The following is a 114,044-nucleotide window of genomic DNA, read 5'->3' on the forward strand; positions in this document are numbered from 1 at the left end:
ACATTGCCGAACAGGAACGGCAGTCGGTCGTACTGCAATCCGGCAAGTACGAGGCACACCGAGACGGCAACGCCGATAATGCCGATGCGCGTAAGGTTTCGCTCACCCTTGGCCATCGAATGCGCACCTCCCCGTCGTCTGCAGCGGTGTCGTGGGCAGGTCCACCCGCAACTCCTTCCCGTCAGGTCCGGAGAACTTGAAAGCCACTTCGCACGTGTAGAACTGGAAGAAGGCGCCATACGAACCGGTGCGGATCAGCTTCCGGTACGCCTCCGGCAGCCGCTCGAGTACCCAGTTGATGTCGTCCTGGCCGTTTTGAAGGTTCGTCGCGAGATCGCTCGCGTTAGCGATCGTCGACTGCAGGTCCGGTCGCGCGCCCTGGAGCAGCTGCGCCAGATCGTCGGTCGCAGTGGCGATCTTCGGAATCGCTGCTCCGATCGGATCGCGATCCTGCGCGAGTCCGCTCACCAACTGTTGCAACTCGTCGATCGTGGTCGAGAACTGATCGCCCTTGTCGTCGATCGTCTTCAGTGTGGTGTTCAAGTTTGTGATGACGTCACCGATCAGCTTGTCCCGGTCGGCGAGCGTCGACGTGAACGAACTGGTGTTGCCGAGCAGCGACACCAGCGTGCCGCCCTGGCCCTGCAACACCTGCAGGAGCGCGCCACTCAAGTCGTTCACTTGCTCCGCGCTCAAGCCACGGAGCAGAGGCTTGAAACCACCCAACAGCAGATCGAGGTCGAGGGCGGGTGCCGTCTGAGTCTCCGGGATGGTCCCGCCGGTGGCGAGCGGCTCGGGCGAGCCCTCCCCGGCGAGGAGTTCGAGGTATCGGTCACCGACGAGGTTCTCGTAACGAACGGTGGCCCGGGTGCTTCGCAACACCGGGTACTTCGTGTCGACGTCGAAGCTCACGTGTGCGAGGTTGTCGGATCCCACCTCGACACCCTTGACCGTGCCGACCGGTACACCGGCTATCCGAACCTTCTCGCCCGACTTCAGTCCGGATGCGTTGGTGAACACCGCGCGGTAACCGTCGGTGCTGCTGAATCGGGCCTGACTGAACACGATTGCCAGGCCGGCGAAGATCAGCACCATCACGGTGGTGAACGCGAGGAACTTGACTGTGGTGGCGCGCATCAGTTCTGCCCCTCCGCAGCTGGGGTTACTCCGTAGAGCATCTGGAACAGCGTGGGCATGCTCAAGGTGGTTTTCGTGGCCGGCATATACGGGGTGTTGGCGCTGTCTGTGACCACGAACGGGGCGTTCCCGTCTCGCTTGGGATCGAAATCGGGTAGACCCCAGCAGTTGGGGCCACCGGTGGCGTTGACCTTGGGGAGGTCCCGTGGATACGTGTAGGGCTCCAGGCCGGCCAGGAAGTTCGTACTCATCGCGAAGCCTGCCTGGCCGCCGCCTTCGATCTGCTCGGCCATCGGGCGGGCTTTGTTGAGTCCGACGACGAGGCACGAGATGGCTGGGGAGTACCCGGACAGGAGGGCCGTGGTCGGCTCCAACAGTTCGAGCGCACGCGTCAGGTCCGCCTCGTTGTCTGTGAGCAGCTGGTTGCCGTTGTTCGACAGCGCCACGGCGTTCTCCAGCGTCATACGCAGGTTCTCTCGCTCTTCGACGATACTTCCGCTGGTGGCGGTCAGATTGCCGAGCAGAGTCATCAGATCCGGAGTGACGTCGGCGTAGGTGTTGGTCACGGTGGCCGCCGCGTTGAGGTCCTGCTTCAACTGCGGCAGAACCGGATTCATCTTCTTCAAATACGCGTCGGTCTCACCGAGCAATTCACCCAACTCGTTGCCGCGTCCGTTGAGCGCCGACGAGATGGCGCCGAGGGTGGCGTTGAGCTTCTCGGGCTCGATCTGCTGCAGCAGCGTCGACAGGTTCTGGAACAGCGTGTTGAACTCGACGGTGACGCTGTCCGCGCCGATCACCGCGCCCGGCTGCAGGGACTTGGGCGACGGGTCGGCAGGCGTGACGAAGTTGACGTACTTGGCCCCGAACACGGTGGTCGACTTGATCTCGACGGGCGAGTTCGCCGGAATCAGGTGCATCTGCGACGGATCCATGTCGAGCTTGATGCGGGCCTGGCCGTCCACCTCGTCGATCGAGGCGACACGGCCCACCTCGACACCACGCAACTTGACCTTGGCGTCGGGCTCCATCACAAGACCCGACCGTGCGGCCGTCACGGTGACCGGCTCGCTCTTCTCGAAACCGCCGACGAACATGGTCAGCGCCACTACGACGATCGCGACGAGGCTCAGTACCATCACAGCCGCGGCGACCTTCGTCTTCCACCTTGATTCGGTCAACGCTCCTCCGCCTATCCCGAGAGGTTGAAGTTGCCGGACTGGCCGTAGATCGCCAGCGAGATCAGCAGGGTCACGGTCACGACTGCGATGAGCGAGGCCCGGACGGCGTTGCCGACCGCCACGCCCACACCCACCGGTCCACCGCTGGCGTTGAAGCCGTAGTAGGTGTGGATGAGCATCACAGCCACACCCATCACAATTGCCTGCACGAACGACCAGAGGATGTCCGTCGGTATCAGGAACGTCGAGAAGTAGTGGTCGTAGACGCCGCCTGACTGTCCGTTGAGCACCACCGTCGCGAAACGGCTCGCGACGAACGACGCGATGACTGCCAGCGAGTAGAGCGGGACGATCGCGATGATGCCGGCCATGACCCGTGTCGAGACGAGGTACGGAATCGACGGGATCGCCATCGATTCGAGGGCGTCGATCTCCTCGGAGACCCGCATCGCACCGAGCTGCGCGGTCGAGCCCGCGCCGATGGTGGCCGCCAGGCCGATGCCCGCAATGACCGGTGCGGCGATACGCACGTTGATGAATGCTGCGAAGAAGCCCGTGAGCGCCTCGACGCCGATGTTTCCGAGCGAGCTGAAGCCCTGGACGGCGATGGTGCCGCCGGTGAACAGCGTCAGGAACCCGACGATGACCACGGTGCCGCCGATGACCGCGAGCGCGCCGGTGCCCATGCTGATCTCGGCGATGAGCCGCAGCACTTCCTTCCGGTAGTGCAGGAGGGCACGCGGGGACCACGCGAGAGCACGCCAGAAGAACAGTGCCTGCTCACCGACGCGGTCCACCGAGCGCGATGTGCGCGCGATACGCCGCCGAGTGCGGACGAAACGTCCCGATGCCACCAGAGCCATCTACTTCACCACCCTGTCACTCACCCGGACGTCAACTTGATGCCGATGGCGGTGATGAGCACGTTGACCACGAACAGCGCCATGAACGAGAACACGACGGTCTGGTTGACGGCGTCACCGACACTCTTCGCTCCACCGCGAACGTTCATGCCGAGATACGCGGCCATCAGCCCCGCGATCATGCCGAACAATCCAGCCTTGAGCATCGAGATCATCAGTTCGCCGAAACCGGTGAGGAGCGTGATGCCGTTGACGAACGCACCCGGGTTGACGTCCTGGACGTACACCGAGAAGAGGAAGCCGCCGAGGATACCGATCGTGCAGACGAGACCGTTGAGCAGCAGGGCGACGACGGTCGACGCGAGGACACGGGGCACCACGAGGCGGTGGATCGGATTGATGCCCAGCACGCGCATGGCGTCGATCTCTTCACGAATGGTTCGGGCCGCGAGATCCGCGCAGATCGCGGTGGCGCCGGCACCCGCGACGATGAGCACCGTGACGATGGGGCCGACCTGTGTGACGGCGCCGAGAGCGGCACCGGCCCCACTGAGGTCGGCCGCGCCGATCTCTCGCAACAGGATGTTGATCGTGAAGCTCACCAGAACGGTGAACGGGATCGCGACGAGCACCGTCGGAACCATCGAGACCCGCGCGACGAACCAGGCCTGATCGACGAACTCGCGCCGCTGGAACGGGCGCGAGAAGACCGCGCGCAGCGTGTCCGCCGACATCGCGAAGAATCCGCCTGCCGCCCGCAGGGGTACCTCGAGGAGGTCGACCACGTTTCCCTCCTCACAAATCCTTGTCATGGACGTTCGATGCGTGGCCGCGAGCACTCGCGACACGACGCACCCCCCAGGGCGTCCGAACAGGACAAACGCTCTGTGACCCAGGTCATATTAACTAGAACGTGTTCACCTGTCAAAGATTTCGACGGCACGTCCTGAAACCGGCCGCAAGCAAGGGCCAGAGTCGGCCGGGAGTCCACGAATAAGCGGCCGGGCGACACCGAGAGCGGGACGGACCGCCCGCTCTCGCGCGCTCACCGAAAGTGGACGATCACCCGCATTCAGCTGCACAGACGCGCGAAGTTCCGTCGACGGACACGAGTTGGGCGCGAAGGTCGAAGTCGCCCGCGCCCTCGCCGGCGATGAGTGACCGACCACAGAGCCTCGGCAGCCTCGGTTATCGTTCCGAGATCTCGTCGCAATCATCGAACTGGAACAGGTTCTAGACACCAGTACAGCGTTCCACAGCGAACCGTCGCCGGAGCGGCTGCCGACCGAGCGACGCCGAGGGACACACCGGCGTCCAGCCCATCTTGTCGCCTTTCCTACCGGCTGTATCGATAATCCCGCAATCCCCCGTTACGCGGGGAATTGCGGGATCGTCCGAATCCGGGCAGGGCGCGATCAGCCCAGCGACTTGAGCGCCTCGGAGGCCGAGAACATGCGCTCGGGATCGCGGTCGTCGAAGTACGCGCCCATCTCGTCGGCGAGGCTGGCAGGCGTCCACTGCGCGTCCGCGTCGAAGCGCTGCTCGACGACCGGTGCGGCCATCAGCGCGACCATGGGGCCGTAGACGACGAAGACCTGCCCGTTGACCTTGTCCGCAGCGGGGGACGCCAGGTACGAGACCAGCGCCGCGACATGCTCGGGCGAGAGCGGATCGACCTGTCCCTCGGGGGCGTCACCGAAGACGGACTCCGTCATCGAGGTCCGCGCGCGCGGGCAGATGGCGTTGGCCCGCACGCCGTAGCGCGACAGGCCACGCGCCGCCGACAGCGTCAGCGCGGTGATGCCGGCCTTCGCGGCGCCGTAGTTCGGTTGCCCGGCCGGCCCGAGCAGCCCCGCCTCCGACGACGTGTTGATCAGTCGGCCGTAGACGGGGGCACCGTCGGCTTTCGACTTGTCACGCCAGAAGGTGGCCGCATTCCGGGAAAGAAGAAAGTGACCACGCAGGTGCACCTTGAGGACGAGATCCCACTCCTCGTCGGACATGCCGAAAAGCATGCGGTCGCGTACGATTCCCGCGTTGTTGACGACGATGTCGACGCCGCCCAGGCCCTGGGCCGCCGACATCAGGGCATCCGCTGTGGACCGTTCGCCCACGTCACCCGCGACGAATTCGACCTTGCCACCGAGGGTGCGAATCTCGTCGAGCGTGGACTCGACCGCGTCGTTGATCGCGAGGTCGTTGACGACCACGGCAGCGCCCGACTGGGCCAGACCGATCGCCTCGGCCCGTCCGAGCCCGGATCCCGACCCGGTCACGATCGCGACCTTGCCCTCCAAGCTGACCTCGCGATTGCTGCCTGCACTCATCTACGCACTCCCGTAACCGTGACGTCGACCGGCCTCGCGCCGGTCGGTGCCTCATCGCCGCGGCTGTCGACGACAGCGGCCAATGTAGAACGTGTTCTACATTGGCCGCAAGGGTGGCTCTAGCGCTCGGTGAGCGCGGCGCGCGGGCACTGCGCGATCGCCGAACGCACGTCCGCTTCCCGGTCGGCCGGAGGAACGGCGGCCGAGATGATCAGCTCCTCGTCGTCATCCAGATCGAAGATGTCGGGAGCGATTCCGACGCAGACACCGTTGGCCTCGCAGCGGTCCCTGTCGACCCTTACCTCCATGACGGTTCCTCATTTCACGTTCGTTCGAAAGACCGGACCGAAGCCTGACGCGCCGGGCTGTGGCGCCACGAGACTTCGCCATAAGACTAGAACCCGTTTCACTGCTGTGCAATGATTCGGACAACCCTCCTGTAGGCGCCGACCGCACGGTCCGCACCGGTCACGGAAAGGCCGCTGTCACAGCCTCGTACACGATCAGCAGTGTCCGCGATCATTCCAGAAATCCGGGTCGTATCGGTCGAAATCGACGCCGACGATAGTCCTGGATTGGAGAAATGCACGTGGATATCACCTACACCCCGCAGCAGCAGCAGCTGCGGGAGGAATTGCGAAGCTACTTCGCGAAATTGATGACCCCCGAGCGCCGCGAGGCGTTGGCCGCGACCACCGGCGAGTACGGCGAGGGCAACGTCTACCGCGAGGTCGTCCAGCAGATGGGCCAGGACGGCTGGCTCACTCTGGGCTGGCCCAAGGAGTACGGCGGCCAGGAGCGTTCCCCGATGGAGCAGCTCATCTTCACCGACGAGGCCGCGATCGCGGGCGCTCCGGTGCCGTTCCTGACGATCAACTCGGTCGCCCCGACCATCATGCATTTCGGCACCCCCGAGCAGAAGGCGTTCTTCCTGCCCAAGATCTCGGCCGGCGAACTGCACTTCTCCATCGGCTACTCCGAGCCGGGAGCGGGCACCGACCTCGCGTCGCTGCGCACGTCCGCGGTGAAGGACGGTGACGACTACGTCATCAACGGCCAGAAGATGTGGACGAGCCTCATCCAGTACGCCGACTACGTGTGGCTGGCGTGCCGTACCGATCCGAACGCCAAGAAGCATCGCGGTATCTCGATGCTCATCGTGCCGACCAGCGCCGATGGCTTCTCGTACACCCCGGTGCACACGATGGCCGGCCCCGACACCAGCGCCACTTACTACCAGGACGTGCGCGTGCCGCAGACCTCCTTGGTGGGCGAGGAGAACGGCGGCTGGCGCCTCGTGACGAACCAGCTCAACCACGAGCGCGTCGCGCTCACCTCCGCCGGACCGGTCATGACCGCACTCCAGGAAGTGCGCGAATGGGCACAGAACACCAAGCTGGCCGACGGCCGTCGCGTGATCGACCAGGAGTGGGTGCAGATGAATCTCGCCCGCGTGCACGCCAAGACCGAGTATCTGAAGCTGATGAACTGGGAGATCGCCTCCGCCGAGGACCACGCCCCCGGCCCCGAGGCCGCGTCCGCCAACAAGGTGTTCGGCACCGAGTTCGCGACGGAGGCGTACCGCCTTCTCATGGAGATCATGGGCCCGTCGGCCACGATCCGGCAGAACTCCCCCGGCGTCCAGCTCCGCGGCCGCCTCGAGCGGATGCACCGCTCGGCGCTGATCCTCACCTTCGGCGGCGGCACCAACGAGGTCCAGCGCGACATCATCGCGATGACCGCCCTCGGCCAGCCGGCCTCGAAGCGATAAGGAAGGACGACCGACATGGACTTCACCCTCACCGAGGCCCAGCAGGACCTGGCCGGCCTCACGAACGGCATCGTCGCCGACATCGTCACCAACGAGCGTCTGCGCGAACTCGATTCCGCGGAGAATCGTTTCGACCGCAAACTCTGGGACACGCTCGCGACCTCCGGCGTACTCAGCGCCGCCCTGCCCGAATCCGTCGGCGGCGACGGCTTCGGCATCCTCGAGCAGTGCAGCATCCTGATCGAGCTGGGGCGCGGCGTCGCCCCGGTCCCGTATCTGTCGTCGATCGTCATGGCAGCGGGAGCAATCGCGGAGTTCGGCTCGGACGCACAGCGTTCGGAGTGGGCAGCGGCCGCCGGCGCCGGTTCCGCCATCCTGGCTGCCGCGCTGGCCGAGGAACTCAACGACAACCCCGCGGCACCGGTCACCCGGGCGGAGCGGACGGCCGACGGCTGGACCCTGCGCGGCACCAAGATCGTCGTCGACGGTGCACCGGTCGCGGACCTGTTCCTGGTCCCCGCCGCGACCGACCGCGGCACCGTGGTGTTCCTCGTCCGAGCCGACGACGCCGGAGTCACGGTGACCCGCCAGCAGACGACTGACTTCGGTTGCACCGGCATGGTCGAGCTGGCCGATGTCCGCGTGAACGACGACCGTGTTCTCGGATCGGTCGAGCGCGGGACGGAGGTCGTCGAGTGGATCGTCGGGCGTGGCTCCGTGGGCTCGAGCTCCTTCCAGTTCGGCGTACTCGACCAGGCCTTGAAGATGACCGCCGAGTACGCCCGCGAGCGCATCCAGTTCGACCGGCCGATCGGAAGCTTCCAGGCCGTCGCCCAGCGCCTCGCCGACGGGTACATCGACGTCAAGGGTGTACGACTCACGCTGTGGCAGGCCGCTTTCCGACTCGCCGAGGGCCTGCCCATCGAGGGCGAGATCGAGACGGCCAAGTTCTGGGCCTCCGATGCAGGCCATCGCGTCGCGCACACGGTCGTGCACGTTCACGGCGGCGTCGGACTCGACGAGGACCACCCCGTGCACCGGTACTTCCTCGCCGCCAAGCGTCAGGAATTCCTGCTCGGCTCGGCATCCGACCAGCTGCGCAGACTGGGCGCCGAGCTTGCCGCCACGCCTGCGTAACCGACACGCGCGCAAGCAGTCCCACACAGTGAAATGGTCGAGCATGACGGGCGTCACACAGGTCATGATGTGGGCATGACAGTGACACCCACCGTCGCGGATCTGCTCGAGCAGCTTCGCGACGTCGACTCGCACGGAATCCGATTCGAGGAGTCGTACATTCCGTGGACCGATCACGTCCACGGAATGTACGACCGTGCGGCGCTTCTCGACGAGCTGCTCGACGCCGATCGTCCGCGCCACTTCGGCGTGCTGTTCGACAACATCCCCGAGTTCTCCTCCCTCCTGGGCGCGGCGGCATACTCCGGTACTGTCCTCGCCGGCCTCAACACCACCCGCCGCGGTGACGCCCTCGCCCGGGACATCGCACTGTCCGACTGCCAGGTCGTGTTCACCGAGAACACCCAGGCGCACCTGCTCGACGGGATCGATCTCGGCGGGGTGCGCGTGATCAACGTCGACTCGCCCGAGTGGCTCGACCTCCTGCGGCCGTTCGCCGGGTCTCCCGCGATCGCGCCGACTGCGGACCTCGACGACCTGCTGATGCTGATCTTCACATCGGGCACCAGTGGTGATCCGAAGGCCGTGCGTTGCACCCACCGAAAGTTCACCGAGCCGGGCATCATGCTGGCGGAGCGATTCGGGCTCTCCACGGACGACGTCGTCTACATGGCGATGCCGATGTTCCATTCCAACGCGATGATCGCGGCATGGTCGGTGGCGCTGAGCGGCAAGAGCGCAATCGCCCTGCGCCGCAGGTTCTCCGCATCCGGATTCCTGCCCGACGTCCGTCGCTACGGTGTCACCTACGCCAATTACGTCGGTAAGCCGCTGTCGTTCATCCTCGCAACCCCCGAGCGGTCCGACGACGCCGACAACACCCTTCGGGTCATGTACGGGAACGAGGGTTCGGCCCCGGTCGCCCGTGAGTTCGCCCGGCGCTTCGGTACCCGCGTCGTCGACGGCTTCGGCTCCACCGAGGGCGGCGTGTCCATCTCGGCGCACCCCGACGCTCCGGTCGGCGCGCTGGGCATGCTGCCGCCGACCGTCGAGATCCGCAACCCCGACACCGGAACTGTTTGTCCCCCTGCCGAGTTCGACGCAGACGGCCGTCTCCTAAACGCCGAGGAGGCCACGGGCGAGATGGTGAACGTGACGGGTCCGGGCGCGTTCGCGGGCTATTACAAGAATCCGGAAGCGGATGCCGAACGCCTGCGCGACGGCATGTACTGGAGCGGCGACCAGGCGTACCGCGATGCCGACGGATTCGTCTACTTCGCGGGCCGCAGCTCGGGCTGGCTGCGCGTCGACGGCGAGAATCTCGGCGCCGCACCGATCGAGCGGATCCTGCTCCGCTACCCCGGCTTCGCGCAGGTGTCGGTATACGGCGTGCCGGACCGCGAGGTCGGCGACCGGGTGATGGCAGCGGTCATCCCCGCCGGCGACGCGGAGGACTTCGACCCGTCGGCGTTCGCCCGTTTCCTGGACGAGCAGTCCGATCTCGGACCGAAGCAGCGGCCGACGCTGGTGCGGGTGTGTTCGGAGTTCCCGCGGACCGCGACGTTCAAGGTCGTGACGCGCACGCTCAGCGCCGAACGCTGGCACTGCGCCGAGCCGGTGTGGTTGCGCGATCGAGGTCAGGACGAGTTCGTGCGGCTCACGCCGGAACTCGCCCTCACGCTCGAACGTCACACCGCCGACGCCTGATCGCACGATCTCCTGGCACGACGACCGCGCCCCCGGAACATGGTTCCGGGGGCGCTGTCGCGTCGGGCTCTGGTCAGCTCTTCAGTCCGTCGAGGCGTGAGACCGTCGCATCGAACCCGGCGACGAGTTCGGCCATGATCTCGGCGACCGGGCGGATCTCGTTCATCCGGCCCACGATCTGGCCCACCGGCATCGCCACCACCTCGGGATCGTCTCCCGCCGAGATGCGCTGATGCGCTTCGCTGACGAGGATGTTCTGCAGCGGCATCGGCAGCGGGTCGGGTGCGTCGGGCTTGGCCCAGGCGTCGGTCCACTTGGTCTTGAGCAGTCGGGCCGGTTTGCCCGAGTAGATCCGGGAGCGAACGGTGTCGGCCGACGTCGCGCCGAGCAGGGCGCGCTGGATCGACGACGGTCCGTCGGCGGCACTGCCGAGTTTGTACTCGCTCGTCGTGAGCCAGTACGACCCCATCCACACCCCGGACGCGCCGAGGGCGAGGGCCGCCGCGACCTGGCGTCCGCTGCCGATGCCGCCGGCTGCGAGCACGCCCGCGGAATCACCGATCGCGTCGACGATCTCGGGAACCAGCACCATGGAAGCGATCTCACCGGTGTGCCCGCCGGCCTCGTAGCCCTGCGCGATCACGATGTCGACACCGTTCTCGACGTGGCTGCGCGCGTGATCCACCGCGCCGGCGAGCGCGGCCACCGGCACACCCTTCTCGTGCGCGAGATCGATGACGTCCTTCGGGGGCGAGCCGAGAGCATTGGCGATCAACGCGATTCGATGGTTCAGCGCGACGTCGACGTGCGAACGTGCCACCGAGTGCAGCCAACCGAGGACGCCGGTAGCGTGCTCGACGTCGTCGGACAGCGGCGGGACACCCAGTTCGTCCAGCGTGCGGTCGACGAACGCGCGATGCTCGGCGGGAATGAGCTTGTCGAGATCGACGGCGGCGCCCTCGGTGGGCACCTTGGCAGGCATCACGATGTCGACGCCGTACGGCTTGCCGTCGGTGTTCTCGTCCATCCAGGTGAGGGTGGCCTCGAGTTCCTCCGGATCGTTGAACCGCACGCACCCGAGGACACCGAGCCCGCCGGCGCGGCTGATCGCCGCCGCGACGTGCTCGGACGGCGTGAAGCCGAAGATCGGGTACTGGATGCCGAACTTCTGGGCGAGATCGGTGTGCATCAGGCGTCCTTGCCGTTGGTGTAGTGGTCGTCGGCCTCGCGCGACTGGGTCTGCGCGGTGGCCCACTTGTAGTCCGGCTTGCCGGCGGGCGAGCGCTTGATCTCGTCGACGAGCCACAGGCTGCGCGGAACCTTGTACCCGGCGATCTCCTTGCGGGCCGCGTCGACGATGTCGGCCAGGCTGGGCCGGGTGCCCGGACGCGGCGCCACGACCGCGGCGACACGGTTGCCCCAGCGCTCGTCGGGCACGCCGACGACGAGGACGTCGAAGACGTCGGGATGCGACTTGACCGCGCCCTCGACCTCTTCGGGATAGATCTTCTCGCCGCCGCTGTTGATCGAGACCGAGCCGCGGCCGAGCATCGTGACGGTGCCGTCCTCCTCGACCGTCGCGTAGTCGCCGGGGATCGAGTAGCGAACTCCGTTGAGCGTCTTGAAGGTCGCCTTGGTCTTCTCCTCGTCCTTGTAGTAGCCGAGCGGGATGTGTCCGCTGCGGGCGAGAAGGCCCACCTGGCCGGAGCCCGGGGTGACGGGATTGCCCTCGTCGTCGATGACGACGGTGGCGGCGTCGATCTTCACGCGCGGACCGCCCGTGTGCTCGAAGCCCTTGGTGATCGTGGCCAGACCACCGAAGCCGGTCTCGGAGGAGCCGATCGAGTCGGTGAGCAGACGGTTGGGCAGCAGGTCGAGGAACTGTTCCTTGAGCGCCGGCGAGAAGAGGGCCGCGCTGCTCGCGATGACATAGAGCGACGAAAGGTCGTACGGCTCACCGGTATCCGGGTTGCCGGCGATCAGCGCGTCGATCATCGGACGCGCCATGGCGTCACCGGTGATGAAGATGAGATTGACCTTGTGGCGGTCGATGACCTGCCACACGGCGTGACCGTCGAATTCGGGGTGCATGACGAGCGTGCCGCCGCCGAAGAGGCTGTGGAACACCGCGGACTGGGAGCCGCCGTGGATCATCGGCGGAATCGGGAAGCGAACCATCGCCGGATGCGCGGCGCCTAGCTTCGCCAGTTCCCATTCGTCCTCGACGTATTCACCGGTGACGAAGTTGACGCCGCCGCCGAGCACACGCCACCAGTCCTCGTGCCGCCACATGACGCCCTTGGGCATTCCCGTGGTGCCACCGGTGTAGAGGATGAAGATGTCGTCGGGGCTGCGCTCGCCGAAGTTGCGCTCGGGCGAGCCCTGCGACAGTGCCTGCTCGAACTCGACCCCGCCGTACGACGAGTAATCCAGATCCGTGCCGTCCTCCACGACGATGGCCGTCTTCACGAGCGGGGTGTTCGGCAGGACGCCCGCGACCTTGTCGCTGTAGCGGCGCTCATGGATGAGCGCGACCATGTCCGAGTTTTCGAAGATGTACTGTAACTCGTTCTCGACGTACCGGTAGTTGACGTTGACCATGATCGCGCGCGCCTTGAAGATGGCGACCATCGACACGATCGCCTCGATCGTGTTCCGGCTGTAGATACCCACCTTGTCGCCGGGCCCGACACCGTGATCCCGCAGGTAGTTGGCCAGACGGTTGGCCTTCTCCTCCAGCTGCGCGAAGGTGAGCTCGCGATCGGCGTCCACGAGGGCGAGACGATCGGGATTGAGATCGATCGAGTGTTCGACAAGGTCTGCGATATTAATGGCCACGTCAACAAAGTAGAACGTGTTACTGTCGCTGACAAGACCCAATTAGAGACTCAGCTCACACACATATCAGGAGTCACCAGTGTCCACCGAAACCGCGGTAAATACAGACGTTTCGGCGAAATCGCCCCACTGCCTGGTCGAGAAGCGCGGCCACGTCCTGATCGTGACGATGAACCGCCCCGAGGCGCGCAACGCCCTCTCGGGCGAGATGATGGAGATCATGGTCGAGGCCTGGGACCGGATCGACTCCGATCCCGACATCCGGGTCGCGATCCTCACCGGCGCCGGCGGCACGTTCTGCGCGGGAATGGATCTCAAGGAGATGAACCGGAACGCTCCGGGCGACAAGTTCACCGGCGGGATGGACGTGACCCGACTTCCGGCACTACTGAAGGGCCGCCGGCTCACCAAGCCGCTCATCGCAGCCGTAGAAGGCCCCGCCATCGCGGGCGGCACCGAAATCCTGCAGGGCACCGACATCCGCGTCGCCGGCGAGAGCGCCCGATTCGGCGTCTCCGAGGCCCGCCTCGGACTGTTCCCCCTCGGCGGATCCGCGGTCCGCCTGGTCCGTCAGATCCCGTACACCCTCGCCGCGGAGATCCTACTCACCGGCCGCACCGTGCCGGCCCCCGAAGCCAAGGAGCTGGGCCTCGTCGGGCACATCGTCCCCGACGGCCAGGCTCTCGAGAAGGCGCTCGAGATCGCCGAGCAGATCGCCGCCAACGGCCCCATCGCGGTCCAGGCGATCCTGAAGACGATCCGCGTCACCGAGGGCATGCACGAGGAAGAGGCCTTCGCACTCGAGGCCCAGATCGGCATGGCCGTCTTCAAGAGCGACGACGCCAAGGAGGGTCCGCGCTCGTTCGCCGAGAAGCGGGCCCCCAAGTTCACCGGTAAGTAGCACCACCACTTTCAGCTGAAGGGTCCCTTCATGCGCTGTGAGCGCACGAAGGGACCCTTCAGCCGTTGCGGGGACGGGCGGACGAACCCGCGTATTCTCGACGGGCACTGACCGACGATCGACAGGTGGGACGGCCGATGGGCACTGCCGCAGGTGAGAAGTCCCGGCCGGAATGGCGGCGGCTCGAACCCCTCGAACTGTCGCCGATCCTGTCGGCTGCCCTCGATGCGTTCTACGAGAAGGGTTTCCACGGCGCCTCCGTCCGCGACATCGCACGCCGCGTCGGTGTCACGGTGCCCGCGCTGTACTACCACTACGACAGCAAGGAAGGCCTGCTGGTCGCGCTCGTCGAACTGGGTACCGGCGACGTCCTCGCCCGCGCCCGGGCCGCCGACGAGGCGGGTGACGGCGACCCCGCCCGTCGCCTGGCGAACGTGGTGACCGCGATCGTCCTGCGGATGACCGACCGGGCCCGCCTGGCCGCGATCGAGGGCGAGGCCCGGTATCTGACCGGCGACAACTACGAGCGGTACCGCACCGTCCGCAAGGGCATCGAGACAATCGTCCTCGACGTCGTGCGCGACGGCGTCGAGTCCGGCGCGTTCGACGTCGACGACCCCGCCGAGACCACGCGCGCCGTCCTGGGCATGTGCCAGGCGATTCCCCGTTGGTACCACGCGGAAGGCGAGCTCGGCCCGGAGGCCGTCGCCGCCAAGTACGCCGCGATCGCAGCGAAGATGGTCGCGCCCGCGCACTGACCTCGCCAACCGTTGACCTGGCACGTTCTCACGTGGTACCCACTTAGCGAGCGATAAGTAAGCTGGATTCGAGGAAGGGATGGGCCCATGGCCGAGGCAGTCATCGTCGACGCGGTTCGACTCGCGTCCGGAAAGGGCAAGCCCGGTGGCGCCCTGTCCGGAACCCACCCGGTGGAACTGCTCGCGCACGTGCTGCGCGCGCTCGTCGACCGCAACGGTCTCGACCCCGTCCGGGTCGACGACGTCATCGGCGGCTGCGTACAGCAGGTCGGTGAACAGGCCCTCAACATCTCACGGACCGCCCTGCTGTCGGCGGGTTTCCCCGAGTCGGTGCCGGCCACCACGATCGACCGCCAGTGCGGATCGAGCCAGCAGGCCGCGCACTTCGCCGCGCAGGGCGTGATCGCCGGCGCCTACGACATCGTCATCGCGTGCGGCGTCGAGTCCATGAGCCGCATCCCGATGGGGACCTCACCCATCGGCCAGGACGCATCGGGGCCGGGCATCGCCGCCCGCTACCCCGAAGGCCTGGTACACCAAGGCATCTCGGCAGAACTGATCTCCGCGAAGTGGAAGTTGGACCGCGAGAGCCTCGACGCGTACGCCGCGCAGTCCCACCAGCGCGCCGCGGCGGCCGCCGCGAGCGGTGCCTTCGACCGTGAAATCGTGCCGATCGCGGTCACCGACGCCGACGGACGCCGAACCGAACATCGCGTCGACGAGACGGTCCGCGGCTCCACCACCGCCGACGGACTTGCCGGGCTGCGCCCGTCGTTCCGCACCGACGAGTTCGCCGCCCGCTTCCCCGACGCGCCCTGGCAGATCACGCCCGGGAACTCCTCACCGCTCACCGACGGCGCGTCTGCGGTGCTCATCATGAGCGAGAAAGCCGCCGCAGAACTCGATCTCACGCCTCGCGCCCGATTCCACTCGTTCGCGGTACTCGGCGACGATCCACTGATGATGCTCACGGCGCCGATCCCCGCGACACGCAAGGTCCTCGACCGGGCAGGGCTCGGCATCGACGATCTCGACGCCTACGAGGTGAACGAGGCCTTCGCGCCCGTCCCGCTGGCATGGGCGCACGAACTGGGCGCCGATCCCGCCAAGCTCAACCCACTGGGCGGGGCCATCGCACTCGGCCACGCGCTCGGCTCGTCCGGGACACGGCTGCTCACCACGCTCGTCAATCACCTCGAAGCGACCGGCGGACGCTACGGTCTGCAGACCATGTGCGAGGGCGCGGGCATGGCCAACGCCACCATCATCGAACGACTTTGAAACAGAAGCAGATCCGAAAGGAACACGCATGATCGTCAAGGACAGCGTTGCACTCGTGACGGGCGGCGCCTCCGGCCTCGGCCTGGCCACCGTCAAGGCCCTGCACGACCAGGGGGCCAGCGTCGTCATCCTCGACCTGCCGTCGTCGAACGGCGAGGTCGTCGCGAAGGAACTCGGCGACCGCGTTCGCTTCGCGGCGGGCGACGTCACCGACGAGGCCTCGGTGGTCGCGGCGCTGGATCTCGCCGAATCCCTCGGCCCGCTGCGCGTCACGGTCAACTGCGCCGGCATCGGCAACGCCATCAAGACGGTCGGCAAGCAGGGCGCCTTCCCGCTAGCGGAGTTCCAGCGCGTCGTCAACATCAACCTGGTAGGCACGTTCAACGTCCTCCGCCTGGCGGCCGAGCGCATCGCGAAGACCGACCCGATCGAGGGCGAGCGCGGCGTCATCATCAACACCGCGTCCGTCGCCGCGTTCGACGGGCAGATCGGCCAGGCGGCGTACTCCGCGTCCAAGGGCGGCGTCGTCGGCATGACGCTGCCGATCGCCCGCGACCTCGCGTCGATGCTGATCCGCGTCGTCACCATCGCGCCGGGCCTGTTCAAGACCCCGCTGCTCGCCGGACTCCCGGAACCCGCGCAGGAGTCCCTCGGCAAGCAGGTTCCGCACCCGTCGCGCCTGGGTGACCCCGCCGAGTACGGCTCGCTCGCCGCGCACATCGTCTCCAACCCGATGCTCAACGGCGAGGTGATCCGCCTCGACGGCGCGATCCGTATGGCGCCGCGCTGATCTCGGAGCTGTAGGTGGAAGGCGCGGCCCGCGACGGATCAACCGTCACGGGCCGCGCCTTTTCACATGGCCGGATCAGACGGTTCCGACGGCCTCTGCGAGCTCGCGCATGTGTTCGACGTTGCGGCACGTCACCAGCAGCATCGTGACTCCGGCGTCCTCCCACTCCTTGACCTGGGTGCGCACCTCGTCCCGGTTGCCGATGATCATCGTGTCGGTGACCATCTGGTCCGGCACGATCGCCGCCGCCTCGGCCTTGCGGCCGGACAGGAAGAGCTTCTGGATCTCCTTGACCTCGTCGCCGTAACCCATTCGGGTGTAGACCTGGGCATGGAAGTTCATCTCGGCCGCACCCATACCGCCGACATACAGCGCGGTGATCGGCCGAAGCTTGTCGATCTCGGCCTGCCGGTCGTCGGTGACGACCACCTGGCACGTGGCTGCGATCTCGAAATCCTCCCGGCTCCGACGTGCCCCGGCGCGCGCGAACCCCTCGTCGAGCCATTCGTTGTACATCGGCGCCAGCCGCGGGGTGTAGTAGATCGCGAGCCAACCGTCCGCGATCTCCGCCGTCAGCGCAACGTTCTTCGGCCCCTCTGCGCCGAGCCAGATGGGCAGGTCCGCGCGCAGCGGGTGCGTGATCGGCTTGAGCGGCTTGCCCAGACCCATCGAGCCGGAACCGGTGTAGGGCAACGGGTAGTGCGGTCCGTCGCCCCGCACCGCAGCCTCGCGTGCGAGGACCTGGCGCACGATCGAAACGTACTCACGGGTGCGGGCGAGCGGCTTCTGGAACGGCTGTCCGTACCAGCCCTCGACGACCTGCGGGCCCGACACACCCAGACCGAGGATCGCCCGGCCGCCGGAGAGGTGGTCGAGGGTGAGGGCGTGCATCGCACAGTTCGTCGGGGTACGGGCCGACATCTGAGCCACCGAGGTGCCCAAGCGGATCCGGTCGGTACTCGACCCCCACCACGCGAGCGGGGTGAAGGCGTCGTTACCCCACGACTCGGCGGAGAAGACCGCGTCGAATCCGGAGGCGTCGGCCTCGTTCACCAGTTCCTGCGCGTTGGCCGGCGGCTGCGCACCCCAGTACCCGAGTTGTAACCCCAACTTCATCGAGCGCCTCCGTGTTTTCCCAGAACGAATGTGTCCCTTGCCACATTAATAAGAACCTGTTCTACTCGATTCCGTGACCCCTGGAAAGAGCGGAGTGGCCGAGCAGCCACTGAGAGCACCACTTAATCTGAAATTCGACTACACCCGATCGGTGGGGCCGACCATCGGAGCGTTCGTGACGGCTCTTCGTGACCGAAAGGTCATCGGCGCCCGCGGTTCCGACGGCCGCGTCCACGTGCCGCCACCGGAGTTCGACCCGGCCACGCACGAGCCGATGACCGACTTCGTCGACGTCTCCGACACCGGAACGGTCGTCAGCTGGTCATGGATGCCCGAGCCCATCGAGGGCCAGCCGCTGAGCCACCCGTTCGCCTGGGCGCTGGTGAAGCTCGACGGCGCGGACACCTCGATCCTGCACGCCGTGGACGCCGGCTCCCCCGAGGCGATGAGCACCGGCATGCGGGTGCGGGTGCGGTGGGCCGACGAGCGCACCGGCCGGATCCAGGACATCGCGTGCTTCGAGCCCGGTGAGAGCGATACCGATTCCACCGCAACCGTTTCCACCGGAGATCCGGTGACCGACATCGTCACCCCGATCGACCTGCACTACACGCACACCGCGTCGTTCGAGGAGACCTACTACCTGCGCGGGCTGATGGAGGGCAAGATCATCGGCGGCCGCACCGACGCGAACGGCAAGGTCTACGTGCCGCCGCGCGGAGCCAACCCCACCGACGGCATGCCCACCAAGGAGCAGGTCGAGGTGTCCGACAAGGGCACCATCACGACCTTCTGCATCGTCAACGTCCCGTTCCTCGGCCAGCAGATCAAGCCTCCCTACGTCGCGGCCTACGTGCTGCTCGACGGCGCGGACATCCCGTTCCTGCACCTGATCCTCGACGTCGACGCGGCCGAGGTCCGGATGGGCATGCGCGTGGAAGCCGTGTGGCGACCCAAGGAGGAGTGGGAGTACTCGCTCCGCAACGTCTCCCATTTCCGTCCGAGCGGTGAGCCCGACGCGGACTACGACAGCTACAAGCACCATCTCTAGGAGCCTCGAGAACATGACAGACATTGCAGTCGTCGGCTTCGCACAGGCCCCCCATGTGCGCGAGACCACCGGCACCACCAACGGTGTCGAGATGCTGGTCCCCTGTTTCCAGGAGCTGTACTCCGACCTCGGAATCACCAAGTCCGACATCGGTTTCTGGTGCTCCGGATCGTCCGACTACCTGGCCGGACGCTCCTTCTCGTTCATCTCCGCGATCGACTCGATCGGCGCCGTGCCGCCGATCAACGAGTCGCACGTCGAGATGGACGCCGCCTGGGCGCTGTACGAGGCCTGGGTCAAGCTCATGACCGGCGAGGTGGACACCGCGCTGGTGTACGGCTTCGGCAAGTCCTCGGCCGGCAACCTTCGTCAGATCCTGGCGATGCAGATGGATCCGTACCTCGTCTCACCGCTGTGGCCGGATTCGGTGTCGGTTGCGGGTCTGCAGGCCCGACTCGGCCTCGAGTCCGGAAAGTGGACCGCGGAGGAGATGGCGGCGATCGCCCAGCGCAGCCGCGCTGCCGCGAAGTCCAACCCCGACGCTCAGATCTCCGGTGACGTCGACATCGAGACGCTGCTGGCCTCCGAGTACGTCGCGGACCCCCTGCGGGCCCACGACTGCGCGCCGATCACCGACGGCGCGGCCGCGATCATTCTGGCCCGCGGCGACCGTGCCCGCGAACTGTGCGAGCGACCGGCGTGGATCACCGGCATCGAACACCGGATCGACTCGCCCAACATCGGCTCGCGCGATCTGACGACGTCGCCGTCGACGGCGTCGGCTGCTCGTGCCGCGACGGGCGGCGACGTGTCGAACATCGACGTCGCCGAGCTGCACGCACCGTTCACGCATCAGGAGATCATCCTGCGCGAGGCGATCGGCCTGACCGACACCACCACGATCAATCCGTCGGGTGGACCCCTCACCGGTAACCCGATGTTCTCCGGCGGACTCGAGCGGATCGGCTACGCGGCCCGCTCGATCATGAGCGGCGACGCGCAGCGCGTCCTCGCCCACGCCACCAGTGGCCCTGTGCTGCAGCAGAACCTGGTCGCCGTCATGGAAGGACGCAACTGATATGGCCAAGCAACTCGCCGCCGTCCTCGGCACCGGCCAGACGTACTACGTCGCCAAGCGTCACGACGTCACGATGGCCGGCCTGGTCCGCGAGGCGATCGACCGCGCGATGGCCGACGCCCAGGTGGGCTGGGACGACATCGACGCCATCGTCATCGGCAAGGCCCCCGACCTGTTCGAGGGCTCGATGATGCCGGAGCTCGCGATGTCGGATGCGTTGGGCGCGCAGGGCAAGCCCCTGTTGCGTGTGCACACCGCCGGCTCGGTCGGCGCGTCGACCGGCAACGTCGCGACCAGCCTGGTGCAGGCCGGTGTCCACAAGCGCGTTCTCGCCGTGTCGTGGGAGAAGCAGTCCGAGTCCAACGCGATGTGGGCGTTGTCCACCCCGGTGCCGTTCACGATGCCGGTCGGCGCGGGCGCGGGCGGCTTCTTCGCCCCGCACGTGCGCTCGTACATCCGCCGGTCGGGCGCCCCCGACCACATCGGCGCGATGGTTGCCGTCAAGGACCGCCGCAACGGCGCCCTCAACCCGTACGCACATCTCAAGCAGCCCGACATCACGGTCGAGTCGGTGCAGGCGTCCCAGATGCTCTGGGACCCCATCCGTTACGACGAGACGTGCCCGTCGTCGGACGGCGCCTGTGCAATCGTCATCGGCAACGAAGCCGCCGCGGAGGAGGTCGTCGCGGGTGGCCGCAAGGTGGCGTGGATCCACGCCACGTCGATGCGCACCGAGCCACTGTCGTACGCCGGCCGGAACGTCGCCAATCCGCAGGCCGGCCGGGACGCGTCGGCCGCGCTGTGGAAGGCCGCGGGCATCACCGACCCACTCACCGAGATCGACGAGGCGGAGATCTACGTGCCGTTCTCGTGGTTCGAGCCGATGTGGCTCGAGAACCTCGGGTTCGTGCCCGAGGGCGAGGGCTGGAAGTTCACCGAGGCCGGCGAGACCGCCCTCGGCGGACGCCTTCCGGTCAACGCCTCGGGCGGTGTGCTCTCGTCCAACCCGATCGGCGCGTCCGGCATGATCCGCTACGCCGAGTCCGCGATGCAGGTCATGGAACGCGCGGGCGACCACCAGGTCGACAGTGTCCGTAAGGCTTTCGGCCACGCCTACGGTGGCGGCTCGCAGTACTTCGCGATGTGGGTGGTCGGCGCCGACCGTCCGACCAACTAGAGAGGTTTCCCCATGAAGTTCACAGTCGGTATCGCGATGAGCCCGCTGGACCAGTTGACCGCCCTGGCACAGACCGCAGAGGAAGTTGGTTTCGCGAACATCGCGCTGCCCGACTCCCTGTTCTTCATGGAGACGGCCGCCGCGGACTACCCGTACACCCCCGACGGCTCGCGCATGTGGAATGCCGAGACACCGTGGGTGGACCCGTTGATCGCGGCGGCCGCGATGGGCGCTGTCACGAGCACCATCGGCTTCTACACCAACGTCCTCAAGCTCGGTTCCCGCAACCCCCTGCTGCTGGCGCGGCAGGTGGGTTCGGTAGCGAACCTCACCGGCAACCGCTTCGGGTTCGGCGTCGGAATCGGCTGGGCACCGGAGGAGTTCGAGTGGTGCGGCGCTCCCTACAAGAAACGCGGCGCTCGCGTCGACGAGATGATCGAGATCATCAAGCTCGTCCTCGACGGCGGCATGGTCGAGTACCACGGCGAGTTCTTCGACTTCGACCGCCTGCAGATGAGCCCGGCACCGAGCAAGCCGGTGCCGTTCTACGTCGGTGGCCACACCGAGGTCGCGCTCAAGCGCGCGGCCCGGATCGGCGACGGTTGGACGTCGGCGATGATGAAGTTCGACGACCTGGTCGCCACGATGGCCCGCCTCGACGAACTCCGTGCCGAATACGGCCGCGCAGAACTGCCTTTCGAGATCCAGGCGGTGTGCATCGATCGGTTCGGCAAGGACGGCTACGCCGAGATGGCCGAGGCCGGAATCACGGACAGCATCGTCGTCCCGTGGATCTTCGACGGCCTCGGATTCGACGCCCCGCTCGAGGCCAAGCAGGATTCGCTGCGCAAGTTCGCCGATCAGTACATCCACTAGGAGCACGGTATGACGACAACCGGAACCGAGCATCCTGCGCGCATCGCCGCGAAGGCGTCACAGTCCGCCGCGAGTGGAAAGCGCAAGGAGGAGTGGCTCGATCTGTTCGCCGAAGACGGCTGGGTCGAGGACCCGGTCGGCCCCTCGGGCTTCGATCCCGAGGGCAAGGGCCACCACGGCCGGGAGGCCATCTCGAAGTTCTACGACATGACGATCGCGAACACCGACTCGCTCGAGTTCATCGTGAACGACTCGCTGGTGTGCGGCGACGAGAACGTCAACATCGGCACGATCCGAACAGTCGTCGCCGGCAACCAGATCGATGCCGAAGGTGTTTTCGTCTACCGCGTCGACGCGGAAGGCAAACTGCAGTCGTTGCGGGCCTTCTGGGAGGTCGAGCGGGCGATGAAGACGCTCAAGAAACTCTGAGCTATACCGCACGACGAGAGTGGGGCGGTCACCGATTTCGGTTACCGCCCCACTCTCGTTGTCCCACTCCCCTGTTCACGGCACCGTCACGCCCCGAATTCGTCCCCACACAGAGCGGTGGCGCCGACGAGGGATGAGGGAACTCGCCGGCGCCACCGCGCCTGTGGTGTGCGTCGAAGCTAGTGCTTGACCGGGCAACCGCCGGTCTTGTAGTCCACCTGGTACTCCTTGATGCCGTTGAGCCAGCCGGAGCGCAGGCGGCGGGTGTCCCCGGCCTCGGTGATGTCCGGCAGGAAGTCCGCGATCGCGTTGAAGATCAGCTCGATCTCCATGCGGGCGAGGTTGGCACCCAGGCAGTAGTGCGCACCGGTGCCGCCGAACGACAGATGCGGGTTCGGATCGCGCGTGATGTCGAACTTGTGCGGATCGTCGAACACTTCCTCGTCGAAGTTGGCCGAGACGTAGCTCATCACCACGCGCTGGCCCTTCTTGATCGCGACGCCGCCGATCTCGGTGTCCTGCAGCGCCGTGCGCTGGAACGACGCGACCGGGGTGGCCCAGCGGATGACCTCGTCGGCCATCGTCTTCGGACGCTCCTTCTTGAACAGCTCCCACTGCTCGGGGTTGTCCATGAATGCCTTCATGCCGTGCGTCGTGGCGTTGCGAGTGGTCTCGTTGCCGGCGACCGCGAGCACGATGACGAAGAAGCCGAACTCCTCGGCGCTGAGCTCGTCGCCGTCGACGTCCGCCTCGATGAGCGTGGTCACGAGGTCGTTGGCCGGGTTCTTCTTGCGCTCCTCGGCCATCTGGTACGCGTAGCCGAGGATCTCCATCGACGCGGCAGCCGGATCGATGTCCGCGAACTCCGGGTCGTCGTACGAGGTCATCTGGTTGGACCACTCGAAGACCTTGCCGCGATCCTCCTGCGGCACACCGATCAGTTCGGCGATGGCCTGCAGCGGCAGCTCCGCGGCGACCTGGGTGACGAAGTCGCCGCTGCCTTCCTCGGCGGCAGCCTTCACGATGGCCTCGGCGCGCGACTTCAGCTCTGCCTTGAGCCCGTTGATCGCACGGGGCGTGAAGCCGCGGGCGACGAGCTTGCGCAGCTTGGTGTGCTCCGGCGCGTCCTTGTTGAGGAGCACGAAGCGCTGCAGCTCGATCTGCGCACGCTCCATGTCGTCGTTGAAGCGCGGGATCGCGGTGTTCTCCCAGGTGGAGAACACGTCGCTGCGCTGCGAGACATCACGGATGTCCTCGTGTCGGGTGACGAGCCAGTAGCCGCCGTCGTTGAAACCACCGACGCCGTCGGGCTGCTCGACCCAGTACACCGGCTGAGTCTTCCGAACCTCGGCGAGCTCTGCGACCGGGATCCGGTGTGCGTAGATGTCAGGGTCCGTAAAGTCGAACCCTGCGGGAATGTTGGGCTGCGCCACTGCTGTCTCCTGCCCTCGCGGTCAGGTCCGCGAAGTGATGTGGAACACGTTCTACATGCATTGAATCACAGAGCGTCGATCAGGGAAAGACTAGGCAAATATCAACCCACCGGGTCCTTGCCCGACGGGGAGAACTTGTTCTACTTTTCGAAGTAGAGAGTGAAAGGAGCCCGCCGTGGGCACACCAGTAATCGTCGAGGCAGTTCGCACCCCGATCGGAAAGCGCGGTGGCTGGCTGTCCGGTCTGCACGCGGCCGAGATCCTCGGAGCCGCCCAGAAGGGCATCGTAGACCGCGCGGGCATCGATCCGACGCTGGTCGAGCAGGTCATCGGCGGGTGTGTCACCCAGGCCGGCGCGCAGTCCAACAACGTCACCCGCACGGCCTGGCTCGCGGCCGGCCTCCCGTGGCAGGTCGGCGCGACCACCATCGACTGCCAGTGCGGTTCCGCACAGCAGGCCAACCACCTCATCGCCGGTCTCATCGCGACCGGTGCGATCGACGTCGGCATCGCGTGCGGTGTCGAGGCCATGAGCCAGGTGCCGCTGGGCGCCAACGTCGGTACCGCGGCGGGTCCGCGTCGTCCGGCGTCGTGGGACATCGACATGCCCGACCAGTTCAACGCCGCCGAGCGAATCGCCAAGCGCCGCGGCCTCACCCGCGAGGACCTCGAGGTGCTCGGCGTGCAGTCGCAGGCCCGCGCCAAGCAGGCGTGGGAGGAGGGTCGCTTCGATCGCGAGATCGTCCCCGTCACCGCCCCGGTGATCGGTGAGGACAAGCAGCCCACGTCGGAGATGAACGTCGTCAGCCGCGACCAGGGCCTGCGCGACACCACCGCCGAGTCCCTCGCCAAGCTCAAGCCCGTCCTCGAGGGCGGCACCCATACGGCCGGAACGTCGTCGCAGATCTCCGACGGCGCCGCCGCCGTCATGCTCATGGACGAGGACCGCGCCCGCGCGCTCGGCCTGAAGCCGCGCGCCCGCATCGTCAGCCAGGCGCTGGTCGGCGCCGAGCCCGAGTACCACCTCGACGGCCCGGTCCAGGCAACGTCCCGCGTCCTCGAGAAGGCCGGCATGAAGATCGGCGACCTGGACCTGTTCGAGGTCAACGAGGCATTCGCATCGGTGGCGCTGTCGTGGGCGCAGGTTCACGGTCCCGACATGGACAAGGTCAACGTCAACGGCGGCGCTCTCGCGCTCGGACATCCCGTGGGCAGCACCGGTTCCCGCCTGATCACCACCGCCCTGCACGAGCTCGAGCGTCGCGACGCGTCGACCGCGCTCATCACGATGTGTGCGGGTGGCGCGCTGGCCACCGGCACCATCATCGAGCGGATCTGATCGGAGCCTCTGACCGATGACCACGCAGCGCCCGTCGGGGCTCGATTCCAAGTACACGGTCGACATCATCAAGTGGATGTCGAAGACCAACGTCAAGCTGTATCGGGCCACCGGCGGGCGTCTGGGTGGCAAGTGGCGTGTGGGCAGCGCCTTCCCGTGGGGGATCCCGGTCTGCCTGCTCACCACCACCGGCCGCAAGAGCGGTCAGCCCCGGGTCAGCCCGCTGCTGTTCCTCGAGGACGGCGACCGGGTGATCCTGGTGGCCTCGCAGGGCGGGCTGCCCAAGAATCCGATGTGGTACCTCAACATTCGCGCCAACCCCGAGGTGACGATTCAGATCAAGTCGCGGATCCGGACGATGCGGGCACGGGTGGCCACCGACGAGGAGCGTGCCGAACTGTGGCCCCGCTTGGTGGACATGTACGCCGACTTCGACAACTACCAGTCGTGGACCGATCGGCAGATTCCCGTGGTGATCTGCGAATAACTTTCACCCCTCCCCTGCGCGAGGTCGAACGGGAATAATGGGGGCCGACGCCCGGCACATCGGCGCCGGGCACACCGGTTCTCGAGGAGGAATGTCGCGATATGACAGTGAAGAACCACGACCAGGTGATCGACCGACGCGAGATCGCCTCAGCCCTGCTGAAGGCGCTCGACCGTCGTCACGAGGTCTTGGACGCCATCGTCGAGAGCAACGATCGTGCGGCCGCAGTCGCGGCGGTCCGCGACCTGCTCGACACGTCCGACTTCTGCGCCGAGGCCGTGCTGGGTCTGCGATTCGACCGCCTCACGGTCAAGGAGCGCGACCGCATCCGCACCGAACTCGAGGATCTCGACGCGACGCTGCAATGGCTGCCCGAGCAGCGTCCGTACAGCACGGGGGCGGGAGTTCGACTGCGCCCGTTCAGTGATTCCGACGACGACGCGGCACTGTTCCGCAAGCGTTCCACCGAGCAGTTCGACGAGTCCGGAAAGCCATGGGACGACGAGCGCGTCGAGAGGGAGCGCCAGCACGGCCTGAAGCGCATCGACGACGAGTCCGCGGCGTGGTTCGTCGCGGAGTGTACGACCGGCGACGCCCCGAACGGCGTCGGCCTGATCTTCGGCGAACTCACCGGCAACGAGGTGGACGTCGCGATCTGGGTGGCCCCCGAGTCGCGCAAGCAGGGCTACGGCACCGCCGCGCTCAAGCAGGCACGCAGCGAACTGGCCGCGTACTTCCCGGGCACCGTGCTGATCGTCCGCACGCCGGCCTAAGGCGCTTCGCGCCCGTGCGCCTTTTCGGTAGCCGGAGCTACCGAAAAGGCGCACGGGTGGCGGAGCCGCCTACGCGCCGTAGACCGGGGTGGGAACCTCGGCCTTGGCCAGCAGGTCGGCGACGACCGGGCCCAGCTCCTTGGGATCCCAACGGTCACCCTTGTCCTGGGTGGGGCCGTGGCGCCAACCCTCGGCGACCGTGATCTTGCCGCCCTCGACCTCGAAGACGCGTCCGGTGACGTCCTTCGACTCCGCAGAGCCCAGCCACACGACCAGCGGCGAGATGTTCTCCGGCGCCATCGCGTCGAAGCCCTCCTCCGGAGCGGCCATCGCCTCGGCCATCGCGCCACCGGCACCGACGGTCATCCGGGTGCGGGCCGCGGGGGCGATGGCGTTGACGGAGACGCCGTAGTTCTTCAGCTCGGCGGCGGCCTGGATGGTCATCTCGGCGATGCCCGCCTTGGCCGCGGCGTAGTTGCCCTGGCCGATGGAACCCTGCAGGCCCGCGCCCGAGCTGGTGTTGATGATGCGGGCGTCCACCGGACGTCCGGCCTTGGACTCGGCACGCCAGTACGCGGCGGCGTGGCGCAGCGGGGCGAAGTGCCCCTTGAGGTGCACGCGGATGACCGCGTCCCACTCTTCCTCGCTCATGCCGACCAGCATGCGGTCACGCAGGAAGCCCGCGTTGTTGACCAGGACGTCGAGGCGGCCGAAATTGTCCAACGCGGTCTGGATCAGGTTCTGGGCACCCTCCCACGACGCGACGTCGTCACCGTTGGTGACGGCCTCGCCGCCGGCTGCCTTGATCTCCGCGACGACCTGCTCCGCGGGGGTCTCGCCGGTGTTGGAGCCGTCGCCGCCGACACCGATGTCGTTGACGACGACCTTGGCGCCCTCGGCCGCGAAGGCCAGCGCGTGGGCGCGACCGATTCCACGGCCGGCGCCGGTGATGATGACGACTCGGCCGTCAAGCAAACCGCTCACTTGTTCTCCTTAAGTAGTAGCCGCGGCCAGGAAGGCCGGGCGCTCGCCGCCGCCGTGGACGGTAAGGGTCGAACCGCTGACGTAGGCCGCCAACGGTGATGCCAGGAATGTCGCACAGTTGCCGATGTCCTCGGGACGGGCCATCCGACCCAGCGGGACGGTGGCGCCGACGGCCTCGATACCGGCCTCGTCGCCGTAGTGCAGGTGACTCAGCTCGGTCTGGACCAGTCCGACGACGATCGAGTTGACCCGCACCTTGGGCGCCCACTCCACGGACAGGCTCGCCGCGAGGGAGTCGATGCCGGCTTTGGCCGCGCCGTACGCCGCGGTGCCGGGCGACGGCCGACTGCCGCTGACGGAGGAGATCATGACGATCGATCCACCGTCCTCCTGCTTCTGCATGACCGCGTTGGCGATCTGCGAGATCAGCAGGGGCGCGAGCAGGTTCAGCTCGACGATCTTGGAATGGAACTTGGGGCCGGCGTCGGCCGCCATCGCGAAGGGCGCACCGCCGGCGTTGTTGACGACGGTATCGAGGCGGCCGTACTTCGCGACGATTCGGTCGATCATCGATTGCACCTGCTCGGCGTCGCGGACGTCGCACGCGATGAAGTCGACACCGCGGCCGTCGAACTCGATGGCCTCGTCGGCCGGACGACGGGCACACGTCACGACCGTGGCGCCCGCACGCAGGAAGGACCGGCTGATTCCGGCACCGATTCCGCGCACCCCGCCGGTCACCAGTACGACCTTGCCTTCGAGACCGAGATCCACCTTGTTCCTCCCTGAAGCGGCACGGGTCTTTCGTACCCGTCTGTGATAACTTACCAAGCAATCGCTTGGTTCGGTCAATAGACGTAAGGAACATGCCATGGGCATCACTTCGACCTCGGACGGTGCCGGGATCACCACGGTCACCGTCGACTACCCGCCGGTGAACGCCATCCCCTCGAAGGGCTGGTTCGAGTTGGCGGACGCCATCCTGGCGGCGGGCAAGGATCCGGAGACCCGTGTGGTGATCCTGCGTGCCGAGGGACGCGGCTTCAATGCCGGCGTCGACATCAAGGAAATGCAGGCCACCGAGGGCCACGGCGCCCTCATCGACGCCAACCGCGGCTGCGCGGCGGCGTTCTCCGCGGTCTACGACTGCGAGGTCCCCGTCGTGGTCGCCGTCAACGGCTTCTGCGTCGGCGGCGGCATCGGCCTGGTCGGCAACGCGGACGTCATCGTCGCGTCCGACGACGCCATCTTCGGCCTGCCCGAGGTGGACCGCGGCGCCCTCGGTGCGGCCACGCACCTGGCGCGCCTGGTGCCGCAGCACATGATGCGCACGCTGTACTACACGGCCAAGAACGTCGACGCCCAGACGCTCAAGCACTTCGGTTCCGTCTACGACGTGGTTCCGCGCGCCGAGCTCGACGCCTGCGCTCTGAAGATCGCCGGCGAGATCGCCGCCAAGGACACCCGCGTCATCCGCCGCGCCAAGGAAGCCATCAACCGCATCGACGTGATGGACGTCCACACCAGCTACCGGATCGAGCAGGGCTTCACGTTCGAGCTCAACCTCGCCGGCGTCGCCGACGAGCACCGCGACGAGTTCGTCGCCACCGGCAAGCCGAAGTCGAACACCACCGCACCCAAGGGAGACAGCAAGTAATGGCTGAGAAGCGCGACAAGCGCCGCTCACTGGATGAGGCAGTCGCCGGTATCCAGAGCGGGATGACCATCGGCATCGGCGGCTGGGGCTCGCGGCGCAAGCCGATGGCCCTCGTACGCGCACTGCTGCGCAGCGACGTCAAGGACCTGACCGTCGTCGGGTACCTCGGCCCGGACCTCGGCCTGCTGATCTCCGCCGGCAAGGTCAAGCGCGCCTACTACGGCTTCGTGTCCCTGGACTCGGCGCCGTTCTACGACCCGTGGTTCGCGCAGGCCCGTGTCGCCGGGACCATCGAGTCCCGCGAGATGGACGAGGGCATGGTGAAGGCCGGCCTGCAGGCTGCCGCCGCGCGCCTGCCGTTCATGCCGATCCGCGCCGGCCTCGGTTCGGACGCGCAGACCGTCTGGGGCGACGAGCTCAAGACCGTCGCGTCGCCGTACCCGGACGCCGACGGCCGCACCGAGACCCTCATCGCGATGCCCGCGCTGAAGCTCGACGCAGCCCTGGTCCACCTGGACCTCGCCGACGAGCGCGGTAACGCCGCCTACACCGGTGTCGACCCGTACTTCGACGACCTGTTCTGCCTCGCGGCCGAGCAGCGCATCCTCAGCGCCGACAAGATCGTCTCGACCGAGGAACTCGTCAAGTCCGTCCCGAATCAGGCTCTCATCCTGAACCGGTCGATGGTCGACACCGTCACCGAGGCTCCGAACGGCGCCCACTTCACCTTCGCCGGCAGCTACAAGCGCGACGAGAAGTTCCAGCGCCACTACGCCGAGTCCGCCAAGACCCCCGAGGCCTGGCAGGCCTTCGCCGACACCTACCTGTCCGGCAGCGAGGACGACTACCAGGCCGCCGTGCGCAAGTTCGCAGAGGAGCAGAAGTCATGACCGAGGTAACCCGCGCGGAGTACTGCGCCGTCGCTTGCGCCGAGCTGTTCGCCGACGCCGGCGAGATCTTCGCCTCCCCCATGGCGACGCTGCCGCTGATCGGCGCGCGCCTGGCCAAGCTCACCACCGAGCCCGACCTGATCATCACGGACGGTGAGGCCCTGATCCTGGCCGAGGCTCCGGCCATTGGCGCCAGCGCGCCGATCGAGGGCTACATCCCCTTCTCCAAGGTGTTCGACGTGGTCGCCTCCGGCCGTCGCCACGTGGTGATGGGCGCGAACCAGATCGACAAGTACGGCAACCAGAACCTCTCGGCGTTCGGTCCGCTGGACAAGCCGACCCGCCAGATGTTCGGCCTGCGCGGCGCTCCGGGCAACACCATCAACCACGCCACCAGCTACTGGGTCGGCAAGCATTCCTCGCGGGTGTTCGCCGAGAAGGTCGATGTGGTGTGCGGCGTCGGCTACGACAAGGTGGATCCGGAGAACCCGGCTTTCCGCTTCCTGAAGAACCACCGCGTGGTCACCAACCTGGGCGTCTTCGACTTCCAGGGCCCCGGTCAGACGATGCGCGCAGTCACCCTGCACCCCGGTGTCACGGCCGAGGACGTCAAGGCGAACACCTCCTTCGAGATCGCCGACCTGGACTCGGCGGGCGTCACCCGTGAGCCCACCGCCGAAGAGCTGCGCCTGATCCGCGAGGTCATCGACCCGAAGAGCCTGCGTGACCGTGAGGTCTCGGCGTGACCGCCGTCCTGAAGACGCCGTTCACCGAACTCGTCGGTGTCGAGCATCCGATCGTGCAGACGGGCATGGGCTGGGTCTCCGGCCCGCGCCTGACCGCGGCCACCGCCAACGCGGGCGGCCTCGGCATCCTCGCCTCGGCGACGATGACGTACGAAGAGCTCGAGGCTGCGATCAAGAAGACCAAGCAGCTCACGAGCAAGCCGTTCGGCGTCAACATGCGCGCCGACGCGTCGGACGCCTCCAAGCGCTGCGACCTGCTGATCCGTGAGGGCGTCAAGGTCGCCTCGTTCGCACTGGCCCCCAAGAAGGACCTGATCGCCAAGCTCAAGGACAACGGGATCGTCGTCATCCCGTCGATCGGTGCCGCCAAGCACGCCGTCAAGGTGGCCTCGTGGGGCGCCGACGCGGTGGTCGTGCAGGGCGGTGAGGGCGGCGGCCACACCGGTGGTGTCGCCACGACGCTGCTGCTGCCGTCCGTGCTCGACGCGGTCGACATCCCGGTCGTCGCCGGCGGCGGGTTCTTCGACGGTCGTGGCCTGGCCGCGGCGCTGTCGTACGGTGCCGCGGGCGTCGCGATGGGCACCCGCTTCCTGCTCACCCGCGACTCGGCGGTGCCGGACTCGGTCAAGCAGGAGTACCTCAAGCGCAGTCTGACCGACACCACGGTGTCCGTGAAGGTCGACGGCATGCCGCACCGAGTCCTCAACACCGAGCTGGTGAATGCGCTCGAGAAGTCGAGCTACGCAAAGGGACTCGTCGCCGCCACCAAGAACGCGATGAAGTTCAAGGCGATGACGGGCATGAAGTGGTCCACCCTCGCCAAGGACGGGCTCGCCATGAAGAAGTCCGGCGACCGCACGTGGCAGCAGATCATCATGGCCGCCAATACCCCGATGCTGCTCAAGGCCGGTCTGGTCGAGGGCAACACGGAGGCCGGCGTGCTCGCGTCCGGTCAGGTGGTCGGCATGATCGACGACCTGCCCAGCTGCCAGGAACTGATCGACCGCATCATGGCCGACGCCGTGAAGCGGATCGATGCACTTGGAGACCTCAAGGCCTGACCGGCTTCCCGGTTCTCCGCTGAAGGGACCCTGCATGCGCCACCAGCGCATGCAGGGTCCCTTCTTCCGTTTCAGGCCAGTTCGCTGCTCGACTCCCCCGAATCGGACCGGCCGAGCCGGCTCGACAGCGCACCGAGGACGTCGAGGGCGTCGGTCCAGGCGTCGAGGGTGGCCGACGCCAGCCGGCGGTGGTCAAGCACACCGGGCTGCGCCAGGGCCGCGTCGAACGGCACCTCGACGAGCCCGGCGACCCGAGGCGCGAGCGCCGAGCGGATCGGCGCCAGATCCACGGGAGCGTCCGGCATCTGGTGCGAGACGACGACGATGGTGCGTCCCAGCACCTCGGCGCCGTAGGTGGACATCACCCAGGTGAGCGCGTCGCGCATCCGGCTGAGCGGCTCGGCGCGGGCGGATGCGACCACCACCAGCGCGGCACCGGACCGCAGCAGCGGCGCCAGTCGCGGTGAACGCAGCGCGGTCCCGACGTCGTGGATGCGGGCGCTGTGCCGGGCCGCGAGGAGCTCGTCGACGATGGCCGCATCGCTCGGCTGGCCGCCGCCGTTGCCGACCACGACCACGCCGGCCGACGTCAGTGCCATGTGCGCCTGGAACTGGCGGATCGAGCGCGCCGCGTCGACGGCCCCGATACCGGTGCGGGAGAGCAGGTTGCCACCGTCGCTGGTGGCGTCGACCGCGGAGACCTCCTTGCCGGTGCCCAGCCGCAGGGCCGTGGCGAGCCCGAACGCCGTGGTGGTGGCCGCGGCACCACCGGAACCGGCGACGACCACGGCCGACACCTGTTCGGGTTCAGCCACTTTCGGGACCCGGCGCAGCGACACCACGTTGTTCATCGCAGATCCTCCACCGTCGCGATCTTGAAGCCGTCGGGTGACGCGGCAACGGTGATGCGCTGGCGGATCGTGCCGTCCGTGCCGTCCGGCATCCGCAACACGAGGTCCACCATGTAGGCGTTCGGATCCGCGGTGGACGCGATCGTCACGCAGTGCTCGGTACCGACCTGGACGTCGTCGATCCACTTCTGGATCTCCGGCACCGGGTTCGGGGTGAGCATCAGCGACGCGACCCGGCCGCCGTCCCGTTGGGCGTAGTACGCGTGGTCGAACGCGCGGATCACGCCGGGCCCGTTGTCGACGGTGCCCGGGCCGCGGCCGACGCTCCGGCCGTCGCTGACCTCTTCGGCGCACCAACCCGCCCCGGTCACCGATGCGCCGGCAGCGGTGCCCTGTGCCGTCGCCGATGCTCCCGCCGCCGGCACGGCCGACCCGGCGGTCTCGCGGTCGCCGCCCGTCAGAACGACTGCGGTCACGGCCGCCGCGACCGCCAGCACCGAGACCGCAGCGGAGGCGACGACGAGGGGCCGGCGCGCCGCACGCGCCGGCTGTTCGGGCGCGGGTTCGGCATGCGGGTCGGCCAGCCAGGCGGGTCGGTGCTCGAAGTCGGGCGTCAACTCCTGTGGCGCCGACTCCTCCGGGGTCGGAGCTGCCGAGACCGCATCTGCCGCCGGGATCGGAACCGACGGCGCCACAGCGCTTTCGGCAGGCTCCGATTCGTAGTGCTCGGTCACGTCCGGGAACAGTGCGGGTCCGTTCCGGTTGTCGGTCGCCATTTCTCCTCCGCGATGGTGCGCGGGTGGGGCGGGATCGTTCCCGCCCCACCGGTTGTCATGCCTGGACGCCGGCCCCGACGGCCTCACCGATCATGTTCGCGGCGACACCGAGAGACGATTCCTGCACGAACGCGGTGAGTCCGGCGTCGATCTGCCCCAGCAGCTGCGCACCGCCGGGCTGTGCTGCCACGAAATCACGTGCTTGACGGTCGATCTCCGGTGCGGCGGCCACGCCGTCTCGCACCGCCGACGCGGCAGCTCCGCCGACCGGGTTGGTCTCCCACTGAGCGAGGGTGTCCTGCGTCTGTGTGGTGACCGCGGGCTGGTCGACGTCGTTGAAGAACCTGCGGACGTCATCGGGAAGCTCCTGCGGTTCGCCGAGGTCGCCCGCGCCGATGGTGGTACCCGCGACGGCACCCATTACCGCACCGGGCACGGCGCCGATCGCCCCGCCTACGACAGCCCCGATCGCCGTTCCGATCGTACTGTTGGTGACGAAGATGACCTGCCCCCCAGGAATGATCAGGTCTTGACCGCCCCAGATCGATGCACCGATTGCGCCACCGATTGCCCCGCCGGCCAGAGCGCCGCCGGCCCCCGCTCCGATCGCACCCGCCGCACCCATACCCAGCTGCGCCGCCGCGAGCCGATTTGCGCGGGTGGTCTCGACGCCCAGCGAACGCCAGAACGTCGACACCTCGGCCTCGATGACGGCGGAGGTGTTGTTGGTACGCGCGAGGTCGCCGTCGGTGATCCAGTTGGGCTGCGCCACATGGTAAGTGCCCAGGCGCAGGGTCTCGCGCGGCGCGATGATGGGCGCGGTGGGCTCGACGTACGTGGGCAGGTGCAGTTCCTCGACCCGGAGCGGAGCGACGTAGTAGTCGTCGGGCGCGTTGTAGGTGTTGGTGTCGTAGTCGTAGTTGTCGAGCGGCTGGTACTCGACGTTCTCGTACTGCGCGGGCGGCGCGACCCAGTACACGGGTTCGGGCTGCGCCGGTGCCGTCGTCACGCCACCCTGTGTGGTGGGTGTGGAGGTGACGCCGCCCTGGGTCCGGGGCGCATCGGTGCCGCCACCCTGCGCCGGCGGTGCCGTCGTCACCCCACCCTGCGGGGGCAGTTGGTTCGGCGCCGCGGACGCCGCGCCCGACGCTGCCACGACCACTGCGGCCGCGGCGGACGGGACCAGCGCCATCCGTGCGATCGTGCCGACCCGGCTCTTGCGGTGCTTGCCCATCGAAGGATCCCCCTTGGTGATTCGAGACTGAGACGTCGCGTTGTTTCAGTGCCGCAGCGGCCGCTGGTCCACGGACGCGGTGAACGCCGATGCCTCGGTCTGGAATGCCCGGAATGCAAGCGATGTGAGGGCAGCACTGCCCGCCACGACTCGAAAGCGCGCACACCGATGCGCGCTCATCCCCCTCGGCAACCTGCCGCCCCCATCACGAACGTCCCCCGCCGATCCGGTTCCCCCCGGTCGGTGCTTGGTCAGCCCGCAGAGTAACAGCAGGGGCCGACCGGCACCGCACGACCCTGGAGTCAGGATCCGACGGTGGCTTCCTCCGCCGCGGCCATGCGCGCACGCACCTCGGGCCGGCGCAGCGGCGGGACCGTCTTGGGAGGCTGCCGACGTGGCGGCAGCGCGGCGAGCAGTTCCATCGTCGTCGCGGTGACCTCTTCGACGGCCTTCTCGAACGCGTCGCGGTTGGCGTCGGACAGCTTGTGGACGCCACTGATCTTGCGGACGTACTGGCGCGCGGCAGCCTCGATCTCCTCGGCGGTGGCAGCCGGTTCGAGCCCGCGCAACTCGGTGATGTTTCGGCACATGCCTCGAACGGTAATCCCGCGCCGGCACCCCCGAAAGGGTGTCGGGTAGCGAACATAGGGCGTACTTTCGGTACCACACACCGGACCGGCACCGCGGGGGAACGATGCGCGTCGTAGAGAAGTCGAGCACCACAACCGTGTCCGTCCCGCATCCGCCCGGGCGTCTGCCCCTCGTGGGCGACGTCCTGGGGGTCTCTCTGCACACCCCGGTGCAGGACTCGATGCGACTCGAACGGCAGCTGGGCCCGATCTTCGAACGCAAGGCGCTGGGGCACCGGTTCGTGTTCGTGTCGGGCGCCGACATGGTCGCGGAACTGTCCGACGAGTCCCGCTTCGCCAAGAACGTCGCCCCCGGAATCGCCGAGTTGCGGGGAATCGGCGGCGACGGCCTGTTCACCGCATACAACGAGGAGCCCAACTGGGCTCGCGCACACAACCTGCTGCGTCCGGCGTTCACGCAGGCGGCGATGCGCTCGTACCACGACATCATGGTGGCGGTGGCCGGCGAACTCGCCGAGCACTGGGACACCCACGTCGACGGGGCGCCGGTGGATGTGTCGTCGGACATGACGAAGCTGACGCTCGAGACCATCGGCCGGGCGGGGTTCAGCTATTCGTTCGATTCGTTTCGCAGGGAGCGGCCGCACCCGTTCGTCGAGGCAATGGTCCGCGCGCTCACCCACGCCCAGCGGCGCACGTTCCGGAAAGTGCCGCTCGTGTCGAAGTTGCTGTACCGCAGGTCCGATCGGCAGAACGAACAGGACACCGCGTATCTCGCACAGGTGGTCGACGAGGTGATCCGGCAGCGCCGCGACAGCGACGCGGAGGGGCCCGAGGATCTGCTGGAGATCATGCTGCGGGCGGCGCGCGAGGAGGACCCGAATCGTCTGGACGAGGTGAACATTCGGAATCAGGTCGTGACTTTCCTGGTTGCCGGCCACGAAACGACTTCGGGCGCCTTGTCGTTCGCGCTCCACTATCTGGCGCAGCATCCGGAGATACTGGCGAAGGCGCGGGCCGAGGTCGACGCGGTGTGGGGTGACGGAACCCCGACCTTCGAGCAGGTGGCGAAGCTACGCTACGTCCGCCGTGTCCTGGACGAGACGCTGCGCCTGTGGCCGACGGCGCCCGCCTACGCGCGCGAGGCGCGGGAGGACACGGTACTCGCGAACCGGTATCCGATGCGGGCCGGCGAGTGGGTACTCGTCCTCATCCCGTCACTGCACCGCGACCCCGCGTGGGGCTCCGACCCCGAGAGATTCGACCCGGACCGCTTCGCTCCCGAGCGTGTTCGCGGCCGCGCCCCACACATCTACAAACCGTTCGGGACCGGCGAACGAGCCTGTATCGGACGCCAGTTCGCGATCCACGAGGCCGTCCTCGTCCTCGGCACGATCCTGCGGCGCTACGACTTCACCGCCGACCCCGACTACCAGCTCCGCATCCAGGAGCGTCTGACGCTCATGCCGGTCGGCTTCACACTGTCGCTGCGCCGGCGTCGGATCTGACGACGGAGAACATATTCCGGCATTTCGGCCATTCCCCTGCGTCATTGCCGCTACCGTGCGCGTCACACCCGCAGACGAGGAACGGCGAACGACATGGACTCTCCCCTGGCCACCGTGGCACTACCGGCGGCGCTCGCGATCATCATGTTCGGCCTGGGTCTGTCGCTGACGACCGCGGACTTCGCTCGCGTCGCACGACATCCGCGCGTCGTGACCATCGCACTCGCCTGCCAACTGCTGATACTGCCTGCCATCGCCTTCGGCCTGGTGCTCCTGTTCGACCTGCCACCGCTCCTGGCGGTCGGCATGATGGTTCTCGCCGCCTCCCCCGGCGGCACCACCGCGAACCTCTTCAGCCACCTCTACCGCGGCGATGTCGCCCTCAATATCACTCTGACGGCGGTCAATTCGGTGATCGCGGTGGTCACGTTGCCCATTGTCACCAACTTCGCCCTCGGCTACTTCGATCCCGATACGGGAACCTCGATGGGGCTGCAGTTCGGCAAGGTGCTGCAGGTGTTCGCAATCGTGTTGATCCCGGTCGCGGTCGGCATGTTCGTGCGTGCCCGGTGGACCGATTTCGCACACCGCATGGACAAGCCCGTGCGAATCGCGTCGGCCGTCGTATTGGTGCTCGTCATCATCGGCACCATCGCCGCCGAGAACGAGAACGTGGGCAGCTACCTCGCCGACGTCGGACTGATCACCACGCTCTTCTGCCTTGCGAGCCTCGCCGTCGGCTACTGGGTTCCGAAGGTACTCGGCGCGGGCAGGCGGCAGTCCATCGCGTGTTCGATGGAGATCGGTGTCCACAACAGCACTCTCGCCATCGCGATCTCGATCAGCGTCCTCGACAGCGTCGACATCGCGATCCCGGGCGCGGTCTACGGCGTCGTGATGTTCCCCCTCGCCGCGGCCGTCGGCTGGCTGATCAGCCGGGGCACGCCGGCCGCGACGACCGAGACGGCCCAGGAGCGAACCGAGCGGGCTGCCGAAAACAGTTGAGTCGGCACCTGGGCCGATGCCGGACGCGACGGCCGCGGCTCGGACGCTCGGGCATGATGGTGTGAGGTAGAGAGCTCGAGCTGGAGGCCCGGCATGGGTCAACCGTCCGCGCGGGATACGCGCCGTCCGGTCCGCTTCTTCACGGCACCGACCGGTGCGCGGATCGCCTACACCCACACCGGCCGAGGGAAGCCGCTTCTGGTCCCGGCGGCATGGATCAGCCACCTCGAGTTGCTGTGGCAGGACCGCGCCTACCGCGACTTCTTCACACCGCTGTCGGCGGTTCGCACCGTCGTCCAATACGACCGGCCCGGCTGCGGGCTGTCCGATCAGATGCCGGGGCCCGCGGGCCTGGCGGCCGATCTGACGCTGCTCGAGGCTCTGGCCGACCACCTGGGTCTGGAACGCTTCGATCTGCTGGGCATCTCCCTGGGCGCGCCGGTGTCGATCGCCTTCGCGGCACGGTTCCCGCAGCGGGTCGACCGGCTGATCCTGTACGGCGGTTACGCCGACGGCTCGGACGTCGCCGCGCCGGGGGTTCGCACCGCCATGCTGGGCATGATCCGAGCGCACTGGGGGCTGGGCTCGGAGATGCTTGCCGACATCTTCATGCCGGACGCCGATGCCGCGACCAGGGCGCTGTTCACTCGGCTGCAGAAGGAGGCCGCACCAGCCGAACTGGCCGCCGACCTGCTCGCGCAGTGCTACGAGATCGACGTGACCGACCTGCTCGACCGGGTCGCCGCCCCGACGCTCGTCGTACACCGGCGAGGCGACCGGGCGATCCCCTACCGCGCGGGCCGCGCACTGGCTGCACGAATCCCCGGCGCGCGGCTGATATCGCTGCCCGGCCGCAGCCACTTCCCGCACGTCGGCGACGCCGCCGCCGTCGTGCACGCGATGCTCGAATTCCTGGGGCACGGAACCACCGCGCTTCCCCCGGAACCGCCGGACGCGCTGACCGCGCGGCAACTGCAGGTGGCGGCGCTCGTCGCGGAGGGAATGACCAACCGGCAGATCGCGCAGCGGCTGGGCATCGAGGAGCGCTCCGCCGAGGGACACGTCGAGCGCATCCGGCTCCGGCTCGGGGTCTCGTCCCGCGCCCAGGTCGCCGCCTGGTGGGCCCGGAGCGTCTCGGCCGGCCCGGCTCCCGACGTCGAGGTACCGGATTGAGGTACCGGCAGGGGTAGTTCCCTCCTATCCGCGGCGGTGCCGCTCCGCGAGGCTCGTAGTCACATCGACCGACGCGAACCTCGAAAGGAGCGCAAGCGATGGCCAGCCACGATGTGATGTCCCGCGAACCCGAGGAGTCGGCGCCGACCGCGCCCGGCGCCTTCCGGTTCCATCCGCTCCGCGGGCCGTTCAACGCCCTGTTCTTCAGCGCCCTCGACCGATATCTGGATCACCTGCTGCGACCGCACAAACAGTCCCTCTTCGACGACCTGCCACGGACAGTCGTCGAACTGGGGCCCGGGGTCGGGGCCAACCTGCGTTACCTCCGCGCCGGCACCCGGCTGATCGGCGTCGAGCCGAACCCGGCGATGCACGATCGCCTGCGTGCGCGGGCCGCGCGTGCCGGGGTCGATCTGGAACTGCACACCACCGGTGCCGAACGGCTCGAGCTGCCCGACGCATCGGTGGACGCGGTCATTTCGAGCCTCGTGCTCTGCACCGTGGCAGATCCCGCGGCCGTGCTCACCGAGGTGCACCGGGTCCTGCGCCCCGGCGGACGCTACGCGTTCCTCGAGCACGTCGCCGCGCCCGACGGCACCTCGCTGCGCCGTCTGCAGCGGGCCGCACGCAGGCCGTGGGCTTGGACCTTCGAGGGTTGCTCCTGCGAGCGCGACCTGCAGGCCGTCGTCGAGGCCGCCGGATTCACCGAGACGGCCATCGAGGCCTACCGCCTGCGCTCGCCCTTCCTGCCCGTCAACACCCAGATCGCCGGCGTCGCCCGCAAACGCCCCTGAGGCCGCCCCAGCAACCGCGTTTTGCGCACTTGTCGCGCTCCGCCGGGCATCCGAGTCGCGACAAGTGCGCAAAACGCGGGGGGACGGGGACGGCGAATGCCCTGCCGATTCACTGGGAACCGGCAGGGCATTCGTGAGCGGGAGGACTAGTCCTGGATGCGCTCGATGATCGTGACGTTGGCGGTGCCGCCGCCCTCGCAGATGGTGAGCAGGCCGTAACGGCCGTTGCGACGCTCGAGCTCGTTGAGCAGCGTCGCCATCAGCTTGGTGCCGGTCGCACCCAGCGGGTGGCCGAGGGCGATCGCGCCGCCGTTGACGTTGACCTTGGCCGGGTCGGCACCGAGCTCCTTGATCCACGCGAGGACGACCGGCGCGAACGCCTCGTTGATCTCGACGAGGTCGATGTCGTCGAGGGTCAGGCCCGTCTTCTCCAGCGCGTGCTGGGTCGCCGGGATCGGCGCGCTCAGCATGAAGATCGGGTCGTCGCCGCGAGCGCTCATGTGGTGGATGCGGGCGCGCGGCTTCAGGCCGTACTTCTGCACGGCCTCCTCCGACGCCAGCAGCAGCGCGCTCGAACCGTCGGAGATCTGGCTGGCGACGGCAGCGGTCAGGCGGCCACCCTCGACCAGCACGTTGAGGCTCGCCATCTTCTCGAGGCTGGTCTCGCGCGGGCCCTCGTCGGTGGTGACGTCACCGAAGGGAACGATCTCGTTCTCGAAGCGGCCCTCGGCGATCGCGGCCTTGGCGCGCTCGTGGCTCTGCAGAGCCCACTTCTCGAGCTCCTCGCGGCTGATGTCCCACTTGTCGGCGATCATCTCGGCGCCGCGGAACTGCGACACCTCCTCGTCGCCGTAGCGCTCGGCCCAACCCTTGGACTCGGCGGTCGGCGTGCTGAAGCCGTACTGCTCACCGACGATCATGGCGGCCGAGATCGGGATCTGGCTCATGTTCTGGACGCCGCCGGCGATGATCAGGTCGGCGGTGCCGGCCAGGATGGCCTGCGCGCCGAACTGGATGGCCTGCTGGCTCGACCCGCACTGGCGGTCGACCGTCACACCGGGCACGTGCTGCGGCAGGCCCGCGGCCAGCCACGACAGGCGCGCGATGTTGCCGGCCTGGCCACCGATCGCGTCGACGCAACCGAACACGACGTCGTCGACGTTCGACGGGTCGATACCGGTGCGCTCGACGAGCGCCTTGATGATGTGCGCGCCCAGGTCGATCGGATGAACGGGGGCCAGGCCACCGTTCTTCTTGCCGATCGGGGTACGGATGGCGTCGACGATGTAAACCTCGGGCATGAACAGCTCCTGGGTCGGATTACTTGTGGGAGTCGGGGCTGGCGAGCCCGTCCAGAACGATGGAGAGGTACTGCTTGGCCACGGCCTCGGCGGTGAGCGGGCCGCCCGGCCGGTACCAGCGCACGGCCACCCAGACCGTGTCGCGCATGAAACGGAAGACGATCTCGACGTCGAGGTCCTGACGGAAGCTGCCGTCGGCGACACCGGCCTCGAGCACCCCGACCCACAGGTCGCGGAACTCCTGGTTACGCTCGGCGAGGTACGCGAACCGCTCGTTGGACGCGAGGTGCTTGACCTCGTCCTGGTAGATCGCGACCGCACTGTGCGAGGCGTCGATGGCCTCGAACGACGCGATCACGAGAGCCTCGAACGTCTCGCGCGAGCCCATGCCGGCGGCGACGATCTCGCGGTAGCGGCCGAACAGGTCGTCCTGGAAGCCGCGCAGGATCTCGTCGACCATCGACTCCTTGGAGTCGAAGTGGTGGTAGAGGCTGCCGGAGAGGATGCCCGCCGCGTCGGCGATGTCGCGCACGGTCGTGGCCCGCAGGCCGCGTTCGGCGAACAGGCCCGCAGCGAGTTCGAGGAGCTCGGCGCGGCGCCCGGACTTGTTCGAAGACTCGTCGGCGCCTCGGGGTGGAGTCATGCCGGACATCCTACCAACCAAGCGATTGCTAGGGTATCGGCGCATTTCGCCCAGCGGACACTCCTGTGCCGCGGCCGAATGTCACATCGGTTCAGTCGGACTGCACCGATGTGACATTCGGCCACCACGAGCACGGAAGGTTACCTACGCGCGCTGGCTCGAGACCGAGACGATCTCGCCGGTCATGTAGGTGGTGTAGTCGCTCGCGAGCATCGCGATCACCGACGCGATCTCCCACACCTCGGCCGCGCGGCCGTAGGCCTCACGCGACGCCAGATTGTCGAGCAGCTCGTCGCTGGTGACCTTCGCCAGGAAGGGGTGCTTGGCGATGGACGGCGACACCGCATTGATGCGGACACCGAACTCGGCGGCCTCGATCGCGGAGCAGCGGGTGAGCGCCATGACGCCGGCCTTGGCCGCCGCGTAGTGCGACTGCGAGTGCTGCGCACGCCAACCCAGGACGGAGGCGTTGTTCACGATGACGCCGCCGTGCGGGGCCTCCTTGAAGTAACGCAGCGCGGCGCGGGTGGCGCGGAAGGTGCTCGTGAGCGTGATGTCGACGACGCGGTCCCACTGCTCGTCGGTCATGTCGACGATCGGGGTCTCGCCGCCCAGGCCTGCATTGTTGACCAGAACGTCGATGCGGCCCAGCTTCTCCGCAGCGCCGACGATCAGCGCGTCGACCTGCTCGGTGCTCGAGACGTCGCAGACGAACGACTCGACCTGCTGGCTGCCGAACTCGGCCGACAGCTTCTCGACGGTCTCACCGAGACGACGCTCGTGGAAGTCCGAGACGAGGACGTCGGCGCCCTCGAGCAGCGCGCGGCGCGCGGTCGAGAAACCGATGCCGGTGCCGGCCGCGGCGGTCACGACGATCTTCTTGCCCTTGAGCAGGTCGTGGCCCGCGACCTCTTCGGGAGCGACGGCGAGCGGGGACTTGATGGTGGCGGTCACGGGCGTGCCTCTCGGGGAAGGCCGAGCACACGCTCGGCGATGATGTTGCGCTGGATCTCGTTGGATCCGCCGTAGATGGTGTCGGCGCGCGTGAACAGCCACAGTCGCTGCAGGTCGTTCAGCTCCTCGCCGGGCTCGGTGTTCTCCACACCGATCAGCGACGCGGCGCCCTGGACCTCCATCGCGAGCTCGCCGAGCCCGCGGTGCCAGTTGGCCCACAGCAGCTTCGCGACGGACGCCTCGCCGCCGTTGGCACTGGCGTCGACGCTCGCGAGCGTGCGCAGCGCGTGGGCACGGATGACCTGCAGGCTCGTCCACGCGCGGGAGATCTTGTTGCGGATCGCCGGATTCTCGGCGGCACCGTTGCGCTCGGCCAGTTCGACGATCGACTCGAGCTCACGGGCGAAGCCGATCTGCTGCCCCAGGGTCGAGACGCCGCGCTCGAAGGTGAGCGTGCCCATCGCGGTGCCCCAGCCGTTGCCCTCGCCACCGACGACCAGGTCGGCGTCGGTGCGGGCGTTGTCGAAGAACACCTCGTTGAACTCGGAGGTGCCGGTGAGCTGGATGATCGGGCGGACCTCGACACCCTCCTGGTTCATGGGAACCAGCAGGTACGACAGACCCTTGTGGCGCGACGAGCCCGGCTCGGTGCGCGCGACGACGAAGCACCAGTCGGCGAGGTGCGCGAGCGACGTCCAGACCTTCTGGCCGTTGACCACCCACTGGTCGCCGTCGAGTCGCGCCGTGGTCGACACGTTGGCGAGGTCGGAGCCGGCGCCCGGCTCGGAGTAACCCTGGCACCACAGCTCGGTGACGGTCTTGATGCCCGGCAGGAAGCGCTGCTTCTGCTCCTCGGTGCCGAACGCGATCAGCGTCGGGCCGAGCAGCTCCTCACCGATGTGACTCACGCGCGCAGGCGCATTCGCGCGTGCGTATTCCTGATGGAAGATGATCTGCTGGCTCAGCGTCGCCTCGCGACCGCCGTACTCCTTCGGCCACCCGAGGCAGGTCCAGCCGGCGGCAGCCAGGTGACGGTCCCACTCGAGGCGTTCCTCGAACGCCTCGTGTTCACGTCCCGGCCCGCCGAGGCCCTTCAGCTCGGCAAACTTCCCGGAGAGGTTCTCTTCGAGCCATTCGCGAATTTCCCGCGCAAAGGCCTCGTCAGCAGCTGCCTGCTCGCTGGTCTCAATACCCTGGCTAACGTCCACAGCGATACGGTACCCTACCAAGCACTTGCTTTGTATAGAGGTTCCGCCTCGCCTTAGGAGAGATTGTGAGCACGAATGTGACCACCGAGCCCCGGACGACCCCGGCCGCGCTGTGGCGCGCCGTTGAACAATTCGGATCGAACGAGGCTGTTGCGGACGGATCCGACCGCACCACTTACACCGAACTGCTGGAGCGTGTGCGCCTCGCCGCCCGCGCACTGATGGCCAAGGGCGTCGAAGCGGGCGACCGCGTCGCCGTCTGGGCACCCAATACCCACCACTGGATCGAGGCTTTCCTCGCCGCGCAGTACGCCGGCGCGACGCTGGTGCCGATCAGCACCCGCTACACCGGGCACGAGGCCCTGGACCTGCTCGAGCGCACCCGCGCCAAGGTCCTGGTCGTGCCGGACCGGTTCCTCAAGAACGACCGTCTCGCCGACGTCCTCAAGGCCGCCGGCCCGGGCGGCATCCCGTCGCTGCAGCTCGTACTCCGCACGCCGTCGGACGACCCGACCTCCGGCGCCCCCACCACCGAGTTCCCCGGCGGCGAGATCCTCGAATGGGATCAGCTCGCCGCCGCAGCCGAGCCGGTTTCCGTGGAGGAGGCCGACGCTCGCGCCCGCGCCGTCTCCCCCGACGACGTCGCCGACATCCTGTTCACGTCCGGCACCACCGGCAAGAGCAAGGGCGTCATGACCGCGCACCGCCAGACCGTCGGTATCGCCGACGCGTGGGCCGACTGCGCCGAGGTCGACGAGAACGACCGCTACCTGGTCATCAACCCGTTCTTCCACACTTTCGGCTACAAGGCCGGTCTCATGGTGTGCATCCTGCGCGGCGCCACGATGGTGCCCGCCGCCGTCTTCGACGTCCCCACGATCATGACGACGATCGCGAACGAGAAGATCAGTGTCCTGCCGGGGGCCCCGACGATCCACCAGACCATCCTCGACTTCCCGACCCGCGACGAGTACGACCTGTCGAGCCTGCGCGTCGCGATCACCGGCGCGGCCGCGATTCCGGTGGTGCTGGTGGAGCGGATGCAGGCCGAACTCGGCTACGACGCCGTCATCACCGCCTACGGCCAGACCGAGGCCGTCGTGGTGACGATGTGCCGCACCGACGACGACCCGGTCACGGTCGCCACCTCGTCCGGACGGGCGATCCCCGGCATGGAGGTCAAGATCGGCGAGCACGGGGAGATCCTGGTGCGCGGCGATAACGTCATGCTCGGTTACCTCGACGACCCGGAGTCGACGAAGAAGACCATCGACGCCGACGGCTGGCTGCACACCGGCGACGTGGGCGTGCTCGACGAGCGTGGCTACCTCGACATCACCGACCGCCTCAAGGACATGTACATCTCCAACGGGTTCAACGTGTACCCCGCCGAGATCGAGAATGCGCTGGCGCGAATGGATTCCATCGTCGAGGCGGCCGTCATCGGTATCCCGGACGAGCGGGCCGGCGAGGTCGGTCGTGCGTACATCGTGCCGAAGGCCGGCGTCGACGTGACCGCGGAGGACGTCATCGCGTTCTGCAAGGAGCGTCTGGCGAACTTCAAGATTCCGCGCGAGGTGAAGATCGTCGGCGCGCTTCCGCGCAACCCGTCGGGCAAGGTGCTCAAGAACGATCTGCGAGAGGGCAAGGCATGACCGTCCCCCACGACGTTCCCGGTGGGGGCGAGCTTCCCGACGAGGGAGAGGTCGTCACCTACGAGGTGCGGGATCACGTCGCGTTCGTGACGTTGAACCGCCCCGACTACCGCAACGCCCAGAACTCGGTGATGACGTACGCCCTCGACGCCGCGTTCGAGCGGGCCGTCGAGGACGACGACGTGAAGGTGATCGTGCTCGCCGGTAACGGCGAGCATTTCAGCGCCGGCCACGACATCGGCACGCCCGGCCGCGACCACCACGTGCACTACGAGAACAAGGCCGCGCTGTGGTGGGACCACCTCGGCAAGGCGGGCGGCGACCAGCGTTTCGCGCGCGAGACCGAGGTCTACCTGGGCATGTGCCGTCGGTGGCGGGAGATTCCGAAGCCGATGATCGCGCAGATCCACGGCGCCTGCATCGCCGGTGGCCTCATGCTCGCGTGGTGCTGCGACCTGATCGTCGCGTCGGAAGATGCGTACTTCTCGGATCCCGTTGTCCGCATGGGTGTTCCGGGTGTCGAGTACTTCGCACATCCGTGGGTGCTGGGATCGCGGTTCGCGAAGGAGATCCTCTTCACGGGCGATCGTTTCTCCGCGCAGCGCGCCTACGAGGTGGGCATGGTCAACCGGGTGGTGCCGCGTGCCGACCTCGAGACCGAGACCCTGGCGCTGGCCGCCCGCGTCGCGGAGATGCCGCGGTTCGGCCTGGCCCTCACCAAGAAAGCCGTCAACCAGTGCGAGGACCTCATGGGACAGCGCGCAGGTATGGATTCGGTGTTCGGCCTGCATCACTTCGCCCACGCGCACAACGCCGAGGTGGGCAGGGACTCGCTGGGTGGAATGGACGTCAACAGTATGAAAGCGAAGGCGAAATAGTGGATCTCGAACTGGATGAAAAGGCCCGCGCCTTCCAGCTGGAAGTGCGCGAATGGCTCGCGGCCAACGTCCCGGCGGAACCGCTGCCGTCGATGGACACCGCGGAGGGCTTCGAGGCCCACCGCGAGTGGGAGCACAAGCTCGCCGACGCACGCCTGTCGACGGTCGCGTGGCCGGCGGAGTACGGCGGCCGCGACGCGTCGATGATCGAGTGGGTCCTCTTCGAGGAGGAGTACTACAAGGCCGGTGCGCCCGGGCGCGTCAGCCAGAACGGCATCTTCCTGTTCGCGCCGACGCTCTTCGAGCACGGCACCGAGGAGCAGCTCGCGCGCATCATGCCGCGCATGTCCCGCGCCGACGACATCTGGGCTCAGGCCTGGTCGGAGCCGGAGGCCGGTAGCGACCTGGCGGGCATCCGGTCGACGGCCCGCCGCACCGAGGGCGGCTGGATCCTCAACGGTCAGAAGACCTGGAGTTCGCGCGCCGTGTACGCGGACTGGGGCTTCGGCATGTTCCGCACCGACCCGGAGGCGCAGCGCCACAAGGGCCTGACGTACTTCATGTTCCCGCTGAACCAGGACGGCGTCACCGTGCGCGCCATCCCGCAGCTGGACGGCGAGCCCGGCTTCGCGGAGATCTTCTTCGAGGACGTCTTCGTCCCGGACACCGACGTCGTCGGTGAGGTGAACAACGGCTGGCGCGTCGCGATGAGCACCGCGTCCAACGAGCGTGGCCTGTCCCTGCGCAGCCCGGGCCGCTTCATCTCCGCGGTGAACCGCCTGATCGAGGTGTGGAAGACCGAGACCGACCCCGCCGACACAGCGTCGCGGGACCGCGTGGTCGACGCCTGGATCGGCGCCGAGGCGTACCGCCTGCACACCTGGGGCACCGTCACCCGCATGCTCGAGGGTGTACCCCTCGGCGTCGAGGGCTCGATCAACAAGATCTTCTGGTCCGAGCTCGACGTCCGCATCCACGAGACGGCGCTCGACCTGATGGGCGCCGACGGCGAGCTCGCCGGCAAGTGGCAGGACGGGTACCTCTTCTCGCTGTCCGGCCCGATCTACGCCGGCACCAACGAAATTCAGCGCAACATCGTTGCCGAGCGGATGCTCGGACTCCCGAAGGCGGATCGATGAAATTCTCTCTGTCCACCGAGCAGCGCGATTTCGCGGAGAGCCTCCGCGGCCTGCTCGCCAACGCCAACACCCCGGCCATCGTCCGGTCGTGGGGTGAGAACGACACCGCCGCCGGACTGGCCCTGCTGCAGCAGCTCGCCGAGACCGGTGTGACGGCGCTCGCCGTGCCGGAGGAGTTCGACGGTATCGGCGCGCACCCGGCCGACCTGGCCGTCGCGTTCATCGAGCTGGGCCGTGCCGCGGTTCCCGGCCCCGTCCTGGAGACGGCTGCCGCCGTCCCCGCACTGCTGTCGGCGCTGAACGACCAGCAGCTGGCCAAGCGCTTCCTGCCCGGTATCGCCGAGGGCAACCTCGCGTCGCTGGTCCTCGAGCCGTCCACGCCGCGTGCCCTCGACGCCGACGTCGCCGAGCCGGTGCTGCGGGTTTCCGGTGACACCCTCGAGTTGGTCCGCCCCACCACGCAGCTCGAGTCGGTCGACCCGGCCCGGCGCCTGTTCGAGGTCGAGTCGGTCGAGACGCTCGCGCAGGGTGCGGACGTGGCCGCCGCCGCGGAGAAGGCGTACGACATCGCGGTGCTGGCCGCGTCGGCGCAGCTGATCGGCGCCGGCCACGCGATGATCGAGACCGCCACCGACTACGCCAAGAACCGTTCGCAGTTCGGTCGCGTGATCGGCAGCTTCCAGGCCGTCAAGCACCACATGTCCGACGCCCTGGTGGCCGTCGAGATGGCGACCCCGCTGGTGTACGGTGCGGCGATCTCCATCGCCGAGGGATCCGACACCATCGCCCGCGACGTGTCGGCCGCCAAGGTTGCTGCCGCGAACGCCGCGTACGTGGCGTCGCGCAAGGCGCTGCAGGTCCACGGCGCGATCGGTTACACCCTCGAGTGCGACCTGTCGCTGTGGCTCACCAAGACGCGGGCCCTGCAGTCCGCGTGGGGCACCGCCTCGGCCCACCGCGCACGGATTGCGAGCGCGCTGTGAGCGGGGTCGGAGTGTTCGCGGAGGAGCAGATCGAACTCCGCAAGACGGTTGCCCAGTTGCTGGCCAAGCGCGCCGACGCGGCCGCGCTGCGCAAGACGCTCGAGTCGGGCGAGGCGTTCGACCGCGGCCTGTGGGACGTGCTGTGCCAGCAGGTCGGTGTCGCGGCGCTCGCGATCCCCGAGGAGTTCGGCGGGTTCGGCGCGACCCTCGTCGAGCAGCACCTGGTGCTCGAGGAACTCGGCGCCGCGCTGACGCCGTCGCCGATGTTCGGCTCCGCGGTCCTCGCCGCCCAGGCGATCCTGGCGACCGGCAACGACGAGGCGTGCGAGCGCCTGCTGCCGGGCATCGCGGAGGGCTCGTCCATCGCGGCACTCTGCTGGGTGGGCCCCGAGGGCCACTGGCGCAGTGACGACGTCGCGTGCACGGCCGCCGGCAGCGACGCCGACGGCTACACCGTGTCGGGCACCGCGCACTACGTGCTCGACGGCGCGCACGCCGACGTGCTCATCGTGGCCGCGGCCGTGGAAGGCTCGGACGGCGTCATCGGTTTGTTCGAGGTCGACCCGGCAGCCGGCGGCGTCGCGCGCCGTCAGCTGCCGACGATGGACCTCACCCGCCCGATGTCGTTGGTGGAATTCGACTCCGCCCCGGCCGTGCGGCTCACCGCCGACGACGCGACCGCGGCGCTCGAGAAGGTCCGCACCATCGCGATCGTCGCGCTGTCCGCCGAGCAGGTCGGTGCCGCCGAGCGCTGCATGCAGATGACGGTGGACTACAGCAAGGACCGCGTCCAGTTCGGTCGCGCGATCGGCAGCTTCCAGGCGCTCAAGCACCGCATGGCGGACCTGTACTTCCTGGTGGAGACTGCCCGCTCGGCGTCGTACGCGGCCGTGCACTCGCTGAGCGAGGGTCTGCCGACGGCCGCCGCGGACGCGCTGGTCGCGAAGGCGTACTGCTCGGAAGCGTTCCTCGCGGTCACCGGTGACGCCATCCAGCTGCACGGTGGCATCGCGATCACGTGGGAGCACGACGCACACCTGTTCTTCAAGCGAGCCCACGGCAGCGCTCAGCTGCTGGGGCAGCCGGAAGAGTTCTTCAAGGAGATGGAGACGCTCGCGGGTCTGCCCGCCTGATCTGCCTCTCGATCACCCGAGGGCCGGCCCGGAATCTTTCGGGCCGGCCCTCGGCGTACATCGGGTGGTTCAGTCCTCGGTCTGCGGGATCCAGCGCGCCTCGCGGATGCGCGCGGCCTTGTGCCGGCGTCGCGGCGCCATGATGCCGGGCAGGAGGAACGACAACATCTGGTCGATGCGCTCGTACAGATCCTCCCGTCCCGTGAGCACGTTGGAGACCATCTGCACGCCGGTGAAGGCACCGACGATGAAGCGGCCCAGCTCCTCCGGGACGACCGTGTCGACGATGTCGCCCTCCTCGATCCCGGCGCGCGCCACCAGCTCACAGGCATCGACCCAGTCCTCGTACGGCCTCTGTGGCCCGCCTTCGGCGCTCATCTCGAGGGTGAGCCGGATCCCGGCCCGCACGATCGTGTCCTCGAGCATCTGCCGGCCCATCTCGTAGCAGAGCATCACCAACTGGTCGAGTCCAGGCTCACCCGAGGAGGTGATCGCCTCGACGGCCTTCATCGAGATCGCGTGCTGCTCGTCGATGACCACACTCGCGAGGTCGTCCTTCGACTTGAAGTGGAAGTACAGCGCGCCCTTCGTGATACCGGACAACTCGACGATCTCGGCGAGGCTGGCCCGCTCGTATCCGACGCGGTCGAACATCTCCGCCGCACCGTTGACGATCTGCTGCCGCGTGATCACCGCCCGTTCCTGCCTGAGCATCAAGCCGCACCCTTCGTCTGACGTGTTCCGACGCAAAGCATCATTGCCGACGGAGGGGAATCCGACCAGAGTTATTTTCGACGAGCTCCTCTCGACCTGCCAATTCTTCGAGGTAGTGCGCGACACCGTCGTCGTCGTTGGAGGGCAGCACCCGGCCGGCGAGGGCTCGCACCTCGGGTATCGCGTTCGCGGGACACAGCGCGGTACCGGCCCACGTCAGCATCGGGATGTCGTTGACGGCGTCACCGATGACCGCCACCTCGCCGACCGCGATGCCTCTCGCCGCACACAGTCGCGCGAGCGCACTGGCCTTCGACACCCCGGTCGCCGCCATCTCGACGTACGGGGCACCCGAGTGCGTCAGTTCGACACCGTCCACCCCTGCCTCGACTGCGAGTCGGTACAGCTCGCGGCTGGGCACCTCCGGATGCCGGGCGACGATCTTGACCATCGGCTCCCCCACTCGCGGCAGTTGCTCCTCGAGAATCATCTCGTCGAGTGTCCGGTGGTGGTCAGCGTAGTCGCACAGGGCCGCGTACTCGGGTTCGGCCACGAACGTCGTCGGCCCGACGTTGGCGAACACCACGCCGGGTACGAGCGTGCGGACGCGGTCCATGGCGGCGAGCGCCTCGGCGACCTCGATCGAGACGGTGCCGGTGATCTCGGGCGTGCCGTCCGCGAGGTCCAGGGTGACCGCTCCGTTGGCGCAGATCGCCTCGCCGCGGAAACCGCACGACCGGGCCAGGGCGTCCACCGAGTGACGGGCCCGCGCCGTCGCCCACACCACCTCGATGCCGGCATCTCGCGCCGCAGCCATCGCCCGCGCCGTGCGCGGCGACACCGTCCGGTCGGACCGCAGCAGGGTGCCGTCGAGATCGGAGGCCACCAGTCTGATTCCCGTCACGTGTCGATGATCCCAGGCGGGCGATGCGGCGCGGCTGTGGCCTGGTGGCCAGTCGTGTCCGTGACCCCTCAACGCCCGAACACGGTGCCGCCGTTGAGGTGGATCACCTGAGCGTTCACCAGGCCCCCGGCCTCGCTGCACAACCACAGGATCGCCGCACCGACGTCGGCACCGGTACCGAGTCGGCCGATCGGAATCCCGCGGATCATCTTCTGCACGGCGGGATCGTCGGCGCGCCCCAGCCCCTCCATCAACCCCAGCGCCAACGCGTTGGCAGTGACGCCGTGCGGTCCGCATTCCACGCCGAGGTGTCGGATCAGCGCCTCCGAGCCCGCCTTCGCGGCGCCGTACGCCCCGACGCCGATCGGCAGTCCGCGGGACGACGCTCCCGAGGAGATCTGGACGATGCGGCCCCACCCGTTCTCGATCTGGCGGGGCAGCACCGCCTGCACGATGCGCATCGTCGCCGCCAGGTTGAGGTCGATCTGCAGTTGCCAGTCGGCGGGTGGCATGTCGACGAACTTGTTCGGCCGGCCGCCGCCGTCGGGGACGCCGGCGTTGTGGACGAGGACGTCGATGTCGCCGACCTGCTCAGTCGTCCGGGCGAGCGCGTCGGCGGTGGCGTCGACGTTCGTGACATCGAACGGGCAGGCCACCGCCTGTCCACCGGCCTCCGTGATCGTCTCGGCCACCGACTCGGCGCGATCGGCATGGAGATCGTTGACCGCCACCGTCGCTCCCGCGGCGGCCAGGACGCGCGCGATACCGGCCCCGACGCCCCGGCCGGCACCGGTCACCAGGGCAGTGCGACCGCCCAGCCCGAACTGTTCCACACCGAGGTCCATCGCGTCCTCCGTCCACTCCGACAGTGAGCACATGGTGACAGTCCGTCGTTCTCAACGGGTTCCGACTCCCGGCGACCGGGATGTACGGTGTGCAAACGAATTCCGTGGAATCGATCCACAGCGCCGCGTCGCTGTGTGATGCTCCGCGGATGACGGTCCGTTCCCCCGAAGAACTCGATGCGCTCGAGGACATCCGGCAGCTCAAGTACCGGTACTTCCGCACGCTCGACCTCAAACGCTGGGACGACTTCGCCGACGCACTCGCCGACGACGTCGTCGCCGAGTACGGAACGCACGCCTTGAGCAGACCGCTGGTGTTCGAGAGCCGCGACGCCCTGGTGGGCTTCATGCGGAAGGCGCTCACCCCTGCGGTCACCTCGGTGCACTTCGCCCATCACCCCGAGATCACGGTCGTGGGATCCACGGCGGAAGGGTCGTGGGCGTTCGAGGACACCGTGATCATCCCGGAGCATCGGTGCCTGATCCGCGGCGCGGGCTACTACCGGGACGGCTATCGCCGCGACGACGACGGCCGCTGGCGGATCACGCGCACGTCGTACGAGCGGATCTACGAGTCGATGATCTCGCTCGACGATGTCCCGAGTTTCGAGTTCCTCGCGCACATGTGGGCACAGCCGCCGGCGAAGGGCGCCTGACTTCCCTGCAGCGGACCTCGAACGCTCCTAGCCTGGATCCATGACCACTCCCGAGATCACCCTGAATTCCGGAACAGTCATCCCCCAACTCGGCCTGGGCGTATGGCAGGCCACCAACGACGAGACCGAGCACGCTGTCCGTTTCGCGCTCGACGACGCCGGCTACCGGCACATCGATACCGCCGCGGCATACGGCAACGAGGAGGGCGTCGGCCGCGGCATCGCGAAGTCGGCCGTGCCCCGCGACGAGGTCTTCGTCACCACCAAGCTGTGGAACTCCGACCAGGGCTACGAACCCACGCTGGCCGCGTTCGACACGAGCCTGTCGCGCCTCGGGCTCGACTACGTCGACCTCTACCTGGTGCACTGGCCGCTGCAGGACCAGGACACTCGTCTGCGCACATGGGACGCGATGGAGAAGATCGCCGAATCCGGGCGGGCCAAGGCGGTGGGGGTGTGCAATTTCGAACCGCACCACCTCCAGGAACTGGTCGACCGTGGTGGCCTGCTCCCGGCCGTCGACCAGGTGGAACTGCACCCGCATCTCCCCCAGCACGCCATTCGCGACTTCGCCGCCCTCCACGGAATCGCGGTCGAGTCGTGGAGTCCCCTCGGCGGCACCAGCAACTCCGGATGGGGGGACGCGTCCAAGCCCAACACGCTGCTCGACGACCCGGTCATCACCCGTATCGGCGACGCGCACGGCAAGTCCCCCGCGCAGGTTCTCATCCGATGGCACCTGCAGAACGACCTCATCGTGATTCCGAAGTCCGTGCACGACAATCGCATCGCGCAGAACATCGACGTGTTCGATTTCGAACTGACCGAACAGGACCTGACCGACATCGCGACCCTCGACGACGGCGTGCGCGTCGGGTTCCATCCGGACGAGATGAACCTGGGAGCGCCGAGCTAGGCCGATCGCGGAAGATTCGCGAAAACGCCGCGGCTGCCGCCCACTTCCCGGACGATGGTCCCGCACCCAGACCGGTTCGGGGAAGGACCAGACATGCGCGCTCGCCACCGCTTCGCCCTCGCCGCCGTCTCCGCCGCGGTGGCCCTCGGCCTGGCCCCGGGGGTCGCCGCAGCCACCCCGAGCGAGGGCGTCACCGGCGAGATCATCGCGCAGGCCACCGTCGGCGACCAGGACTACATCCTCCGGAAGGTCACGATCGCACCTGGCGGCACCACCGGCTGGCACTTCCACGACGGCATGTTGTACGGCATCGTCACGGAAGGCACGCTGACGCACTACAAGTCCGACTGCACCACCGACGGCATCTACAACGTCGGCGGCACCATCGTCGAACCGAGTGGACACGGCTACGTCCACATGGGCCGCAACCTCGGTCCGGCCCCGATGGTCCTGCACGTGCTCTACGTACTTCCGACGGGCAAGCCGATGTCGGAGGACGCACCCGCGCCGGGCTGCGCGTAGTCACCCGAGTCTGTCAGAGGGCTCCGCTACTATCGAAACTATGTTCGACTCCGTGGCGGCGGGCGAGACGGTGGACGCGGATGCGTCCGCCGCACTCGCCGAGCAGCACGCCCGAATCGCCCGCGAGCAGTTCCGCGAGATCGATTGGGTGACGACCCTGTTCGCAATCCGCTGCGAGGAGGATGCGCGAGCGGGACGGAACGAGGCGCGTCACGGCGAGTTCGCGCACGTCGAGGTCGCTGGCACCCTCGGCCTCACCGAATCCGCGGCACGACGCATGATCGATCTGGGGTGCGATCTGCGGTGGCGCCTGCACCAGGTCCGCGCCGAGTTCCAGGCCGGCCGGATCGACCTCGCGAAGGCTCATGCACTGTCCGAGGCACTGTCGAACGTCTCCGACGACAAGCTGGAGGACATCGAGCGCCGCCTGCTCGACGGCGCGGGCCGCTCGACCACCTCCAGACTCGAGGAGCGCGCCCGACGGCTGATCGCCCGACTAGACCCGGATGGCGCACGGGAACGACGACTCCGAGCCACCGACGACCGCGACGTCAGAGTAATCGCCGGTGACAACGCGATGTCGCATCTCGACGGTCTACTGCCCGCCGAAGGCGGCCGCATCCTCGCGATGCGACTCCGCGCGATGGCATTCGACGTCTGCGCACACGATCCACGTACGCAGGCCCAACGCCGCCGACCCTCCTCGGGTTCGACGACGCGCCCGGCTACCTGTCCGGATACGGGGCCATAGACGCCGACCTCGCCCGCGAACTCGCCGCGGATGCAACGTGGAAGCGGATCCTCATGCTGTCCGCAGCCGATCGGGCCGGACTGGCCGAGGGCTCACTCAGCGGACCGGTGCTCGGCAGCGGCCCACTCCTTCCGGCGCCGAAGCACTCTCCGCCGACGGTCACGGCGAGAACGCGAAAGCGATTGCAGGAAAGAACCTATCGGCCGAGTGGCCGATTGTCCGAGATCGTCCGCACGAGAGATGGTGTGTGCCGATTCCCGAACTGCGCCGCGGCGGCCGCCACCTGCGACCTCGACCACACGATTCCGTTCGACCACGATCACCCCGAGCGGGGCGGGCTCACCACCGAATCGAATCTTGCCTGCCTGTGTCGGACCCATCACCGACTCGAGACGCTCGGCTATTGGTCCGTCCGTCAGATCGGTGAAGGTCGTCTCGAATGGCTCGATCCCACCGGCCGGGCCACGATCACGCATCCACGCGGACCGTTCGCCGATCCGGAGATGCAGCCGGACCTGACGGCCGGACTCGACGACCGGCTCACGGCTCGACTCACCGATGCCCGTACCCTCGCGCGCCTCAACTACTCGACAGCCTGATCCCCGCACGCCATCGTCGACGGCCCGCCCCGCGCACATCCTGTCCGGTTGGGACCATCGACTACGACGGCGCCCCGCCGTTCTGAAACTGGGAAACATCCATCCAGGGAACGGGCAATCGATGTCGAAGGTCCGCCCGGTAATCTTCCCAACAAGTCGCCGACTGCGACCGAACAGTCGGTCGTTTCGGGAGGACCACGTGAAGACGTTCGGCCGCGCGGCCGCTGCCGCGATACTGACCACCCTCGCCCTGCTGCTGCCGGGCACCGCAGTCGCAGAGGTCATGACGGCTCCGGGCGCACCGAATTCCGGATCCGCGGCCGTCGAGATCCCCGGGGTCCCCTTCTACCTCCCCGGCACCCTGGACTCCCGCGACGCCCGCATCGTCTACCTTTACGGCGAACGAGAGATCGCTCGTGCCAACGACACTCAGAGGGCGATCGGGGTCCCGGCCGAGGTGCGCTCACGCGTCCTGTTCGAGATGCGCAATGCGCTGCGGACCTACACCCGAGTCGTCATGTCCGACCGGATCACCGCACTCGGTCTCGAGATCACCGACCCCAACATGACCTGGGAACAGATCACCGCCCGCTACCGCGCCCGCGGACTCGACGGGACTGCGCTGCACGAGGCGATCGCCGAGTCGGCCTCGAAGTCCCGCAAGGGCATCGACGAACAGTTCGGCCTCGACCCGGAGAACCTGCCGCCGCTGCCGGCGATGCGGCTCGCCCCTGCCGCCTGACGACCACTACCTGAGGACGGCGGTTCGCCCACGCGCGTCCCGTCGGGTACGTAGGGTGCCCGCTATGGGGGCTTCGAGAATCTGTGTGGGGGTATTGGCCGTCGGCGTGGCCGCGGGTTGCGGTTCGTCGGGCAGCACCGACGTCAACACTGCCGCGACCACGCCGAGGGCGGACATCGCGGGCTTGGTCGAACCGACCTGCCTGGCGGGCAATCTGCTCGCGGGTGCGGGCCTGGTGAGCGAAGCACCTCCGGCCCCGCAACCCACTGCCATTCCCCCCGATTTCGAGCCGGTCAGTGTCGTCACCTGCGAGAGATCTGACGGCACCGACGCGAACGTGACGTGGATCGAGCAACACCGGCAGGATGACCTGACCGCGGTGCTCGCCGGCTACGAACTGCCCACCGATGCCTTGAGGACGACGGAGATCAACGGCGTCGACGTACGGACCTGCCGCGTCGATCAGATGACTCCGCCGATCGTCTGGCTCGTCGACGCACAGGGTCTCGCGATGCGCCCCGCACTCCCCACCGGCGAGTGCGGCGAATACAAGTGGGACGCAATCACCGCGATCCACGCGCTGCCGGTCACCCAAACGATCGGCCACTTGATTCCGGTCGCCGCGCCGCCGCCGTGAATTTCACCGGCATCGCCTCGAGACCCGACACGAAGTTCGCGGGCCGCCGCGGCAACGGCTCGGACGTCGCGAGCGCGATGTCGGGCAGTCGCGCGAGGAGGCGCTCGAACATCATGGCGCCCTCCAGCCGCGCGAGCTGGTTGCCGAGGCAGAAGTGGGTGCCGAAACCGAAGGCCACGTGCGGGTTCGGCGACCGCCGAGTGTCGAAGCGATCCGGGGCATCGAACACCGTTTCGTCGAAGTTGGCGGACTCGAACAGCAGCAGCATCTTCTCGCCCTCGCGCAGGTCGGTGTCGAAGAATGTGGTGTCGCGGGTGACGGTGCGGGCCATGTTCTTGATCGGCGACACCCATCGCAGCATCTCCTCGACCGCGAGCGGGACGCCGGACGGGTCGGCTACCAGACGGTCGCGCTGATCCTCGTGCAGCATGAGCTGTTCCATGCCACCGCTGAGGACGTGCCGGGTGGTCTCGTCGCCGCCGATGAGGATCAGCAGCGATTCGTTGACGATCTCCTGGTCGTCGAGCCGCTGCCCGTCGATCTCGGCGTGCACGAGGATGCTGATGAGATCGTCGGCGGGTTCCTCGCGCCGCTCGGCGATGGTGCGGAAGGTGTACTCGTTGAAGGCGACGTACGCGTCCATCATGGCCTTCAGCTGTTCCTCGGTCGCGTTGCTGCCCAACGCCTTCACCAGGTCGTCCGACCACCGCAGGAACACGTCGCGTTCCTCGGGCCGGACGCCGAGCATGTCGCCGATCACCGCCATCGGCAGCGGTGCGGCCAGATCGGCGACGAAGTCGCACTCCCCCTTCTCGCACACCGCGTCGATCAGTTGGTCGCAGATCTCGCGGATCCGCCCGATCTTCGCCTCCACCTTCTTGCGGGTGAAGCCCGTGTTGACGAGGCGCCGGCGTTGCAGGTGCGCGGGATCGTCCATGTCGATCATCTGTGGCAGCGGACCGGTCTCCGGACGGATCCCACCCGCGTTGGAGAACAGGCCCGGGTCGCGCTCCGCGGCGATCAGCGCGGCGTACGACGCCGCGGCCGCCACCCCGTTCCGATCCCGAAACACCGGTTGATTGCTTCGCATCCACGCGTACGCCGCGCGCGGGTCGCCTTCGGTGCCCGCATAGAAGCGGCCGTCGAGCAGATCGGTGTCGTCCACGATCGTCATGCGCGTGCTCCTTCATCCGAACGGATGGACCGGAAAGCCTCGACAATCACCCAAACCTGCCCCGATAGTAGAACTTGTTCCTACGATCGGCGGGGTATCGGACACACGAGGGGAGACGTGATGGGTTCGGAGGCGGACGCCGGCGCATTCACCGGCAGATCGGTCCTGGTCACAGGCGGCGGAAGCGGCATCGGGTTCGGGATCGCGCAGGATCTCGTCGCGGCCGGCGCGCACGTGACGATCTGCGGCCGCAGCGCCGACAAGCTGACGACAGCAGCCGAGAAGATCGCGGCGACCGGCGCATTCGCATCCGGGGGGTCGGTCTCCACGGTCGCGGGCGACGTCACCGTCGAGAGCGACGTCGAAGGTGCCGTCGCGCGCGCGATCGAGACCACCGGACGCCTCGACGGCGTCGTCGCCTGTGCGGGCGGCAACGAGACCATCGCCCCCATCACGCAACTCGACGCCGACGCGTGGCGCCGAACCGTCGAACTCAACGTCACCGGCACGATGCTGACGATCAAGCACGGCGCCCGCGCGCTCGTCGCGGGCGGCGGTGGAGCGATCGTCGCGATCTCGTCGATCGCGTCCAGCAACACCCACCGCTGGTTCGGCGCCTACGGGGTGTCCAAATCGGGCGTCGACCACCTGGTGCAACTGGCCGCCGACGAGTTGGGCGCCAGCAACGTCCGCGTCAACGGCATCCGTCCCGGCCTCACCCGCACCGACCTGGTCGCGATGATCACCGACGGCGGCCCGATCCTGGACGACTATCTGGCGTGCACTCCCCTCGCCCGGGTCGGCGAGGTCGAGGACATCGCGGCGCTCGCACTGTTCCTGCTCGGCCCGCAGTCCACCTGGATCACCGGACAGGTCATCAACGTCGACGGCGGCCAGATGCTCCGGCGCGGACCCGACTTCACGTCGATGCTCGAACAGGTCTACGGCGCCGACGGACTACGAGGAGTGGTGTCGCAGTGAGTTCACATCAGGTGCTCGGCAAGCAGGTCGACATGCCGGTCGAGATCCGGACGGCGTCGGCGTTCATGGCGATGTACTCGGTCCCCACGAACGCCGCGCAGCGACTCGTCGACCATACGGGCCTCGAGATCCTGCAGTGGCGCGGCGGGCGCGGATTGTGCGGGCTGGTGTTCGTCGACTACATCGACGGCGACCTGGGCCCCTACAACGAATTCGGCGTCACGTTCATGGTGCGCGATCACGAGCAGCGCGGCTTCAACCACGTGCGACGGGATCTGCGTTCCCTGGCGCGCGGCAAGGCCGGCGCCCTCATCCACCAGCTCCCGGTCGACGGGGAGTTCACCCTCGCCGCCGGCCGCGGCATCTGGGGCTTCCCGAAGATCATGGCGGACTTCGAGGCCGACCACGTCAGCGACGTCCGCCGCGGCAGAGTCAGCCGGGACGGGCGCCTCATCGCGGAACTCACCGTCAAGCAGGGCATCCCGATGCCCGGACGCGGGACCAACACCTCGCTCGACGCCTACTCCCACCTCGACGGCGTCACCCGGCGCACCTCGTGGGACATGAACCCGCGCGGAGTCCGGACGCGATTGGGGGGAGCCGAATTGACCCTCGGGGACCACCCGATCGCCGACGAACTGCGATCGTTGGGGCTGCCCCGCCGCGCCCTGGCGACCACCACGATCCCGGACCTGCGGATGACTTTCGGGGACGCGTCGGCCGTCTGATTCCCCGAACCGCGCGGCGCGCCGGGCCTTGCGAATCCAGACCGCTTGGTGTGTGCTGGAGACTTGGACGCTTGCTCAAGTTCGATTCTCCACTTCGCGCAAAGGATTACGTCGTGACGATCAGTCGACGCAGCGTGCTGGCCGGAGCCGCGGCCGCACCGGCGCTCGCAGCCATTGCCAGCTCGACCGCTTCAGCTCAGCCTCGCTCGGCCACCGCCCCGGCCCACCGAGCCGCGCCCGATCGCGGGTTCCGGGTCGGAGTCGGCCTGTCCGACATGACCGGCCCGGTCGCCGAGAACGGCATGATGGGCTACTCGCAGTTCGACCAGCGCGCCGAGGGCCTGCACCAGCGAACCCGGGTGCGCGCCTATGTCTTCGCCGATGCCGACGACAACCGCGTCGTCTACACCTGCGCCGACACGTGCATGGTGTTCCAGGCCGTGCACGACGCCGTGCTCGCCCGGCTCGCCGCCCGGTTCGGCAACCTGTACACCGAGAAGAACGTGATGCTCACGGCGGTGCACTCGCACGCGGCGTGCGGCGGCGCGTCGCAGGACTACGCGTACAGCCTCGCGACGCTGGGCTTCCAGCCGCAGGTGTTCGACGCCGAGGTCGACGGCGTCGTGGAGGCCATCGTCGCGGCGCACGACAACCTCGCGGCCGGCACCGTCGCGTACGGGCGCAGCGAACTGAAGGACGCGAGCGTGAACCGGTCGAGGGCGGCCTTCGATCGGAACCCGCAAGGCGACAAGGACTACTACCCGCTCGGCATCGACACCTCGATGCGGGTGCTCCGGATCAGCCAGGGCGGCGACAACGTCGGCGGCATCGGCTGGTTCCCTACCCACGGCGCGTCGCTGACCAACAAGAACCACCTGATCTCGGGCGACAACAAGGGCGCCGCCGCGTATTTCTGGGAGCACGATGTCGCCGGGGTGCGCTACCTCGACGGCAAGCCCGGGTTCGTCGCGTGTTTCCCGCAGACCAACACCGGCGACATGTCCCCCAACCTGGATCTGAAGCCCGGCCACGGTCCCACCGCCGACGAATTCGAGAACACCCGGATCATCGGCGAGCGGCAGGTGGCTGCCGCCCGCGAGGCGTTCAGGAAGGCCACGCCGCTGGCATCGACCGCGGTGGACAGCCGAATCATGTACCTGGACATGGCGAACCAGGTGGTGGACGGCAAGTACACCTCCGACGGCCAGGTCCGTCGCACCTCCCCGGCCTGTGTGGGCGCGGCGATGGCGGCCGGCAGCACCGAGGACGGCCCGGCGATCGAGATCTTCACCGAGGGCACTCGCAACCCGATGATCGACGCGCTCGGCGGCATCGACACCCCCACCCCGCAGTGGCTGTCCGACGCACAGGCCCCCAAGCTGGTGCTGGTGCCCGTGGGCCTGCTGCCCCCGGACGGCTGGGTGCCGCACGTGCTGAAGATCCAGATCATCCGCATCGGTGACGTCTACGTCGTCGGCGGCCCGGCGGAGTTCACGATCGTCTCGGGCCTGCGGATCCGCCGCACCGTCGCCGAGGAACTGGGTGTCCCGCTCGAGAACGTCATCTTCAACGGCTACGCCAACGCGTACTCGAGCTACTGCACCACGCCCGAGGAGTACGACGCCCAGCAGTACGAGGGAGGCTCGACGCTGTTCGGCCGCAACACTCTTCCCGCGTACCAGCAGGGTTTCGCGGCCCTCGCGGCAGCGATGAAGGCGGGGGCCGACGTCCCGCGCGGCCCGGCGCCGCGCGATCTGTCCGGCTTCCAGCCCGGCTTCGGACGCGAGTTCCCCTTCGACGCACCGCTACCCGGCCGCGACTTCGGCGACGTCGTCGTGCAGCCCGCGGGCAGCGTCGGCGCCGGCGAGCAGGTGGCCGTCGAGTTCGTCACCGGCCACCCCAAGAACGACCTGCACCGTCGTGGAACGTATTTCGAGGTGCAACGGCGCGACGGCGACCGGTGGACCCGGCACGCGGACGACGGCGACTGGGCCACCAAGTACCGCTGGCGCCGGGAGGGCCTCAATGCCTCCGTCGCACGCATCACGTGGGACGTGCCCACCGGCACGCCGTCGGGCACCTACCGCATCCAGCACTTCGGCAACTGGAAGAACCCGGAGGGCGCGGTGTTCGCCTTCACCGGAACCTCGGCGGAGTTCACCGTCCGCTAGCTCCCTCACCGGCTGAAGGGTCCCTTCGTACGCTCACAGCGCACGAAGGGACCCTTCAGCCGTTCGGGGTCTCGAGAATCTCCTTGGCGTTCTCCAGGTTTCCCCGTACGTCTCGCGCGTACAGCTTCTGCACGATGGCATCGGCGAACTTGAAGAGACCGGAGCCGGTCTCGCCCTCCTGCAGAAACGTCACCTTGGTGGCGCCGTCGCCGTCGCTGTCGAAATCCAGCTCACGCGTGTACCCGATCTTCGACTCCCGCGAGGCGAAGCCGATCCGCTTGTTCTTCTCGTACGCGGTGATCTCCTCCGTGGCGTGAACCTTCGCGCCTGCAACCCGTGCGTCGAGCGATGCCACCGAGCCGACCTGGTCGGGCGCGCCCGAGAGCATCTTGTACTCGCTGATGTTGGTTCCCCACTCCAGCGCGTGCACGGGATCGGTGAAGTACTCGAACACCTCGGGAAGCGGACGATTGATGACGACGGATTCGTCCGTCCGCAGCGTCTTGGCCATGAATCTCACATCCTCGACTCGCGACAATGGTCGACGCGTCACGCATGAGTTTGGCGCACCCGCGCCGATGGACTGCTCGCGCAGTCGCTTTCAGGATCCACAACACGGCATCCGCACGAGCATTACTTTCGATCCTAGTCCGGCATCCTGCGGTTTTGAAGGGCCCCGAACAGACGAAGGGTCCCTTCACGCGCTGTCAGCGCACGAAGGGACCCTTCAGCCCTTTTTCCTCCCCCGGGGCAAGCTTGCTACAGCCAGGTGTCCTCGCTGGCGGTGGTGAGGAACGCCTCGAGATCGTCCCGCCACTTCGCCGGCACGGTCTTGTCCGGTTCGATGCCGGTGTACTGGCCGCGATAGAACAGTAGCGGCCGTTCGGTCTTGATCTCGCTCATCGAATGCACGCGCCCGAACACCACGTAGTGGTCACCACCGTCGTGCACGGTCTCGACCGTGCAGTCGATGTGCGCGAGCGATCCGGTGAGGATCGGCGAACCCAACGGCGATGGAGTCCAGTCGATTCCGGCGAACTTGTCGGGCTCTCGGGATCCGAACCGGGCGCACGTCGACTGCTGTTCCTCGGCGAGCACGTTGACGGCGAAGCGGCCGGAGCGCTCGATCGCCGCCCACGAGCGCGACGCCTTGGTGGGACAGAACAGCACGAGCGGCGGATCGAGCGACAGCGCCGCGAACGACTGGCAGGCGAACCCGACCGGGGCGTCGTCGTCGATCGTGGTGATGATCGTGACGCCGGTGCAGAACTGGCCGAGCACGGTGCGGAACTGGCGCGGATCGATCTCCGCGCCGGTCCCCGCACCAGCCGTCTCGTGCGCGGACATTACTTGAACCCCACCGTGAAGTCGTGACCCCACAGGCTCACGGCGGTGCTCTCCTTGGCGATCCACGTGTCGTCCTCGACCTCGAGGCCCTCGCAACCGAATTCGACGTCGAATCCGCCCGGCGTCTTCATGTAGAACGACAGCATCAGGTCGTTGACGTGGCGGCCCAGCGTCGCCGACATCTTCACGTTCTTGCGGAGCGCGCGATCGAGGCAGAGCCCGACGTCGTCGGAGTTCTCGACCTCGACCATCAGATGCACGATGCCGGAGGGGTTCGGCAGGGGCGCGAACGCGAGGCTGTGGTGGCGCGGGTTGCAGCCCAGGAAGCGCAGCCACGCCGGGTCCCCGTCCGCCGGACGCCCCACGACCTGCGGAGGCAGGCGCATCGAGTCGCGCAGCTTGAATCCGAGCACGTCACGGTAGAACTCGAGATCCGCGGCGTCGTCCTTGGTTGCGAGCACGACGTGCCCGAGCCCCTGCTCGCCGGTGACGAACTTGTGCCCGTACGGACTCACGATGCGGCGGTGCTGCAGGGCGATCGTGTGGAAGATCTCCAGGCGCGACCCCGAAGCGTCCCGGCACTTGACGAACTCCACGACGTTGCGTTCGGCCGCCTCCTCCTTGGTGCCCTCCTCAAACTCCCAGTCGGCCTTGGCAAGGCGCTCACGGATCTCCTGCAGCCCTTCGGCGTTCGCGCACTCCCAGCCGGTGGCGTACAGGCCGTCGCGTTCACCGGGAACGATGACCAGGCGCGCCGGGTAGTCGTCCATGCGCAGGTACAGGTTGTCGGGATTGGAGCCCTTGCCCTCGCTCATGCCGAGCACCTTGAGCCCGTACTCGCGCCACGCGGCCATGTCGGTCGCCTCGATGCGCAGGTACGCCAGCGAACGGATACTCATCACTTACCCCCTTCTCGGCCGGAGCCTCGGGCGATGTCACTGTCGAGCAGGAAGTCGCTCGCGAGCCGGTTGAACTCGTCGAACTTCTCGAGCTGCGCCCAGTGCCCGCAGCCGCCGAAGACGTGCAGTTGGACCCGCGGAATCATCTTGAGCGCCACCAGCGCACCGTCGATCGGGTTGACGCGATCCTCGCGACCCCAGATCAACAACACCCGCTGACGCAGCTTGTAGGCGTCGCGCCACAACATTCCGAGCTCGAACTCCGAACTCGAGAACGACCTACCCATCGCCTTGGCGGCCGCCAGCGACTCGGGCGCACTGGCGGCGGCGAACCGCTCGTCGATCAGCTCGTCGGTGATGAGCTTCTGGTCGAACACCATGATGCGCAGGAACGCCTCGAGGTTCTCCCGCGTGGGCTGGTACGCGAACTTGCCGAGGTTCCGGACGCCCTCGGTGGGGTCCGGCGCGAACAGGTTGACGCTGAGGCCGCCGGGACCCATCAGCACCAGTCGGCCGGCGCGCTCCGGGTAGTCCAGCGCGAACCGCACCGCAGCGCCGCCCCCGAGCGAATTACCCAGCAGGTGAACGCGATCGGTGATGCCGATCGTGTCGAGCAGATCCTTGAGTGCGGACGCGCTGTGGCGGAAGTACTGCGGGTGCTCGGTGGGCTTGTCGGACCGGCCGTAGCCGGGCTGGTCCACCGCGATCACATGGAACTGCTCCGCGAGAACGGGAATGTTCTTCGCAAAGTTGGACCACGACGACGCGCCGGGTCCGCCGCCGTGCAGCAGCACGATCGTGGGGCCGTTGCCGACGCCGGCCTCGTGGTAGTGCAACTTCAGGTCGTCGCGGACCTGCGCGAAACGGGACGTCGACTCGTACGTGAGCTCTTCGGTTGCCGTCATGTACCCGCCCCTAGACCATCGTGTCGGTGAGCGGCAGGCCGAACTCGGCGCCACCGAACATCACGTACGCGCGCTCGGCATCGTTTGCGGCGTGCACGCGGCCGGCGTGCGCGTCGCGCCAGAAGCGCTGGATGGGAGTGCCGTTCGCGAGCGCCGTGGCTCCCGAGTTCTCGAACAGCAGGTCGATCGAGGCGATGGCACGACCGGTCGCGCGGACCTGGTCGCGGCGGGCGCGCAGGCGCAGTTCCATGGGCACCTCCTCGCCGGCGAGCAGATGCGCGTACTCGTCGGCGACGTTGCCGGACAGCTGACGCCACGCGGCGTCGATGTCGCTGGACGCCTCGGCGATCCGGATCTTCGCGAACGGGTCGTCCTTGGCCTTCTCGCCGGCGTAGGCCGCGCGGACACGCTTGCCCTGGTGCTCGACGTGGGCCTCGTAGGCGCCGTACGCCATGCCGACGATCGGGCTGGAGATGGTGGTGGGATGGATGGTGCCCCACGGCATCTTGTAGACCGGTGCGGTGTTCTGCTGCAGGCCCGGCGCCGTCAGGTCACTCATCGCCTTGAAGCTCAGGAAGCGGTGACGCGGGACGAAGACGTCCTTGACGACGACGGTGTTGCTACCGGTGCCCTTGAGGCCGACGACGTTCCAGACGTCGTCGATCTCGTAGTCCTCACGGGGAATGAGGAAGCTGCCGAAGTCGACGGGGCGGCCGTCCTTGATGACCGGTCCACCGACGACGACCCACGACGCATGGTCGCAGCCCGAGGACCATGCCCAGGCGCCGTTGACCTTGTAGCCGCCCTCGATCGCCTCGCCCGCGCCCATCGGCGCGTACGACGACGAGATCCGGACGTCGGTGTCCTTGCCCCACACGTCTTCCTGCGCCTGCTGGTCGAACAGGGCGAGGTGCCAGTTGTGGATGCCGAGGATACCGGCGACCCATCCGGTGGAGCCGCAGGCGCTCGCGATGTTGCGGACCGCGGTGTAGAAGGTGACGGGATCGGACTCGAGACCGCCCCACTGCTTCGGCTGCACCAACCGGAAGAAGCCGGTCTCCTGGAGCGCCTTGATGGACTCGTCGGGGATGCGGCGCAGATCCTCGGTCTCCTGCGCGCGTTCACGCAGCACCGGCAGTAGCGCGTCGATCCGCTGCATCACCTCGTGGCTGTCATGGTCACCCACTGGACGCTCCCGTCTGTAATTCGATGTTGACTTGCCCTGAGACTAGAACACGTTCTCTTCCATGTCGAGAAAACGGCAATTCCACTGGTCATACGAAGTCTTTGCCGATCACAAGCACCTGAAATCTAGCGAAATCCGTCGAAGTTCTATAACGTGTTCTAGCAACAGCTAGAAGGGATGTGAGGTACTGATGGCGCAGATTCGTGAGATCGATGTGGGAGCTCCGCAGACGCGTTTCGCACGCGGTTGGCACTGCATCGGTCTGGAGAGCGAGTTCCTCGACGGAAAGCCGCACGCGATCGAGGCGTTCGGCACCAAACTGGTCGTCTTCGCGGACAGCCAGAACAAGCTCCACGTTCTCGACGCGTACTGCCGGCACATGGGCGGTGACCTCAGCCAAGGTGAGATCAAGGGCGACTCGGTCGCCTGCCCGTTCCACGACTGGCGTTGGGGCGGCAACGGCAAGTGCACCGACATCCCGTACGCCCGTCGAGTGCCGCCGATCGCACGGACCCGCTCGTGGATCACGCTGCAGGAGAACAAGCAGCTCTTCGTGTGGAACGATCCCGAGGGCAACCCGCCGCCGGACGACGTCACGATTCCGCGCCTGCCGGAGGTGTTCACCGACGAGTGGACCGACTGGAAGTGGAACCGCATCCTGGTCGAGGGTTCCAACTGCCGCGAAATCGTCGACAACGTCGTCGACATGGCGCACTTCTTCTACGTCCACTTCGGCTTCCCCAAGTACTTCAAGAACGTCTTCGAGGGCCACGTCGCGTCGCAGTACCTGCAGAACCACGGCCGGCCCGACGTCGGCAGCATGGGGACCCAGTACGGCGATTCGGTCCTGGACTCGGAGGCGTCGTACTTCGGTCCGTCGTACATGGTCAACTGGCTGCACAACAACTACAGCGGCTACAAGGTCGAGAGCATCCTGATCAACTGCCACTACCCGGTGACCCAGGATTCCTTCGTGCTCATGTACGGCGTGGCCGTGGAGAAGCCGAAGGGGCTCGACGACGCCACCAGCGACAAGCTCGCCACCAAGTTCACCGAGGGTGTGGCGATGGGCTTCGAGCAGGACGTCGCGATCTGGAAGAACAAGACCAAGATCGAGAATCCGCTGCTCTGCGAGGAGGACGGCCCGGTCTATCAGCTGCGTCGCTGGTACGACCAGTTCTATGTGGACGTCGCCGACGTCGACGAGAAGGCCACACAGCGGTTCGAGTTCGAGATCGACACCAGCAAGGCCGTCGAGGCCTGGCAGCGTGAGGTCGACGCGAACCTGGCACGCCAGGCGGAGGAGAAGGCGGCGGCCGAGTCGGCCGCCGAACACAAGACGGGAGTGTGAAGATGACCTCGACCTGGGCCAAGGCCCCCAGCTACGCCGACAGCCCGGCCCGGGTCGAGGCCGTCCGCGCACAGACCGCAGTGGACCAGCACAACTACCTCGAGCAGGGGCTGCAAGAGGTGCAGTGCCGCGCGTGCGGAACATGCGTGCTCGTCCAGAAGAACAGCTTCAAGCACACCAGCATCCAGTGGCAGGGCAACCCTGCCGAGGTGTGCCCGGAGTTCACGGCCGCCGGCGGGCGTGCCGGGTCGCGTCAGACGTGCCCCCGACTGCTCAGCAGCATCCAGCACGCGGTGATGGAAGGCATCCTCGAGGTCCCGGAGGAACGGCGGACCGACTCCGCCGGCTGACGTACCCACCAGCGCCCACCGCGAGGCCCCGAACCGCGCAACGGTTCGGGGCCTCGCCGCGCCCGGCCGGCCCGCCTCTCCACCCTCTCGCCGACGTGACTGCAACACGTGTTCGTTTGCAACCGAGGCCGGTGTAAAGACCCGGCAATACTTCCTGGCAGAAAGCATGGACTGTCATGCACCTAGTTCTATAACGTGTTCTACATGAGCAAGCAGGAATACGACATCGTCGTCGTCGGCAGCGGCGCAGCCGGCATGACCGCAGCCCTCACCGCGGCACACAAGGGGCTGAGTGTGGTCGTGATCGAGAAGGCCGCCCACTACGGCGGCTCGTCCGCACGGTCGGGCGGAGGTGTCTGGATCCCGAACAACGAGGTACTGAAGCGGGACGGTGTCACCGACACCGTCGACGCGGCGCGCACCTACCTCCACAGCATCATCGGCGACGTCGTCGATCCCGCGAAGATCGACACCTACATCGACCGTGGACCCGAGATGCTGTCGTTCGTCATGGAGAACAGCGCCCTCGAGCTGCAGTGGGTGCCCGACTACTCCGACTACTACCCGGAGGCGCCGGGCGGGCGGCTCGGCGGACGCTCCGTCGAGCCGGTCCCGTTCGACGGCAATCGGCTCGGTGACGACCGCAAGAACCTCGAGCCCGACTACGTCAAGGCCCCACGGAACTTCGTCATCACCCAGGCCGACTACCGCTGGCTCAACCTGCTCATGCGCAACCGCCGCGGACCGCTGCGTGCCATGAAGGTCGGCATGCGATTCCTGGCGGCCAAGGCGCGCGGCAAGGATCTCCTGGTCCGCGGGCAGGCCCTCATGGCCGGCCTCCGACTCGGCCTGCGCGACGCCGGGGTCCCGATCCTGCTGAACACCCCGCTCACCGAGCTGTACACCGAGGACGGCGCGGTGCGCGGCGTGAAGGCACTCGTCGACGGCCCCGACGGACCGACCGAGCAGATCATCCGGGCCCGCCACGGCGTCGTCCTGGGCTCGGGCGGATTCGAGCACAACGACGAGATGCGCAAGAAGTACCAGCGCGCCCCGATCGGTACCGAATGGACCGTCGGTGCCGCGGCCAACACCGGTGACGGCATCGTCGCCGGCCAGAAGCTCGGTGCGGCAGTCGAGTTCATGGAGGACGCGTGGTGGGGTCCGTCGATCCCGCTCACCGGCGGCCCCTGGTTCGCGCTGTCGGAGCGCACGCTGCCCGGCAGCATGATGGTCAACACCCGCGGCCAGCGCTTCGGCAACGAGGCCGCACCGTACGTCGAGGCGACTCACATGATGTACGGCGGCAAGTACGGCCAGGGCGAGGGTCCGGGCGAGAACATTCCGACCTGGATGATCCTCGATCAGCGCTACCGCAACCGGTACACCTTCGCCGGCATCACGCCGCGCTCTCCGTTCCCGGGACGCTGGCTCAAGGCCGGAGTGGTCGTCAAGGCCGACACGATCACCGAACTCGCGGAGAAGGCCGGGCTGCCGGCCCACGCGCTCACGGAAACCGTCGAGCGGTTCAACGGCTTCGCGCGCAACGGTAAGGACGAGGACTTCGCGCGCGGCGACAGTGGCTACGACCACTACTACGGCGATCCGCGCCTGAAGAACCCGAGCCTCGCCGAGATCAGCAAGGCGCCGTTCTACGCGATCAAGATGGTGCCCGGCGACCTCGGCACCAAGGGCGGCATTCGCACCGACGTCGACGGTCGCGCGCTGCGCGAGGACGGCTCGGTCATCGAAGGCCTGTACGCGGCCGGCAACTGCAGCTCTCCGGTCATGGGCCACACGTACGCCGGACCGGGCGCGACCATCGGTCCCGCCATGACGTTCGCGTACCTCGCGGTGCTCGACATCGCCGACCGTGCCCGTGCCGCAGCGCCGTCCGTGACGAACTGACAGGAGACGACAGTGCCCATCGATCCGTCGATCGCGATCGGAGCCGAGCTACCGGCTCAGGAGTTCTCCTGGACTCCCTCGGACGTGCAGCTGTACCACCTCGGAATCGGTGCGGGCGCACGCCCACTCGATCCCCGGGAGCTCGCCTACCTCGACGACGTCAAGCCCCAGGTGCTGCCGACGTTCGCGACGGTCGTGGCGAACATCCACGCGACCGAGGCGCCGCGGGTGTCGTTCCCGGGCGTCGAAATCGACCTCGCGAAGGTCGTCCACGGCAGCCAGGAGGTCACCGTCCACGCGCCGATCCCCGCCAGCGGGTCGGCGCAGACCACGACTCGGATCGCCGAGGTGTGGGACAAGGGCAAGGCCGCGGTGATCGTGCAGGAATCCACTACGGTCGCGCTGGACGGGTCGCCGTTGTGGACGGCCCGATCGTCGATCTTCGCGCGGGGCGAGGGTGGTTTCGGGGGTGAGCGCGGACCGTCCGAATCGGTCGCTCTCCCCGACAGGACACCGGATTTCGAGTCGATTTCGCAGGTCCTGCCGCAGCAGGCGCTGCTGTACCGGATGTGCGGTGACCGGAACCCGTTGCACTCGGATCCGGCATTTGCGACCGCTGCGGGCTTTCCGGCGCCTATTCTGCATGGACTGTGCACCTACGGGATCGTCTGCAAGGCTGCCACCGACACCGTCCTCGACGGTGATGCCAGCCGCGTCAAGGGATTTCGCGCTCGTTTCGCCGGGGTAGTCTTCCCCGGCGAAAGCCTCCGGACGCGAATGTGGCGCGACGGCGACCAGCTGCTGATCTCCGCAACCGTTCCCGAGCGTGACGACTCACCGGCCCTGGCCGACGTCGTGCTCACTGTCGCCTAGCGACGTCCGCACACAGCTGTACCGGTCGGGTCGGCGTCCACGCCGACCCGACCGGGAATATCTGCACCCGTACTTCTTTCCCCTCACACACCTTGGAGTACACGAATGACGCTCAACGACGAGCAGTTACGGCTGTCCCGGCGAGGATTCCTCACCGCGGGCGCTGCGGGCGCCGGCGTGCTGGCAGCCGGCGCACTCGGCGGCTGGACCCCGGCCTTCGCCGTCCCTGCCGGTTCCGCCGGCTCCCTCGGATCGCTCGGATCGACCGGGCCGGTCGCGCCGCTTCCGACGCCGCCGGACTTCCCGAACGACATCGCACTGTTCCAGCAGGCGTACCAGAACTGGTCCAAGGAGATCATGCTGGACGCCACTTGGGTCTGCTCGCCCAAGACACCACAGGATGTCGTTCGCCTTGCCAACTGGGCGCACGAGCACGACTACAAGATCCGCCCGCGCGGCGCGATGCACGGCTGGACCCCGCTCACCGTGGAGAAGGGGGCCAACGTCGAGAAGGTGATCCTCGCCGACACGATGACGCATCTGAACGGCATCACGGTGAACACGGGCGGCCCCGTGGCCACCGTCACCGCCGGTGCCGGCGCCAGCATCGAGGCGATCGTCACCGAACTGCAGAAGCACGACCTCGGCTGGGCCAACCTGCCCGCTCCGGGTGTGCTGTCGATCGGTGGCGCCCTCGCGGTCAACGCGCACGGTGCGGCGCTGCCGGCCGTCGGCCAGACCACGCTGCCCGGTCACACCTACGGTTCGCTGAGCAACCTGGTCACCGAGCTGACCGCGGTCGTCTGGAACGGCTCCACCTACGCACTCGAGACGTACCAGCGCAACGATCCTCGAATCACCCCACTGCTCACCAACCTCGGGCGCTGCTTCCTGACCTCGGTGACGATGCAGGCCGGCCCCAACTTCCGTCAGCGGTGCCAGAGCTACACCGACATCCCGTGGCGGGAACTGTTCGCGCCGAAGGGCGCCGACGGCCGCACGTTCGAGAAGTTCGTCGCGGAATCGGGCGGCGCCGAGGCGATCTGGTACCCGTTCACCGAGAAGCCGTGGATGAAGGTGTGGACGGTCTCGCCGACCAAGCCGGACTCGTCGAACGAGGTCGGAAGCCTCGGCTCGGCGGGCTCCCTCGTCGGCAAGCCTCCGCAGGCGCGTGAGGTCTCCGGCCCGTACAACTACATCTTCTCCGACAACCTGCCGGAGCCCATCACCGACATGATCGGCGCCATCAACGCCGGAAACCCCGGAATCGCACCGCTGTTCGGCCCGGCGATGTACGAGATCACCAAGCTCGGGCTGGCCGCGACGAATGCCAACGACATCTGGGGCTGGTCGAAGGACGTCCAGTTCTACATCAAGGCCACGACGTTGCGACTCACCGAGGGCGGCGGCGCCGTCGTCACGAGCCGCGCCAACATCGCGACCGTGATCAACGACTTCACCGAGTGGTTCCACGAGCGCATCGAGTTCTACCGCGCGAAGGGCGAGTTCCCGCTCAACGGTCCGGTCGAGATCCGCTGCTGCGGGCTCGATCAGGCAGCCGACGTCAAGGTGCCGTCGGTGGGCCCGCCGACCATCTCGGCGACCCGTCCGCGTCCGGATCATCCGGACTGGGACGTCGCGATCTGGCTGAACGTTCTCGGCGTTCCGGGCACCCCCGGCATGTTCGAGTTCTACCGCGAGATGGAGCAGTGGATGCGGAGCCACTACAACAACGACGACGCCACCTTCCGGCCCGAGTGGTCGAAGGGGTGGGCGTTCGGTCCGGACCCGTACACCGACAACGACATCGTCACGAACAAGATGCGCGCCACCTACATCGAAGGTGTCCCGACGACCGAGAACTGGGACACCGCGCGCGCTCGGTACAACCAGATCGACCCGCATCGCGTGTTCACCAACGGATTCATGGACAAGCTGCTTCCGTAGGGCCGCCTGAACCGTTCCACCGACGCCGGTGGTGCCCGAGTAGCCGCTCGGGCACCACCGGCGTCGTCGTGTGCCGGGCGGGCACCGTCGGCGTACCGTCGAAAGTGATCGGTGACAGTCGCGAACGAGGGAGTGCTGTCATGACATCGTCGAATCCGGAGCCTGTTCCTCCCCCGCCGCCGACCGGCCCGACGGAACCCACGACCGGGTACGCGGGCGGTCCGCAACCACACCAGCAGCCCCCGGCTCCACCTCCGGCCAACGCCGGCTGGGCGGTCGCTTCCCTGGTCGCGTTCTGGCCCCTCGCGTTCGCGGCGTTCAGCAACGCGTTCGAGGTGTATCCGAGGTGGGCGCGCGGCGACTACGCCGGCGCGCAGTACGCGTCGGATCGGGTCCGCAAACTGGGGCAGCTGTCGTTGTGGATCCTCGGCGGAATTCTCGTGCTGCTCGCGATCTCGTACATCGTCATGGCGGCGGTGTGGATCTCGCACGGTGGGTACGACGACAACTGGCACCGCGGCCGGATGGGCTGGTAGCGCGGCCGGATGGGCTGGTAGCGGTCAGCTGACGCGGGCCGGGTCGGGCCCCGGGGCGTCCGCGTCCACCCGCGCGGTGCCGGTCCGGAGCCGCAGCGGAACACAGACGACGACGATCAACGCGACCGCCGAGACCGCCGCGCCGAGCCAGAACAGCCGATCCAGCCCGATCGGCGAGGGCACCGCGGTGGCGCCGACCATCACCGCTGAAGCCGCGAGGACAGCCGCACCGACAGCACTCGCACCCGAGGTTCCGACCGCGCGAACCAGGCTGTTGACGCTGTTCGCCGACGCCGTCTGGTCCAGTGGCACCGCCATCGTGATCAGGACCGGCATCGCGGCGAGCGCGAACGCGACGCCCACCGAGACGACGAACGCGCTGATTCCCACCGTGAGGACACTGCTGCCGAACACGCCGCGTTCGACGAAACCCAGACTGATCGCGCCCGCCCCCACGGCCAGGGTCGCGCCGGCGCCCCACGCGCGAATCATCGCGGCCGACACCGGGGCGAGGAAGATCATCACGACGCCGCCCGGGAGCATGACGAGACCTGCTGCCGCGGCGCTGAGCCCGAGGCCGTGCCCCTCCGACCTCGGCACCTGCAGTTCCTGCGTGGACGCGTAGGAGCTGAGGAACATGGCGAACCCCAGAAGGAGCGCACACAGGTTGGAGACGAGGACCGGCCGTCGGATCGATGTCCGGAGATCGACGAGCGGATGGGACACCCTCGACTCCAACGGGATCCACACCGCCAGCCCGATCACACCGGCAGTCGCGAGCCCCACGGTGGGCAGACTCCCCCACCCCCAGGTGCCGCCCTTCGAGATCGCGAGCAGCACTGCGCTCAGGGCGGACGTCAACAGCGCCGCACCCGCGTAATCGAAACGGCCCGCGGCGCGGGTGTTCGACTCCGGGACCACGAACGGCAGCAGCACCGCCATCACGACCGCGAACGCCGCGGGCACCCAGAACAGGGACTGCCAGCCGAGATGTTCGTGCAGGACGCCGGCGAGCGGCATCCCGAGCACACTGCCGATGCCGATCGTCGCGCTCATCAAGGCGACACCACTGCCGAGCCGTTCGGGCGGAAGGACGTCCCGCATCATGCTGATGCCGACCGGCATGAGCGCCATGGCGAAGCCCTGCAGCCCGCGACCGACGACCGCCGTCACGAAGCCCGAACCGACGGCCGCGACCACCGATCCGGCGATCATCAGCCCGAGGCACACCAGCATCATCGCGCGCTTGCCGAACATGTCGGCGAGCTTGCCGATCAGGGGTGTGCCGACAGCGCCCGTCAACAGCGTGACGGTGACCAGCCAGGAGGCGCTGGTCGGCGGGACGCCGAGGTCGACCGCGAACGCCGGCAGGACGGGAACGACGAGCGTCTGGAGGAGCGCCACCAGGATCCCGCTGAGGCTCAGTACCCCGATGACGAGCCCGCTCCGCGCGGTGCGCGGAGCGGGCGGGGGATCGACTGTCACCCGGTCACACGGGCGGCATTACCGGCATCGATGGGAAGCACGGTGCCGCTGATGTGGGCGCTGGCTTCGGCGGCGAAGAAGAGCACTGCACGGGTGATCTCGAACGGGTCGAGCCACGGCACGGGCTGCGCGTGCAGGGACTGGAAGACCGGGGCGACGTCGTCCATCGTCGGTTCTTCGAGATCCGGTCGCATCATCGAGTAGAGCGCCTTGTTGTGGATCATCCCGGTCGAGATGTTGCCGGGCGCGATGGCGTTGACGGTGATGCCGTTCTGGGCGAGATCGAGCGCGGCGCTCTTCGTCATGCCGATGACGCCCCACTTCGATGCGGCGTACGCGACCATGTTGGTGTTGCCGGCGCGACCGAGCATCGAGGAGATCGTGACGATGCGTCCGTAGCCCCGCTCGATCATGCCGGGCGAGACCGCGCCGATCGTGTTGAAGACACCGGTCAGATTGGAACCGATGGCCTCGTTCCACTGCGCCGACGTCATCGACTGCACCGGGGCGGCAACCGAGACACCGGCGTTCGCGACCGCGATGTCGACGCGGCCGAACTCGGACTCGGCGCGCGCGACGAGATCGTCCATCGCGGCGCGGTCCGCGGTGTCTGCCTTGACGGCGATGCACTTGCGGCCGGTCGCCTCGACGAGGCGCACGGTCTCGGCCATGTCCTCCTCGGTGCCCAGCGGGTAGAACACCGAGTCGCTGTCCTCGCACCGGTCACAGATGACGACGTCGGCGCCGCGTTCGGCGAATGCCACGGCATGCGACCGTCCCTGTCCCCGGGCTCCGCCGGTGATCAGCGCGACCTTGCCTTCGAACTCCTCCATACTGCTGCTCTCCTCGAGATCGGGGACCGTGACGACACACGGGGTCCGCAACTATCACTACCCGCCAGGGATGTGACTACGGCCACAAGTCCCGCCCAGCGGGAGGCTCCTGCACGCTCCCCACCGAAGCACATTCGACGCCGCGATCGCGAAATGCGACGCGATCGTCACCGTCCGTCGACGAGGATGACGGCCGCCGACACCGCCGCGAGGGCGACGACGGTGACGGCCAGTCCGAGCAGCAGAGCGAACGGATAGACGGCACGACCTGCGTCGAAGCGCTCGCTCACCCGTTCGTACCGGCGGCGGGCCGTCACCACGACGACGGACGCCGACACGATCGCCCACGTACCGAGGACCTGGATTACCACCGAGGATCCGGGCACGTAGCGCAGACAGAGGAAGGCGACCGCGGCGAGGCTCGCGGCCGTGCGCACCCATGCGAGCGTCGTGCGCTCGGGTTGCAGGCCGGGATCCCGCTGCCCCGCGGCCGCCGTGCTCACCGAAGCACCACGATGAGCAGTGTGACGCCGGCGCCGGCGATCATCCCGGCCAGGACGGCCGCGATCGCCGGAACCGGAAGGCTGCGACCGGTGCGCATCGCCGCCTCCACCCCCATCCATCGGAGGAACGCGAAGACCACCAGCAACACCGCGCCGACGAGCAGGCCGACCACCAGGACGGTGTGCACGGTGGGGCCCACGACGTCCGTTCCGAACGCTTCGAGGCCGACCGCGGCGGCGATCAGGCCGAGCCCGGTGCGCACCCAGGCGAGATAGGTGCGTTCGTTCGCGAGCGTGAAGCGCGGGTCCGGATCCTCCCCTTCCCGGAAAGCCCTGGGCCTCCACCCGCGCGTCGTCATCGTGATTGCTCCTCCTCGTGCCCCGGCGATCGTGTCACCGAACGTAACGCTTCAACACGGCCGCGCGCCTGCGCGCCAGCGTTGCACGGCGCCGGGCCGAGTCGACCCGTTCCGTGGTCGCGGGCAGTTCGGCGAGGACCTCGTCGAACCTCACCTTACGCACCGTCGGCGTCGGCAGATCGGTGCCGGTGGCGAGCCACCATCGGTACACGCACCGGGTGAACTCGTTGCCCGCGGTGTCCAGCCAGTTCGCGACGCCGGGGTCACGGTGCGCCACCACGGCCCGGAACACACCGTCGGGGTCGAGCACCGCCTGGTGTCCGTTGAGCGACGTCTGCCGGTAGGTGTAGTCGAGCGACTGTCCCCAGTAGTCACCGAGGTGGATGTTCCAGAAGTGGCATTCCGGCGGCGTCACCTCGAGAATCAGAGCCTCGTCCGGTGCGATCTCGAAAGTGCCACCGCCGTATGCGATGTGCCCACCGTCACCGGCGTACGACGAGCTCACCGCCGGCTGGGTGCGCAGCACGTTGCGGTCGCCGTCGCGCAGGCTGTACATCGCCGCCCAGTATTCGGCGAAGCCGTCGACGAAACGTCCGACGGATTCCACCTGGGCTGTCACGGTGACCGGCTCGGTGACCGGGCCGGACCCGTGGACGTCGATCCGCTCGATCGACAGGTGGTACGGATCCTCGGCGTTCCAGTCGTAGAAGTACTGGCGGGTGATGATGTCCCTCGTCGCCGGCGGCATCGGCAACCAGTTGCCGTCGTGCGGTTCGGCGCTGATGATCACCTCGAAATCACCGTTGTCGCGCAACGCTATTCCGCCAGGGTTGGAGATCGCACCGAGTGTCGACCCGGTAGCGGCCTGGAACGCGGCCCGGAAGTCCTTCGGCCGGTCGCCGTCCGACTGCGCCTTCTCGTACAGGGTCACGGTGTCGTACAGCGTGAGTCCGATGTAGCGGGCTCGCCCACCGGTTCCGGTGAGCCGGTACGTCCCTGCCGGGTCGAGCACCGCGTGGCCGAACAGGCAGTCCGGGGACTCCGTCGCGTACCGCTTGGTGTTGTCCTGCAGGTGTCCTAGCTCGGGGTAGTCCGGATCGGCGCTGAAAACCACCTGCTCGAGGCCGGCGTTGAGCAGGTTGAGCAGGTACCGGTAGCCCGCCGCCCGCATCGCGGGGTCGTCCGACCGCGGGTCGCCCGCGATCACCTTCGAAGCTCGGGAAAGGTTGTCGCACAACCCCTGCCACGCCGCGTCGAGATCTTCGTTGCGCCGCCGGCGCTCGTCTGGAGCCTGCACGGCGCCCCCTCAGGCCGGCACGTCGCCGAGAATGGCGACACGTTCCATCACGCGGCGGTGCGGGAAGTAGTCGCTGGCCGCGTAGTGCTGCGTGGCACGGTTGTCCCAGAACGCGATCGAGTTGGGCTGCCACCGGAACCGGCACTGGAAGTCGGGCACCTTGGCCTGGTCGAAGAGGTGGCGCAGCAGCGCCTCGCCCTCGACCGGGTCCATGTCCGGGATGTGTGTGGTGAACAGGCTGTTGACGAACAACGTCCGGCGGCCCGTCTCGGGATGGATCCGGACGATCGGGTGTTCCACCGGCGGGAACTGTTCCTGCATCGCCGCAAGCTTCTCGGGACTCATCGACCGACCGAACGAGGGAACGAAGTCGTGGACCGCGACGCGTCCCTCGATCTTCTCCTTCACCTCGTCGGACAGGCAGTCGTAGGCGTTCCCCATGTCGGCCCACAGCGTGTCGCCACCGGCCGGCGGCACCTCCAGCGCCCGCAGGACGGACCCGAGAGGCGGCCGCTTCTGCCACGTCACGTCGACGTGCCAGATGTTCTCCGTTCCGGGACTGTCCTCGCCTCGTTCGAAGTGGACCACCTCGGGAACCTCACCCTGGGGAAGCAGCGGATGCACCTCCAGTTCACCCCAGTGACGCGCGAAGTCGCGGTGCTGGGTCCCGGTGATCTGCTGATCACGGAAGAAGACGACTTTCCATTCCAGCAGGGCCCGGCGCAATTCTTCGATCGCCTCCGGACTCGGATCCCGCAGATCCACGCCGTGGATCTCCGCACCGATGAACGGCGTCATCGGCCGCACCTCGAACTGCGTGTAGGGCTCCGACGCGAAACCGTCGGCGCACCTGCGCATCCCGCGCGGTCCGAACTCGATCGAATGGCCGCCGATCTCGACGGTTCGACTACTGGTCAGCGTTGCCATGCAAGTCTCCTGGCTTTCGAGGGATCCCGCTCCGAACACACCACCGCCGACGCGTCCGTTCGGCTGAGCCGACGAGTACGTCCCCGGCAAAGTATCAGTCAGCGACTTAAATCGTCAAGACACTGACTTAAACTGTCGAAACATGCTGTCTGGAAAGAGCATTGAAGAAGTCAGCGGCGGGACGGAGGCAGCCAGCCCCGCCACCCACTGAGTGGGACCCGCGTCACAGGACGCCGTCCGGGTGGGACTAAGGTCCCTTCCCCGGGGCGACTTCGCCACCACCCCGACTCCGTCGCGAACGCCACCGCCAGGCACCTCCCTCACGACTTCCTCACGACGACGAGCCGATCTGCGCCTCAGTGCTGCCCTGCGCGGCCGTCGCCGCTCGATATACGAAACGAAGGACCACGATGGCGCTAGCCCTCACTCCTGTTCACGGCAAGATTCCACGAGCTCGCATCTTCGCCGTGCTCGCCGTGATCATCTTCTTCTCCGAGATCGCGACCTTCGAGATCCTCATGGTGTACCCGGCGATGCCGCACATGGCACCGGCGTTCCAGACGTTGAACATCGCGTGGGTGGTCTCGATCGTCACTCTCACCGGCGCCACGCTCATGCCACTCATCGGCAAGGCGTCCGACCGGCTCGGTAAGAAGCGCGTGATCCTCGGCCTCGCCGCGGTATTCGTGCTCGGCAGCGTCGTGTGCGCGACGGCGACCACGTTCCCCGTGCTGCTCGCCGGCCGAGCCATGCAGGGCGTCCTGGTCGGAATCGTCGCGCTCTCGTACAGCCTCGTGCGCGACATCATGCCGCGCGATTTCGTTCCCGTCGCACTGGGCATGGTCGCGACCGGTATCGGAATGTCCGCGGTCGCGGGCCCGTTCATCGCGGGCTGGCTGATCGACGGATTCGGCTTCCACGGAATCTTCTGGTTCATGGCCGTCTATCTCGCCGCACTGATTCCGCTGTACTGGTCGGTGGTTCCGGAGAGCCCCGTCCGCACCGACCGTCCTGTGGACTACCTCGGCACCGCCCTGCTCGGACCAGGCGTCGCCGTCCTGCTCCTCGGCATCACGAAAGGCAGTTCGTGGGGTTGGTCGGCCACCAGTACCCGCGGGCTACTGCTGGTGGGCGTCGTCATGCTGGTCGCCTTCGTCGCGTGGCAGCGGATCGCGCCGCACCCGCTGATCGACCTGGGAATCCTTTTCGGCCGCAGGTTCGGTCCCACCGTGCTGGCTGTCACCGGGCTCGCGTACATGATGAACGCACATTCGATGTTGATGCCGACGCTGCTGCAGACACCTGCCGGACTCCCGGGAATCTCCTACGGCGCCGGACTTTCCGCCACCCAGTACGCACTGTGGACCTGCCCGCTCGGTATCACCGCCATGTTCGCCGGGCCGTTCGGCGGGTTCCTCGCCAAGAGGATCGGTGCCCGCCAGGTTCTGCTCGGCTCCGGGATCTTCTTCCTGATCACCATGTTCCTGGGCAGCAAGCTGTTGACGTTGCCGTGGCAGGTGGCGCTGCTCAGCGCGATCGCAGGCTTCGCGGTCGGCTTCCTGCACTCGTCGAACGCCAATCTGGTGCAGGACGCACTACCGCCCGAGACCAGCGGCGTGGGAACCGCCATCGCTGGGGTGACGATGCAGCTGTGCTCCGCGATCGCCGTGACGGTCACCGGTGTGGTGATGTCGCATCACGTGCAGGCGGTCGACCCGAAGACCCACGCCGTCCTGTACGCGGACGCGGCGCTCTCCCGCGGCTTCCTCTACGCGGCCGCCGTCGGATTCCTCGGCGTCATGGTCGCTCTCGTGATGAAGCACGGACGTCGGCCTGCCACCGGCGGTCTGCAGTCACCGCTCGTCGCGGGCGGTCACGCCGAGGTCGAGTCCGGTGCCTCGAGCGCCCCCACCGACATGTCGATCAGATGACGCACGGTCTCGTCGAAGTCGACGTCCACCAGGGTGTTGCCGCCGTTTCGGCGCTGCTCGAAGACCGCGAGGGCCGAGACCGCCATGTTCAGCATCAGGTCCACCCGAATCACCGCGACCCGTCGTGGGAGGTGGTCGAGCGCCCGCATCAGCCGCGTGGAGACCTCGCGACTGACCTCGGTGACGTCGGACAGCTCCGCGTTCGCGATGTCCACCGAAGGCGACACCCGGGCGATGAACTGCGCGTAGTACGAGTCGGTTCCCGACGTGCGGAGGTAGTCGGCGAGCGGCACGACGACAGCTTCGACGAGACCTCGGATGTCCTGTCCGCGGCCCTCCTCGTCCAGCTTGGACAGGAAGGCCGCGCGACTGCGATTGATCTCGCGCATCCGGCGCCGGAAGACCTCGAGCACGAGACCGTCGCGCCCGCCGAAGTGGTACTGGACGGCCGAATTGTTCTTCTGACCGGCCGCGGCGGCAACGTCACGCATCGACACGCCGTCGATGCCACGTTCCGCGAACATCCGCTCGGCGACCTCGATCATCGCGCTCTTCGCGCTTCCGGGATTCGACACGCCGAGAGCGTAGTAAGTCGGCGCTTTAAGGGTCAAGGCGCAGCGGGTACGCTCCCCCGCAGATCCGGCGACGTCGAGCCCGCCCCCTCGAAGCCTCGCAGGGTTCGTGCCTCGAAATGGGCTCCGCCGCAATGAATACGACGTTCCGCACTCGTTCCACACCCCCAGAGAGGTGCTCCATGAACCGTCATTCGATCCCCATCGTCCGCACCGATCCACAGATCTCCACGGCGGTCGACTACCGCAACCAGACGGAGCCGTTCAGCCGCCCCCAGCCCGTCCGTCCGCCGTCCGGCGCACCGAACGTCCTGCTGGTGATGCTCGACGACGTCGGATTCGGTGCCCCGTCCGCGTTCGGCGGGCCGTGCCGTACCCCCACCGCGGAACGACTGGCCGCCGACGGCGTCAAGTACACCCGGTTCCACACCACCGCGCTGTGCTCGCCGACGCGGGCCGCGACCCTCACCGGACGTAACCACCACAGCGTCGGCTTCGGCGTGATCGCCGAACAAGCAACGGCGGCGCCCGGTTACAACGGCACCCGACCCGACTCGGCTGCCACGGTTGCCCGCATCCTGCAGGGCAACGGGTACGCGACGGGCGCGTTCGGCAAGATGCACCAGACACCGACATGGGAGATCAGCGAGGCCGGCCCGTTCGACCGGTGGCCCACCCGCGAGGGATTCGACCGCTTCTACGGGTTCCTCGGCGCCGAGTCGGACCAGTTCGCGCCGGTGCTGTACCGGGACTTCACCGTCGTCGATCCGCCGTGCACGCCCGAGGAGGGCTACCACATGTCGGAGGACCTGGTGGACCGGGCGATCGAGTGGATCGAGTCCGTCGGCACCATGGACCCCGACAAGCCGTGGTTCTGCTACCTGCCGTTCGGCGCCTGCCATGCGCCGCTGCAAGTTCCGGACAGCTATCTCGACAAGTACCGCGGAGAGTTCGACCACGGCTGGGACCGGCAGCGAGAGATCACGCTCGAGCGGCAGAAGCAGCTCGGTGTGGTGCCGCCGGAGACCGAACTGGCGCCGTGGTCGGGCGATCTGCCGCACTGGGACGACCTGGACGAGGGCCAGAAGAAGGTCTCCGCCCGCCTGATGGAGCTGTACGCGGCATTCCTCGAGCACACCGACGATCAGGTCGGACGTCTCGTCGACCGGCTGCAGGAGTCGGGCGCGCTCGACAACACGCTGGTGCTCTACATGCTCGGTGACAACGGCGCCTCCGCCGAGGGCGGCATGGAAGGCTCGTTCAACTACCTCGCCGGACTCAACGGCTACAAGCAGACCACCGCCGAGGTGCTCGAACGCTTCGACGAGCTGGGCACCCCCACCAGCTACCCGCACTACCCGGCGTCGTGGGCGCTGGCCCTCGACACTCCGTACCAGTGGGCCAAGCAGGCAGCGTCGCACTACGGCGGCACCCGCAACGGCCTGATCACGCACTGGCCCAAGGGAATCAGCGAGACCGGACTCCGCCACCAGTGGCACCATTGCGTGGACATCACGCCGACCATTCTCGAGGCTGTCGGTGTGCCCGCTCCCGATTCGGTCGACGGGGTGCCGCAGAAGCCGATGGAAGGTGTCGCGATGAACTACACCTTCACCGACGCGAACGCGGCGGACCGGCACACCACGCAGTACTTCGAGATCTACGGCAACCGCGGCATCTACGACAACGGCTGGACGGCGGTGACGCTGCACCGCGCCCCCTGGCTGATGGCGACGTACGGGCTGCAACTGCCGACGTTCGACGAGGATCGGTGGGAGCTGTACGACACCAGCGTCGACTGGTCGCAGGCTCGCGACCTCGCCGACGAGTTCCCCGAGAAGCTCGCGGAGCTCCAGCAGAAGTTCCTCGTCGAGGCGGCCCGGTACCAAGTGCTGCCGCTCGACGACCGCACCGTGACCCGCAACGCCGCACCCGCGGACCGGCCGCCGCATCCGCTGCGCGGACGAACGAGCATCACGCTGTACCCGCACATGAACGGCCTGCCGGAGAAGGCGGCACCGCCGTTCTTCAACCGGTCGTACGTCCTCACCGCGTCCCTCGAGACCGGCGGCGAGCCGTGCGAGGGTGTGCTGGCAAGCGTCGGGGGCAGCTTCGGCGGCCTGGCGTTGTACGTCGCGGCGTCGAAGCCGGTGTTCTGCTACAACTTCAGCGGCGGCGGCACGACGTTCGTGCGACCGGACGTGGAGCTGACCGCGGACACCCGCGAGGTGCGCCTCGAATTCGATTACGACGGAGGCGGAATCGGTCTGGGCGGAGTGGCGCGACTGTTCGTCGACGACGTCGAGGTGGGCAGCGGCCGCGTCGAGCAGACGACTCGCGCGATCTTCAGCATGAACGAACAGCTGGATATCGGCGTCAACCGCGGCAGCCCGGTGTGCGAGGACATCGTGGGCCGCTTCGCGTTCACCGGGCGTCTTCACCACGTCCGCGTCGACCTCCCGGGCGAGGGCCGTCCCGAGACGGCCGACGAGCGCCGGCGCGTGGCGCTGGCGACGCACTAGGCGCTTCGCGCCCGTGCGCCTTTCTGGTAGTCCCCACTACCTAAAAGGCGCACGGGCCCTCCGGGCCTGCTCGAGTGCCCGGAAGATCGCGCCGGCAGCCTGACGCACCGGCGCGCCGTGCGCCTGACTGAACTGGACACGAGAGGGCCGCCCGCAGATCGAGATGCCGGCCCGCAGTTCGCCACGGGTGTCGATCGGTGCCGCGATGATGTTGATGCCCCCACCCTCCCCGCTGGACTCGAAGGCGAGGCCCTGAGCGCTGGACGCGAGGAGACTCCTCCCGATCGCCGACCGGTGGGCAGGCTGACGGCTACCCGGCCGGCTGGGAAGCTGCTGCGCCAGGCTCCCTCCCACCCTTTCCAGGTACAGGACGTCCGGGCCGTCGAGAACTCCCAGGAAGACGACGTGCCCCGTGGTGCGGTGAAGCCAGTGGACGATCGGCGTCGCGGCCACGCTCAGACTGTTGCGCTGCAGGGCAAGCGATCCGAGCTCCATCAGCCGGGGACCGAGCTCGTAGGCACTGCCGTGACGCTGCAGCCACTTCATCGCCACCAAGCGCTCGAGAATTCGGTAGGACGACGTCCGCGGGATTCCGGTGTGCGCGGCCAGCTCGGCCAGCGTCATCTGGCCACGGCCCGTATCGAACGCGCCCAGCACCGCGGCTACCCGATCGAGCAGCGTGGACGGTGGTGGAGCTGAGCGCATGGCGGTTTGCCTCACTGTGATGCGACGCGGGGAACGAGAGACGCGGCGAACGGACGGCCCGGGTTCGCGAGTGGGGCGACCACAGCATCGAGAAGATTCGATTCACACCCGCGGATCCCGACCGATATCGAATATTGAACCTTCATTCAGCGAATGTTAACACGCACTTTTGGTCGGTCAAGTGTTCACTGCATGGAACAGATCCTTGAGTCCGAACGCAGCTTTGAACGATCATTCATCTCAAGATCCGAACCCGCACTCGCACTTGTGACGCAACTACAAGGAGGATTCCGGTGGGACCGTTCGCCGTACCCGACGTCGATTTCGGACTCGGAAAGCTGCATCACGTCGGCATCGTCGTGCCGGACTCCGAAGCCGCGGTGCAACACTTCGAAGACCTCTATGGCCTCCCGATACGTCTGCTGCCGGAGTCGCACTACCACTGCCGGATCGACGGCATCGCGCACTCGACGGTCCAGCGCCTCGGACTCAGCATCGACGGCCCCCCACACGTGGAGTTGCTCCGCGAAATACCTGAAACTTCCGTATGGCAGCCCCATTCGGGGGTACATCACCTCGGATTCGTGGTCGACGACCTGGCCGCGGCGTCGGCGGCCCTCGCACGTCGCGGGGCACCACTGTGGATGGGCGGGCTCGGTGACGGTCGGTGCCCGGTCGGCACCGCCTATCACCGCGACGCACTGGGGCTGACCATCGAACTACTCGACGCTGAGACCGCCGCACGGTTGGCCTCCCGGCTCGACGACGCTCGATGACGCACAGGACCGCCGGCGAAATAGCACAGCCGCGAACCAATACAGAACATCGGTGACCACTCAATGGAACAAAAAGAATTCACGTCCGGAGGGCCTTTATGAGAATGCACGGCAAAGTTGCGCTGGTGACCGGGGCGGCGCAGAGCCAGGGACGCAGTCACGCCGTGGCGATGGCATCCGAGGGGGCCGACGTCATCGCGCTCGACATCTGCCGACAGATCGATCTCGTCCCCTACCCGATGGGAACCTCCGAAGGACTTGCCGAGACTGCTCGCCTGATCGAAGCGGCAGGCCGGCGCGTGCACGCTGCAGAGGTCGACGTGCGGGACCGAACCGCCCTCGAGCGGGCCGTCGCGAAAGGCGTCGACGAGCTCGGCCGACTCGACGTCGTCGTGGCGAACGCCTCCATTTGCACGGTGCAACGGCACGAGGACGTGACCGACGAAATCTGGAGAACGACGCTCGACGTCAACCTCACCGGCGTGTGGAACACCTGCGCCGCCACCATCGCGCACCTGGAAGCCACCGGCGGAGGGAACATCGTCGTCACCGGGTCGACGGCGAGCACGGTCGGGCTGCCGTTCTACGCGCCGTACACGGCGTCGAAGCACGCCCTCACCGGCCTGTGCAGGTCGCTGGCGCTCGAATTGGCCGACCGGAACATACGGGTGAACATGATCAACCCCACCGGGGTCGACACGCCACAGGGGCACTCGCAGGTACTTCCCGAACTGCTGGCCGAGCGTCCCGACCTCGCCCCCATCTTCGTCAATTCGCTGCCCGTCGAACGCATCGACGCGTCCGACGTGACGAAGGCGCTCATGTACCTCGCATCCGACGACGCGCGGTACGTCACCGGCATCTCGCTGCCGGTCGACGCCGGATCGACCATTCGCTGAACCCACTCGACCGTCAACCACCGCAGACACTTCGACCGACGAGGAGATTCCATGACCAGGGTTGTCTACGCCCGCAGTGTCCACGACGAGCGCGAGATCGAGGCCTGCCTCGAGGTCTTGCGTGGTGGTCCGTTCGCGTTGAAGATCGGCAAGAACGTCGCCGAGATGGAGCGCAAGGTCGCCGACCTGTACGGCAAGAAGCTGGGCCTGATGTGCAACTCGGGATCGTCCGCGTTGTACCTGGCGCTCGAGCTGCTGGATCTGCCCAAGGGCTCCGAGGTGATCACCTCGCCGCTGACGTTCTCGACGGACGTCTCGCCGATCGTGCGGGGCGGCTGGGTGCCGGTGTTCGTCGACGTAGAGCCCGACACCTACAACGTCGACGTCGGCAAGATCGAGGAGCTGATCACCGACAAGACCAAGGCGATCCTGGTGCCGAACCTCGCCGGCAACGCCCCCGACTGGGACGTCATCCGCGAGATCGCCGACAAGCACGACCTGAAGGTCATCGAGGATTCGTGCGACTGCATCGGAACCACCCTGCGCGGCACCGAGACCGGCTCGCGCTCGGACATCACGGTCACCAGCTTCGCGATGGCGCACATCATCACGGCCGCCGGCAACGGCGGCATGGTGTGCCTCGACGACGAGAAGCTGCGCGACAAGGGCCTGATGCTGCGCCGGTGGGGACGCCGATCCGAGCCGCACCTGTTCGGGTCCGAGCAGGCTCGCACCGGACGCGTCTTCCGTGAGGACCTCGACGGCGTCGCGTACGACAACGACTTCATCTTCGACGTCCTGCCGTGGAACTTCGAGCCGTCGGAGCTCGGTGCCGCGTTCGGACTGGTCCAGTTGAGCAAGCTCGACACCAATTACAAACGGCGAGCACAGATCTTCGAGGCCTTCTCGGTGGCCTTCGGTGCCTACCCGAGCCTCTTCCGCCTGCCGAGGCAGCTCGAGGAATTCCGGAATGCGTGGCTGTGCTACCCGGTGACGGTCCGCGAGAACGCCGGGTTCAGCCGTTCCCAACTCCAGGAGTCGCTCGAAGCTGCGGGCATCGACACCCGAACGGTCTGGAGCGGCAACGTCACCCGGCACCCGATGATGCGTAATGTCGAGTACCGCATCCCCGAGGGCGGGCTGCCCTTCGCGGACGAGGTGTTCGAGCGCGGCATGTCGCTCGGCATGAGCCACGGCATGAGCGACGAGGAACTCGACCACGTCGTCGCCAGCATCCACGCGTTCGCATCGCGGTTCGCCGCTCCGCAGGAAGGCTTGTGATGGATGCCCGGCATGCCGTGGTGACGGGCGGGTCGAGCGGGATCGGGGCGGCCGTCGTCGACCGGTTCCTCGCGCGGGGACTGCGAGTCAGCGTGTTCGATCTCGACGTACCTGCCGCACGCGTGGAGGGCGTCGACTACTACACGGTGGACGCGACCGACGGCACCGCCGTGGAGTCGGCGATGCTCCGCGCGAGCACTCGGGCGCCGCAGCCCGACGTTCTCGTGACCTGCCACGGAATCCGCGGGGCCTACGTTCCCGCGCTCGAGATGGATCCCGAACGTGTGCGACGAGTCTTCGACGTCCACGTCATGGGAACGCTACTGGTCGCCTCGGCGTTCGCACGCCCGCTGGTCGAGGCCCGCAGGCCCGGGTCGGTCGTGACGATCTCGTCGACGACGGCGTGCGGCGGCTGGGAACGGCAGGCCGACTACGGCCCGGCGAAAGCCGCTGTCCAGCAACTGAGCAAGAATCTCGCGATCGAGTGGGCACCTCTTCTTCGCGTCAACAGCGTCGCGCCCGGGCACACCCTGACGCCGATGGTCCAGGAGATGATCGATCAGGGCTACGACGTGTCCGCCACTGTGAAACGCACGCCGCTGGATCGCATGTGCGAGCCCGAGGAGATGGCGCGATCGATCGAGTACCTCGCGCTCGACGCGAGCTTCGTGACCGGCGTGTGCCTGCCCGTCGACGGTGGGTGGACGGCGGTCGGCAAATGATCACCACCCGCCTTCCGGTCCGTCGGCTCGGCGACCTTCTCCTGCCTGCGATCGGGTTCGGTTCCATGACCATCACGCAGGTTCCGGGGTACGACGTCGAGCGCGGTCGGCGGGCGGTGCACACCGCACTCGACGTCGGCGTCCGATTGTTCGACACCGCCGACGTGTACGGGCCCGCGCGCGGCGGCGACGGCGTCAACGAGTTGGCACTCGCCGATGCGCTACGGCGATGGCCGGGCCCGCTCGACGACGTCGTCGTGGCCACGAAAGGGGGCCACCTGCGGTTCGCCGAGACCGACACCTGGTGGACGGACGGTCGCCGCGAGCATCTGCGCAAGGCCTGCATCGCGTCGATCCGACGACTCGGACTCGACCCGCTCCCCCTCTACCAACACCACCGACCGGATCCTCAGATTCCGTACGAGGAGTCGATGCTCGCGCTCCGTGACCTCCACGACGAGGGTTTGGTGGCGCGGGTCGGTATCTCCAACGCCGACGTCCGCCGGATCGATATCGCGCAGCAGATCCTGGGTGACGCTCTGGTGGCGGTACAGAACGAATACTCCCCCAGCGCCAGATCCGCCGAGGTCGAGATACGAGCCTGCGAGGACCTAGGTCTCGCCTTTCTGTCCTGGGGCCCCTTCGGGGGTATGAGACAAGCGAAGAGCCTTGGCGGAGCGGGCTCTCCGTTCGAAGCGATCGCACGAGCCCGCGGCGTCAGCCCCCACCGCGTCGCACTCGCATGGCAGCTTCACCGATCGCCGGTGGTGATCCCCATCCCCGGTGCCTCGCGGGCGGAATCCGTCGTCGATTCCGTTGCAGCGGCAACCTTCGAGTTGTCTGCCGACGAACTCGCGCTGCTCGACGGTCCGAGCGAACCACCCCGACCAAGCGATGACCGGAGGCCGACCGAGCCGCATCGCGGAGAGCGACACGTCCCATGACCAGACAGATGCATCTCGCCGTATTCGCGCAAGGCGTCGGCGTCGGACAGTCCGTATGGCGTTCGAGACGAACAGATCCCGCGAACATGCACACGCTCGACCACTGGGCTGCGGTGGCCCGGTCGGCCGAACGGGGCTGCTTCGACGCCTTCTTCGTCGCCGATGCGCTGAACCTGTCCCCCGCGATCGCCGCCGACGCCACCGACCGACCCGATCCGATCGCCGTGCTCGCGGCGCTGTCGGCCGTCACGGAGAAGATCGGTCTGATCGGCACCAGTTCGACCACGTACAACGATCCGTTCACCGTCGCGCGCCAGTTCGCCACTCTCGACCATCTGAGCAACGGGCGGGCCGGCTGGAACATCGTCACCACCGCGATTCCCGCCGCCGCCGAGAACTACGGCTCCGCCAAGCTCCCGGACCACGAGGATCGCTACGCTCGCGGGGAAGAGTTCGTCGACGTGGTCCGGGCCCTCTGGGAAGGTTGGGACGAGGACGCCATTGTCGGCGATCGGGCGTCCGGCGTGTGGGCGGACCCGAGCAAGGTTCGCCGCATCGATCATCGGGGCAAGTTCTTCGAGGTCGCGGGCCCACTGACGATCCCTCGGTCCCCGCAGGGCCGGCTCCCGCTGGCGCAAGCGGGATCGTCCCCCACCGGCATGCGACTGGGCGCGCGTGTCGCCGACCTCGTGTTCACCACCCAGCACGAACTGTCCGAGGCGAGGGAATTCGCCGACCGGATGCGGAGCCTGGTGTCGGCCGCAGGCCGGACCACCGACGCCGTGAAGATCCTTCCGGGGGTGACGCCCATCGTCGGCAGAACCGACGCCGAGGCCCGTGAGCTGGCGATCGAACTCGGATCCCACATCGACGACGGGACCACACTGAAATTCCTGAACCAGTCGTTCGGCGGCATCGACCTGTCCCGATTCGACCTAGACGGGCCCTTCCCCGATCTACGAGAGTCTCTGCCCGCCAACGCGAGCGTGTCGCGGCCGAAGCTCTTCACCGAGATCGCGCTGCGCGAGGGGCTGACCGTCCGGCAGTTGGCACAGCGCGTCGGCCTGAGCATCGGACACCGCACCCTGGTCGGCTCCCCCGACACCGTCGCCGACGACCTCGAGCGCTGGTTCCGGTCGGGCGCCGCGGACGGGTTCATCGTGCTGCCCGCCGATCTACCGACCGGGCTCGACGAATTCGTCGACGATGTGGTCCCGCGCCTCCAGGACCGCGGACTGCTCCGCAAGAAGTACGCCGGTGACACGCTCCGCAGTCATCTCGCCGAGCACTGATCGCCAGTCTCCATCCGCATCCGGACACCCGCCCATACGGACACCCGCAGGAACGGCCCCCGAACCCGACGGTTCGGGGGCCGTTGCAGCGACTGCGGGGCCTCACCGGGCGGACGGATCGCCCACCTTCAGGACGTCCCGGATCATCTGCCACAGCTCGAGCCGTGCCGGACCGGTGAGCGACAGCTTGGGGAAGGTGAGAAAGCCGTGGAAGAGGCCGTCGAATCGGTGCGCGACAACCGGCACCCCGTCCGCCGCCAGCCGTTGCGCGTAGTGTTCGCCGGACGAACACGGGGGATCGAGTTCGGCCGTCACGACCAGTGCGGGGGGCAGCCCCGCGAGCGTCGCCGCCCGGGTGGGAACCACGTACTCGCTCGACCGGTCCTCGGGCGCGTACTGATCCCAGTACCAACGCATCGCATCGGTCGTGTTGTAGTAGCCCACTCCGTATTTCGTGTACGACTCGGTCGTGAAGTCGTCGTCGATGACCGGATAGACGAGGATCTGTGCCGCGATCCGGGGCGCTCCCCGGTCCCGCGCGGCCAGCGCCACCGTGGCGGCCAGATTTCCACCCGCGCTGTCGCCCGCGAGAGCGATCCGGGTGGGGTCGCCCCCGTACTCGCCGGCGTTGTCCGCAGTCCACACCAGGGCGGCGTAGACGTCTTCCATCGCGGCGGGCGCCCGATGCTCCGGCGCCAGCCGGTAGTCGACCGAGACGATCACGGCGTCCACGGCGTCCGCCATCGACCGGCAGAACTCGTCGTGGGAATCGAGGTCGCAGAACACGAACCCGCCACCGTGCGCGAAGACGATGACCGGCAACGGGTCGTTCGACTCCGAATGCGGTACGTAGACACGCAGCTTCAGGTCCCCGCCCGGTCCGTCGATGGTGACGTCGCGGACGGTCGCCATGTCGGGCTGGTACGCCAACGGTGCCCGGCGAGAAGCGATCACCTCACGAAGCTCCGCCGCCGGGAACTTGGTGACGTCCGGAAATCCTGCCTCGAGCACAGCAAGCATGGACTCCACGTCCGGGTGCAAATCAGGTCGGCGATCCACTGCCACGTCACAGTTCCTCTCTCGTCACGCAGCCGGCTCGACTCGGCGGCAGTCACACGGCCGCCGGCCCGGGCTGAGCCGACTCCTCGCGACGCCACCTTTCAGCAGCGCGTGGACGCCCGCAATACCGGCGTCCCAGCGTGCGGGAAACTCTCGTGTCCTACGCGGTCAGCACCAGTCCCGAAGTGGGAACGCCGGTTCCGGCGGTGACGAGGACGTTCTCGACACCCGGCACCTGATTGACGGAGGTACCCCGGATCTGACGGACGCCCTCGGCGATGCCGTTCATACCGTGGATGTACGCCTCGCCGAGTTGACCGCCGTGCGTGTTGATCGGCAGCCGGCCCCCCAGTTCGATCGCACCGTCGGCGATGAAGTCGCGCGCCTCGCCGCGGCCGCAGAAACCGAGTTCCTCGAGCTGCATCAGCACGTACGGCGTGAAGTGGTCGTAGAGCACCGCGGTTTGCATGTCCGACGGTCGCAGTCCCGACTGCTCCCACAGTTGATCGCCGACCAGGCCCATCTCGGGCAGACCCGTCAGGCCGTCACGGTAGTAGCTCGTCATGATGTACTGGTCCGGCCCACTGCCCTGCGCCGCCGCCGCGATCACGGCCGGCTTGTTCGGCAGATCCGCGGCCCGCTCCGGCGAGGTGACGACGATGGCGATGCCGCCGTCGGTCTCCTGGCAACAATCCAGCAGATGCAGCGGTTCGGCGATGAATCGCGAGTTCTGGTGATCCTCGAGCGTGATCGGCTTGCCGTAGAAGAAGGCGTCGGGATTGACCGCTGCATGCTTGCGATCAGCGACCGCGACGCGGCCGAAATCCTCACTCGTGGCGCCGTACACATGCATGTAGCGCTGCGCGACCATCGCCACGAACGACGCGGGGGTCCCCAGACCGTGCGGGTAGGAGAACGCGTTGTCGGTGCCCGACGAGTTCACCTGCTGCACCAGCCCGGTGTTGACCTGGCCGAAGCGCGCACCCGAGCGCTCGTTAAATGCGCGGTACGCCACCACGACGTCCGCGACGCCCGTCGCGACCGCCATCGCGGCCTGCTGGATGGTGGCGCACGCCGCGCCGCCACCGTAGTGGATGCGACTGAAGAACTTCAGGTTCGGGATACCCACCGAACGAGCAACGGCTGCTTCGGTGTTGGTGTCCATCGTGAACGACGTCAGACCGTCGACGTCGGACGGCTTCAGGCCCGCGTCGTCGAGCGCGGCCCGCACCGCCTCGGCAGCCAGGCGCAGCTCGCTGCGGCCCGAATCCTTCGAGAAGTCGGTGGCCCCGATGCCGACGATCGCGGCCTTCCCGGACAACCCGCTCATGCCCGTCCTCCGTCCGAGTCGTCGTTCATCACGAGTGTGACCGTCGACGTGATGTGATCGCCGAGGCTGTCCTTGCCGACCACCTTGACCGTGACCAGACCGTCCTCCGCCGCGACGACCTCACCGGAAAGGTGGAGCGTGTCGTACGCGTACCACGGCACACCGAGGCGCAACTTGATCGAGGTGAGGCGGGCTCGCGGGCCCGCCCAGTCGGTGACGAACCGCTGCACCAGGCCGGTATCGGTGAGGATGTTGACGAAGATGTCCTTCGACCCGCGCTGCTGGGCCTTGTCCCGGTCGTGGTGCACGTCCTGGAAGTCCCTGGTGGCCAACGCCGTCGAGACGATGAATGTGGGATCGCCGTGGATCGAGAGGCCCGGCAGCTGATCGCCGACCGAGATGTCGAGGGCGCTGGTCATCTCACGACTCCTTCACCGGACGCCACGCGTACAGCGTCCATGGCTCGTTACCGGTCTCGTCATCGCCCGGGAAGTCCAGGAACTGTGCCTGTACCGGCATGCCCACCACGACCTCGGACGGGTCGACGTCGCGCAGTTCGCCGAGCATGCGCACGCCCTCCTCGAGCTCGACGAGCGCCACCACGAACGGCAGCGACCGACCGGGCACCTTGGGGGCGTGGTGGACGACGAAGCTGAACACCGTGCCGCGGCCGGACGCGACTACGTAGTCGGTGGTCTCGGCCTTGTCCTTCCAGAGCGCGGGCACCGGCGGATGTTGCAGTGAACCGTCCGGCCGCTGCTGGATCCGCAGTTCGTGCGCGGCCACCCCGTCCCAGAAGAACTGGGTGTCGCGCGACGGCGTGGGCCGCATCATCCGCGTCGGATCGAGATCCTCGGGAACCGAAGCACTTTCGAATGCAGGAACGTCCTTGGCCGGCGGCATGAACTTGAGGATGCGGAACATCATCTCGGCGACGATTTCCCCGGTGCCGTCTTCGCGAGCGACCTTCCAGAAGTTGCGTGTCGTGAAGAACCAGCCCTCACCGAGTCCGGTCCGCTTGGGGCCGACGACCTCCTCGAGCGTCGACTCGATCGTCACCTCCTCGCCGGGACGCAGGTAGCGGTGGTAGATCTGGTCGCAGTTGGTGGCGACCACCGACGTGTAGCCGGCGTCGTCGAGGATCTGCGTCATCCGCCCCAGCGGATCGTCCTCCTCGCGCACCGCACCGAGACCGCGCATGGTCCATACCTGCGCCATCGCGGGCGGCGCGACGATCCCGCCGTGGCCGGCGGCGACGGCGGCGTCCTCGTCCACGTAAATCGGGTTCTCGTCGCCGATCGCCTCGAGCCAGTTGCGGATCATCGGCATGTTGATCGGGTCACGGCCCGCGCGGGGCTTGCTCGCGCCGCCCGCCTTGATCTGTTCGGCACCGGCGAGAATCTGTGCGGTCACGTCGTTCTCGGTCATCGCGGCACCTTCGGCAATCCCAGTCCGGCCACCGCGATCAGTTCGCGCATGACCTCGTTGACACCACCCCCGAAGGTGATCACGACGTTGCGCTTGACCTGGACGTCGAGCCAGCGCATGAGCGCCGCCGTCTCCGGATCGCCCGGATCGCCGTGCGCGCCGACGATCTCGTCCACGATCCGGCCCACCCGCTGGATGCGCTCGGTCGCAAAGACCTTGGTGGCCGACGCATCCGCGATGTCGACGTCACCCGTGGCCGCCGCGACCTGCCAGTTGAGCAATTCGTTGAGGCGGTAGGTGGCGTGGATCTCGCCGAGTCCGCGACGAACGTCGGGCAGGTCCAGCAGTTCCCGCTTCGCGGCCCAGTCGTACACCTTCTCGTAGAGACCCGCCACACGCCCGGCCGGTCCGAGCATGACGCGCTCGTGATTGAGCTGGGTGGTCAGCAACCTCCAACCCTTGTTCTCCTCGCCGACCAGCATGCTCGCCGGAACCCGGACGTCGGAGTAGTACGTGGCGTTGACGTGGTGCGCGCCGTCCGCGGTGATGATCGGGGTCCACGAGAACCCCGGATCCTTGGTGTCCACGATGAGGATGGAGATGCCGCGGTGACGCGATTCGGCCTCGCCGGTGCGGACGGCGAGCCAGATGTAGTCGGCGTCGTGACCACCGGTGGTGAAGATCTTCTGGCCGTTGACGATGTAGTCGTCGCCGTCGCGAACGGCCGTGGTACGCAGCGCCGCGAGGTCGGTGCCGGCGTCGGGCTCGGAGTAGCCGATCGCGAAGTGCACCTCACCGGCGAGGATGGCGGGCAGGAACTTTCGCTTCTGCTCTTCGGTCCCGTACGTCATCAGCGTCGGACCGACCGTCTGCAGTGTCACGGACGGCAGCGGGACATCCGCGCGCACAGCCTCGTTGACGAAGATCTGCTGTTCGATCTCACCGAAGCCGCGGCCCCCGAACTCGACCGGCCAGCCGACTCCGAGCCAGCCGTCCTTGCCCATCCGGCGGATGACCTCACGGTAGGTGGGGCCGTGTCGTTCGGTGAGCATGATCTCGGCCTCGGCCGGCGAGATCAGTCCGGAGAAGTAGCGACGCAGTTCTGCCTGCAGCTCGCGCTGTTCGGGCGTCAGATCGATGAACACCGGGCCCCCACGAGGTCGAGTCGGTACGACGCGCCGCCGACGAGGCGCGCCAGGTCTTTGGCGATGGAGAAGTAGCGGTGCATCGGGTACGTGACGTCCACGCCGATGCCTCCGTGCAGGTGGTGCAGCGTGCGCATCGCCGCCGGGATCTCCGAGGCGATCCAGTACGCCAGTACGTCGAGATCGTCTGCGGCGTCGAGCCCTTCGGCGACCCGCCACGCCGACGCGAGCGCCGAGACGTGCAGCGTCCGCGACGTCACGTAGACGTCGGCGATCTGCTGAGCCACGGCTTGGAACGCGGCGAGCGGTTTGCCGAACTGCTCACGCGTGGTGAGGTGGTCGGCGGCCAGGGCGGTGGCGCCGGCGAGGAGGCCGTCGGCGTACGCGCCGATGCTCGCGAGCGCGATCCGGTTCAGCGTCGCGACACCGTCGATGCCGTCACCGAGAACGTCCCCGGCCGGGACACGGACCGCGTCGAGCCGGAGCGAGAACTCCGGTCCGCCGGACGACGTGGCACTCGGGGTGAGCGTGACGCCCGGCGCGTCCGGTGCCACGAGCACCACGCCGGCGTCGGTGGGCACCAGGATGCGGTGCGCGATGTCGGCGAACGGCACCGCGATCTTGTGGCCCGTCACGACGACGTGGTCACCGTCCGCGTCGGCCGTCGTCGAGGGCACCGACGGGAACGCGGCACCCTGCTCGGCCAGTGCTGCGGTCAGCACGCGCCCGCCCGCGATGCCGTCGAGCAGCGCGTCCTGCTGCTGGGCCGAGCCGAGCGCGAGCACCGGCAGCACGCCGAACCCCAGGGTCGCCAGCGCCGGAACCGGCGCCGCTCCGCGTCCGATCTCGGTGAGCATCGTCGCGACCTCGAGCACGCCGAGGCCGTCGCCGCCGAGCCGCTCGGGCACCGCGAGGGAGAGCAGGTCCGCTTTCGCGAGCGCCTGCCACAACTCGGGGCTGAAGCCGCCGGTGTCGGCGGGATCGGTGTGCTCGCGGGCCAGCAGGCCCACGACGATCTCCGCCACCGTTTCTTGTGTCTGATCCAGAGAGAAATCCACGTTGCCGATCCCGCCTACGATTTAGAACGTGTTCCAGTTGTATCACCTGCAGGGTAACGGAGAAAGTCCTACACGATCGAGAACATGTTCACCTCCGCCACCGCCCCGTGGGCGACCATCTCTGGGCCGACGAGCCACCCCGCCGGTCCGCCGCCGCTGCCCGACAACTCCTGTTCGGAGTCGACCCGCTCGCGGACGGGTCGGTGTGACCGAGTCGACACGCCACCACCGCGGACCCGGCCGATACGACGACACCCGCCCGGAGCGGCCGGGCGGGTGTCGTTCGCAGCGTCGATCCTTCGTCAGCCGCGGGGCAGACCCAGCAACTGCTCGGCCGCGACGGTGAGCAGGATCTGCGTGGTGCCACCCGCGATGGACAGGCAGCGGGTGTTGAGGAACTCGCGCGTGAGCGGGCCCTCGACCCAGCCGGCCTCTCCCGCGAGCTCGACGGCGAACTCCGCGACCCCCTGACGGTTGCGGACACCGACGAGCTTGCGCACGCTCGACGCCGGACCGGGGTCCTGGCCGTCGAGCTGACGCAGCGTCGTGCGCAGCTCGAGCAGCGAGCCGACGAGCGCCTCGGAGATCAACGCGCCCAGGTGGTCTGCAGTCACCGCGTCGGGCTCGCCCGCCAGCGCGAGCAGATCCTCGACGGCCTTGCCGAGCGACGACCCGCCGCTCATCGCGACCCGCTCGTTCGCAAGTGTCGTGCGGGCCAGCTTCCAGCCGCCGTTCACCTCGCCGACGACGCAGTCGTCCGGGATGAACACGTCGTCGAGGAACACCTCGTTGAACAGCGCGTCGCCGGTGATCTCACGCAGTGGCGAGATCCTGATGCCCGGGGTCTTCATGTCGAGCACGAAGTACGTGATGCCCTTGTGCTTGGGCGCATCCTTGTCGGTGCGGGCCAGGCAGATGCCCCAGTCCGCCTCGCGGGCGAGCGACGTCCACACCTTCTGGCCGTTGAGCTTCCAGCCGCCGTCTACCTTCTCCGCGACCGTCCGCAGCGACGCCAGGTCCGAGCCCGCGCCGGGCTCGGAGAACAGCTGGCACCACGTGATCTCCCCGCGCAGCGTCGGGAGCGCGAACCGTTCGATCTGCTCCGGACTGCCGTGCTCGAGAACGGTCGGGACCGCCCACCAGCCGATGACGAGATCGGGACGCTCGACGCCGGCCGCCGCCATCTCCTCCGCGATCAGGATCTGCTCGGCGGCGCTCGCCCCGCGGCCGTACGGACGCGGCCAGTGCGGCGCGGCGTACCCCGACTCGGCGACCGCGACACGCCGCTCCGACTCGGGTACCGCGGCGAGCGCGGCCACCTCGTCGCGGATCGCGGCCCGCTCCGACTCGAGGTCGGACAGATCGATCGTCAGGTGGCGGCGTGCTCCGGCGCGGGTCAGCTCGGTCACCCGTGCGCGCCAGACGTTGCTGCCGCCCAGGAACTGCTTGTTGGAGACCGCGCGGCGCAGGTAGAAATGCGCGTCGTGCTCCCAGGTGAAGCCGATACCGCCGAGGATCTGGATGCAGTCCTTGGCGTTCTGGACGGCCGCGTCCAGCGCGACGGCCGCCGCCACCGCAGCCGCGACGGGCAGCTCGGAGGTGCCCGAACGACCGGTGTCGGGGTCCGGCAGCGCGTCCTCTGCCGCGACGGCCGCATCCCACGCGACGGCACGCGCCTGTTCGACGCGGCACAGCATCTCGGCACACAGGTGCTTGATCGCCTGGAACGAGCCGATCGGCTTGCCGAACTGCTCGCGGATCTTGGCGTATTCGACCGCGGTCCGCAGGCTCCAGCCCGCCACCCCGGCCGCCTCCGCAGCGACCAGTGTGGCCGCGAGGTCGCGTACGAGGTCCGGCGCGACGCCGGTGACGATCCGATCGGGCGTCACCGCGACGCCGTCGAACCGGATCCGGGCGACGGCGCGACTCTTGTCGAGGATGTCGAGCGACTCGACCGTCAGGCCTGTCGCCGCACCGTCCACGAGGCACCACACGACGTCGGCACCGGAGCGTGCGGGGACGAGCACGGCGACGCCCGGCTCACCGCCGAGGGCGTTGCCCGCGTCGCCGGCGAGCACGAGACCGCCGTCCGCGTCGGGCGTCGCCTCGAGCGCCGGGGCGTCGAGCACCACCGATACCGGCAGTTCACCCTCGGCGATCTGCCCTGCCCACGCCTTCGCCGCGGCACCGTCGCAGCGCCCGAGCACGAGGCCCGCGAGCGCGGTGGGTAGAACGGGACCGCCGACGAGTTCGACGGCCGACTGCTCCAACATCGCGGCCAGATCGACGACCTGTCCGCCGACCCCGCCGACCGACTCGGGAACACCCACGGCGAAGAGCCCCAGCTGCGCCACCGACGGCCAGGTCTGGCGCCAGAAGTCCGCAGGTCCCTCGCGTAAAATGGCTATCGGGGCCGCCGAGCGCGCCCACGCCTGAATCGACTCCTGGACGGCCTTCTGTTCGTCACTCGTGGCGATTGTCACAACGGCTACCCACCTTTCGTGGATGACATATTCATTTAGAACGTGTTCTAATATGCTCGGCCGTCAAGAGTCAAGGCGTGAAGGAAACTGTCGATGACCACCTCATCTCGATCCCGCTCCACCGGGGGTACGGTCTCGACCCTCAGCGAAGACGATCTCAGCTCCAACGCTCAGCGTGAGCGTCGCAAGCGGATCCTCGACGCGACCCTCACCCTCGCATCCAAGGGCGGCTACGAGGCCGTGCAGATGCGTGCGGTGGCCGAGCGCGCCGACGTCGCCGTCGGCACCCTCTACCGCTACTTCCCCTCCAAGGTGCACCTGCTGGTGTCGGCCCTGGCGCGCGAGTTCGAGCGCATCGAGTCCAAGGGCAAGATCCCCCCGGGCCACAGCCCGCTCGAGCGGATGCAGCTCATCCTGGGCCAGATCACCAAGGCGATGCAGCGCGATCCCCTCCTCACCGAGGCCATGACGCGCGCCTTCATGTTCGCGGACGCGTCCGCGGCGGCGGAGGTCGATCAGGTCGGCAAGCTCATGGACACGTTGTTCGCGCGGGCCATCACCGACGGTGAGCCCACCGAGGAACAGCTTGCCGTCGCCCGTGTCATCAGCGATGTATGGCTGTCGAATCTCGTGGCGTGGCTCACTCGTCGCTCGTCGGCAACCGATGTCGCCAAGCGCCTCGAACTGACCGTCGAGCTGCTCCTCGGTGACGGGTCGAAGACCCCGTTCTGACCGGATCCGACGGCCGCAACCCGAACGCAGCGCGCCAGCCCGTCCGCAATCGCTTAGGTTTGAAGCTGTGAGCGCTCTGGATCTGCCGATCGAACTTCGCCGGGCCCTGTCCACCGTGGCCCGGACCCCTCGCCTGCTCGTCGCGTCCGACTACGACGGCACGATGGCGCCGATCGTCAGCGACCCCGAGAAGGCCTATCCCCACGCGGAGTCGGTGCGGGCCCTGCGCGCGCTGGCCGGCCTGGCCGCCACGACGGCCGCCGTCATCTCCGGACGCGCACTCAAGGACCTGGCGACGCTGTCCCGCCTGCCCGCCGAGGTGCAGCTCGTCGGCAGCCACGGCTCGGAGTTCGACGTGGGCTTCGTGCACGCGATCGACGCGAATGCCCGCAAGCTACTGGGCGAGGTCACGGCGGAGCTGTCGCGGATCGCGGACCTGCATCCCGGCGTCACCGTGGAGACCAAGCCGGCCAGCGCCGCGCTGCACGTGCGCAACGCCAGTCCCGAGGTGGGTGCGAAGGCACTCGCCGCTGTGCACGCCGAGGCGGCCCTGTGGACCGGCGTGCAGGTGACCGAGGGCAAAGCCGTCATCGAGCTCGCGGTCGTCGCGACCGACAAGGGCAACGCGCTCGACATCCTGCGCCACCAGGAGGCCGCGACAGCTGCGGTCTTCTTCGGCGACGACGTCACCGACGAGAAGGCGTTCGGGCGCCTCCAGGGTCCCGATCTGGGCATCAAGGTGGGCGAGGGCGAGACCCGCGCCCAGTACCGCGTCGAATCCACCGAAGACGTCGCGGCCGCGCTGGCGTTCCTGCTCGAGGAACGGCGCACGTGGCTCTCGGGAGCCGACGCTCCACCGATCGAACGCCTGACGATGCTCGCCAGCCCTCGCTCGGTCGCTCTCATCACGCCCGACGCGAACATGACCTGGCTGTGCCATCCCGAACCGGATTCGGCGGCGGTGTTCGCACACCTACTCGGAGGCACCGAGGCCGGCCACTTCAGCGTCGGCCCACAGCGAGAGGCGCTGCCGCTGAGCCAGCAGTACCTCGACGGCACCATGACGGTACAGACCCGCTGGGCCAGCCTCACGGTCACCGATTACCTGCCGCACGACGTCCAGCCGAGCCGCACCGACCTGACCCGCGTCATCACCGGGCGCGCGAAAGCGGTCGTCAGCTTCGCACCCCGCCCGGAGTTCGGTCAGGTTCAGGTACAACTCGAACCCGACACCGACGGGCTGCGGGTCTCGGGCACGAGCGAGCCGATGGTGCTGCGTTCCCCCGGCGTGCACTGGGACATCACCAGCGACGGCACCCAGCAGACCGCACACGCGGTCGTGGACCCGTCGCAGGGCCCGATTGTTCTCGAACTGCGTTGCGGTACAGAGGATCTGAGCCCATCCCTACTGTCGGAGCCCGAGCGCCGGGAGATCGCCGAGTCCTACTGGCGAGACTGGGCGCACACGCTCGATCTGCCGCCCCTCAAACCGGACCTGATGAAGCGGTCGGCCCTGACGCTACGCGGACTGGTGCACGCACCGAGCGGATCGATCCTCGCAGCTGCCACGACATCGCTGCCCGAGGAGATCGGGGGCGTTCGTAACTGGGACTATCGCTACTGCTGGCTGCGCGACGCAGCACTCACCGCGTCGGCCCTCGTCAGCCTCGGATCGCTGGAGGAGGCCGAGAACTACCTCGAATGGGTGCACGGGGTGCTCGAGACGCTCCACGGCCCGGAGCGGTTGCACCCCCTCTACACGCTGTACGGAACCGGCCTACCGCCCGAGGCGGTCATCGACTCACTCCCCGGATACGCGGGTTCCCGTCCGGTGCGCGTCGGCAACGCCGCGAACCAGCAGGTCCAGCTGGATGTGTTCGGTCCGATCGTCGACCTGATCTCCGATCTAGCCCTGGCCCGGCAGAAGAAGGGCATGGCCGGATCGGATGCGGTCACCGACCGCGACTGGGAACTGGTCTCCGCCATGGTCGAGGCCGTGGAGCGTCGCTGGAGCGAACCGGACCACGGCATCTGGGAGATCCGCGACAACCCGCGCCACCACGTGTACTCGAAGGTGATGGGTTGGCTCACCGTCGATCGCGCGCTCACCCTCGCCGAGAAGTTCGGCCGTCGGGCGGGCGAGTCGTGGCCGGCGCTGCGCGACGAGATCGCCGAGGAGGTCATCGAGAAGGGGTGGAACGCCGACGTCGAGTCGTACACCGCCGCCTACGACGGCAGCGACCTGGACGCCGCGACCCTGCACATCGGCCTGTCCGGGCTGATCGACCCGCAGGACGAGCGGTTCGCGGCGACGGTGCTGGCGACGGAGCGGGAGTTGCGCAGCGGGTCGACCGTGTATCGGTACCACCACGACGACGGACTGCCGGGCATCGAGGGCGGCTTCCATCTGTGCGCCGCCTGGCTGGTGGAGGCGTACCTGCTGATCGGGCAGCGCTCCGACGCGGAGGCGTTGTTCAAGCAATTGGTGAACGCGGCGGGCCCGACCGGCCTGCTGGCCGAGGAGTACGACCCGGTGGCCGAGCGCTCGTTGGGCAACCATCCGCAGGCGTACAGCCACCTGGGCCTGCTGCGGTGCGCACAGTTGCTGAGTGCGGACGCGAAGGTCCGCTAGGGCTCGGGCGGGGAGGCCGCGGTGTGCCCGCGCACCAGTTCGGTCTCGAGCATCTCGACGGTCGTGACGCCCGAGTCCGACCCGGACATCAGCAGCGCGCCGGCGCGGCGGCCCTTGTCCTCCTGCGGTTGACGCACCGTGGTCAGGCCTTCGCGTAGTGCCTCCTCGATCCCGTCGAAGCCGGTGATCGACACTCGGCCCGGAACGTCGAGGCCCTCGCAGCGTGCCCAGTCCAGCGCACCGAGCGCGAGCACGTCGGTGGTGCACACGAGTGCCGTGATCTTCGGGTTGACCGCGAAGGCCTGCGCGGCCGCGGAGTGCCCGGACTGCGCGGTGTGCTCGAAGCGTTCGACGACCGTGAGCGACGACGGGTCCAGACCGGCGTCGGACATCGCGTCCCGGACGCCGGCGATCCGCTCGCGCTGGACGTGGAAGTTGGGGGCGTGCAGACGTTCCCCCTGCACGACGCCGTCCGCGCGATCCCGACCGAGCCGCATGCACAGCACGCCGATCTCCACGTGTCCGAGCGTGATGAGGTAGTCGGCGACCTTCCGCATGGCGCCCCGGTCGTCGATCCCGACGAGCGACGCGCCCGACATTTCCCGGGGCTGGTCGCAGATGACAGTCGGCAGGTGCCGCTCCCGCACCGCGGCCAGGTAGGGGTCGTCGTCGGCCACGGAGTACACGACGAAACCGTCGACACCGGCCTGCTGCACCACCGCGGCGGCGTCGACGTCGTCGCGCCCGGGCCCGGCCGGAACGAGCAACAGGCCCTGGCCGGCGGCTTCGCAGGATTCAGCGAGGCCCGCGAGGAAACTCATCGCGGCGGGATCACGGAAGGAGTAACTGAGCGCCTCGGTCAGCAACAGGCCCACGGCACCGGCGCGGCGGGTGCGCAACGAGCGGGCGACCGGGTCGGGCCCGGGATAGCCTCGGCGCTTCGCCGCCTGCAGCACACGTTCGCGGAGTTCGGCCGACAGCTGGTCGGGACGGTTGTACGCGTTGGAGACGGTCGTCCGCGAGACCTTCAGCTCGGCGGCGAGCGACGCCAGAGTGGCTTGGCGACGTGGCTGTCGAGACCTTGGCATAACGGGACGGTAGCGGTTCGGACGCGTCAGGGCGAACTGGAACCCGCCCCGGACCGATACGACCTGCACGGTTTCCGCTAAAGTGAAACGGAAACGATTACCAATAACGTTTGGGCCCGGTCCCGGGCCGACGATCTTCCGAGTCGTGATCAGGAGAGAAGAAGTGCGCATGCCCCGAAGGTTCCGTTCCACTCGAACCACAGCGGCGGCGTTGGGCGCCGCCCTCGCAGCCCTGACACTCACCGCGTGCGGCACCTCCCCCGACTCCGACGGCGAAATCCGCGTCGTCGCGTCCACCAACGTCTGGGGCAGCGTCGCGCAGGCCGTCGCCGGCGACCGACTCGAGGTCACCTCGATCGTCACCGAACCGTCGGCCGACCCGCACTCCTACGAGGCCAGCCCGGCCGACGCCGCGAAGATCACCGATGCGTCCCTGGTGGTCCTCAACGGCGGCGGTTACGACCAGTTCGTCGAGGACGTCCTGAAGTCCGCCGGTGACAAACCGGCCGTCGACGCTTTCGATCTGTACGAGGAGCGCACCGGCACCCACGCCACCGAGTCCGCCGAGGAGCATGCGGGCCACTCGCACGGGTCGGTCAACGAACACGTCTGGTACGACATGCCCACCGTCGACGCCACCGCCGACGCGATCGCCGTGGAACTCGGCAAGCTCGACCCCGAGGGCGCCGACGTCTACAACCGCAACGCCGCGGCGTTCCGCGACCGGCTGCGCCAGGTGTCCGAGACGACGGCCGGCATCGCCGCCGCCCACCGTGACGCGCCGATCGCGCAGACCGAGCCCATCGCGCACTACCTGCTGCAGGCCGCGTCGCTGAAGGACGCCACCCCCGCGGCGTTCACCAGCGCCGTCGAGAACGGCACCGACCCGTCGCCGGCGTCGATCGCCGAGACGCGACAATTGCTGGCGGACAAGAAGGTACGTGTCCTGGTCTACAACTCGCAGACCGTGGACAAGGTGACCGAGAACATCCGCGAGAACGCCGAGAACGCGGGCATCCCGGTCGTCGAGGTGACCGAGACGCTCCCCGAAGGCATGGACTTCGTGCAGTGGCAGACCGCTACGGCGCAGTCGCTCGCCGACGCCCTGAACGGTGCGTCGTGAGCAGTACCCCCGCCGTCGAACTGCGCGACGCCTGCCTGTCGTTCGGTGAGCGCACGCTGTGGTCCGACCTGAACCTCACCGTGGAGCAGGGCGAGTTCATCGCCGTGCTGGGTCCCAACGGCTCCGGAAAGACGTCGCTGCTCAAGGTCCTGCTCGGACAGTTGGCCCCGACGTGCGGAACAGTCCGCATCGCCGGAACCCCGGCGCGGGCGGGCAACGCCCACGTCGGATACGTGCCGCAGCAGAAGTCCCTCGACGAGGGTCTGCCGCTGCGCGGACGCGACCTGGTCGGTCTCGGCGTCGACGGACACCGCTGGGGCACCGGCCTGTTCGGCCGCGCCGGACGGCGCGCGATCGTCGACTCCGCCATCGCGCAGGTGGGTGCGCAGGCGTACGCCGACGCCCCCATCGGCTCGATGTCGGGCGGCGAACAGCAGCGGCTGCGCATCGCGCAGGCCCTCGTCGGTGACCCCAAGGTGTTGCTGTGCGACGAGCCGCTGCTCAGTCTCGACCTGGCCAACCAGCACCGGGTGTCCGAACTGATCGACCGTCGACGCCGTGACCACGACACCGCGGTTCTGTTCGTCACGCACGAGATCAACCCGATTTTGCCGCTCGTCGACCGCGTCCTCTACCTGGTCGACGGCAAGTTCCGGATCGGGACGCCCGAAGAGGTCATGACCTCCGAGGTGCTGTCCGAGCTGTACCGCACCGACGTCGAGGTGCTGCACGTGCGCGGCCGTCTCGTCGTCGTGGGCACCGGCGACGCCATCGACGCGCTCGGCAGCGGCGGCGGCCCGCGCCCCGGCGAGGGCGTCCACCACACCGAGGACCACGCATGAGCAACAAGTTCACCGACGCGATGTCGCACCTGCTCGACTTCTCCGCGACCGCGGACCTGCTGCGCTACGACTTCGTCCAGCAGGCGCTGATCGCGGGCGCGATCCTCGGCCTGCTGGCCGGCGTGATCGGTCCGCTGATCGTGAGTCGGCAGATGTCGTTCGCGGTGCACGGGACGTCGGAGCTGTCGCTGACCGGCGCGTCGGCCGCGCTGCTCATCGGCGTCGGTGTCGGCATCGGTGCCGTGGTCGGGTCCGTCGTCGCGGCCGTCCTCTTCGGCCTACTGGGAACCAAGGCACGCGAACGCGATTCGGTGATCGGCGTGATCATGGCGTTCGGTCTGGGTCTGTCGGTGCTGTTCCTGTGGGCGTACGACGGCCGCACCGGCACCAGTTTCTCCCTGCTGGTGGGACAGATCGTCGCCCCCGGCAACTCGGGTCTGGCACTGCTGTTCGGTTGCGCGGTCGTCGTGCTCGGCACGCTGGCGGTGATCTACCGGCCGCTGCTGTTCGCCAGCACCGACCCCGAGGTCGCCGCCGCCCGCGGGGTTCCGGTGCGCGCCCTGTCGATCGTGTTCGCGGTGCTCGTCGGCATCACCGCGGCGCTGGGTGTGCAGATCGTCGGCGCGCTGCTCGTCATGGCGCTGCTGATCACCCCGGCCGCCGCCGCCGGGCACGTCACCGCGAACCCGCTCAAGGCGACGGTGCTGGCCGTGCTGTTCGCCGAGCTGGCCGCCGTCGGCGGCATCCTGTTCTCGCTCGCGCCGGGTGTTCCGGTCTCGACGTTCGTCACCACGATCTCGTTCGTGATCTACCTGGTGTGCCGGGCGATCGGCGCGTCGCGGCGGCGGTCGGCGGGACGCGCGGTCGTCCCGGCCGGCGAGCACCTGCACGCCTGAGTCGAGCCCCCACGTGAAAGCGCTATCACCTTCGGGTGGTAGCGCTTTCACGTTCTGGTGGTAGTACTACGTCGCGGCGGGAAGCGCCTCGTAGGTGACCCAGTTCGTGCGCTTCGCGAGAGTGTCGTAGAGCGCCTGAGCCTGGTGGTTGTCCTCGGCGGTCACCCACTGCACCAGCGCGTGGCCCTCCGCGGCGGCCATCTCGGTGAGCCGGCCGATCAGGGCCCTTCCCACACCCCGGCCCCGGGCCGCGGGATCGGTGAACAGGTCGTCGAGGAACAGGCCGGTGGTTCCGGTGTACGGCGACGAGAAGCGGCGGTGGTGCGCGAACCCGAGGATCTCGCCGTCCACCTCCGCGACGAGGGCCTTGCACTCGTGCCGGGGATCCATGAACCAACCCCAGGCGCGGGAGACGACCTCCTCCGATTCGGGCAGTTCGTAGAACTCGCGGTACGCGCGGAACAGCACCCGCCAGCGGGTCTCGTCGGCGGGAAGGAGGAACCGGATCGTCGTCGTGGTTGCCATGGTCGTGCTCCTGTCGGTGGTCGAGAGTCGTGCGATGTGGGTGGACCGTCCCGCTACCGGGTGGCGGCGGCGATCAGGTCCCTGAGACGAGTGGATTCGGGTTCCCCGAGGGGAAGTTGCGGCAGGCGCGGAACACCGGCCTCGACACCGATGCTGCGGAGACCGGACTTGATGGTGGTCGGGAGTCCGCGGCTGACGATCATGTCGAGGAAGGGGCGGATCCGGCGGAAGATCTCGGCGGCCTCGTCGTCCCGACCGGCAGTGACCGCGCGACGGAACTCGACGATGCGGTCGGGGATCAGACACGGCGCCGCCGTGCACCACCCGACGGCCCCTGCCCGAAATGCCTTCTGCGCAAGCGGATTGCTGCCGTTGAAGAACGAGAGCGTGCCGCCGCTGAGGTCGGCGAGCCGGTGCATACGGGCGATGTCCCCGCTGGATTCCTTCACCATCGTGATGTTCTCGACCGTCGAGACGAGGTCGAACAGGAACTCCGCGGACATGTCGATACCCGTGGTGGCCGGGTTGTTGTACACCATCACCGGGATGCCGACGGCGTCGGCGAGGGTGGTGAAGTGCTGCCGGAGCTCGGCGTCGGTCAGGCGCCAGTACGAGATCGGCAGCGCCATCACGGCCGTCGCCCCGAGCCGCTCGGCGATCTGGGCGCGACGGACCGTGCCGGCGGTCGTCAGGTCGGACACTCCGACGACGGTCGGCACCCGGCCGTCGATGTGCCGGATGGTCTCGGCCGCGACCGTGATCCACTCGTTTCGGTCGAGATAAGCACTCTCGCCGGTGCTCCCGAGGGGAGCGATCGCGTCGACTCCCGCCTCGATCATGCGGTCGAGCAGCAGCTGCAGGACGTCGACGTCGATCCGGGCGGGGTCGCGGAGGTCGAACGGGGTCACGGGATACGCGACGATTCCGCTGATGTGGGTCACCGTGCAGTCCAATCGGGTTCGGCGGTCGGATTCGAGAGGTCGCGGTCGATCGCGTCCGGGTGCGAGCGCAGCGCCCGGCGGGCGTAGTAGCCGAAGTTCGCCTCACTGCGCCGCGGGGTCAGCGTCCAGTCGTGCGCTTCCTTCGCCAGCCGCGGCGGGAGCGGCTTGATCTCGCCCGCCGCCATGGCGAGCAACTGCAGCCGGGCCGCGCGTTCGATCAGGTGTGCCGACGAGCAGGCCTCCTCGATCGTCGCCCCCACCACCAGCTGTCCGTGGTGCGCGAGCAGGATCGCCCGCTTGTCTCCCAGTGCGGCGGAGATGATCTCGCCCTCCTCGTTGCCGACGGGCACCCCCGGCCAGTCGGGCAGGAACGCGCAGTCGTCGTAGAGCGGCGCGGTGTCCATCTGCGAGATCTGCAGCGGGATCTCGAGCATCGACAACGCCGCCGCGTGCAGCGGATGCGTGTGGACTATGCAGTTCACGTCCGGCCGCGCCCGGTAGATCCAGCTGTGAAACCTGTTGGCCGGGTTAGCCATTCCACTCCCCTCGAGAACCTGCAGGTCCTCGTCGACGAGCAGCAGGTTGCCCTCGGTGATCTCGTCGAACCCGAGCCCCAGCCGCTGCGTCAGAAAGGTTCCCGGCCGCGGACCGCGCGCCGAGATCTGACCCGCGAGCCCGGAGTCGTGACCGGCGTCGAACAGCGCACGGCACGTGAGGGCGATCTTCTGCCGATCCGTCCACTGCGCCGTCGACACCTCTGTGAGCATCGCCTTCTCGGCGGTCTTCATCAACTCGGCCTTACCGAGCTTCATCGTCGTCGCCATCCTCGTGGCTCCCTTCAACCGAAACGCGTGAGTGACACATCGAGCACTATATGACACAAGGTGTCCTATCGTGCAACAGAGTAGATCGATCGTTAGGGTGGGAGGGCGCGCGAGGACATCGGTCCACGCCGTGCGCGGAGCGAGAGAGAGGTTCGACGGATGGCGGCGCTACTGAGGTCGCATCGACGCCGGGCAGGCCTGACGCTGGAGGCACTGGCCGAGGACACCGGGTTGACCAAGAGCTACCTGTCGAAGGTCGAGCGGGGAATCAGCACACCCTCGATCGCGGTGGCGCTCAAGATCGCCCGCGCCCTGGACGCCGACGTCAGCCAACTGTTCTCCGACACCCCCGACAACAGCGTGATGGCGATCGAGCGGCACGCCGAGCGCGCGCAGGTCGATGCCGACGACGACAGCGCCGTCTACGACGCGATCGCCACCCGGATGATCGGTAAGGCCATGCAGCCGTTCATCGTTCATCCCACGACGCAGCCCCGCTCCGACTACATGGAACACCCCGGCGAGGAGTTCGTCTTCGTCAAGGAGGGCACCGTCGAGGTGAGCATTCCCAATCAGGTCATCACCCTCGACGCGGGCGACAGCCTGTACTTCGACGCCAACACCCCACACCGCGTCCGATCGGTGTCGCCGACGCGGGCCGTCCTGGTGGTGGTCGTGCACGACGGCAACGGCTGCAGCGCGCCGTAGACACCCGTTCACCCCCGATCGGGGGTGCCCGAATATGGGGCCGTCGCCCTAGATTCGGAATCGAATCGTCGGCAGGCACTAGTGCGCAGGGAGAGAACGATCCACTACTTCGAACGGCTTTCCGAGACGAGCTTCCGCGCGACCAACCACACCGGTGGCGCGTGGAACACCGAGGAACAGCACATCGCACCCGCGCTCGGACTACTGGCGCACGCAATCGAAACCGACCGCGACCGGCGCCGTGACGACCGTCCGGCCATCGGCCGCCTGTCCTACGACATCCTCGGCACCCTCCCGATCGGGGTAATGGACACGGCCGTCCGGACACTGCGTGCCGGGCGCACGATCGAACTGGTCGAGGCCACACTCAGCCACGACGGCCGGCCCGCCGTGGTGGCGCGGGCCTGGCTGATGCAGTCCTTCGAGACCGCACCGTTCGGCGGCACCCCCTTCCCGTCCATCGCCGCACCCGACGCCATGCCGACGTGGGACGCGACCACCGTCTGGCCGGGTGGGTTCATCGAGTCCGTCGACGTGCGCCGCGACCACGTCGAACCTGGACGCGCGTCGTTCTGGGTGCGCACCCCGATCCCGCTGGTCGCAGACGAGCCGGTCAGCGCCGTCGCCCGAACGGCCGGTGTGCTCGACATCGCCAACGGTATGGCCACTCGGGTCAGCCCCGCCGAGGTGGCGTTCCCCAACCTCGACCTCACCCTGCACCTGTTCGCCGAACCGGACGGCGAGTGGGTCGGGTTCGACACGTCCGTCAGCTTCGGCGCCTCCGGGATCGGACTGACCCACAGCACCGTCAGCGGCGTGCGCGGCCCGATCGGAACGTCGTCGCAGATCCTCACGGTGCGGCCCACCGCCCGGTAACCCGTCGCGGGCGGCCGGTACCGCATCGCGCGGAACTAGGATCGAGGCGTGGCGATGATCGATCTCAACAGCGACCTCGGCGAGAGCTTCGGCGCGTGGACCCTCGGCGACGACGCGGCGATGCTCGACCTCGTGACGAGCGCGAACGTCGCCGGCGGATTCCATGCCGGCGATCCCGCGACGCTGCTGCGCACGTGCCGGGACGCGACGGCGCGCGACGTCCGGATCGGCGCCCAGGTCGGCTATCGCGATCTGGCCGGGTTCGGTCGCCGCTTCATCGACGTCTCCGCCGCGGACCTCACGGCCGATGTGATCTACCAGATCGGAGCCCTCGACGCCCTCGCCCGCACCGCGGGATCGGCCGTCACGTACGTCAAACCCCACGGCGCGCTGTACAACGCGATCGTCCACCACCGTGATCAGGCGCGGGCCGTCGTCGACGCCGTGCGGGCCGTGAACCCGTCGTTGCCGGTGCTTGGCCTGCCCGGGTCCGCGTTCCTCGAGGAGGCGGAGAGCGCCGGACTCCGTGTCGTCACCGAGGCCTTCGCCGACCGCGCCTACACCCCCGAGGGCACGCTCGTCCCCCGCACCGAACCGGGCGCCGTCGTGCACGACCCCGACGTCGTCGCGAAGCGGGTGCTGCAGTTGGTCACGACGGGCACGATCGAGGCGATCGACGGCACCCCGATCGTCGTCCCGGCGGAGACGATCTGCGTCCACGGCGACACTCCCGCCGCGGTCGCGATGGCCGCGGCGATCCGAAAGCTGCTCGACGCCGAGAAGATTCACGTGAAACCGTTCGTCTGATGCGCATCCTGGACATGGGGGACCGGGCGCTGCTGGTCGAGTTCGACGGACTCGACGCGACGCTCGCCCACTTCCGCGGCATGACCGCCGACCCGCACCCGGCGGTCACCGATCTGGTGCCCGCCGCACGCACCGTGCTCGTGCGGTTCCGCGGAGTCCGCCCCGACCACGTCGCGGCGTGGGTGCGCTCGACCGACCCGATCACCGCCGACACGCTGCCGCCCACCGCGCCCGTCGAGATCCCGGTCCGCTACGACGGCCCGGATCTCGACGAGGTCGGCGCGCTCACCGGTCTCGGAGCCGACGGCGTGATCGCCGCCCACAGCGGGCAGACGTGGACGGTCACGTTCGTCGGCTTCAGCCCCGGCTTCGGATATCTGGCCGGCCAGGATTCCCGCCTGCACGTGCCCCGCCGGTCGTCACCCCGCACCACGGTCCCGGCCGGCGCCGTCGGGCTGGCCGGGGAGTTCTCCGGGATCTACCCGCGCAGCTCCCCCGGCGGCTGGCAACTGATCGGCAGCACCGCCGAACCGATGTGGGACGTCGACCGTGATCCGCCGGCCCTCCTGCAGCCGGGAGCGGCCGTCACCTTCCGCGCCGTCTGATCCGCCCCCGTATCCCGCCCCTCCGCCCCACCCCTCCCGGCCGCACCCTCCCGGCTCCCGCGTTTTGCGCACTTATCGCGCCCCACGCCCCGCGATTCTCGCGACAAGTGCGCAAAACGCGGGGTGGGGGCGGGGATTGTCGCGACAAGTGCGCAAAACGCGGGTCAGGCGCCGAGGGCGAAGGCGACGAGGAAGCCCAGGGCGGTGGAGACCCCCACCCACCAGCCGCCCTCCCGATAGGCCTCGGGCATCAGCGAGTCGGCGAGCACCGCAATGGTCGCGCCGCCCGCGAAGGCCTGGATGACGGCGATGTCGCCGTCGGAGATGTTGTCGGAGACGGCGTTCGCGCCGACCACCACCAACACCAGGACCGCCGCGGTGATCGCCCAGACCCCGAACGCCCGACGCGAATCGAACCCGGGTTGCTTACGCATCGACGCCGCGCCCGCAACCGATTCGGGGACGTTGCCGACCGCAACCGCCACGAGCAGCACCACTCCCCCGCCCTCCATGAGCGAGACGCCCAGCGCGGTGTTCTCCGGGATCCCGTCGAGCAGCGACCCCAGCATCAGCGCCCAACCCAACGCGGCCGGCCCGAGTTTGTTCTCGACCAGATGATCCGCGACGACGTACACGAGCGCACCCGCGAGGAGCGCCGTGCCCGCGACCCACACTCCCTCGATCGCGAACGCCGGCGCGAACAGCTCCGACGACACCGCCGCAACCATCGTGCCGGCACCGAAAGCCATCAACGCTGCGAGCAGCGGCCTGGGCAGGTTGTAGCGCAACCCGATCCACGCCCCGAACAACAACGGCAGAGCCGTTCCGAGACCGTACAGCGCAGCTGTCAGCATCGATCGATCGTAGTGACCACCGCCCGAAATGCGCGACAATCGACGCATGGCATGGCTCGAAGTCCTGCGCGCCGGCGCACGCACCACCGTCCAGGACCGCGGCCGGCCCGGACACGCAGCCCTGGGAGTGGGGGCCTCCGGCGCGGCCGACGTCGTCGCTCACGATGCCGCCAACCGCCTCGTCGGAAACGGTCCCGACGCCGCCACCCTCGAGGTGACGCTCGGCGGTCTGCGAGCACGGCTGCACGGAGACGCGACCGTAGCGGTCACCGGCGCACCGACGCCGCTGACCGTGAACGGCGTACCCCGACCGCTCTTCTCGCGCCTCCACCTCCGGGACGGCGACGACATCGCGCTGGGCATCGCGCCGGCCGGCCTGCGCACCTATCTCGCGGTGCGCGGCGGCATCGACGTCCCGCCGGTGCTCGGCAGCCGGGCCACCGACACGCTCTCCGGGATCGGTCCGGCACCGGTTCGCGCCGAGGACCGCCTGCCCGTGGGCGACGCGCACCGCGAACTACCCGCCGAGGACTTCATCCCGCCGCCGGCCCCCGCCGCAGACCCCGTCGAACTCCGGGTCCGGATGGGGCCCCGCGCCGACTGGTTCACGCCGGCCTCGCGTTCCGCACTGGTGCAACGACTGTGGACCGTCACGACCGACACCGACCGGGTGGGGGCTCGGTTGGACGGTGCGGGCCCGCTGCACCGCGCCCGCACCGGCGAACTGCCCAGCGAGGGCATGGTTTCCGGAGCCCTGCAGGTGCCACCGAACGGAATGCCGGTGCTGTTCCTGGCCGATCATCCGGTGACCGGCGGCTACCCGGTGATCGCGGTGGTCCTCGAAGACGACATCCCGGCCGCAGCGCAGCTGCGGCCGGGATGTCGGATCAGGTTCCGGAAGGTGCTCTGACGCTCAGCTCCGGCGCTGGCGCGCGATCTCGGACAGCACGACGCCCGCCGCGACGGACGCGTTGAGCGACTCCACCTCGCCGGCCATCGGGATGCTGAGGATCGAGTCGCAGGTCTCGCGGACCAGGCGGGACAGGCCCTTGCCCTCCGAGCCGACGACGATGACGACCGGACCGGTGCCCTCGTAGTTGTCGAGGCTCGTGTCGCCGCCCGCGTCGAGGCCGACGACCTGGACGCCCTTGCTCTGCCAATCCTTGAGGGTGCGGGTGAGATTCGTGGCACGCGCGACGGGCAGCCGTGCGGCGGCACCGGCGCTGGTGCGCCACGCGACGGCGGTGACGCTGGCGCTGCGGCGCTGCGGGATCACGACACCGTGGCCACCGAACGCCGCCACCGAGCGCACGACGGCACCGAGATTGCGCGGATCGGTGATGTTGTCGAGCGCTACCAGCAGTGCCGGCTCCTGCCGGGACCGCGCCGCGGTGAGGAGGTCGTCCGGATGCGCGTACCGGTACGGCGGCACCTGGAGCGCGATGCCCTGGTGCATGCCGTTGGCGCTCATGCGGTCGAGGTCCGTGCGCGGCACCTCGAGGATCGAGATTCCCGCGTCCGCCGCCCGCTGCACCGACTCCTTGAGCCGGTCGTCGGTCTCGGCGCCCACCGCGACGTACAGCGCCGTCGCCGGCACACCCGCGCGCAGACACTCGACGACGGGGTTGCGTCCGAGCACCATCTCCGGCGAGTCGTCGGCCCGACGGATCGCCGCCGCCCGCTGCATCTGCCGCTGGTCCGCCGCGCGTGCGGCCGCCCGCGCCTTCTTGGCCGCGGGATGCTTGGTGCGCGCCTCGGCGGGCGGCGTCGCACCGCGACCCTCGA

At 68.1% G+C, this 114,044-nt stretch carries 114 protein-coding genes (2 of these 114 cut by a window edge); 62 read left to right on the forward strand and 52 right to left on the reverse strand.

The features are described 5' to 3' along the window. The 7 genes from PSS76_RS13595 to PSS76_RS13625 form a co-directional block, all read right to left on the reverse strand. Positions 1-116: the beginning of an MCE family protein gene (locus PSS76_RS13595; protein ID WP_022594121.1), read on the reverse strand. The gene continues 937 nt to the left of window position 1, outside the view; only the first 116 of its 1,053 coding nucleotides appear in the window; its start codon is at positions 114-116; the stop codon falls past the left edge of the window. Beyond that, the gene (locus tag PSS76_RS13600; RefSeq protein WP_337456264.1) at positions 103-1,137 is read right to left on the reverse strand and encodes an MCE family protein; all 1,035 of its coding nucleotides are present in this window, start codon (positions 1,135-1,137) and stop codon (positions 103-105) included. Before PSS76_RS13600 ends, PSS76_RS13595 begins: the two co-directional genes overlap by 14 nt. Continuing rightward, positions 1,137-2,318, reverse strand: a complete 1,182-nt coding sequence (locus PSS76_RS13605; protein ID WP_081122460.1) for an MCE family protein — start codon at positions 2,316-2,318, stop codon at positions 1,137-1,139. The genes PSS76_RS13600 and PSS76_RS13605 overlap by 1 nt, the downstream gene beginning before the upstream one ends. An 11-nt stretch (positions 2,319-2,329) precedes the next feature. Next, on the reverse strand, positions 2,330-3,181 hold the full coding sequence (locus PSS76_RS13610) for an MlaE family ABC transporter permease (protein ID WP_022594118.1): 852 nt from the start codon (positions 3,179-3,181) through the stop codon (positions 2,330-2,332). Positions 3,182-3,201: 20 nt separating this feature from the next. Beyond that, positions 3,202-3,966, reverse strand: coding sequence for an MlaE family ABC transporter permease (locus PSS76_RS13615; RefSeq protein WP_022594117.1), 765 nt, complete (start codon positions 3,964-3,966; stop codon positions 3,202-3,204). Between the two features lie 630 nt (positions 3,967-4,596). Next, positions 4,597-5,508 carry a 3-oxoacyl-ACP reductase gene (locus PSS76_RS13620; RefSeq protein WP_081187289.1) on the reverse strand — a complete coding sequence of 304 codons (912 nt, stop codon included), beginning with the start codon at positions 5,506-5,508 and terminating at the stop codon, positions 4,597-4,599. Between the two features lie 119 nt (positions 5,509-5,627). Further along, complete coding sequence (locus PSS76_RS13625; protein ID WP_337456265.1) at positions 5,628-5,816, reverse strand: ferredoxin; 189 nt, start codon at positions 5,814-5,816, stop codon at positions 5,628-5,630. Positions 5,817-6,097: 281 nt separating this feature from the next. Between PSS76_RS13625 and PSS76_RS13630 the strand changes: the two genes are divergently transcribed. From PSS76_RS13630 to PSS76_RS13640, 3 genes are all read left to right on the forward strand, one after another. After that, the gene (locus PSS76_RS13630) at positions 6,098-7,279 is read left to right on the forward strand and encodes an acyl-CoA dehydrogenase family protein (protein ID WP_372487948.1); all 1,182 of its coding nucleotides are present in this window, start codon (positions 6,098-6,100) and stop codon (positions 7,277-7,279) included. A 15-nt stretch (positions 7,280-7,294) separates the two neighbouring features. Beyond that, positions 7,295-8,416 carry an acyl-CoA dehydrogenase family protein gene (locus PSS76_RS13635; protein ID WP_013414879.1) on the forward strand — a complete coding sequence of 374 codons (1,122 nt, stop codon included), beginning with the start codon at positions 7,295-7,297 and terminating at the stop codon, positions 8,414-8,416. A 75-nt stretch (positions 8,417-8,491) separates the two neighbouring features. After that, positions 8,492-10,123: a long-chain-fatty-acid--CoA ligase gene (locus PSS76_RS13640; protein ID WP_084870324.1), complete on the forward strand. Its 1,632-nt coding sequence runs from the start codon at positions 8,492-8,494 to the stop codon at positions 10,121-10,123. A gap of 73 nt (positions 10,124-10,196) precedes the next feature. Here PSS76_RS13640 and PSS76_RS13645 read toward each other — a convergent pair whose 3' ends face one another. Both PSS76_RS13645 and PSS76_RS13650 read right to left on the reverse strand, forming a co-directional pair. Continuing rightward, complete coding sequence (locus PSS76_RS13645) at positions 10,197-11,312, reverse strand: NAD(P)H-dependent flavin oxidoreductase (protein WP_005515530.1); 1,116 nt, start codon at positions 11,310-11,312, stop codon at positions 10,197-10,199. Beyond that, a complete protein-coding gene (locus PSS76_RS13650; RefSeq protein WP_013414877.1) occupies positions 11,312-12,961 on the reverse strand; it encodes an acyl-CoA synthetase in 1,650 nt (549 codons plus the stop codon). The genes PSS76_RS13645 and PSS76_RS13650 overlap by 1 nt, the downstream gene beginning before the upstream one ends. Before the next feature lie 79 nt (positions 12,962-13,040). Between PSS76_RS13650 and PSS76_RS13655 the strand changes: the two genes are divergently transcribed. From PSS76_RS13655 to PSS76_RS13670, 4 genes are all read left to right on the forward strand, one after another. Next, positions 13,041-13,862 carry a crotonase/enoyl-CoA hydratase family protein gene (locus PSS76_RS13655; protein WP_022594107.1) on the forward strand — a complete coding sequence of 274 codons (822 nt, stop codon included), beginning with the start codon at positions 13,041-13,043 and terminating at the stop codon, positions 13,860-13,862. A 137-nt stretch (positions 13,863-13,999) separates the two neighbouring features. Next, entirely contained in the window at positions 14,000-14,620 is a 621-nt protein-coding gene (locus tag PSS76_RS13660; protein ID WP_084848059.1) for a TetR/AcrR family transcriptional regulator, read from the forward strand. Between the two features lie 87 nt (positions 14,621-14,707). After that, positions 14,708-15,901: a thiolase family protein gene (locus PSS76_RS13665; RefSeq protein ID WP_081187284.1), complete on the forward strand. Its 1,194-nt coding sequence runs from the start codon at positions 14,708-14,710 to the stop codon at positions 15,899-15,901. Positions 15,902-15,929: 28 nt separating this feature from the next. Next, positions 15,930-16,691: a 3-hydroxyacyl-CoA dehydrogenase gene (locus PSS76_RS13670; RefSeq protein ID WP_005515537.1), complete on the forward strand. Its 762-nt coding sequence runs from the start codon at positions 15,930-15,932 to the stop codon at positions 16,689-16,691. A 75-nt stretch (positions 16,692-16,766) separates the two neighbouring features. Here PSS76_RS13670 and PSS76_RS13675 read toward each other — a convergent pair whose 3' ends face one another. After that, the gene (locus tag PSS76_RS13675; protein ID WP_022594097.1) at positions 16,767-17,807 is read right to left on the reverse strand and encodes an LLM class F420-dependent oxidoreductase; all 1,041 of its coding nucleotides are present in this window, start codon (positions 17,805-17,807) and stop codon (positions 16,767-16,769) included. Between the two features lie 73 nt (positions 17,808-17,880). Between PSS76_RS13675 and PSS76_RS13680 the strand changes: the two genes are divergently transcribed. Genes PSS76_RS13680 through PSS76_RS13700 form a run of 5 tightly spaced genes read left to right on the forward strand, consistent with a single transcriptional unit; the run spans position 17,881 to position 22,418 of the window. Then, positions 17,881-18,858: a Zn-ribbon domain-containing OB-fold protein gene (locus PSS76_RS13680; RefSeq protein ID WP_080668357.1), complete on the forward strand. Its 978-nt coding sequence runs from the start codon at positions 17,881-17,883 to the stop codon at positions 18,856-18,858. A gap of 13 nt (positions 18,859-18,871) precedes the next feature. Next, positions 18,872-19,936: a thiolase family protein gene (locus tag PSS76_RS13685; protein ID WP_013414873.1), complete on the forward strand. Its 1,065-nt coding sequence runs from the start codon at positions 18,872-18,874 to the stop codon at positions 19,934-19,936. Between the two features lies 1 nt (position 19,937). Further along, positions 19,938-21,113, forward strand: a complete 1,176-nt coding sequence (locus PSS76_RS13690) for a thiolase family protein (RefSeq protein WP_005515543.1) — start codon at positions 19,938-19,940, stop codon at positions 21,111-21,113. A gap of 12 nt (positions 21,114-21,125) precedes the next feature. Then, positions 21,126-21,989: a TIGR03619 family F420-dependent LLM class oxidoreductase gene (locus PSS76_RS13695; protein ID WP_013414872.1), complete on the forward strand. Its 864-nt coding sequence runs from the start codon at positions 21,126-21,128 to the stop codon at positions 21,987-21,989. A 9-nt stretch (positions 21,990-21,998) separates the two neighbouring features. Beyond that, entirely contained in the window at positions 21,999-22,418 is a 420-nt protein-coding gene (locus tag PSS76_RS13700) for a nuclear transport factor 2 family protein (RefSeq protein WP_013414871.1), read from the forward strand. Between the two features lie 179 nt (positions 22,419-22,597). Here the strand turns inward: PSS76_RS13700 and PSS76_RS13705 are convergent, their stop codons facing one another. Then, complete coding sequence (locus PSS76_RS13705) at positions 22,598-23,851, reverse strand: cytochrome P450 (protein WP_005515546.1); 1,254 nt, start codon at positions 23,849-23,851, stop codon at positions 22,598-22,600. A gap of 175 nt (positions 23,852-24,026) precedes the next feature. Between PSS76_RS13705 and PSS76_RS13710 the strand changes: the two genes are divergently transcribed. The 3 genes from PSS76_RS13710 (at position 24,027) to PSS76_RS13720 (ending at position 26,450) form a co-directional block, all read left to right on the forward strand. After that, entirely contained in the window at positions 24,027-25,190 is a 1,164-nt protein-coding gene (locus tag PSS76_RS13710; RefSeq protein ID WP_005515547.1) for a steroid 3-ketoacyl-CoA thiolase, read from the forward strand. A gap of 16 nt (positions 25,191-25,206) precedes the next feature. Next, positions 25,207-25,677, forward strand: coding sequence for a nitroreductase family deazaflavin-dependent oxidoreductase (locus PSS76_RS13715; protein ID WP_013414870.1), 471 nt, complete (start codon positions 25,207-25,209; stop codon positions 25,675-25,677). Between the two features lie 101 nt (positions 25,678-25,778). Next, positions 25,779-26,450, forward strand: coding sequence for a GNAT family N-acetyltransferase (locus tag PSS76_RS13720; protein ID WP_005515555.1), 672 nt, complete (start codon positions 25,779-25,781; stop codon positions 26,448-26,450). A 69-nt stretch (positions 26,451-26,519) separates the two neighbouring features. On the opposite strand, the gene PSS76_RS13725 is transcribed toward PSS76_RS13720, so the two are convergent. Then, positions 26,520-27,434, reverse strand: a complete 915-nt coding sequence (locus tag PSS76_RS13725) for an SDR family oxidoreductase (protein WP_005515556.1) — start codon at positions 27,432-27,434, stop codon at positions 26,520-26,522. Between the two features lie 9 nt (positions 27,435-27,443). Beyond that, positions 27,444-28,208, reverse strand: a complete 765-nt coding sequence (locus PSS76_RS13730) for an SDR family oxidoreductase (protein ID WP_069856286.1) — start codon at positions 28,206-28,208, stop codon at positions 27,444-27,446. 97 nt (positions 28,209-28,305) lie between these two features. On the opposite strand from PSS76_RS13730, the gene echA20 reads away from it, so the two are divergent. Genes echA20 through PSS76_RS13750 form a run of 4 tightly spaced genes read left to right on the forward strand, consistent with a single transcriptional unit; the run spans position 28,306 to position 31,788 of the window. After that, a complete protein-coding gene (gene echA20 / locus PSS76_RS13735; RefSeq protein ID WP_005515559.1) occupies positions 28,306-29,091 on the forward strand; it encodes a (7aS)-7a-methyl-1,5-dioxo-2,3,5,6,7,7a-hexahydro-1H-indene-carboxyl-CoA hydrolase in 786 nt (261 codons plus the stop codon). Continuing rightward, a complete protein-coding gene (locus PSS76_RS13740; RefSeq protein WP_005515561.1) occupies positions 29,091-29,981 on the forward strand; it encodes a CoA transferase subunit A in 891 nt (296 codons plus the stop codon). Before echA20 ends, PSS76_RS13740 begins: the two co-directional genes overlap by 1 nt. Next, positions 29,978-30,727, forward strand: a complete 750-nt coding sequence (locus tag PSS76_RS13745; protein WP_005515563.1) for a CoA-transferase subunit beta — start codon at positions 29,978-29,980, stop codon at positions 30,725-30,727. The genes PSS76_RS13740 and PSS76_RS13745 overlap by 4 nt, the downstream gene beginning before the upstream one ends. Beyond that, positions 30,724-31,788 (forward strand): NAD(P)H-dependent flavin oxidoreductase, encoded by a 1,065-nt coding sequence (locus tag PSS76_RS13750; protein ID WP_005515564.1) that lies wholly within the window; start codon positions 30,724-30,726, stop codon positions 31,786-31,788. The genes PSS76_RS13745 and PSS76_RS13750 overlap by 4 nt, the downstream gene beginning before the upstream one ends. A gap of 71 nt (positions 31,789-31,859) precedes the next feature. Here PSS76_RS13750 and PSS76_RS13755 read toward each other — a convergent pair whose 3' ends face one another. The 4 genes from PSS76_RS13755 to PSS76_RS13770 all read right to left on the reverse strand — a co-directional run bounded on the left by PSS76_RS13755 (position 31,860) and on the right by PSS76_RS13770 (position 35,239). Continuing rightward, on the reverse strand, positions 31,860-32,639 hold the full coding sequence (locus PSS76_RS13755; RefSeq protein ID WP_005515565.1) for a hypothetical protein: 780 nt from the start codon (positions 32,637-32,639) through the stop codon (positions 31,860-31,862). Continuing rightward, a complete protein-coding gene (locus PSS76_RS13760; protein WP_064059639.1) occupies positions 32,636-33,415 on the reverse strand; it encodes a DUF8176 domain-containing protein in 780 nt (259 codons plus the stop codon). The genes PSS76_RS13755 and PSS76_RS13760 overlap by 4 nt, the downstream gene beginning before the upstream one ends. Before the next feature lie 55 nt (positions 33,416-33,470). Continuing rightward, complete coding sequence (locus PSS76_RS13765) at positions 33,471-34,649, reverse strand: hypothetical protein (protein WP_064059638.1); 1,179 nt, start codon at positions 34,647-34,649, stop codon at positions 33,471-33,473. Positions 34,650-34,951: 302 nt separating this feature from the next. Next, positions 34,952-35,239: a DUF2277 domain-containing protein gene (locus PSS76_RS13770; RefSeq protein WP_005515569.1), complete on the reverse strand. Its 288-nt coding sequence runs from the start codon at positions 35,237-35,239 to the stop codon at positions 34,952-34,954. Positions 35,240-35,343: 104 nt separating this feature from the next. On the opposite strand from PSS76_RS13770, the gene PSS76_RS13775 reads away from it, so the two are divergent. The 4 genes from PSS76_RS13775 (at position 35,344) to PSS76_RS13790 (ending at position 39,719) form a co-directional block, all read left to right on the forward strand. Then, positions 35,344-36,747 carry a cytochrome P450 gene (locus PSS76_RS13775; protein ID WP_337456266.1) on the forward strand — a complete coding sequence of 468 codons (1,404 nt, stop codon included), beginning with the start codon at positions 35,344-35,346 and terminating at the stop codon, positions 36,745-36,747. A 93-nt stretch (positions 36,748-36,840) separates the two neighbouring features. Then, on the forward strand, positions 36,841-37,752 hold the full coding sequence (locus PSS76_RS13780; protein ID WP_022594075.1) for a bile acid:sodium symporter family protein: 912 nt from the start codon (positions 36,841-36,843) through the stop codon (positions 37,750-37,752). A gap of 93 nt (positions 37,753-37,845) precedes the next feature. After that, entirely contained in the window at positions 37,846-38,925 is a 1,080-nt protein-coding gene (locus PSS76_RS13785; protein WP_084968328.1) for an alpha/beta fold hydrolase, read from the forward strand. A gap of 98 nt (positions 38,926-39,023) precedes the next feature. Continuing rightward, positions 39,024-39,719 (forward strand): class I SAM-dependent methyltransferase, encoded by a 696-nt coding sequence (locus tag PSS76_RS13790; protein ID WP_337456267.1) that lies wholly within the window; start codon positions 39,024-39,026, stop codon positions 39,717-39,719. A gap of 146 nt (positions 39,720-39,865) precedes the next feature. Here the strand turns inward: PSS76_RS13790 and PSS76_RS13795 are convergent, their stop codons facing one another. From PSS76_RS13795 to PSS76_RS13810, 4 genes are all read right to left on the reverse strand, one after another. Beyond that, positions 39,866-41,020: an acetyl-CoA C-acetyltransferase gene (locus PSS76_RS13795; protein ID WP_005515575.1), complete on the reverse strand. Its 1,155-nt coding sequence runs from the start codon at positions 41,018-41,020 to the stop codon at positions 39,866-39,868. 19 nt (positions 41,021-41,039) lie between these two features. Then, complete coding sequence (locus tag PSS76_RS13800) at positions 41,040-41,663, reverse strand: TetR/AcrR family transcriptional regulator (RefSeq protein ID WP_022594071.1); 624 nt, start codon at positions 41,661-41,663, stop codon at positions 41,040-41,042. Positions 41,664-41,807: 144 nt separating this feature from the next. Further along, positions 41,808-42,617 carry an SDR family oxidoreductase gene (locus PSS76_RS13805; protein ID WP_005515577.1) on the reverse strand — a complete coding sequence of 270 codons (810 nt, stop codon included), beginning with the start codon at positions 42,615-42,617 and terminating at the stop codon, positions 41,808-41,810. Beyond that, a complete protein-coding gene (locus PSS76_RS13810) occupies positions 42,614-43,825 on the reverse strand; it encodes an acyl-CoA dehydrogenase family protein (RefSeq protein ID WP_005515579.1) in 1,212 nt (403 codons plus the stop codon). The genes PSS76_RS13805 and PSS76_RS13810 overlap by 4 nt, the downstream gene beginning before the upstream one ends. Positions 43,826-43,902: 77 nt before the next feature. Here PSS76_RS13810 and PSS76_RS13815 point away from each other — a divergent pair, with 77 nt between their 5' ends. Genes PSS76_RS13815 through PSS76_RS13835 form a run of 5 tightly spaced genes read left to right on the forward strand, consistent with a single transcriptional unit; the run spans position 43,903 to position 49,613 of the window. Continuing rightward, positions 43,903-45,480 carry a FadD3 family acyl-CoA ligase gene (locus tag PSS76_RS13815; protein ID WP_013414859.1) on the forward strand — a complete coding sequence of 526 codons (1,578 nt, stop codon included), beginning with the start codon at positions 43,903-43,905 and terminating at the stop codon, positions 45,478-45,480. After that, positions 45,477-46,358, forward strand: a complete 882-nt coding sequence (locus PSS76_RS13820) for an enoyl-CoA hydratase (protein WP_005515581.1) — start codon at positions 45,477-45,479, stop codon at positions 46,356-46,358. Before PSS76_RS13815 ends, PSS76_RS13820 begins: the two co-directional genes overlap by 4 nt. Continuing rightward, entirely contained in the window at positions 46,358-47,497 is a 1,140-nt protein-coding gene (locus tag PSS76_RS13825) for an acyl-CoA dehydrogenase family protein (RefSeq protein ID WP_005515582.1), read from the forward strand. Before PSS76_RS13820 ends, PSS76_RS13825 begins: the two co-directional genes overlap by 1 nt. Continuing rightward, entirely contained in the window at positions 47,494-48,480 is a 987-nt protein-coding gene (locus PSS76_RS13830; protein WP_064059633.1) for an acyl-CoA dehydrogenase family protein, read from the forward strand. The genes PSS76_RS13825 and PSS76_RS13830 overlap by 4 nt, the downstream gene beginning before the upstream one ends. Beyond that, a complete protein-coding gene (locus PSS76_RS13835) occupies positions 48,477-49,613 on the forward strand; it encodes an acyl-CoA dehydrogenase family protein (protein WP_084956381.1) in 1,137 nt (378 codons plus the stop codon). Before PSS76_RS13830 ends, PSS76_RS13835 begins: the two co-directional genes overlap by 4 nt. A gap of 69 nt (positions 49,614-49,682) precedes the next feature. Here the strand turns inward: PSS76_RS13835 and PSS76_RS13840 are convergent, their stop codons facing one another. From PSS76_RS13840 to PSS76_RS13850, 3 genes are all read right to left on the reverse strand, one after another. Next, positions 49,683-50,327 (reverse strand): ScbR family autoregulator-binding transcription factor, encoded by a 645-nt coding sequence (locus tag PSS76_RS13840; protein ID WP_005515586.1) that lies wholly within the window; start codon positions 50,325-50,327, stop codon positions 49,683-49,685. A gap of 40 nt (positions 50,328-50,367) precedes the next feature. Continuing rightward, positions 50,368-51,231 carry an HAD family hydrolase gene (locus PSS76_RS13845; protein ID WP_064059632.1) on the reverse strand — a complete coding sequence of 288 codons (864 nt, stop codon included), beginning with the start codon at positions 51,229-51,231 and terminating at the stop codon, positions 50,368-50,370. A 68-nt stretch (positions 51,232-51,299) separates the two neighbouring features. Beyond that, entirely contained in the window at positions 51,300-52,109 is an 810-nt protein-coding gene (locus PSS76_RS13850) for an SDR family NAD(P)-dependent oxidoreductase (RefSeq protein WP_069856294.1), read from the reverse strand. A 116-nt stretch (positions 52,110-52,225) separates the two neighbouring features. Between PSS76_RS13850 and PSS76_RS13855 the strand changes: the two genes are divergently transcribed. From PSS76_RS13855 to PSS76_RS13885, 7 genes are all read left to right on the forward strand, one after another. Then, entirely contained in the window at positions 52,226-52,732 is a 507-nt protein-coding gene (locus PSS76_RS13855) for a nuclear transport factor 2 family protein (protein ID WP_037084619.1), read from the forward strand. 40 nt (positions 52,733-52,772) lie between these two features. Next, positions 52,773-53,648, forward strand: coding sequence for an aldo/keto reductase (locus tag PSS76_RS13860; RefSeq protein WP_013414854.1), 876 nt, complete (start codon positions 52,773-52,775; stop codon positions 53,646-53,648). A 93-nt stretch (positions 53,649-53,741) separates the two neighbouring features. Beyond that, complete coding sequence (locus PSS76_RS13865; RefSeq protein WP_005515594.1) at positions 53,742-54,170, forward strand: cupin domain-containing protein; 429 nt, start codon at positions 53,742-53,744, stop codon at positions 54,168-54,170. A 40-nt stretch (positions 54,171-54,210) separates the two neighbouring features. Beyond that, positions 54,211-54,921 (forward strand): DUF222 domain-containing protein, encoded by a 711-nt coding sequence (locus tag PSS76_RS13870; protein ID WP_069856295.1) that lies wholly within the window; start codon positions 54,211-54,213, stop codon positions 54,919-54,921. Positions 54,922-55,166: 245 nt separating this feature from the next. Further along, complete coding sequence (locus PSS76_RS13875; protein ID WP_064077756.1) at positions 55,167-55,520, forward strand: HNH endonuclease signature motif containing protein; 354 nt, start codon at positions 55,167-55,169, stop codon at positions 55,518-55,520. Positions 55,521-55,719: 199 nt separating this feature from the next. Beyond that, entirely contained in the window at positions 55,720-56,262 is a 543-nt protein-coding gene (locus PSS76_RS13880) for a hypothetical protein (protein WP_069856296.1), read from the forward strand. A gap of 85 nt (positions 56,263-56,347) precedes the next feature. Next, a complete protein-coding gene (locus PSS76_RS13885; RefSeq protein ID WP_337456287.1) occupies positions 56,348-56,899 on the forward strand; it encodes a hypothetical protein in 552 nt (183 codons plus the stop codon). Here the strand turns inward: PSS76_RS13885 and PSS76_RS13890 are convergent. Beyond that, positions 56,850-58,073, reverse strand: a complete 1,224-nt coding sequence (locus PSS76_RS13890) for a cytochrome P450 (RefSeq protein WP_069856298.1) — start codon at positions 58,071-58,073, stop codon at positions 56,850-56,852. The two genes, PSS76_RS13885 and PSS76_RS13890, sit on opposite strands and share 50 nt — an antisense overlap. 120 nt (positions 58,074-58,193) lie before the next feature. Here PSS76_RS13890 and PSS76_RS13895 point away from each other — a divergent pair, with 120 nt between their 5' ends. The 3 genes from PSS76_RS13895 to PSS76_RS13905 all read left to right on the forward strand — a co-directional run bounded on the left by PSS76_RS13895 (position 58,194) and on the right by PSS76_RS13905 (position 61,953). Further along, positions 58,194-59,054 (forward strand): SDR family oxidoreductase, encoded by an 861-nt coding sequence (locus PSS76_RS13895; RefSeq protein WP_005515598.1) that lies wholly within the window; start codon positions 58,194-58,196, stop codon positions 59,052-59,054. After that, positions 59,051-59,782, forward strand: a complete 732-nt coding sequence (locus PSS76_RS13900; protein ID WP_064078782.1) for an acetoacetate decarboxylase family protein — start codon at positions 59,051-59,053, stop codon at positions 59,780-59,782. Before PSS76_RS13895 ends, PSS76_RS13900 begins: the two co-directional genes overlap by 4 nt. 113 nt (positions 59,783-59,895) lie before the next feature. After that, positions 59,896-61,953, forward strand: a complete 2,058-nt coding sequence (locus PSS76_RS13905) for a neutral/alkaline ceramidase (RefSeq protein WP_064078781.1) — start codon at positions 59,896-59,898, stop codon at positions 61,951-61,953. Positions 61,954-62,008: 55 nt separating this feature from the next. Here PSS76_RS13905 and PSS76_RS13910 read toward each other — a convergent pair whose 3' ends face one another. The 5 genes from PSS76_RS13910 to hsaA form a co-directional block, all read right to left on the reverse strand. Beyond that, positions 62,009-62,464, reverse strand: a complete 456-nt coding sequence (locus tag PSS76_RS13910) for an SRPBCC family protein (protein WP_064078780.1) — start codon at positions 62,462-62,464, stop codon at positions 62,009-62,011. A 248-nt stretch (positions 62,465-62,712) separates the two neighbouring features. After that, the gene (hsaB, locus tag PSS76_RS13915; protein ID WP_005515604.1) at positions 62,713-63,300 is read right to left on the reverse strand and encodes a 3-hydroxy-9,10-secoandrosta-1,3,5(10)-triene-9,17-dione monooxygenase reductase subunit; all 588 of its coding nucleotides are present in this window, start codon (positions 63,298-63,300) and stop codon (positions 62,713-62,715) included. Beyond that, a complete protein-coding gene (gene hsaC / locus PSS76_RS13920; protein WP_337456268.1) occupies positions 63,300-64,199 on the reverse strand; it encodes an iron-dependent extradiol dioxygenase HsaC in 900 nt (299 codons plus the stop codon). The genes hsaB and hsaC overlap by 1 nt, the downstream gene beginning before the upstream one ends. Next, positions 64,199-65,104: a 4,5:9,10-diseco-3-hydroxy-5,9,17-trioxoandrosta-1(10),2-diene-4-oate hydrolase gene (hsaD, locus tag PSS76_RS13925; protein WP_286461108.1), complete on the reverse strand. Its 906-nt coding sequence runs from the start codon at positions 65,102-65,104 to the stop codon at positions 64,199-64,201. The genes hsaC and hsaD overlap by 1 nt, the downstream gene beginning before the upstream one ends. Before the next feature lie 10 nt (positions 65,105-65,114). After that, complete coding sequence (gene hsaA, locus PSS76_RS13930; RefSeq protein ID WP_172504621.1) at positions 65,115-66,263, reverse strand: 3-hydroxy-9,10-secoandrosta-1,3,5(10)-triene-9,17-dione monooxygenase oxygenase subunit; 1,149 nt, start codon at positions 66,261-66,263, stop codon at positions 65,115-65,117. A gap of 217 nt (positions 66,264-66,480) precedes the next feature. Between hsaA and PSS76_RS13935 the strand changes: the two genes are divergently transcribed. The 6 genes from PSS76_RS13935 to PSS76_RS13960 all read left to right on the forward strand — a co-directional run bounded on the left by PSS76_RS13935 (position 66,481) and on the right by PSS76_RS13960 (position 73,255). After that, positions 66,481-67,641, forward strand: a complete 1,161-nt coding sequence (locus tag PSS76_RS13935) for a 3-ketosteroid-9-alpha-monooxygenase, oxygenase component (RefSeq protein ID WP_005515610.1) — start codon at positions 66,481-66,483, stop codon at positions 67,639-67,641. Then, a complete protein-coding gene (locus tag PSS76_RS13940) occupies positions 67,638-67,991 on the forward strand; it encodes a hypothetical protein (protein WP_005515611.1) in 354 nt (117 codons plus the stop codon). The genes PSS76_RS13935 and PSS76_RS13940 overlap by 4 nt, the downstream gene beginning before the upstream one ends. 204 nt (positions 67,992-68,195) lie before the next feature. Next, positions 68,196-69,899 carry a 3-oxosteroid 1-dehydrogenase gene (gene kstD, locus PSS76_RS13945; protein ID WP_337456269.1) on the forward strand — a complete coding sequence of 568 codons (1,704 nt, stop codon included), beginning with the start codon at positions 68,196-68,198 and terminating at the stop codon, positions 69,897-69,899. Positions 69,900-69,911: 12 nt separating this feature from the next. Next, positions 69,912-70,772 (forward strand): enoyl-CoA hydratase ChsH3, encoded by an 861-nt coding sequence (gene chsH3, locus PSS76_RS13950; RefSeq protein ID WP_005515613.1) that lies wholly within the window; start codon positions 69,912-69,914, stop codon positions 70,770-70,772. 105 nt (positions 70,773-70,877) lie between these two features. Next, positions 70,878-72,719, forward strand: a complete 1,842-nt coding sequence (locus PSS76_RS13955) for a cholesterol oxidase substrate-binding domain-containing protein (RefSeq protein ID WP_013414842.1) — start codon at positions 70,878-70,880, stop codon at positions 72,717-72,719. 140 nt (positions 72,720-72,859) lie between these two features. Continuing rightward, positions 72,860-73,255 (forward strand): CD225/dispanin family protein, encoded by a 396-nt coding sequence (locus tag PSS76_RS13960; protein ID WP_084968333.1) that lies wholly within the window; start codon positions 72,860-72,862, stop codon positions 73,253-73,255. Between the two features lie 24 nt (positions 73,256-73,279). On the opposite strand, the gene PSS76_RS13965 is transcribed toward PSS76_RS13960, so the two are convergent. The 6 genes from PSS76_RS13965 to PSS76_RS13990 all read right to left on the reverse strand — a co-directional run bounded on the left by PSS76_RS13965 (position 73,280) and on the right by PSS76_RS13990 (position 78,659). After that, positions 73,280-74,740, reverse strand: coding sequence for an MFS transporter (locus PSS76_RS13965; protein WP_005515616.1), 1,461 nt, complete (start codon positions 74,738-74,740; stop codon positions 73,280-73,282). Beyond that, entirely contained in the window at positions 74,737-75,573 is an 837-nt protein-coding gene (locus PSS76_RS13970) for a mycofactocin-coupled SDR family oxidoreductase (RefSeq protein WP_013414839.1), read from the reverse strand. Before PSS76_RS13970 ends, PSS76_RS13965 begins: the two co-directional genes overlap by 4 nt. A gap of 167 nt (positions 75,574-75,740) precedes the next feature. Further along, the gene (locus PSS76_RS13975) at positions 75,741-76,076 is read right to left on the reverse strand and encodes a DUF202 domain-containing protein (protein WP_005515618.1); all 336 of its coding nucleotides are present in this window, start codon (positions 76,074-76,076) and stop codon (positions 75,741-75,743) included. Next, the gene (locus PSS76_RS13980; RefSeq protein ID WP_005515619.1) at positions 76,073-76,435 is read right to left on the reverse strand and encodes a YidH family protein; all 363 of its coding nucleotides are present in this window, start codon (positions 76,433-76,435) and stop codon (positions 76,073-76,075) included. The genes PSS76_RS13975 and PSS76_RS13980 overlap by 4 nt, the downstream gene beginning before the upstream one ends. A 34-nt stretch (positions 76,436-76,469) precedes the next feature. After that, positions 76,470-77,732, reverse strand: coding sequence for a DUF1214 domain-containing protein (locus PSS76_RS13985; protein WP_145273659.1), 1,263 nt, complete (start codon positions 77,730-77,732; stop codon positions 76,470-76,472). A gap of 9 nt (positions 77,733-77,741) precedes the next feature. Continuing rightward, positions 77,742-78,659 carry a TauD/TfdA dioxygenase family protein gene (locus PSS76_RS13990; RefSeq protein WP_084865768.1) on the reverse strand — a complete coding sequence of 306 codons (918 nt, stop codon included), beginning with the start codon at positions 78,657-78,659 and terminating at the stop codon, positions 77,742-77,744. A 410-nt stretch (positions 78,660-79,069) separates the two neighbouring features. Here PSS76_RS13990 and PSS76_RS13995 point away from each other — a divergent pair, with 410 nt between their 5' ends. Further along, positions 79,070-80,590 carry an MFS transporter gene (locus tag PSS76_RS13995; protein WP_064078771.1) on the forward strand — a complete coding sequence of 507 codons (1,521 nt, stop codon included), beginning with the start codon at positions 79,070-79,072 and terminating at the stop codon, positions 80,588-80,590. Here the strand turns inward: PSS76_RS13995 and PSS76_RS14000 are convergent. Continuing rightward, entirely contained in the window at positions 80,533-81,165 is a 633-nt protein-coding gene (locus PSS76_RS14000) for a TetR/AcrR family transcriptional regulator (RefSeq protein WP_226347445.1), read from the reverse strand. The genes PSS76_RS13995 and PSS76_RS14000 overlap by 58 nt on opposite strands. A 179-nt stretch (positions 81,166-81,344) precedes the next feature. Between PSS76_RS14000 and PSS76_RS14005 the strand changes: the two genes are divergently transcribed. Next, a complete protein-coding gene (locus tag PSS76_RS14005; protein WP_084968335.1) occupies positions 81,345-83,684 on the forward strand; it encodes an arylsulfatase in 2,340 nt (779 codons plus the stop codon). Positions 83,685-83,720: 36 nt separating this feature from the next. Here PSS76_RS14005 and PSS76_RS14010 read toward each other — a convergent pair whose 3' ends face one another. Continuing rightward, positions 83,721-84,389, reverse strand: a complete 669-nt coding sequence (locus PSS76_RS14010; protein WP_064078768.1) for an IclR family transcriptional regulator — start codon at positions 84,387-84,389, stop codon at positions 83,721-83,723. Positions 84,390-84,682: 293 nt separating this feature from the next. On the opposite strand from PSS76_RS14010, the gene PSS76_RS14015 reads away from it, so the two are divergent. The 6 genes from PSS76_RS14015 to PSS76_RS14040 all read left to right on the forward strand — a co-directional run bounded on the left by PSS76_RS14015 (position 84,683) and on the right by PSS76_RS14040 (position 90,303). Then, positions 84,683-85,165 (forward strand): VOC family protein, encoded by a 483-nt coding sequence (locus PSS76_RS14015; RefSeq protein ID WP_013414833.1) that lies wholly within the window; start codon positions 84,683-84,685, stop codon positions 85,163-85,165. 104 nt (positions 85,166-85,269) lie between these two features. Then, positions 85,270-86,064, forward strand: a complete 795-nt coding sequence (locus tag PSS76_RS14020) for a mycofactocin-coupled SDR family oxidoreductase (RefSeq protein ID WP_013414832.1) — start codon at positions 85,270-85,272, stop codon at positions 86,062-86,064. A gap of 51 nt (positions 86,065-86,115) precedes the next feature. Further along, positions 86,116-87,345 carry a DegT/DnrJ/EryC1/StrS family aminotransferase gene (locus PSS76_RS14025; protein WP_337456271.1) on the forward strand — a complete coding sequence of 410 codons (1,230 nt, stop codon included), beginning with the start codon at positions 86,116-86,118 and terminating at the stop codon, positions 87,343-87,345. Continuing rightward, complete coding sequence (locus tag PSS76_RS14030; RefSeq protein WP_005515642.1) at positions 87,345-88,067, forward strand: SDR family NAD(P)-dependent oxidoreductase; 723 nt, start codon at positions 87,345-87,347, stop codon at positions 88,065-88,067. Before PSS76_RS14025 ends, PSS76_RS14030 begins: the two co-directional genes overlap by 1 nt. Beyond that, the gene (locus tag PSS76_RS14035) at positions 88,064-89,011 is read left to right on the forward strand and encodes an aldo/keto reductase (RefSeq protein WP_013414829.1); all 948 of its coding nucleotides are present in this window, start codon (positions 88,064-88,066) and stop codon (positions 89,009-89,011) included. The genes PSS76_RS14030 and PSS76_RS14035 overlap by 4 nt, the downstream gene beginning before the upstream one ends. Continuing rightward, positions 89,008-90,303: an LLM class flavin-dependent oxidoreductase gene (locus PSS76_RS14040; RefSeq protein WP_013414828.1), complete on the forward strand. Its 1,296-nt coding sequence runs from the start codon at positions 89,008-89,010 to the stop codon at positions 90,301-90,303. Before PSS76_RS14035 ends, PSS76_RS14040 begins: the two co-directional genes overlap by 4 nt. A 102-nt stretch (positions 90,304-90,405) precedes the next feature. Here PSS76_RS14040 and lipP1 read toward each other — a convergent pair whose 3' ends face one another. From lipP1 to PSS76_RS14080, 8 genes are all read right to left on the reverse strand, one after another. After that, entirely contained in the window at positions 90,406-91,362 is a 957-nt protein-coding gene (gene lipP1, locus PSS76_RS14045) for a LipP1 family hormone-sensitive lipase (protein ID WP_491944756.1), read from the reverse strand. Between the two features lie 160 nt (positions 91,363-91,522). Continuing rightward, positions 91,523-92,692, reverse strand: a complete 1,170-nt coding sequence (locus PSS76_RS14050; RefSeq protein ID WP_005515647.1) for a lipid-transfer protein — start codon at positions 92,690-92,692, stop codon at positions 91,523-91,525. Further along, entirely contained in the window at positions 92,689-93,111 is a 423-nt protein-coding gene (locus PSS76_RS14055; RefSeq protein ID WP_022594017.1) for a MaoC family dehydratase, read from the reverse strand. Before PSS76_RS14055 ends, PSS76_RS14050 begins: the two co-directional genes overlap by 4 nt. 1 nt (position 93,112) lies before the next feature. Further along, positions 93,113-94,120, reverse strand: a complete 1,008-nt coding sequence (locus PSS76_RS14060) for a bifunctional MaoC family dehydratase N-terminal/OB-fold nucleic acid binding domain-containing protein (RefSeq protein ID WP_064077737.1) — start codon at positions 94,118-94,120, stop codon at positions 93,113-93,115. Next, entirely contained in the window at positions 94,117-95,265 is a 1,149-nt protein-coding gene (locus PSS76_RS14065; protein ID WP_005515650.1) for an acyl-CoA dehydrogenase family protein, read from the reverse strand. Before PSS76_RS14065 ends, PSS76_RS14060 begins: the two co-directional genes overlap by 4 nt. After that, positions 95,250-96,323, reverse strand: a complete 1,074-nt coding sequence (locus tag PSS76_RS14070; protein ID WP_084969102.1) for an acyl-CoA dehydrogenase family protein — start codon at positions 96,321-96,323, stop codon at positions 95,250-95,252. Before PSS76_RS14070 ends, PSS76_RS14065 begins: the two co-directional genes overlap by 16 nt. A gap of 68 nt (positions 96,324-96,391) precedes the next feature. Beyond that, positions 96,392-96,544 (reverse strand): hypothetical protein, encoded by a 153-nt coding sequence (locus tag PSS76_RS14075; protein ID WP_157349022.1) that lies wholly within the window; start codon positions 96,542-96,544, stop codon positions 96,392-96,394. Between the two features lie 81 nt (positions 96,545-96,625). Then, positions 96,626-98,806 carry an acyl-CoA dehydrogenase family protein gene (locus tag PSS76_RS14080; protein WP_022594007.1) on the reverse strand — a complete coding sequence of 727 codons (2,181 nt, stop codon included), beginning with the start codon at positions 98,804-98,806 and terminating at the stop codon, positions 96,626-96,628. Between the two features lie 93 nt (positions 98,807-98,899). Here PSS76_RS14080 and kstR point away from each other — a divergent pair, with 93 nt between their 5' ends. After that, the gene (gene kstR / locus PSS76_RS14085) at positions 98,900-99,538 is read left to right on the forward strand and encodes a cholesterol catabolism transcriptional regulator KstR (protein WP_005515654.1); all 639 of its coding nucleotides are present in this window, start codon (positions 98,900-98,902) and stop codon (positions 99,536-99,538) included. A gap of 67 nt (positions 99,539-99,605) precedes the next feature. Further along, a complete protein-coding gene (otsB, locus tag PSS76_RS14090; RefSeq protein WP_081122496.1) occupies positions 99,606-102,170 on the forward strand; it encodes a trehalose-phosphatase in 2,565 nt (854 codons plus the stop codon). On the opposite strand, the gene PSS76_RS14095 is transcribed toward otsB, so the two are convergent. Beyond that, positions 102,167-103,258 (reverse strand): LacI family DNA-binding transcriptional regulator, encoded by a 1,092-nt coding sequence (locus PSS76_RS14095; protein ID WP_013414821.1) that lies wholly within the window; start codon positions 103,256-103,258, stop codon positions 102,167-102,169. The two genes, otsB and PSS76_RS14095, sit on opposite strands and share 4 nt — an antisense overlap. 169 nt (positions 103,259-103,427) lie before the next feature. Between PSS76_RS14095 and PSS76_RS14100 the strand changes: the two genes are divergently transcribed. The 3 genes from PSS76_RS14100 to PSS76_RS14110 are packed head-to-tail and all read left to right on the forward strand — an operon-like array spanning position 103,428 to position 106,119. Further along, the gene (locus PSS76_RS14100; protein WP_084848784.1) at positions 103,428-104,381 is read left to right on the forward strand and encodes a metal ABC transporter solute-binding protein, Zn/Mn family; all 954 of its coding nucleotides are present in this window, start codon (positions 103,428-103,430) and stop codon (positions 104,379-104,381) included. After that, positions 104,378-105,223: a metal ABC transporter ATP-binding protein gene (locus PSS76_RS14105; RefSeq protein WP_005515659.1), complete on the forward strand. Its 846-nt coding sequence runs from the start codon at positions 104,378-104,380 to the stop codon at positions 105,221-105,223. The genes PSS76_RS14100 and PSS76_RS14105 overlap by 4 nt, the downstream gene beginning before the upstream one ends. Continuing rightward, the gene (locus PSS76_RS14110; RefSeq protein WP_084969101.1) at positions 105,220-106,119 is read left to right on the forward strand and encodes a metal ABC transporter permease; all 900 of its coding nucleotides are present in this window, start codon (positions 105,220-105,222) and stop codon (positions 106,117-106,119) included. Before PSS76_RS14105 ends, PSS76_RS14110 begins: the two co-directional genes overlap by 4 nt. Before the next feature lie 66 nt (positions 106,120-106,185). On the opposite strand, the gene PSS76_RS14115 is transcribed toward PSS76_RS14110, so the two are convergent. From PSS76_RS14115 to PSS76_RS14125, 3 genes are read right to left on the reverse strand one after another with little or no spacing between them, the layout of a single operon-like run. Continuing rightward, a complete protein-coding gene (locus PSS76_RS14115) occupies positions 106,186-106,644 on the reverse strand; it encodes a GNAT family N-acetyltransferase (RefSeq protein ID WP_084969100.1) in 459 nt (152 codons plus the stop codon). Between the two features lie 53 nt (positions 106,645-106,697). Further along, positions 106,698-107,585: a dihydrodipicolinate synthase family protein gene (locus PSS76_RS14120; protein WP_175271623.1), complete on the reverse strand. Its 888-nt coding sequence runs from the start codon at positions 107,583-107,585 to the stop codon at positions 106,698-106,700. Next, a complete protein-coding gene (locus PSS76_RS14125; RefSeq protein ID WP_081122499.1) occupies positions 107,582-108,409 on the reverse strand; it encodes an aldolase in 828 nt (275 codons plus the stop codon). The genes PSS76_RS14120 and PSS76_RS14125 overlap by 4 nt, the downstream gene beginning before the upstream one ends. 159 nt (positions 108,410-108,568) lie before the next feature. On the opposite strand from PSS76_RS14125, the gene PSS76_RS14130 reads away from it, so the two are divergent. From PSS76_RS14130 to PSS76_RS14145, 4 genes are all read left to right on the forward strand, one after another. Beyond that, on the forward strand, positions 108,569-109,117 hold the full coding sequence (locus tag PSS76_RS14130; RefSeq protein ID WP_005515665.1) for a helix-turn-helix domain-containing protein: 549 nt from the start codon (positions 108,569-108,571) through the stop codon (positions 109,115-109,117). A 99-nt stretch (positions 109,118-109,216) separates the two neighbouring features. Continuing rightward, the gene (locus PSS76_RS14135) at positions 109,217-109,993 is read left to right on the forward strand and encodes a thioesterase family protein (RefSeq protein WP_337456288.1); all 777 of its coding nucleotides are present in this window, start codon (positions 109,217-109,219) and stop codon (positions 109,991-109,993) included. 48 nt (positions 109,994-110,041) lie between these two features. Further along, entirely contained in the window at positions 110,042-110,800 is a 759-nt protein-coding gene (locus PSS76_RS14140; protein ID WP_005515667.1) for a LamB/YcsF family protein, read from the forward strand. Beyond that, the gene (locus PSS76_RS14145) at positions 110,800-111,405 is read left to right on the forward strand and encodes a 5-oxoprolinase subunit B family protein (RefSeq protein ID WP_005515668.1); all 606 of its coding nucleotides are present in this window, start codon (positions 110,800-110,802) and stop codon (positions 111,403-111,405) included. The genes PSS76_RS14140 and PSS76_RS14145 overlap by 1 nt, the downstream gene beginning before the upstream one ends. A 164-nt stretch (positions 111,406-111,569) precedes the next feature. On the opposite strand, the gene PSS76_RS14150 is transcribed toward PSS76_RS14145, so the two are convergent. Then, on the reverse strand, positions 111,570-112,259 hold the full coding sequence (locus PSS76_RS14150) for a ZIP family metal transporter (RefSeq protein WP_013414812.1): 690 nt from the start codon (positions 112,257-112,259) through the stop codon (positions 111,570-111,572). A gap of 46 nt (positions 112,260-112,305) precedes the next feature. Between PSS76_RS14150 and PSS76_RS14155 the strand changes: the two genes are divergently transcribed. Further along, entirely contained in the window at positions 112,306-113,169 is an 864-nt protein-coding gene (locus tag PSS76_RS14155) for a 5-oxoprolinase subunit C family protein (RefSeq protein ID WP_064077921.1), read from the forward strand. A 3-nt stretch (positions 113,170-113,172) separates the two neighbouring features. Here PSS76_RS14155 and rlmB read toward each other — a convergent pair whose 3' ends face one another. Further along, on the reverse strand, positions 113,173-114,044 hold the 3' portion of the coding sequence (rlmB, locus tag PSS76_RS14160) for a 23S rRNA (guanosine(2251)-2'-O)-methyltransferase RlmB (RefSeq protein WP_005515672.1). Its footprint extends 94 nt past the window's final position; only the last 872 of its 966 coding nucleotides appear in the window; its start codon lies beyond the right edge, outside the window; the stop codon is at positions 113,173-113,175.

It is taken from the genome of Prescottella sp. D32, assembly GCF_037287305.1.
In the GTDB taxonomy this organism is placed as follows: Bacteria; Actinomycetota; Actinomycetes; order Mycobacteriales; family Mycobacteriaceae; genus Prescottella; species Prescottella equi.

Coding starts and splice junctions, on each gene's coding strand:
- PSS76_RS13600 (WP_337456264.1), bottom strand. CDS start 1,137: ATGCGCGCCACCACAGTCAAGTTCCTCGCGTTCACCACCGTGATGGTG.
- PSS76_RS13610 (WP_022594118.1), bottom strand. CDS start 3,181: ATGGCTCTGGTGGCATCGGGACGTTTCGTCCGCACTCGGCGGCGTATC.
- PSS76_RS13620 (WP_081187289.1), bottom strand. CDS start 5,508: ATGAGTGCAGGCAGCAATCGCGAGGTCAGCTTGGAGGGCAAGGTCGCG.
- PSS76_RS13625 (WP_337456265.1), bottom strand. CDS start 5,816: ATGGAGGTAAGGGTCGACAGGGACCGCTGCGAGGCCAACGGTGTCTGC.
- PSS76_RS13635 (WP_013414879.1), top strand. CDS start 7,295: ATGGACTTCACCCTCACCGAGGCCCAGCAGGACCTGGCCGGCCTCACG.
- PSS76_RS13640 (WP_084870324.1), top strand. CDS start 8,492: ATGACAGTGACACCCACCGTCGCGGATCTGCTCGAGCAGCTTCGCGAC.
- PSS76_RS13645 (WP_005515530.1), bottom strand. CDS start 11,312: ATGCACACCGATCTCGCCCAGAAGTTCGGCATCCAGTACCCGATCTTC.
- PSS76_RS13660 (WP_084848059.1), top strand. CDS start 14,000: ATGGGCACTGCCGCAGGTGAGAAGTCCCGGCCGGAATGGCGGCGGCTC.
- PSS76_RS13665 (WP_081187284.1), top strand. CDS start 14,708: ATGGCCGAGGCAGTCATCGTCGACGCGGTTCGACTCGCGTCCGGAAAG.
- PSS76_RS13670 (WP_005515537.1), top strand. CDS start 15,930: ATGATCGTCAAGGACAGCGTTGCACTCGTGACGGGCGGCGCCTCCGGC.
- PSS76_RS13675 (WP_022594097.1), bottom strand. CDS start 17,807: ATGAAGTTGGGGTTACAACTCGGGTACTGGGGTGCGCAGCCGCCGGCC.
- PSS76_RS13685 (WP_013414873.1), top strand. CDS start 18,872: ATGACAGACATTGCAGTCGTCGGCTTCGCACAGGCCCCCCATGTGCGC.
- PSS76_RS13690 (WP_005515543.1), top strand. CDS start 19,938: ATGGCCAAGCAACTCGCCGCCGTCCTCGGCACCGGCCAGACGTACTAC.
- PSS76_RS13695 (WP_013414872.1), top strand. CDS start 21,126: ATGAAGTTCACAGTCGGTATCGCGATGAGCCCGCTGGACCAGTTGACC.
- PSS76_RS13700 (WP_013414871.1), top strand. CDS start 21,999: ATGACGACAACCGGAACCGAGCATCCTGCGCGCATCGCCGCGAAGGCG.
- PSS76_RS13715 (WP_013414870.1), top strand. CDS start 25,207: ATGACCACGCAGCGCCCGTCGGGGCTCGATTCCAAGTACACGGTCGAC.
- PSS76_RS13720 (WP_005515555.1), top strand. CDS start 25,779: ATGACAGTGAAGAACCACGACCAGGTGATCGACCGACGCGAGATCGCC.
- echA20 (WP_005515559.1), top strand. CDS start 28,306: ATGGGCATCACTTCGACCTCGGACGGTGCCGGGATCACCACGGTCACC.
- PSS76_RS13740 (WP_005515561.1), top strand. CDS start 29,091: ATGGCTGAGAAGCGCGACAAGCGCCGCTCACTGGATGAGGCAGTCGCC.
- PSS76_RS13745 (WP_005515563.1), top strand. CDS start 29,978: ATGACCGAGGTAACCCGCGCGGAGTACTGCGCCGTCGCTTGCGCCGAG.
- PSS76_RS13755 (WP_005515565.1), bottom strand. CDS start 32,639: ATGAACAACGTGGTGTCGCTGCGCCGGGTCCCGAAAGTGGCTGAACCC.
- PSS76_RS13760 (WP_064059639.1), bottom strand. CDS start 33,415: ATGGCGACCGACAACCGGAACGGACCCGCACTGTTCCCGGACGTGACC.
- PSS76_RS13765 (WP_064059638.1), bottom strand. CDS start 34,649: ATGGGCAAGCACCGCAAGAGCCGGGTCGGCACGATCGCACGGATGGCG.
- PSS76_RS13770 (WP_005515569.1), bottom strand. CDS start 35,239: ATGTGCCGAAACATCACCGAGTTGCGCGGGCTCGAACCGGCTGCCACC.
- PSS76_RS13775 (WP_337456266.1), top strand. CDS start 35,344: ATGCGCGTCGTAGAGAAGTCGAGCACCACAACCGTGTCCGTCCCGCAT.
- PSS76_RS13780 (WP_022594075.1), top strand. CDS start 36,841: ATGGACTCTCCCCTGGCCACCGTGGCACTACCGGCGGCGCTCGCGATC.
- PSS76_RS13785 (WP_084968328.1), top strand. CDS start 37,846: ATGGGTCAACCGTCCGCGCGGGATACGCGCCGTCCGGTCCGCTTCTTC.
- PSS76_RS13790 (WP_337456267.1), top strand. CDS start 39,024: ATGGCCAGCCACGATGTGATGTCCCGCGAACCCGAGGAGTCGGCGCCG.
- PSS76_RS13795 (WP_005515575.1), bottom strand. CDS start 41,020: ATGCCCGAGGTTTACATCGTCGACGCCATCCGTACCCCGATCGGCAAG.
- PSS76_RS13800 (WP_022594071.1), bottom strand. CDS start 41,663: ATGACTCCACCCCGAGGCGCCGACGAGTCTTCGAACAAGTCCGGGCGC.
- PSS76_RS13820 (WP_005515581.1), top strand. CDS start 45,477: ATGACCGTCCCCCACGACGTTCCCGGTGGGGGCGAGCTTCCCGACGAG.
- PSS76_RS13830 (WP_064059633.1), top strand. CDS start 47,494: ATGAAATTCTCTCTGTCCACCGAGCAGCGCGATTTCGCGGAGAGCCTC.
- PSS76_RS13840 (WP_005515586.1), bottom strand. CDS start 50,327: ATGCTCAGGCAGGAACGGGCGGTGATCACGCGGCAGCAGATCGTCAAC.
- PSS76_RS13850 (WP_069856294.1), bottom strand. CDS start 52,109: ATGTGCTCACTGTCGGAGTGGACGGAGGACGCGATGGACCTCGGTGTG.
- PSS76_RS13855 (WP_037084619.1), top strand. CDS start 52,226: ATGACGGTCCGTTCCCCCGAAGAACTCGATGCGCTCGAGGACATCCGG.
- PSS76_RS13860 (WP_013414854.1), top strand. CDS start 52,773: ATGACCACTCCCGAGATCACCCTGAATTCCGGAACAGTCATCCCCCAA.
- PSS76_RS13865 (WP_005515594.1), top strand. CDS start 53,742: ATGCGCGCTCGCCACCGCTTCGCCCTCGCCGCCGTCTCCGCCGCGGTG.
- PSS76_RS13870 (WP_069856295.1), top strand. CDS start 54,211: ATGTTCGACTCCGTGGCGGCGGGCGAGACGGTGGACGCGGATGCGTCC.
- PSS76_RS13890 (WP_069856298.1), bottom strand. CDS start 58,073: ATGACGATCGTGGACGACACCGATCTGCTCGACGGCCGCTTCTATGCG.
- PSS76_RS13895 (WP_005515598.1), top strand. CDS start 58,194: ATGGGTTCGGAGGCGGACGCCGGCGCATTCACCGGCAGATCGGTCCTG.
- PSS76_RS13910 (WP_064078780.1), bottom strand. CDS start 62,464: ATGGCCAAGACGCTGCGGACGGACGAATCCGTCGTCATCAATCGTCCG.
- hsaB (WP_005515604.1), bottom strand. CDS start 63,300: ATGTCCGCGCACGAGACGGCTGGTGCGGGGACCGGCGCGGAGATCGAT.
- hsaC (WP_337456268.1), bottom strand. CDS start 64,199: ATGAGTATCCGTTCGCTGGCGTACCTGCGCATCGAGGCGACCGACATG.
- hsaD (WP_286461108.1), bottom strand. CDS start 65,104: ATGACGGCAACCGAAGAGCTCACGTACGAGTCGACGTCCCGTTTCGCG.
- hsaA (WP_172504621.1), bottom strand. CDS start 66,263: ATGCAGCGGATCGACGCGCTACTGCCGGTGCTGCGTGAACGCGCGCAG.
- PSS76_RS13935 (WP_005515610.1), top strand. CDS start 66,481: ATGGCGCAGATTCGTGAGATCGATGTGGGAGCTCCGCAGACGCGTTTC.
- kstD (WP_337456269.1), top strand. CDS start 68,196: ATGAGCAAGCAGGAATACGACATCGTCGTCGTCGGCAGCGGCGCAGCC.
- PSS76_RS13955 (WP_013414842.1), top strand. CDS start 70,878: ATGACGCTCAACGACGAGCAGTTACGGCTGTCCCGGCGAGGATTCCTC.
- PSS76_RS13960 (WP_084968333.1), top strand. CDS start 72,860: ATGACATCGTCGAATCCGGAGCCTGTTCCTCCCCCGCCGCCGACCGGC.
- PSS76_RS13970 (WP_013414839.1), bottom strand. CDS start 75,573: ATGGAGGAGTTCGAAGGCAAGGTCGCGCTGATCACCGGCGGAGCCCGG.
- PSS76_RS13980 (WP_005515619.1), bottom strand. CDS start 76,435: ATGACGACGCGCGGGTGGAGGCCCAGGGCTTTCCGGGAAGGGGAGGAT.
- PSS76_RS13990 (WP_084865768.1), bottom strand. CDS start 78,659: ATGGCAACGCTGACCAGTAGTCGAACCGTCGAGATCGGCGGCCATTCG.
- PSS76_RS13995 (WP_064078771.1), top strand. CDS start 79,070: ATGGCGCTAGCCCTCACTCCTGTTCACGGCAAGATTCCACGAGCTCGC.
- PSS76_RS14005 (WP_084968335.1), top strand. CDS start 81,345: ATGAACCGTCATTCGATCCCCATCGTCCGCACCGATCCACAGATCTCC.
- PSS76_RS14010 (WP_064078768.1), bottom strand. CDS start 84,389: ATGCGCTCAGCTCCACCACCGTCCACGCTGCTCGATCGGGTAGCCGCG.
- PSS76_RS14020 (WP_013414832.1), top strand. CDS start 85,270: ATGCACGGCAAAGTTGCGCTGGTGACCGGGGCGGCGCAGAGCCAGGGA.
- PSS76_RS14025 (WP_337456271.1), top strand. CDS start 86,116: ATGACCAGGGTTGTCTACGCCCGCAGTGTCCACGACGAGCGCGAGATC.
- PSS76_RS14030 (WP_005515642.1), top strand. CDS start 87,345: ATGGATGCCCGGCATGCCGTGGTGACGGGCGGGTCGAGCGGGATCGGG.
- PSS76_RS14035 (WP_013414829.1), top strand. CDS start 88,064: ATGATCACCACCCGCCTTCCGGTCCGTCGGCTCGGCGACCTTCTCCTG.
- PSS76_RS14040 (WP_013414828.1), top strand. CDS start 89,008: ATGACCAGACAGATGCATCTCGCCGTATTCGCGCAAGGCGTCGGCGTC.
- PSS76_RS14050 (WP_005515647.1), bottom strand. CDS start 92,692: ATGAGCGGGTTGTCCGGGAAGGCCGCGATCGTCGGCATCGGGGCCACC.
- PSS76_RS14055 (WP_022594017.1), bottom strand. CDS start 93,111: ATGACCAGCGCCCTCGACATCTCGGTCGGCGATCAGCTGCCGGGCCTC.
- PSS76_RS14060 (WP_064077737.1), bottom strand. CDS start 94,120: ATGACCGAGAACGACGTGACCGCACAGATTCTCGCCGGTGCCGAACAG.
- kstR (WP_005515654.1), top strand. CDS start 98,900: ATGACCACCTCATCTCGATCCCGCTCCACCGGGGGTACGGTCTCGACC.
- PSS76_RS14095 (WP_013414821.1), bottom strand. CDS start 103,258: ATGCCAAGGTCTCGACAGCCACGTCGCCAAGCCACTCTGGCGTCGCTC.
- PSS76_RS14100 (WP_084848784.1), top strand. CDS start 103,428: ATGCCCCGAAGGTTCCGTTCCACTCGAACCACAGCGGCGGCGTTGGGC.
- PSS76_RS14110 (WP_084969101.1), top strand. CDS start 105,220: ATGAGCAACAAGTTCACCGACGCGATGTCGCACCTGCTCGACTTCTCC.
- PSS76_RS14115 (WP_084969100.1), bottom strand. CDS start 106,644: ATGGCAACCACGACGACGATCCGGTTCCTCCTTCCCGCCGACGAGACC.
- PSS76_RS14125 (WP_081122499.1), bottom strand. CDS start 108,409: ATGGCGACGACGATGAAGCTCGGTAAGGCCGAGTTGATGAAGACCGCC.
- PSS76_RS14130 (WP_005515665.1), top strand. CDS start 108,569: ATGGCGGCGCTACTGAGGTCGCATCGACGCCGGGCAGGCCTGACGCTG.
- PSS76_RS14145 (WP_005515668.1), top strand. CDS start 110,800: ATGCGCATCCTGGACATGGGGGACCGGGCGCTGCTGGTCGAGTTCGAC.
- PSS76_RS14150 (WP_013414812.1), bottom strand. CDS start 112,259: ATGCTGACAGCTGCGCTGTACGGTCTCGGAACGGCTCTGCCGTTGTTG.
- PSS76_RS14155 (WP_064077921.1), top strand. CDS start 112,306: ATGGCATGGCTCGAAGTCCTGCGCGCCGGCGCACGCACCACCGTCCAG.